Here is a 111,968-nt window from a genome sequence, read left to right as displayed (position 1 = left end):
CCCTACCTCGTGGCAACGCCGATCTTCTTCCTGCTCGGCGCACTCGTGGTCTTCTTCCTGGCGATGCCGCTGCTGATCAAGTTCTCAGTCTCGCTCCAGCAAGTGGGCGTGGCCGGCGAGCCGACGATCAAGCTGATGCCCAAGGTCGACGAATACCTCTCGTTGATCATGACGCTGATCTTCGCCTTCGGCATCGCGTTCCAGCTGCCCGTCATCCTCACCCTGTTGGGTCAGATCGGCATCATCGATGCGGCGTTCCTGCGCGAGAAGCGGCGCTACGCCATCGTGCTGGTCTTCGTCGCCGCGGCCGTGCTCACGCCGCCCGACGTGATCTCTCAGCTCTCGCTCGCCCTGCCAATGCTGATCCTTTACGAGGCCTCCATATTCTCGGTGGCCCGCGTCGAGAAGCTGCGCGCGGCCCGGCGGGTCGAGGAGGGGTTGGATCCGTAGGGCGTTCTCGGCTTAGTCCGGAGACCGGAGTCGGTAGCCGACGCCGGTCTCCGTGAGCAGGTAGCGCGGCCGCTCCGGGTCGGGCTCCAGCTTCTGCCGCAGCTGGCGGATATAAACGCGCAGGTATTGCGGGTCTGAGGAGGCCGGCGCGTGGCGCATAAGTTGGGCGTGCGTCAGCACCTTGCCGGCATGCTGCACGAGCACGCGCAGGAATTCATATTCCCGCGGCGACAGCTTTACCTCGCGCTCGCCCACCCGCACGATCCGGCGCACGAGATCGACCGACAACTCGTCGAGGCGGAACACCGGCCGCTCGCCCTGCATGGCCAAGCGATGCCGGAGCGCCGTGCGAATGCGCGCGAGCAGCTCGTTCATGCCGAACGGCTTGGTCACGTAATCGTCCGCCCCGAGATCCAGGGCCTCGACCTTCCCGCGCTCGTCGTCGCGGCTCGACAGGATCAGGACCGGCAGATCCGGCCAACGCTCGCGAATCGCCGCGAGCAGCGCATGGCCGGCCATGTCGGGCAACCCGAGATCGAGGATCACGAGATCAATGCCACCCGTCTCCAGGCTCGCGAGCGCTGCGGCACCGTCGCCGGCCTCGACGATCGCGTAGCCCTGCGTGCCAAGGCCGGTCCGCAGCAGGCGCCGGATCGGCGGCTCGTCGTCGATGACCAGGATGCTGGCTGAGGCGGTCATTCCACCCGCAGCAGCACGTGCCGCTTCTTGCCGAAGGACAGCTTGATGACGCCGTCGCTCGTCAGGTCGCCCTGGCCGAGCGTAGCTTTCTCGTCGGTGACCGGCACGTCGTTGATCCGCAGGCCCCCGCCCTTGATCTGGCGTCGCGCCTCGCTGGTCGAGGGCACGAGCTTGGCGATGTCGGGCCCGAAGGCCGTGAGCACCCCGAGGCCGGCCTCTAAAATGGTCGCCGGAACGATCACGGTCGGCAGGTCGGCTGCGAGCGTGCCCTCAACGAAGGTTTTCCGCGCGGTCTCGGCCGCCGCTTCGGCCACCTCGCGGCCGTGCATCAGCGCCGTGGCCTCCGTGGCCAGCACCATCTTGGCGGCGTTAATCTCGGATCCGGCGAGCGCCGCAAGCCGGGCGATCTCGTCCATCGGCAGCAGGGTGAACAGCTTGAGGAAGCGGGCGACGTCGGCATCCTCCGTGTTCCGCCAGAACTGCCAGTAATCGTAGGGCTTCAGCATGTCCGGGTTGAGCCAGACGGCGCCCGCGGCGGTCTTGCCCATCTTGGCGCCCGACGATGTGGTCAGGAGCGGGCAGGTCAGCGCGTAGAGCTGCGGCGCGCCCATGCGACGGCCGAGATCTATGCCGTTGACGATGTTGCCCCACTGGTCCGAGCCACCCATCTGCATCACGCAGCCATAGCGGCGGTTCAGCTCCACGAAGTCGTAGGATTGCAGGATCATGTAGTTGAATTCCAGGAACGAGAGTTCCTGGTCGCGGTCCAGGCGCAGGCGCACGCTGTCCATCGACAGCATGCGGTTCACCGAGAAATGGCGGCCGACGTCGCGCAACATCTCGATGTAGTTGAGCTTGGTCAGCCACTCGGCGTTGTCGACCATCACGGCGTCGTTGCCAGTCTCGCCGAAGCGCAGGAACCGGTCGAAGGTCTGGCGGATCTCGGCCTTGTTGGCGTCGATCTGCTCGACGGTGAGAATTTTTCGGGTCTCGTCGCGACCGGACGGGTCGCCGACCCGGGTCGTGCCGCCGCCCATCAGGGCGATCGGTTTTCCCCCGGTGGCCTGCAACCAGTGCAGCATCATGATCGACAGCAGATGCCCGACATGGAGCGAGGGCGCCGTGCAATCGTAGCCGACATAGGTGGTCAACCGGCCTTCGAGCGCGGCCGCGTCGATCCCAGCGAGGTCCGAGGTCTGGTGGATATAGCCGCGCTCGGTCAGGATCCGGAGGAAATCGGATTTCGGCGCAAAGCTCTCGGCAGTCATGGCTACAATCTCGGGTCGCGTGCTGGCGCGACAGGCCGAGGCCCCGCATGCTAGCTCGCGCTGGGTTCAGGATACGGCGCGCTCTTAGCAGGGCGTTGGCCGAAAGGCACGAGGCAGGGCGGCATGGCGATGATGCGCGCGATCGGACTGATGAGCGGCACCTCGCTGGACGGCGTCGACATCGCGCTGATCGAGACCGACGGCGAGCGGGTCCATGTCGTGAACGGCCACAACAATTTCCTCGAACCGCTCGGGCCGACCGGCTACCGCGGCTACGCCGACGACGAGAAAGCGCTCCTGCGTGGGGCGACCAAGGATGCCGAATCCGTTCTCCATCCCGCGGACCGGCCCGGCCGCCTGCCGGAGGCAGAGGCCTTCGTCACGCAGGCGCATGCCGAGGCCGTGGAGCGCTTCCTGGAAGAAAACGGCCTGAACGCCTCCGAGATCGACGTGATCGGCTTCCACGGCCAGACCGTGATCCACCGCCCCGACCAGCGCATCTCAATCCAGATCGGCGACGGGCAGGCCCTCGCGACACGTCTCGGCATTCCGGTGATCTCCGACCTGCGCCGGGCCGACATCGAGGCGGGCGGACAGGGGGCGCCGCTGGTGCCGGTGTTCCACAAAGCGCTGGCCGAGGCGTCGGGCTTCGACGGGCCGTTCGGCATCCTTAACATCGGCGGTGTTGCCAACGCGACGCTGATCGATTCGAGAGGCGGCGTGATCGCCTTCGACACCGGACCGGGCAATGCCCTGATCGACGAGTGGATGCAGGATCGCGAGGGCAAGAACCTCGATGATGGCGGCCGCACCGCCGCCCGTGGCCGGCCGGACGAGCAGCTCCTTGCGTGGCTGCTGACGCACCCGTTCTTCTTCCGGAAGCCGCCGAAATCGCTCGACCGGAACTGGTTCTCGCACAAGCTCGCGGGCCAGCTCTCGACCGAGGACGGCGCCGCGACGCTGACCGCCTTCACGGCGCGCGCCGTGGCCCGCGCCCTCGACCATGCCCCCGAGATCCCCACCCGCTGGATCGTGGCCGGCGGCGGGGCGCGCAATGGCGAGTTGGTGCGGCTGCTGAACTACCACCTGCGCGCCGAGATCACGACCGCAGACGCCATCGGCTGGTCCTCGGCCTATCTGGAGGCGCAGGCCTTCGCGTATCTGGCGGTGCGCTCGCTGCGCGGCTTGCCGATCACGCTGCCGTCCACCACCGGCGTGCGCGAGCCCTTGACCGGTGGCGTTCTGGCCCGACCGAGCCGGTGAGCCTGGGCTACGCGCTTCGGCGGATCATCGAGGAATACCCGCTGGCACGTCTCGACCCGCCGGCCGGACATCCGGTCGCGGCCCTGATCCGGCGCGGCGCGCCCGACGAGCTGCGCGCGGCCCTGGTGCCGATCGACGGTCCGTTCTTAGTGAAGGGCAGCCCCGGGCGGGGAAGCCACTGGGCGGCCGTCCCCTGGATCGCAATGTTCGACCCCGCCGTCACGACGAGCGCCACCCGGGGCTATTACCTCGTCTACCTGTTCCCGACCCATCGCGAGGCGGTGCACCTGTCGCTTGTCCAGGGCACCGTGGCGGCGATCCGCGAGCATGGGACCGGCGCAGGCGCTCATCTGCGCGCCAGCGGCGACGGCCTCCGGCTGCGGCTCGCCGACTTCGCCGACCGGCTCCCGAACCGCTCCATCGCGTTGGGCACGGTCGGTGAGCTGCCCGAGGGCTACGAGGCGGCCCACATCCTCGGCTTGACCTACACGCTCGACGAACTCGGGGACGAGCGGCGGCTGCGCGCCGATCTGGCGACGGGTCTCGCAGCCTATCGGGTCTTGAAGGCGCGCGGCGGCCTGGACGACAGGGTATGACGGCGCTACAAGGTCTGTAGCCTATAAGCTACTCATCGATCATGCCAACGATCCGACAAACCGAGGTCTATGCCGCATGGTTCGCCGGATTGCGTGACGAGCGGGCGCGAGCTCGGATCGACACCCGGATCCGGCGCGTTTCACTCGGCAATTTCGGAGATGTCAGGGCGGTCGGACAGGGCGTGAGCGAGCTTCGGATCGATTATGGTCCCGGGTATCGTATCTACTTCGCGCAACGCGGCAGCGCGATCGTGCTTCTGCTCTGCGGCGGAGATAAGCGAACGCAGGATCGGGATATCCGTGAGGCTCAGTCGATCAACCGGCAGGAGCAACTGTCATGACGATGAAGACCAAGCCTTGGGACGTCGCGGACCATCTCGACACGCCCGAGCGCATCGCGCTCTACATCGAAGCGGTCTTCGAGGATGGCGATCCGGCCCTGATCTCGGCGGCGATCGGCGATGTTGCGCGCGCCCGCGGCATGGCTCACATCGCGGCCGAGACCGGGAGATCGCGGGAAAGCCTCTATCGCGCGCTGTCGGAGAAGGGCAATCCGCAACTCGACACGCTGGTGAGCGTCCTGAAGGCGATCGGCTTGCGGCTCAGCGTCCAGCCGATCTCGCAATCCGAGCCGGCTTAGCGTCCCGGCGCGTCCCCCGGTTTGTGCCACCGCCGCTCCCGCGCTAAGGCAGCCGCGCCATGTCGCACAACACCTTCGGCCACCTGTTCCGCGTCACGACCTTCGGCGAGAGCCACGGGGTCGCACTCGGCTGCGTCGTCGATGGCTGCCCGCCCGGCCTGCCGCTGGAGGCCGAGGAGATCCAGGCGGAACTCGACCGGCGCAAGCCCGGACAGTCGCGCTTCACCACCCAGCGCCGCGAGCCCGATCAGGTGAAGATCCTGTCCGGCGTCTTCGCCGACGACCGAACCGACGGACGCCAGTTCACCACCGGCACGCCGATCGCGCTGATGATCGAGAACACCGATCAGCGCTCGAAGGATTATTCCGAGATCCGCGACAGCTACCGGCCCGGCCACGCCGACTACACTTACGATGCGAAATACGGCATCCGCGATTATCGCGGCGGCGGGCGCTCCTCCGCCCGCGAGACCGCGGCCCGCGTCGCCGCCGGTGCCGTGGCCCGTAAAGTCATCCCGGGCATCACCATCCGGGCGGCCCTCGTCCAGATGGGCCCGCATGCCATCGACCGGTCGCGCTGGGATTGGGCCGAGACCGGCAACAACCCGTTCTTCTGCCCCGATGCCGAGACCGCCGCGTTCTACGAGACCTATCTCGACGGCATCCGGAAGGACGGCTCCTCCGTTGGCGCCGTGATCGAGGTCGTGGCCGAAGGCGTCCCGCCGGGCCTCGGTGCGCCGATCTACGGCAAGCTCGACGCGGATCTCGCCGCCGCGATGATGTCGATCAACGCCGTGAAGGGTGTCGAGATCGGCGACGGTTTCGCGGCAGCAGCTTTCCGTGGCGAGGACAATGCCGACGAGATGCGCGCCGGCAATGGTGGCCATCCCCGCTTCCTGGCCAACCACGCGGGCGGGATCCTCGGCGGCATTTCCAGCGGCGAGCCGGTGGTGGTGCGCTTCGCCGTGAAGCCCACATCCTCGATCCTCACATCGCGCCGCTCCGTAACCCGGGACGGCGCCGAGGTGGACCTCATCACCAAGGGCCGCCACGATCCCTGTGTCGGCATCCGGGCCGTACCGGTGGCTGAAGCCATGATGGCCTGCGTGCTCGCCGATCATTATCTGCGCCATCGTGGACAGGTCGGGCAGCAGCCCTGATCCCGGCCCCGCCTTCAACGATTCGAGAATGCCCGTGCCCCATTGCACCGTCACCGAGGCCATCGCGGCCTTCGCCAAGGGCGAGATCGTCGTCGTCACCGACGACGACGACCGCGAGAACGAGGGCGACCTCGTCGTCGCGGCCTCCCTCTGCACGCCGGAAAAGATGGCGTTCATCATCCGCAACACCTGCGGCATCGTTTGCGCGCCGATCACGCAGAGCGAGGCCAAGCGCCTGCACCTGGCGCCAATGGTTGCCTCGAACGACGCGCCGCTCGGGACCGCCTTCACGGTCACCGTCGACACGAAGCACGGGCTGACCACGGGCATCTCGGCGGAGCAGCGCTGCAATACCGTTCGGGCGCTCGCCAACGGCAACATGGGCGCGGGCGACTTCGTCCGCCCCGGGCACGTCTTCCCGCTGATCGCCCGCGATGGCGGCGTGCTCATGCGCTCTGGCCACACCGAGGCCGCGGTCGACCTGTGCCGCTTGGCGGACCTACCCCCCGTCGGTGTGATCTGCGAACTCGCCAACGACGACGGCACCGTCATGAAGGGGCCGCAGATCGAGGCCTTCGCCGAGCAGCACAAGCTGAAGCAGGTCTCGGTGGCCGATCTCATCGCCTACCGCCAGGCCCGGGACCGGCTGGTGGAGCGGGTCGGTCATTTCCCCGTTCGGTCGAACCACGGCGACATGACCGCCTACGTGTTCTCCACGCCCTTCGAGACGATCCAGCAATTCGCCTTCGTGATGGGTGAAATCGGCGACGGCCGGGACATCCTCGTGCGCCTCCACCGCTCCAACGTCGCCGCCGACGTAATCGGCGGCGGCAGGCAGATCGATGCGGTGCTGCGGCGTTTCGCGGAGGCCGGGCGCGGCGTCCTGGTCTATCTCCGGGATGGAACGGCGGGCGTGCCGGTGATGAGTGCCACCGACGAAGGGACGGAAGCGCTGCGCGCCCGCCAATGGCGCGAGGTCGGCCTCGGGGCACAGATCCTGCGCGATCTCGGCGTGGCCTCGTTCCGCAACCTCGCGACCTCGTCGCGCGCCTATGTCGGCCTGTCTGGCTTCGGTATCGAGCACCTGGGCGACGAACCGCTCGAGGCCTGACCGCCGTCTCAGGCGCGCCGCGCGACCGTCCAGATCGCGGCGCCCGCCATGATGGCAGCAGCGCCGCGACTGAGCCGTCGGTGGAAGGCCGAGCCCTGGAAGGCGTGCCGCGCCCGCGAAGCCAGAGCCGCATAGGACGTCATCACCGCGATCAGGACGAGGGCCGTGACGGCGACAAGCGTCGCGAAGTCACGCCTTGTGACTGCGCGCAGATCCAGCAGGGTCGGGAGCACTGCGAGATAGAAGACGATCGTCTTGGGGTTGGCGAGCGTCACGGTGAGCCCGGCGAGGAAGCTCGCCCAGGGACGGTCGCCCTGGCGGCCCGTCACGGTCTGCGTGCGCGCCGCGCTGCGCCAAAGCTGGACGGCGAGGTAGCCTAAATAGAGCCCGGCGCCGATCCGGACGACGACGAACACGTCACCCAGAGCCTCGGCCATGCGGCTCAGCCCGAGGACCGCGGCAGCGAGATAGGTCAGGTCGCCCAGGATCAGGCCCACGGCGAACGCCATGCCGGCCCAGAACCCCGAAGCGAGCGCCCGCGCGACGAGCGCCACGACGCCGGGTCCCGGAATCGCGGCGGCGAAGCCGAGCGCCAGCGCATACGCCAGGCAGCCGGTTGCCGTCATCGCGCAAATCCCGATCGGCGGCGATCGATGGCCTCGCCACGAGTCCAATCCCCGAAAGCCTCAGGCTAAGGCCGGATCCGGGCATCCTGCAACCGCATGATCGCGACTACCGCCCCATCAGCGCGTCGACATGCGCGGCGGCCGACTTGGCGAGACCTTCGAGGCTGTAGCCGCCCTCCAGCACCGAGACGATCCGCCCGCCCGCGCAGCGTTCGGCGAGTTCCATCAAACGGCGGGTCGCCCAAGCGAAGTCCTCTGCCTCGAGCCGCAGATTGGCCAGGGGATCGAGGCGATGCGCGTCGAATCCCGCAGAGATAACGATGACGTCCGGTCGGAACGTCTCCAGGCGCGACAGGATGCCGGTCTCGAACGCCTCGCGGAACACCTCGCCGTCGTCATTCGGACGCAGGGGCACGTTGACGATCGTGTCCTTGTCGCCGCGTTCCGAGGCAGCCCCGGAGCCGGGGTAGAGCGGCATCTGATGGGTGGAGCAATACAGGACCGAACCGTCGTCCCAGAAGATATCCTGGCTGCCGTTGCCGTGATGAACGTCCCAATCGACGAGGGCCACGCGCTCGGCGCCGTGCTTCGTCTGCGCGTAGCGGGCCGCGATGGCCGCGTGATTGAACAGGCAGAATCCCATCGACCGGGTCCGCTCCGCATGGTGGCCCGGCGGCCGCATGGCCACGAAGGCGTTGCGGCACTCGCCGGCTACGACGGCGTCAATCGCGTGCGTCGCGCCGCCGATGGCGCGCAGTGTCGCCTCCAGGCTCCCCGCGGACAGGACCGTGTCGGAATCGATCCCGACCATGCCGTGCTCCGGCACCGCCGCAACCAGCGCATCGACATAGCTTCTGGGATGAGCGAGCGCCGCCGTCTCCAACTCAGCGCGCGGCGCCGAAGCTCGCACGAGGCCGGCGAAGCGCTCGTCCTCGAGTGCGCGCTCGACGGCGCGCATCCGAGCCGGCCGCTCCGGGTGACCCTCCGGCACCTCATGATCGAAGCTCGCGGGATGGCTCACGTACAGTGTGGTCACGACGGTCGCTCCCGGGTCCGATCCTGTCGCGCGCCTGCAACAGGAGCCGGCAATGTGCCACGGTCGGAACGCGCGGACTACGGCCGCGTGCACAGCACGACTAGGCTTGCCCGAATCGTCTTCGACTTTTCCCGATTATCGAACGCTGTTCGGTGCGGGTCTGCTCCTCCGAGACTGGCAGCATGAACATTGGCGGCTTGCGCATCGTCCCGATCATCGTCTGTGCAGGCCTTCTGGCAGGCTGCACCTTCAAGGCTGTGCCTGACCCAACCCTCTCGGCCCGCGACGCAGAATTCATGGCGCTGGTGCCCGATGCGGAGTTCGATCCGCATTTCGCCCGGTACGAAATGAGCGATCCGACCCACGAGCCACCCGGCACGATCGTGGTCGAGACCAAGGAGCGGCAGCTCTACCTCGTTCAGCCGGGCGGGAAGGCGCTCCGCTACGGCGTCTCAGTCGGCGACGAGGCCTATGGCTGGACCGGGAAAGCCATTGTCGACCGGAAGGCGGAATGGCCCGCCTGGAATCCCCCGGCCGAAATGATCAAGCGCTGGCCGCACGTCCACGCCATGCAGGGCGGCCCGATGAACCCGCTCGGCGCCCGCGCCCTCTATCTGACGGACCACGGCAGGGACACGCTCTACCGGATCCACGGCACCAACGAGCCCGAGAAGATCGGGCAGGCGGTCTCGTCGGGGTGCATCCGGATGCGCAACATCGACGTGGTCGACCTCTACAATCGCGTCCCCGTGGGCGCCTCGGTCATCGTTCGGTAACGCAACTGGTCAACGTCCCAATAAGCCTGCTTGCTCGTGAGGTGTTTACCTGAACTGCCATTCAGATCTGGCCATTAACTCCTGGCAGGGAAGCTGTCCCGTAAGTTGAAGACACACAGGGACTAGCGCCGACCACAGCAAAGGTCGGGGAGGCAGGCGACCATGACCATGATTTCCGTGCAACAGTTCTGCAACCATGCCGTTTCGACGGGCCTGATCAGCGACGAGGATCTGCTGGTCCTCAAGCGTGAGGTTATCCCGGATGGCCTGACGAGCCGCGACGATGCCGATCTGCTGATCGCCCTCGAGCGCGCGGTGATCGGCTCCGACGCGTTCGCGGATTTCCTGGTCGCCTCCGTGGTCGACTTCGCCGTTTGGGGATGCCGGCCGACCGGTTACATCAACGCGGATATGGCCGTCTGGCTCGCCGCATCGCTCAGTGGCCGCGATGGCCCCAGCGTCGTCGGAGCGCGGATCGCCATGGAAGTCGTCAAGGAGGCCCAGGGCAGCGCCGAATCACTGATGGCCTTCGCGCTGGAAGCCAATCGCCGGATCCGGGACGCAGTCCAGCCCGCGCGCATGACTTTCGCGCTCGCCGCCTGAGCCTCCGACCAAGGCGCAGCTTCCGTCCGGGACGCATCTGATCTATCGGGACAGTCAAGCCGGTGTTCAATCCGGCGATCTCGGAAGCAGTGCGCCAGCGATGTTCGACAAAATCCTGATCGCCAACCGGGGCGAGATCGCCTGCAGGGTCATCAAGACCGCCCGGAAGATGGGCATCAAGACCGTTGCGGTCTACTCGGATGCTGATCGCGACGCCGTGCATGTCGCCATGGCGGATGAGGCCGTGCATATCGGCCCGGCGAGCGCGTCCGAATCGTACCTTGTGATCGAGAAGATCGTCGAGGCCTGCAAGCAGACCGGCGCCCAGGCCGTCCATCCCGGCTACGGCTTCCTGTCCGAGCGCGAGGCCTTCCCCAAGGCGCTCGAAGCCGCGGGCATCGTGTTCATCGGCCCCAACCCGGGCGCCATCGCCGCCATGGGCGACAAGATCGAGTCGAAGAAGGCAGCCGCCGCAGCCGAGGTCTCGACCGTTCCGGGCTTCCTCGGCGTGATCGAGTCCCCCGAGCACGCCAAGACGATCGCCGACGAGATCGGCTATCCGGTGATGATCAAGGCCTCCGCGGGCGGCGGCGGCAAGGGCATGCGCATCGCTCATTCCGGCGACGAGGTGGCGGAGGGTTTTGCCCGCGCCAAGTCGGAGGCGGCCTCCTCGTTCGGCGACGACCGCGTCTTCATCGAGAAGTTCATCACCGATCCGCGCCATATCGAGATCCAGCTGATCGGCGATAAGCACGGCAACGTCGTGTATCTCGGCGAGCGCGAGTGCTCGATTCAGCGTCGTAACCAGAAAGTGATCGAGGAAGCGCCGTCGCCGCTCCTCGACAAGAAGACCCGCCGCAAGATGGGCGAGCAGGCCGTCGCGCTGGCGAAAGCGGTGAACTACGACTCCGCCGGCACGGTCGAGTTCGTGGCCGGGCAGGACAAATCCTTCTACTTCTTGGAGATGAACACCCGGCTCCAGGTCGAGCATCCGGTGACCGAGATGATCACCGGTCTCGATCTCGTCGAGCTGATGATTCGGGTCGCGGCTGGCGAGAAGCTGCCGATCACCCAGGACGACGTGAAACTGAACGGCTGGGCGGTGGAGAGCCGCGTCTACGCCGAGGATCCGACCCGCAACTTCCTGCCCTCGATCGGCCGACTGACCACCTACCGGCCGCCGGAGGAGGGGCAGCAGGGCAAGGCGATCGTGCGCAACGATACCGGTGTAGAGGAGGGCGGTGAGATCGCCATCCACTACGACCCGATGATCGCCAAGCTGGTGACCTGGGCGCCGAGCCGCGCCGAGGCGATCGCCGCGCAGGGTGAGGCGCTCGACGCCTTCGCCATCGACGGCATCCGCCACAACATCCCCTTCCTGTCGGCGCTGATGGCGCATCCGCGCTGGCAGGAGGGCCGTCTGTCCACCGGCTTCATCGCCGAGGAGTTTCCGGAAGGCTTCACCGCGCCGGAGCCCGCGGGCGACGTGGCGCGCCGCATGATGGCCGCTGCAGCGGCGATCGACCACAAGCTCAACCAGCGCAAGCGCGGCATCTCCGGCCAAATGCGCGCGCCGGGACTGTTCGCCTTCGAGCGGGATCGCGTGGTGATCCTGGCCGGGCAGTCCTATGCCGTCACGGTGGAGCCGGAGGGCGAGGATCTGCTGGTGACCCAGGAAGACGGCAAGTCGCTGTCGGTTGCGAGCGTGTGGCGTCCCGGCGAGCCGGTCTGGATCGGCACGATCGGGTCAGAGCGGGTGGCCATCCAGGTGCGCGGCCTGCTGAACGGCGTGTTCCTGCAGCATGCCGGTGCCGCCGCCGAGGCCCGGGTCTATACCCGCCGCGAGGCCGAACTCGCCGCGCTGATGCCGGTCAAGGAGCAGGCGGGCTCGGGCAAGCAGGTGCTCTGCCCGATGCCCGGTCTCGTGAAACAGATCCTCGTGGCGGAAGGCCAGGAGGTGAAGACCGGCGAGCCGATCGCGATCGTCGAGGCGATGAAGATGGAGAACGTGCTCCGCGCCGAGAGGGACGCGACTGTCGGGAAGATCCACGCCAAGGAGGGCGAGAGCCTCGCGGTCGACGCGGTGATCCTCGAATTCGCCTGAGGCGGGATCGCCTTCGTCGTGAGTGCGGTTCACAACGAGCAGACGAAGCTGCTCGCCACGGCGCGAAATAATATCGCCTTCGCCTACGTCGTCATCGGCTTCGTCACCCCGATGACGGCTGCGAGCTTCGGTGTCGCGAGTGCACCGGTGATGCGGATCGAAAATGCGATCTTCACAGTCGTTTGGCTGTGGACCGGTTGCACACTACATTACGCGGCGAGACGTGCCCTCCCGAGCATGAAGCCGTGAATTTCGGTTGGCTGTTCGTTACGTTCGGTATTCCGGCGATCACGTTGGTGATCGCCTATGCCGCCATGCGTGCGAACGAGCGTGCGGCTCGCCACCTCGACCCCCCTGCGGGCGAGTAAATACGCCCCATCGCTTCGGCATGCCCCTCTACTTCGCCTACGGCGCCAACATGGATGCCGCCGCAATGGCCCTGCGCTGCCCGGTCTCGCGGCTGATCGGCGGCGGGCATCTGCCGGGATACCGATTCATTATCATGCGCGAGGGGTACGCCTCGGTGGTGCGCGATCCGGCGCGCATTGTCTGGGGCGTGGTGTGGGAATTGGCCAGCGACGATATCCCAGCCCTTGATCGCTACGAGGGCGTGGCGGGTGGCCTCTACACGAAGGCGACACTGCCGGTCCGGACCCCGGAGGGGGTCAAGCGCGCTCTGATCTACCTCGGCTGCTCCACCGCGCCTGGCCGCCCGCGGCCTGGATACCTCAACGCCGTCCTGGCGGCTGCACGTGCTGCGCAGTTGCCGTCAGCCTATCTCCGGGAACTCGGCAGCTGGTCGCGCGGCTTTCCGATCTGAGCGGAGCTCAATTGGTACGCAACATGCTTGCCCACGATCGAGCTGGCGGGCGAGGGGCCTCACCGCGTCCGGCCAGCCGTCCATGATTGCGCAGCACGTCCGTCGATCAACGGCGATTGGCCTGCGTCTGCGAGGGAGTTTTTGCATGTCGTATCTGGCGCCCGCCGATTTCGTGAAGAAGGCCGTCGATGCCGGTGAATCGAAGGTCTTCATGGCCACCAAGGACACCTTCATCCGGGGCTACATGGCCGGTGCGATCCTGGCGCTGGCCGCGGCCTTCGCGGTCTCGGTGAACCAAGCCACCGGCCAGCCCTTGATCGGCGCGCTGCTGTTCCCGGTCGGCTTCTCGATGCTCTACCTGCTCGGCTACGACCTGTTCACCGGCGTCTGCGTGCTGACCCCGCTGGCGCTGATAGACAAGCGGCCCGGCGTGACCGTTGCCGGCGTCGCGCGCAACTGGGTGTTGGTCTTCTTCGGCAACTTCGCAGGCGCACTCACGACCGCCGTCATGATGTCGATCGTGTTCACCTTCGGTTTCGCTACTGAGCCGAACGCCGTTGGCAAGCTGATCGCCGGCATCGGCGAGGCCCGGACGCTTGGCTACGAGAAGTACGGGGCCTCCGGCATGCTGACGCTCTTCATCCGCGCCATGATGTGCAACTGGATGGTCTCCACGGGCGTGATCGGCGCCATGCTGTCCACGTCGGTGCCCGGCAAGGTGATCGCGATGTGGATGCCGATCACGGTGTTCTTCTTCATGACCTTCGAGCACTCGGTGGTGAACATGTTCCTGTTCCCGTCGGCGATCCTCATGGGCGGCCATCTGACCGTGATGGACTACCTGCTGTGGAACGAGATCCCGACGCTCATCGGCAACATCGTGGGCGGCCTCGCTTTCACTGGCCTGATGCTCTACTCGACCCACGTACGGACCGGTGCGTCCCGGTCGGCGACCATCAGCGCGAACGTGCGTCGGCCCATCGCTGCCGAGTGAAGCAATCCGGACCCGCACGTCCGGCGTGCGGGTCCTTCGGGTAGGTATAGTCCTGGATGCGTGAGACACGGACGGTCTCCGTCGTCATCGAGGGTCGGGTTCAGGGGGTTTCGTATCGGGCCTGGACCGAGAGCGAGGCACGGGCCCGCGGTCTGACTGGCACCGTCCGCAATCGCGACGACGGTGCGGTGGAAGCCGTTTTCAGCGGCGCGCCGGAGGCCGTGGCCGAGATGCTGACGCTGTGCCGGTCCGGGCCTCCGAGCGCTCACGTCACCGATCTTACCCTCCGCGAGCACGCGGATGCGCCCAGCCTGGGCGGCTTCGAGATCCTGCGCGGCTGAGCTGGCGGTCACCCCGGCGATTCGAGCGGCTTCTGCGCCGGCCCTTCGGCTGGTATGGTGTCGCGGTCTTCCGCGAACACGCATTTCGAGACGCATGACCGATCTATCCGCCGGCCAGGCTGCGTTCTCGCCCCTGGATCTTGGGGCACTCCTGTATTTCATCCTGGCCTGGGTGGCGTACGGGCTGTCCGTCGGCCGGTTGCGGGGCCGGATGGTGTCCCTCAGCCAGATCATGAACGGCCATCGCTCCAACTGGGCGCGGCAGGTGATCGGCCGCGACAACCGGGTGGTCGACACGCAGATCAACGCGTCCCTGCAGAACGGCACCGCCTTCTTCGCGTCGACCTCGCTGATCGCGCTCGGATCGGTCCTGACGCTGTCGCGGTCCGGCGACGACGTGTTGAACCTGTTCGCCACCTTGCCGTTCGGCATGGTGGCCAGCCGGCTGACCTGGGAGCTGAAGGTCGCCGGCCTCGCGCTGGTTTTCGTCTACGCCTTCTTCAAATTCGCCTGGGCCTATCGCCTGTTCAACTATGCGGCGATCCTGCTCGGCGCGGTGCCGTCGAAGGGGTCCGGGGCGAGCGAGACCGAGATGTTGCGAGCGGTGCGCCGGCTCGCAGCGATGAACGTCAGCGCAGGGCGGCACTTCGCGCGCGGGCAGCGGGCCTTCTTCTTCGCCCTGGCGTATCTGGGCTGGTTCATCAGCCCCTACGTGCTGTTCGTCTCGACATCGGCTGTCGTGATCATCATGTGGCGACGGCAATTCGCATCCGAAATCCGCACGGCGCTGCTCGAGGCGGGCGAGGGCCCCCACGAGGGTTCGCTCCTGCCGCCCCTCCAAGAGGCACGGACATGACCGAGGCGAGACCGGACGACGCGGCGATCGAGACAACCATGCTGGGCCTCGTGGCGGCACGGGGCGCGGGCAAGACCATCTGCCCCTCCGAAGTGGCCCGGGCCTTGGGCGGCCCGCATCCGGACGGCTGGGGGCCCCTGATGCAGCCGGTGCGCCGGGTTGCGGTGCGCCTCGCCCATGCGGGCCGCGTCGCGATCCTGCGCAAGGGAAAGCCCGTGGACCCGGACGATTTCCGCGGAATCTACCGGTTGGCGCTACCCGCCGCTGCCTCCGGCCCCGGCAACCAATCCGGCGTGTAGCCCGCCCATCGGTAGACGAAGAGGCCGATCCACTCCTTCACGCCGAGATCGAGCTGGAGCAGTCCGTCCGAGGCGAAGCCGTTGAGACGGGTCAAGTCGCCCCAGCCGCGCGTCCGGTAGTCGACCGGGAAAGCGTCGACCGTGAATCCGGCCTGCCGGAAGCAGCCGACTGCCCGGGGCATGTGCCAGGCCGAGGTCACGAGGAGCCAGCGCTCGCCGGGCTTGGGCAGAACGAGCGCCGCCGTGAAGATCGCATTCTCGCGGGTGTTGCGCGAGCGATTCTCCAGGATCAGGCGCGTGCGGGGGACACCGATGGTGTCGGCCTGCCGGCTGACGATATCGGCCTCCGAGATGCCACCCCCAATGAAGCCGCTGCCGCCCGAGAAGACAATCCGCGCCGTTGGAAAGCGCCGCGCCAGATCCGCGAGATAGATCGGCCGCTCTCCGGCATCGTTGACGATGACCTGCGCCCGCGCCTCGGATAGTCCCGACTCGATCCCGCCGCCGAGCACGATGATGCCGGTGGGCGGTGGCCCGTCCGTCGGGAAGGCGGGAAAGCGTTGTTCGAGCGGCAGCAAAACGGCCTCGGAGAGGGGCGCCAATCCCCCGAGGGCCAATCCGGTGGCACCCAGGAGCGCCAGGGCGGTGCCGGTCCGGCGAAGCCGCGTCACGTGGAGCAAGACGCCGATCAGAACCGCGAAGATGAAGAAATTCGAAGGGGTGATCAGAAAGTAGATGACCTTCGAAAGCGGGAAGAAGGCGGTGCTCACGCCGTCTTCGTCTCCGTCTGGAACCGCTCCAGCGCCGCCGCATCGGGGGGCAGGAGGCCGGCGAGGCTCTCACCCCGTTCCACCTCGCGCTGAATCCAGAGATCGAGGCGCTGCTGCTCAACGGCTTCCAGCGCGACCCGCTCGGCGATGGCAGCAGGTAGCGCGACGATCCCGGCCTCGGTGCAGACGATGATGTCACCCGGATGGATTGCGGCACCGCCGCACGAGACGGGCTGCTGCGTGGCGACCAGGGCCAGTGCACCGGTCGCGCCCTGCGGTGCGCTCCAGTGCGGCAAGCCCACAGGTTCAGGCAATGCGGCATCGGTGACGAGACCGACGGCGCCGCGCTGGGCAAGCCGGGCCGACAGAATTGAACCGAAGGGGAGTGCCAAGCCCGAGCCGGCAGCGTCGATCACCACGACAGCCCCCTCGGGGATGGCCTCGATCGCGGTGGCGAGATCGCCGGCGGCATCGTCACGGGCCGGGATCATGCGCAGGGTGTACGCGGTCCCGATCGCGGTTCCGCTGCCAGCCGACAGACCCCGCGGGCTGAACGCTTTGACGCCGGCCCGCGTCAGGGCGCGGGCGAGGCTTGCGGATGTCACGGCGGAGAGCGCATCGCGCAGGGTTGGGTCGATCGCCATCGTGGCTTCCTTCAGCGGTGCAATCCGCGTCGCACGCTTGCCAAGGTGGATCCGGCGCGCGCAACGGCAAGTCCGTCGGAGCGCTCAGCCGATGGGCTCGCCCAGGGCGTTGGCAGCACCCGGCCGGGCGGAAATGCGCGCATACCATCGGCGCAGGGCCGGGCGCTCGATGCGTTCGGCCGGAAGGTTCAGCCAGCGATGGGCCGCGCAGCCAAGGGCGATGTCGGCAATCCCGAAGCGATCGCCGACGGCGTAATCCCGGTCCGCCAGATGGGCGTCGAGAATCGCCGCATGAGACTCGGTTTTCCTCAACGACTCGGCGATGAGGGCGCGGTCGGGCTCCGGCGAACGGTAGAGCTGCCAGAAGGCGTCGCGCATGGCCGGCGTGAAGCTCGTCGCCTGCCAGTCGAGCCACTGATCGACCTCCGCGTGCACCCGGGGATCCTCGGGCAGCGCCAGGGCCGGGCCGGTCATCGCCAGATAACGGAGGATCGCGTTCGACTCCCAGAGGACGAAGCCGTCCTCCTCCAGGGTTGGCACGAGGCCGTTCGGGTTGAGGGCGCGGTAGGCGGGATCGGAGACGACGCCGAAGGCACCACCCGCGTCGATCCGCTCGTGGGCGAGCCCGGCTTCGTCGAGCCCCCAGACCGCCTTCTGCACGTTCACCGAAGTGAGCCGCCCCCAGAGCCTGCGCATCGTCACGCCTTCAGTCTCCCGCCTTCGGTGGATAGGCGTGATCGCTTCCGTCCGGATCGGTCACCCGCTGCCCGTCGATGGTGTCGGTCAGGTAGTTCGGTCCGACCGGCACCTTGCCGTGGCCGCCGGGAATGTCGAGCACATACGTGGGCTGTGCGAGGCCGGAGAGCCGCCCGCGGAGCGCCCGCATCAGGGTCTGCCCCTCGGCGAGGCTGGTGCGCAGATGGCTGGTGCCCGGGGCGAGATCGCCGTGGTGCAGGTAATAGGGCTTGATCCGATTCTCGACGAAGCTCCGCATCAGAGCTTCCAGGGTACCAGGATCGTCGTTGACGCCGCGCAGCAGCACGGTCTGGCTCACCATCGGGATCCCAGCATCGATCAGCCGGGCGCAGGCGGCGCGGGCGCTCGGCGTGAATTCGCGCGGGTGATTCGCGTGCAGGGCAACGAAGACGGCGCGCCCGAAGCGGCGCAGCGCCCGCACGAGGTCGTCCGACACGCTGTCGGGTTTGACGACCGGCACGCGGGTATGGATCCGCAGAACGCGCACATGCTCGATGGACGAAAGCCGCTCCGCGATATCGCCAAGGCGTCGGGCCGAGAGCGCGAACGGATCGCCGCCGGTGAGCACGACCTCCCAGATCCGAGGATCCTGCGCGATATAGGCGAACGCCGCCTCCAGTTCGGTCTCGCTCATCGTTCCGAGCCCGTTGGGCCCGACCATCTCGCGGCGGAAGCAGAAGCGGCAGTAAACCGGGCAGATGTGCAGCGGCTTGAGCAGGACACGGTCAGGGTAGCGGTGAACGATGCCGGTAACCGGCGCGTGGGCGGCATCGCCGATCGGATCCGCGCGCTCCTCGGGTTCGGTCCGGCACTCCTCCACGGACGGCACGAACTGCCGGGCGATCGGATCGTCCGGGTCGGTCGGATCGATCAGCTCGGCCATGTCGGGCGTCACCGAGACCGCATAGCGGGCGAGAACCACGCGCAGTAGGTCGGCCTCCGCGCCGGAGATCAGGCCAGCAGCAGCGAGATCGTCGGTGTTGCGCAGAGCCTGGGTCACGCCTGGGTCTCCGCGACCGGGGTCCAGATGACATCGTCGATGCGGCCGGCGCCGCAGGCCAGCATTGCGAGGCGATCGAAGCCGAGGGCGATCCCGGAGGCGTCCGGCATGACCGCCAGGGCCGCCAGGAAATCAGCGTCGATCGGGTAACATTCGCCGTACACGCGCAGCTTTTCCGCCATTTCGTCCTCGAAGCGGCGGCGCTGCTCGGCCGGATCGGTCAGCTCGCCGAATGCGTTGGCGAGTTCGACCCCGCAGACGTAGAGTTCGAAGCGCTCCGCGACGCGGCCGTCATGGGGTGCCGGCCGGGCCAAAGCCGCCTCGCTGACCGGATACTCGCACAGGATCGTCGGTCGGCCGATGCCGAGATGCGGCTCGATCCGTGCGACCAGGATACGCGAGAACAGATCGGCCCAGGTGTCGTCCGGCGCGACCCGCAGATCCGCGGCGGCTGTGGCGCGGGCGAGGGCTTCCCGGTCGGTTTCGCCGGTCCGCGACAGTGTCGCGAACAGATCGATCCCGGCGAAGCGGTCGAAGGCCTCGGCGAGGGTCAGCCGCTCCGGCTCCGCGAAGGGATCTGCGTCGCGGCCGCGATACGTGAAACGGCGCGAACCGGTGGTAACGGCAGCCAGCCTCAGCAGATCGGTGCAGTCCGCCATCAGGTCCGTGTAGGGCGCTCCGGCCCGGTACCATTCGAGCATCGTGAATTCGGGGTGGTGCAGCGGCCCCCGCTCGCGATTGCGGAACACCCGCGCGAGGCTGAAGAGCCGTGTCTCTCCGGCCGCCAGGAGCTTCTTGCAGGCGAATTCGGGCGAGGTGTGCAAATAGAGGGGTGTGCGCGCGCCGTCGATACCGACTGCCTCCGTGGCGAAGGCCGAGAGATGCGCCTCGTTGCCCGGCGAGACCTGAAGGCACGCCGCCTCCATCTCGACGAAATCCCGCTCCGCGAACCAAGACCGGAAGGCCGCGGTGAGGCGGTTGCGCTGGATCAGCGCCGGCCGGCGATCGGCATGTCGATCGGTGGCCCACCAGGGGGAGGAGGGTGCCGTCACCACGACGGGCTCTCGAGAGAGGGCGAAGACGGGGCGCCTGTCATGAACGGCTCGATCCGGCCCATTCTCATTTCCCGTCCCGGCGCGGACACGACATGGCCCGTCGGCGGCTCACAACGACGATTCGGCCGGCCGCTGGAAACCGGGACGCAGATGCGATAGTGGCGGGGTCCGACAATACAGCGACCGCGCTTGGCGCGTGCCGCCACCCATGTCAATGCAGGACGCAATTCCGTGAAGGTGATCGCCTCAACGCTCCGCAAGGGCAACGTCGTCGACAAGGACGGCAAGCTCTACGTGATCCTGTTCGCCGAGAACATCCATCCCGGCAAGGGCACGCCGGTGACCCAGCTCGACATGCGCCGGATCACCGACGGCGTGAAGGTCTCCGAGCGTTACCGGACCACCGAGCAGGTCGAGCGCGCCTTCGTAGAAGATCGCGAGCACACCTTCCTGTACAGCGACGGCGAGGGGTTCCATTTCATGAACCCCGAGAGCTACGAGCAGATCGCCGTGCCGGCGGACGTGGTCGGCGACGCCGCCCCCTATCTGCAGGAGGGCATGGCCGTCATGCTTTCGGTCCACAACGACGTGCCGCTGACGATCGAGCTGCCACAGCGCGTGACGCTGGAGGTCACCGAGACCGAGCCGGCCATGAAGGGACAGACGGCATCGTCGTCCTACAAGCCGGCGACGCTGTCGAACGGCGTCCGCACGACCGTGCCGCCGCACATCGCGGCTGGAACGCGCGTCGTCGTCATGACCGCCGACGGGGCCTACGTCGAGCGTGCGAAGGACTGATCGAGCCTAGCCGGTCGCGCACCACCGTGGCCGATCTCAGCGTGGTGCGTGCGCCGCACTCTCGAGGGTTGCGTAGCAGCCCTGCGAGAGTGCCTGGGCCCGTAGCCGCTCCGGTGGGCTGAACGGCCGTCCGTCCTCGCGGAACAGATCCTCGCGCAGCAAGGCATCCGACGTGCATCGCGCGGCGATCCGGCAGAGCGGCGTCTCGCCGCCGGTGCGGGTGCAGATCGTGACGTAATCGGCCCTGAACGCCCGCAGGCCCGCGCGCGGATTGGCGCCGGTGACCGTCACCAAGCCCGTGAGCGCTGCGAGCAGTAGCGGCTGATGGATCAGGTAGACCACGAGGCTGTGGCGCCCCGCAAAGGTCGCGGCCCGCGCGAGGGATGAGCGTGGGCTCCAAGCGCCGAGTCGGGACCGCGCGAGCCTCGGCAGCCCGATGCGGCCGAGCACGATCCCGGAGAGCACCAGCCCAAACCACGGAAACAGCGGCACGTAATCGTTGGTCCGCGGCATCGTGGAGCCGAGGCCCAGGAAGAACAAGACGGGCGCATCGAGGAACGCGGCCTGCACGACATGCGGTGCCGCGAGCACCAGCGCCGCCGTGAGCGCGGTGATCGGGACCGGTAAGAACAGGAAGGCGAGCCCCAGCACGCTCGACACGGCGATGCAGTGCAGGATGCCGAAGAACACATAAGCGTCCGGAAACGTGATCCACGTGCCCAGGGTCACCAGGAGGGCGGCGCCCCCGACGCGGGCGAGCCGCAGCAGGGTGGGCCGGGGCCGGATACCCCGACCGTTCATCAGCACGAGCCCGACGCCGACCAGCACGAGGAAGCTGCCCGCGATCATCTCGGCGGCCAGATGGCCGCCCGGCGTGACCGCGTAATTCTCGGCGGTCAGCCGCAGATACCCGAGGTCCCACAGGGTGTGATAGCTCGCCATGGCGAGGAGCGCAGCAGACCGCGCAGCATCGATGACCGGCAGACGATTCCCTCGGGCTTCGGCCGGGGCGGCGATGGGGCGAACGGTGAGGGTTGGATCGGCTGACATGGTAGGGAACCCAAATCACTGCGGTCTGGGACCTGCCAAGGGCTGACCTCTGGGCTTAAGTGTGGCGCCGGGGGGCAAGCCAACCTCTCGGAAACGTGATCAAAGCCGAGACTGGCCCATAGACCGTGAGGCGACGCCGTCCGATCGGGCGTTCCGCATGGCGGCGCGGGCGCCGATGCGCGTTTGCGTGCGCCGACTGCGACAGATCGACTGTTGCCGCCGCGCATACACCTGCCGAGATTGCAACTCGGCATAGCTCCCTTGCCGGCGAAACGGGCTTCCCGCGTGTCAGGACTTCGTTAATCTTGCCGGGAACCGGCGCGGCGTGATTCAGGGTAGGTTTTTCGGCCATGTCTGACGAACGCGGATCCGGGCCGGAAACCCTCGATCAGGGAACGAGTGCGCGCAGCGCCGAAATGGGCCTGCGTGAGGACGAGGCTCTGGACCTCATCGAGGTCGCCGGACACATCAAGTGGTTCGACGTTGCGAAGGGGTTCGGCTTCATCGTGCCGGATGACGGCGCCCCGGATATCCTGCTTCACGTCACCTGCCTGCGGCGGGACGGTTACCAGGCCGCGAGCGAGGGCGCGCGCATCGTCGTGGAGGCGGTGGAGCGGCCCCGTGGCTGGCAGGCGTTCCGGGTGATCTCCCTCGATCAGGCGACGGCGGTCCATCCCTCGGAGATGCCGCTGCCGCGGACGCATGTGACCGTGACGCCGACCAGCGGGCTGGAGACCGCCGTGGTGAAGTGGTTCAACCGCCTGCGCGGCTTCGGCTTCCTCACCCGGGGCGACGGGACGCCCGACATCTTCGTCCACATGGAGACATTGCGCCGGTACGGGATCGCCGAACTGAAGCCGGGCGAGGCCGTGCTGGTCCGCTACGGAGACGGCTCGAAGGGCGTCATGGCCGCAGAGGTCCGACTGGTCGATGGGACACTCCCGGCGTCGCACTAGCGCCGAGCCCGGCTCGCAGTCTCGGTTCTGACGCGCGCTCTTCCGACGAACCAGCGGCTAGATCGGCGGAAGAGCGCTCAAGCGCGAAGCCACGTTCGCCCGTTGAGTGACCGCGGATTCCCTCCGCTGCATTCCTGGCCTATGTGAGCGCCGAGCCGCAGATCCCCCGCGCATCGCTCCACGAGAGGCTTCAGCTTGTGAGAATCCCGTCCCATCTTGCGGCGGCCGCAGCCATAATCGGCCTCGGCTTGATTGCCGTCATCCCGGTCTCGGTGGTCTGCGCGCAGGCGCCGGTCCAAGCGGCAACTGCCAAGACGGAGCCGCTCACGATCACCACGAAGGCGGGACCGAAGCGGTTCGCCGTCGAGGTGATGCGCGACGATGCCGGACGGTCGCGCGGCCTGATGTTCCGTCGGCACATGGCGGCCGATCATGGAATGCTGTTCGACTTCGAGCGGGACGAGCCCGTCACGATGTGGATGAAGAACACCTATCTTCCGCTCGATATGGTCTTCATTCGGCCGGACGGCACTGTCAGCCACATCGCGGCCGACACGGAGCCGCTGTCCACCGCCATCATCCCCTCCGGGGGCCCGGTCGTCGCCGTGCTGGAACTCAATGCCGGCACAGCGGCCAAGCTCGGAATTCAGCCCGGAGACCACGTGGAGCACGCCCTGTTCCGAGCGCGCTGACACCTCGGGCGCCCCGCGAACGCACCGGGAACAAACGGCTTGACCAGCGCGGGGATCCGCGCCAATGTTCCAGCATTGTTCCGATGCTTCGGAACGCCGGGACGGCGCGGAGAACCCGATGAGCGACGTGGCCGAGGCCGAGCTGTTCGGCAACGATGATTGGTCCGTACAGGCGGACGGGATCGAGCACCGGGACACCGGATATTTCATCGCGTGCGACGCGCTCGCAAGCCGGCGCGCCGAGGGCCTATGGGACTGGCCGCTCCAGATGGCCGAGAAGCGCTGGTGCCGGCCCAGCCTGTTCCGCGAGGCGTTCCTTGCTGCCCTCGACCGCTTCGGTATCGCCCGCGACGCCGAGCTGATCCGCTCCTTCGCCCTCGGCTACGGGATCCGCGCAGTCGTCTCACCGGCCGCCGAGACCTTCGTGACCCTGGCCGACATGCTGCAGCCGCGTGAAGCACCGGCAACGCGCCGGGTCGCGTCCAGGCCTGCGATCCGCGCGCTTAGTGCCGCGAGCGCGTGATGCGGCGGGCGGCCTCGATCAGGATGATGGCCGCGATTCTCGGACAAGACGACGCGTAAGCCTCCATCGACGAGACGGTCGCCACCAAACACGTTACCTCTTCCCAAAGTGATCAGGGAGAGACCAGCATGGCGGAGCAGGGCACGGCCGGTAGCACCGAAGGGCTTGAGGGGCTGATCACGGCGCCTCTGTCGCGGCGCGGCTTCGTCATGACCAGCCTGATGAGTGGGCTGACGCTCGCGACCACCCGGGTCGAGGCACAGGTCATTCACACCGACACGGCCGGCATCGAGGCGGGCGAGGTGAAGATTCCGGCCGCCGATGGGCCCATGCCGGCCTATCGCGCCGTTCCCGACGGGGCCGGACCGTTCCCGGTCGTGCTGGTGATCGAGGAGATTTTCGGCGTCCACGACTACATCAAGGATATCTGCCGCCGCTTGGCCAAGGCCGGATACTGCGCGGTCGCGCCCGAACTCTATGCCCGGCAGGGCGACCTCTCGACGATGACGGATCCGAAGATCATTATTCGAGACGTCATCTCGAAGACGCCGGATGCCCAGTGGATCGGCGATCTCGACGCGGCGGCGGCCTGGGCCGTTTCGGCCGCCAAGGGCGACCCGCAGCGCCTCGGGGTCATGGGATGGTGCCGAGGCGGACGCGACGCATGGCTGTACGCTGCACACCGGCGCGACCTGAAGGCTGCCGTGGCCTGGTACGGCCCCGTCGGCGGTGAGCGGACGGAGATCCAGCCGCGCACGGCCGGCGATGTCGCCGCGGAGATCAATGCGCCATTGCTTGCGCTCTATGGTGGCGCCGACACGGGCATCCCCGTCGCCTCGGTCGAGGAGGCGCGCGACCGGGCAAAGGCTGCCGGAAAGACCGTCGAGCTGGTCGTTTATCCCGACGCGCCGCACGGCTTCCACGCGGATTATCGGCCGAGCTACCGGCGGGAGGCTGCGGAAGATGGATGGGCGCGGGCGCTGGCCTTCCTGAAGGCGCATGGCGTCGGCTGACACCGGCATCTGAAGCCCGGAAGCCGAATCCTCGGTCGTATCCGGGCGTTCCTGGAATGCTGTGTTACTCAGGACACAAAAACAACTTCTCTATTGTGCAAGGATCACAGGAGGCTCGGTGCCTGCGCGGCTCCGGTCCATCGCCGCGATAAAGCGTTGAACCGATTGCGTCGGCCGCCGTTCAGCCCCTGTAGAGTGTCCTGGCCTATGAACGACTCGGTACAGACAGGCCGGAAGCCCGTGATCCTCGTCGTGGAGGACCAGCCCGACGAGCGATTCCTCGCGGCTACGCTGCTGGAGGATACCGGTTTCACCGTCATCGAGGCTGAAACCGCCGACCGCGCGCTCGCCATTCTGAATGATCGCGGGGACGAGGTCAGCGTCGTCTTCTCGGATGTCCGCACGCCCGGTCCGATCGGGGGCTTCGAGCTGGCGCGGATCATCGGCGTGACCTGGCCGCGGGTGCGCGTTCTCCTGACATCCGGCGATGCGGGTGATCAGCCCAGCGACCTGAGGGTTTCCGCCACCTTCATCCCGAAGCCCTGGCGCGCCGAGGACATCCTGGCCTGGGTCGAGCAGGCCGCGGGTCGTCCTTCCGACGGCACCGGTCCGGCGATTATTGGTCCGGGTGGTAAAATTATCAGCCCTGGCCTGGAAACTTGAAGCAGGGTCGTCGTTGTACGCCACACCCGGACCCGGCGCCGGCATTCTCTGCACGACTAGGGATCACAGGCGTCGCCATGAAGATCGTTGCTGCCAATCACGCCGATTCCCTCAGTCGCACTGGTGGGTGGGCGTCTGACGAAGCTATTGAAACAGTCGTTCTGGATTCGGTTCGGGACGAGTTACGCATCGTTTACGGCGAGGCGGATGCCGTGGTGCCGCTCTCATTGACGGTTTTGGCCCGTCAACTCGATTCTGTGCATTCGAGCACCGGCGATTGCATTACGTGAGAGCTAGAAGGCGCCAAGCTAACGATTGATGCATTGCGCACCGGACGACCCTGACCTGACATTGCTGGGTTTACTCTAGTTCTTTTTATAACTGGCCAGCGATATTGATCTTAAAGACCTACTATAGCGTCGTGGATACACCAATTTTAGACGGACTCCGACCAGGTCCAGGCGTGATTCCATCGCGTTAAGGGAATTCCCTGGTGCTCATCTCGTCGACGATGCAAGACGCCCGGTGCACAGCAGAGGCCGGCTATGCCGCATCGGGTCGCCAAGGCGTAAGAATCTGCTATTCAGCGGCCTCAATCCTGCGCGCGCAGGCGTTTCTCAATCGAGCCCTTCATGCGTCTTACCGCTCTTCGCGGGTCGCTCTCAGCGGTCGCGATCACGATCCTGGCCGGCTCCACGGCGGTCGAGGCAGCCACGCCGCCACCCCAACCCGCCGAAGGGCCGGGTGGCGTCGGAGACCGGAAGGCCAATGTGGTGAAGCGCCTCCTCGGACGCGGCACTGCGAGCAGCTACGCCTTCTTCGCCGCTGGGGCTGCACCCGAGGCTGGGCGGCCCGTCGCGATATTTCTGCATGGCTGGGGGATCGTGAATCCTCAGAGCTACGGCGGCTGGATCGATCATCTGGTCCGCCAGGGTTGGCTCGTGGTCCTGCCGCGCTTCCAGGAGGTGAACCGGACGCGGCCCGCAGATGCGCCGGCGATCGCCGAGACGCTTCTCAAGAGCGCGTTGGCGGACCTCGCCTCGGACGCCGAAGCCAAACCGGATCTCACCCGCGTCGCGATGGTCGGCCATCTGGCCGGTGCGCCCCTGGCCCTGGATCTCGCCGCCGATGCCAAGGCGCGGGGCCTGCCTGTGCCGAAACTGATCTTCGCCATGACACCCGGCGGCATTGCCAGCGGACCGAAGTCGCGGGGCATCACGCTCGGCGATCTGTCGACGGTCGACCCGGCGACGATCATCGTTGCCATGGTGGGCGACAAGGATACCCGGGCCGCCGACATGGCCGCCAAACGTCTGCTGCGCGAGGCGAGCGCGGTTCCCCTGGATCGCAAGCTGTTCGTGCGGGTCCTTTCGGACGATCACGGCTTCCCGGCGCTCACCGCGACCCTGGCGTCGCCGGCCGGCCTGGATACGGCCTACGATGGCGGCGCCATCAAGCCTGCGGCGGAGCCCAAGGATGCACCGAAGGACGGGCCGAAGCCTGTGCCCTTCCGCTGGTCCGCCGACATGGCCCTCACAGGCGAGCAGCAGACGCTTGTCGCGCAGGTCAACCTCGCCCGCGTGGATGCGATCGATTACCTGGGCTTCTGGAAGACCTTCGATCTCGCAGCCGCAGCGGCCTTCTCGGGCTCGGATGCAACGGCGCTGAAGAGCAATCCGCGGCTGGCCGATATGGAGCGCTGGAGCGACGGTTGGCCGGTGAAGCGGCTTTTCGTCGAGACGCCGCGCCCAGCTCTGGCCGTTCAGGCCAAACCGCCCGCGCAAGCCAAGCCGGCCGCTGCCGCTCCCCGCGGGCGCTGAGCGGATTTCGCAGCAGCTTGGCCTTGGCGCATGGCTTGCTAGGTTGGTCTCGTTCGGAACGGGAGCGAGTCGATGCCCGAGTTCGTCGCCAGCCTGCTCGCCGCAGCAGCTTTCTGCCTGACGTTGCTTGCCTTGAACGCGCTCACGCGTCTGCTGATCCAGGCCCATCTTGGCTCACCCGACCTCGGCGAGACCGGTTTCCTGCAGGTGGGCGGCGCCCTGGTTGCCGCCCGTGTCGCCTATCGGCGGGGGCCGGGGCGCCAATCGCTCTGAGCGGCCTCGGGGCCGGGGATCGTCACCGAAGGAAGGTCCCGAACGCGCGCGGGCCGTTACCAGTCGGGATGGTTGCCGTCACCTTGAGCGTCGCAGCATCGAGGATGCTCAACGTGTTGTCACCCCAGTTGGCGACGTAGAGACGGCCCTCTGAATCCGCTTCGATCCCCTCTGGGTGATCGCCCACGTCGATATCGGTGATCGGCTTGAGCGTCGTGAGGTCGAAGACGGTGACGCTGCCGGCATATTGGTCGGTGACGAAGCCGCGCCCGCCACTGAGCGCGATGACGTAAGGCCGTCGACCAGTGGCGATCCGGCCGATCTCGCGGCCAGCCGGAATGTCGATCACCGAGACGTCGTCACTCGTGACATTCGCCGTGTAGGCGCGGCCCGAAGCGGCGTCGAAGGTGATGCCGAACGGATGCTGGCCCACCGGGATGGTCTTGATCTCGCGACGGGCCGACGCGTCCACCACCGAGACGGTATCGGCCTCGCGATTGGCCACGTAGAGCGTCCGCCCGTCCGGGCTTATGGCGATCCCCGAGGGGGAGGCCCCGACGGCGATCTCGCCATCCGGCACCAGAGTGCCCTCATGCTCGGACAGCACGAACAAACGGCGCCCGTACCAATCGGCCACGTAGACCCGGCCGCCTTGCGGATCCGCCGCGATGCCGAGCGGCCCACCGGGCAAAGGCACCTCGGCGAGAAGCTTGCCGGCATCGAGATCGATCACGGCGATGCCGTGCCCCTCCGGGCGGGTCACATAGGCACGCCGGCGATCGGCCGATAGCACGATCCCGGCCGGGGCCCCATCCACCGGTATGCGGCGCACCACCTTGCCGGCAGCGAGGTCCACCACCTCGACCGCACCGCCGAGCTGGGCGGTGATGATGGCCTCCCGCGCCGGCTCGGCGCGGGCGACGCTGACCGTGAGGGCGAGGGCGGCGGCGAGCGCCGCCCGGCCCGGGCTCACGAGCCCTTCTCGACCTTGGCCTTCAGGTTGGCGAGGCTCGCCTTGATCCAGTCGCCGACGCCCTTCTCGGACGCCTCGTCGTTGAGATCGGGCGGGGGATCGTTGTTCATGTAGCCGCGGTAGAAGGCGGCCTTCCACTCGACCTTCGACTTGGCATCGCCCGCGGGCTCGACCGTGATCGTGGCCGAATAGTCGTTGGCCGGCAGATCCTTCACGTCGACCTTGTCGATGTAATACGAGAACAGCTTGTCCTCGGGCTTGAACTTGTTGCTGGTCTCGGAGATCTGGTCGCCGTTCTTGAGCGTCAGCACTCGCTTGAACTTACCGGCCGGATCGCCGCTCAGCTCGGTCTTGGTGACGTTCTGCATCCAATCGGCGTTCTTCACGTCGCCGATCACCGCCCACACTTTGTCGGCTGGAGCGTTGATCTCGATCGACTCGTTGATCTTGCGACGGGTCGGGCCATGGGCCTGCGCGGTCGCGGCGACCAGCGCCGCGGTGGCCGCCAAGGCCAGGGTTATTTTTTTCATCTTGTCCTTCTCCTCCCGCGATCAGCGGTCGTCGCGACCGAGGATCCGCGCCGCGGGGCCGATGACCGCCGCGACCTTGTCCTCGATCCAACCCCAGGCCTCGCGTTCGCGGGGTCCGGCGGTCTTGCCCACGGCGATGGCGAGGTAGGCCATCTCCGTCAAGACTTTCTCGGGTTCCAGCATGTGGAGCCGGGTGGAAAGAATAGCGGCTTCCAACACCGCCGCCTGCGCGCGGTTATAGCCGATGAACGGCGCCTTCGCGGCACTGTGAACCATGCGGCCGCGGAAGCGCGGCCGGGTTTCGTGATCCTCGACGACCGCGACCTCGAACTCGGCATGGCCGAAGCTGTCGGCGAGGCACCGGCCCGCGATGACCGCGCAGGGAACGGTCGGCCAATCGCGCCGCCCCGTGACAGCCCCGGCGATCACCCGGATATCGCGGGGACTCGAAGCCGCGAAGCAGGGGTTCGCTTCCAGGTTGACGATAGTCGGCGAGGGCCGGAACGGTGCCAGCACGTAGCCGTCATCCTCGCCGATCAGCCCGAACGGCACGAGGTGCAATTCGCCCGCGGGAGAGAGCGTGGTGACGATGGTTTCCAGGATCAGCGGCATCGGCTCACGCCTGATCGGCCGGCACGAGCCGGCCACAGACAAGTTTGGTCTTCGGCCCCTGCGGCAGTTCCGGCGACGCCTCGGCGCGGGCCGTCGTTTCCGGGATCATCTCGGGTAGCTCCGCGTCGGCGTCGGGCTGCACGAGACGCGCGTCCCGAGTAGCGGGGGGCGGCGCGTCGGGGCCGGAATGGCGGGTGTGACCAACCTTCTTGAAGGCGGTGGCGTCCTCGACCTCGGCATCGGCGGCGCAGCCCCAATCTAGCGGCTCGTCCTGCACGTACCGCTTGCCGAGCCGCCACGCGGTTTCGGCCTTGGCCAGCTCCGCCCCGAGATAGAAGGCGTGGGCGCCGTCGCTCGCCACGTTCAGGTTCGGGAAGAAGGCCATGGCGTCGGTGCCGACCCTGTGGATGTCGCGGTTGTAGACGTGAATGCCGTCCTCCGCGACGGCGATCCGGTAGTTCGGATCGCGGACCTCCGCGGCGGCTGAGACGATATCGGCGGACGTCTGGACGAAGGGCCGCTTGTCGTGAAGCGCCAGCAGCGCCCGGCCGTAGCCTTTGGGCAGCGCTGAATCCGCCTTGGCGGCGAACATCACCCGCCGCGCCGCATCGTGCTCCTCGACGGTGCGGCGGGTGTGGTTGGAGACCTGCACGATCAGCACGTTCTGAATCGTCAGCTCCGAGCACATACCGACGAGCAGCGCGGTGACACCCAGTGAATCCGCCTCGGTCAGTTCCGTGAGATTGCCGGTGCCCATCATCATGGCGATGTCGGGCCAGCGGGCGCGGGTGTCGCGATACCGGCTGATCGAATCCACGAACCCGTGATGGATCGGCTCCAGGATCGGATCGGCCAGGAAGGGCCGGCCGGCCTTGAGCATCCGCTCGATCGCCCGATCGAGGGAGGGCAGATCTTCGGGGCGCGTCGGCACCAGCACGGGCACCGCATCGGTCTCGAAGGCAAGGTCGAGGGTGTCCTCGTTAAGGCTCAGCAGAAAGTCGGCCCCGGCCTGGGCGCCCCGGGCGAGTTCCTCGCGGGAGAAGGAATCGACGCTGACCTTGAGCCCGGCATCCTTCATCGCGCGCACGGCGTCTTCGAGATGGGGAAACGGCGTGTCGGGCAGGCCGCCGAGATCGATCACGTCCGCGCCCCTCCGGGCCAGATCCTGGCCCTTGGCAAGGATTTCTTCGACGCTCATCTTCGAGGCGTCGACGATCTCGGAGAAGATCCGAAGATCGTGTCGGGAGAGATCGATCTTCCGGGCCGAGAGCCCGAGCCAAGCCGGCAGATCGACCACCTCATCGGGGCCCCGCTCCACCGGGACGCCAAAATGAGCGGCCAAGTGCTCCGGATTGGCCCGACAGCGGCCCGGCAGGATCACCCGGGTCGCGCCTTCGGGCAACTTGATCCTGCGGCGGATGATCTCCTCGGTCATCAAAGCCGCGACCTTCACGCCGGCATCCGCGATGCTCCATCGAAATTTTTCGGGGAGGCCGGCCGCGACCTTTTCCAGCCGCGCACGGGCGAGGCGGCCGGTGACGAAGACGATGTGTTCGGGCGCGCTCACGCCGCATCCCTCAGTTCGACGGCGATCCGTCGGTTCGGTCCCCAGATCTCGATCGGTCCGCCGTAGCGGGCGGCGAAGGTCGGGAAGGCCGCATCGACGAGCCCGCCTGACGCGAGAGCGGCGGCGTCACGCCCCGACGGCGCATCGACGGATTTCACCAGTACGCAGCGTTTGCCGGCGACCCGTCCCGCGAGCCAGAGGGCGAGGCTGTCGGAGGTCACGTCCCAGGTCTCCGGGATATCGGGGTGCCCGGCGCGCAGCAGGCGCGGGTTCCAGACGCGCGCCGTGGCGGTCGCAGTCTCGGCCCAGGGCTCCAGGGTGTGGACGAGGCGCGGCTCGATCCCGCGAAATATCCCGGCCGCGTCGCTCATGGCATCGAGCGCCTGGCGATGCGCCTCGGCGTCGCTGAAGCCCTCCCGCGCCTGTGCGGCCCGCACGAGAGCCGCGAAGGTGCCCCCGCCCGGAACGACGATGCAGCGTCCGCACGCGCCATCCGCAATCTCGGCCAGCAGCACGCGACGGCGGTGCGGATCCGCCTCCAGGCTGCCGCCGATCTTGATGACCGAAATCACGCGGCATCCCGCTGGTTGGGGCGAAGCGCCCGCAGCGCCTCGGCGATCCGCAGCGGATCGATGCCTGAGCGACGGTCGAAGTCGCGGCAGAGACCGCCGCGGAAGCCGAGGTAATCCGGCCCATGTTCGGCCAGGGGCGCGATGTCGATGACCCGCAACGAACCCGCGAGGCCGCTCATCAGGCCGTGGGCGCGGCAGGCCTGCGTGAAGGCCGCGAGGTCGCCGGGCGGAGCCAGATCGGGCAGCCGCGCCCCATGCTTGCCGGCGGTGTCGATCATGGCGCCCGCGAAACCTGCTTGTGCCAGCTGCGGGATCAGGTCGGCCGCGGGACCATCCTCGGCGAACAGCACGGCGATCAACCGGTTCGGTGCCGCAGCGGCCAAAGCCGCGAACGCGGCGGGCTCGCGCCGGCGGAGAGTATCGAGACCGGTTTTCACCCAATCAACCCCGGTGGCCGCCATGGCGGCGATCGCAGCGGGCTCTGGATCGGCCACAGCACTCGTCACCGCCCCGCCGGCCACGCGAGCCACGACCTCGCGGACCTGAGCCGGATCGAGGGCGCCCAGCGCCCCGCGCTCGGGATCCTTGGCGTCGATCAGGTCGGCGCCGGCGAGCCGTGCGGCCTCGGCCTCCGCCGGATCGCGGACGCTGACGAGCAGGCGGGGCAGGGGTCTGAGCGGGACGTTGGACGCGGGCACGGATGACTCGAAGAGCGTGTGAAGGGCCTCAGGACTTTCCAGGCAGCGGCTCGGCAAGCAGGCGGTTCTTCACCAGCCAGCGCATCGCGTGGGCCCAGGTATCGTCGGTGTCGGCCCGGATCGTGACCAGCCCGCCGCGCACCACCTTGCCGGTCTCGGCTTCGGCGATGGTGACGTTCAGGTTGAAGATCTGACCCGATCCCTTCTCCACATAACCCGTCGCGACGAGGTCCGCACCCAGGCTCTTGCCGATGTCCGCCGCGCACCCGTTGCACTTGTACAGCGGCCCTTCCTTGGCAACGGTGTCGGCCTTCGGAGCCGTGTCGACGATCTCCAGCCCTGCCTGATCGTGCAGCGCCTTGCGCAGTTCGTCTGTGACGAGCGCCAGCTTCCTGGTGTCGGCCGGCCGCGCCCTGGCTCCGTAGGTCGCGCCCGGCTCGAACAGCTCCACCGGGAACACCGCGGCCTTCCCGGCGGCCAGCGCAGCGGCCGGCAGGACGGTGCCGACGGCGAGGAGACCGCAGGCCGTGGCCGCTTGGAGGGGCAGGTGACGCATGGGCGGGGCGTTCCTCTCGACAATCCGGCCGCTTCGGACGACCTCTATCGGGCCATAGGTCGGGCGACGGGACACTTTGGCAATGTACTTCCCCGTCGGCCTGATCCACGAGGGGCTTAAGCACACCCGGTCATCCGGTCGTCGGGAACGTGAACGGCGCAACCGCAAGCCGCAATTGAGCGGCTGGGACGGAAACTGATAGAGGCCGTGCCTATGCACAATCCTGCAGCCGTAAGACGCGTCGGACGGACGGCAAGGCGGCGCTGGCTCCGGGCCGGCCTCACCCTGCTGGCTCTGATGCCGTTCGCGGCCCGGGCGCAGAAGCCGGCGACGGAATCCATCGAGACCCATATTGGCCTGATCTACCGGCCTCAGCCCGCCCCATCCTCGTACGACGCGGAGGCCGCGCCCGAGGACGAGGGGCTCGCCGGCGCCAAGATGGGCATCGCCGACAACAATACGACCGGCCGCTTCACCAAGCAGACCTACGTCCTCGACGACGTGGCGCTGACGGACGACAAGCCAGATCCGATCGCCGCCGCCAGGGACCTCGTCGGGAAAGGCATCCGCTACCTCGTCCTGGCTCTGCCGGCCGACGCGGTATTGGCAGTGTCCGACGCGGTGAAGGACACGGGCGCCGTGGTGCTCAATGCCGGCGCCGCCGACGACCGGCTGCGCGGTGCCGATTGCCGGGCCAACGTGTTCCACATCCTCCCGTCCCGGGCGATGCTCACCGATGCCTTGGCGCAATACCTCACGGCCATGCGCTGGCGGAAAATCTTCCTGATCGTCGGCCCGACCGATGCCGACAAGGCCTACGCGGACGCCGTGCGCAACTCCGCGCGAAAATTCGCCCTCAAGATCACGGCGGAAAAACCGTGGACTTTCGGGCCCCTGGCCAAGGCGCGAGGCGACACCCCGACCCGCGCGGAAGCGATGGTCTTCACCCGGGGCCTCGACTACGACATGGCGATCGTGGCCGACGAAGAGGGTGATTGGGGCGACTACGTTCCCTATCGCACGGTCGACCCGCGGCCGGTCGGTGGCACGCAGGCACTGACTCCGACCACGTGGTCCCCGGTTCTCGAGACCTGGGGGGCCGCGCAGGCGCAAAACCGGTTCCGCAGGCTCGCCGGACGGCTGATGCGGCCGCTCGACTATCAGGTCTGGGCTGCGGTGCGGACGGTGGGCGAGGCCGTGACCGCCAGGAAGACCAACGATCCGGCGGTGATCGCGCCGTACCTCGCGGAGCCCGCATTCACCCTGCCAGCCTACAAGGGCGTGCCGCTGAGCTTCCGCCCCTGGGACCATCAGCTGCGGCAGGCGATCATCGTGGTGCAGCCGAAGGCGCTGGTCTCAGTGGCGCCCGAGCAGGGTTTCCTGCACCAGCGAACGCCGCTCGATACGCTGGGTGTGGATCTTCCGGAGACCACCTGCAAGTTCAAGTGACCGAGCGCCTGCGGCGTTGACGAGCGCGCCGGACCCTCGCAACGCGCGGATATCGCACTACTATTGGCCCGCGAGAACGTCCCCGGGCAGAGCGCTCACACGGGGCGCCGGGACGACGCAAGGGAAGGGAATGGCATGAGCCGCCGCATCGAGGCAGGACTGAGCGTTGTCGCCCTCGGTACATGGTTCGCCCTATGCGGGCCGGCCGCCGCCTTCACCGCGTATGTTACCAACGAAAAGGGCAACTCGGTCAGCGTCATCGACGCCAACACGATGGCGGTGACCGCCACGTGGAAGGTCGGCCGGCGCCCCCGCGGCGTTACCGTGTCCAAGGACGGCAAGGAGCTGTTCGTCTGCGCGAGCGACGACGACCGGATCGACGTGCTCGACACCAGCACCGGCAAGGTGGTGCGCTCGCTCCGCTCGGGGCCGGATCCGGAGCAGTTCATCCTCGATGCCTCGGGCAACCCGCTCTACGTCGCCAACGAGGACGACAGCCAGGTCACGATCATCGACATCGAGAAGAACAAGGTGCTGGCCGAGGTGCCGGTCGGCGTCGAGCCGGAGGGGATGGGCCTGTCGCCGGACGGGAAGATCCTGGTCAACACCTCCGAGACGACCAACATGGCCCACTTCATCGACACGAAGACCTTCCAGGTCATCGACAACGTGCTGGTGGATGCGCGGCCGCGCTTCGCTGAGTTCACGGCCGACGGGAAGTTCCTGTGGGTCTCGGCCGAGGTCGGCGGCACGGTCAGCGTGATCGACGTGGCCCAGCGCCGAGTGATCAAGAAGATCACTTTCAAGATCCCGAGCGTGAATGACGAGGCGATCCAGCCCGTCGGTATCCGGATCACCAAGGACGGGACCAAGGCCTTCGTGGCGCTCGGCCCCGCCAACCGGGTCGCGGTGATCGACGCCAAGACCTACACGGTCGAGAAGTATCTCCCCGTGGGCCAACGTGTCTGGCAGCTCGCCTTCACGCCGGACCAGAAGCAGCTGTTCACCACGAACGGCACCTCGAACGATGTCTCGGTGATCGACGTGGCCTCCGAGAAGGTGATCAAGAGCATCCCGGTCGGCCTACTGCCGTGGGGCGTGGCGATCTCGCCGAATTGATCCGAGACCACATTAATGGACACCGGTTCGGCGCAAGAGACCGCGCAATAAAAAGGGCTAAGAGCCGCGCATGATTGCAAAGCGATCGGGCACGGTCCTCAAAGAGGGTGGGAAGCGACACGATGCGGATGTTTCGATTGGCGGCCCTCGCCGGCGCCGGGCTGCTCGCGGCCGGTCCGGCCCTCGCGCTGGATCTGACCAAGAAGCGCGAGAACCTGCCCGATCTCGTCCTCGGCGACGATCAGGGCAATGATTTCGCCGTCGAGAACAAGGACATCACGCTCGAATCCGGCAAGGCCTATCGTCTGCGGATCGTCGCCAAGGGGCATCAGGAGTACAAATTCTACGCGCCCGAGTTCTTCCGGTTCATCTGGTTCAATCAGATCGTGATCGAGCACAAGGAGATCCACGGCGGCGGCCCGCCCGATCACTTGGAGTTCGACGATCCGGGTGAGATCGCCATCGAGTTCGTGGCAATCAAGCCGGGCACCTACATCTGGGCGGCGCACGGCCTCGAGTCGAAGGGCATGACTGGCACGTTGACGGTGAAGTGATGCGTGCGATCCTGTTTGCCTCGACCCTGATCCTCGCCGGACCCGCGTTCGCCGCCGATGATGCCTCAACCTGCGCTGAAGGCATCGCGATGATTCGCGACGCCCTGGCGCTGAACCCGCCCGAAGCCGCACTGCCCAAGCTCCGCAAGGCCCTGCGCGTCGCCGAGCGGGAGCAGAAGGAGGGCGAATTCGACGAGTGCCTCGACGCTGTCGCCGAAGCCCGGAAGGTGCTCGGCCGATGAGTGCCGAGGCGGCCCTTCGGGTCGAGCAGGTCGGCCACCGCTTCGGCACCCGGGCGGCGCTGGACGACGTATCGCTCGACGTGGGGCGCGGACGCTTCGCGGCCCTACTCGGGCCGAACGGGGCGGGCAAGACCACGCTGTTCTCGGTGATTACCCGTCTCTACAACAACCAGACCGGGCGGGTTTCGATCTTCGGCCACGCGCTCGACCGCGAGCCCTCTCGGGCGCTCGCGCGGCTCGGCGTGGTGTTCCAAGCGCGTACGCTCGATACCGATCTGACCGTCGAGCAGAACCTCCTGTACCATGCGAGCCTGCACGGCATTGCCCGCAGCGCCGGGAAGGAGCGGGTCGGCGTGCTCCTCGATCGGGTCGGGCTCGCTGATCGGCGGCACGACAAGGTTCGTACGCTTTCGGGCGGGCAGTCGCGCCGAATCGAGATTGCGCGCTCGCTGATCCACCGGCCGGACCTGCTGTTGCTCGACGAGCCGACGGTCGGCCTTGATCTCGAATCGCGCGCCGATATCGTCGCGATCGTGCGCGCTCTGGTGCGCGAGGAGGGCCTGTCGGTCCTCTGGGCGACCCATATCTTCGAAGAGATTTCGCCTGACGACGACGCGATCGTTCTCCATCGCGGCCGGATCGTCGCCCGCGGCCGGGCCGGCGATATCGGCGCGCCCGGGGAAGCGCTCGCCGACGCGTTCCGCCGCATCGTGGCGGAGCCGGGGAGGGTGGCGGCGTGAGGATGCAGATGGGCGACGTGCCGCAGGATCGAGGACGGCATCCATGACGGCGCCGACGCACGTCTCAACGCCGGTCGCGCCGGTGATCGACCGCGCCGCTTCGGCCCGGATCGGCCGCCTCGATTCAGTCGGCTACCTGATCTGCCTCGGCGGCATCGTCCGCCGCGAACTGCTGCGCTTCTTCAATCAGAAGGAACGGTTCTTCTCGGCTTTGGTCCGGCCGCTCGTGTGGCTGTTCATCTTCGCGGCGGGCTTCCGTAACACGCTCGGCGTCTCGATCGAGCCGCCCTACCAGACCTACGTGCTCTACGAGGTCTACGTGGTGCCTGGGCTGGCCGTGATGATCCAGCTGTTCAACGGCATGCAATCGTCGCTCTCGATGGTCTACGACCGCGAGGTCGGCTCCATGAAGGTGCTGCTGACCTCGCCCTATCCGCGCTGGCTGCTGTTGCTCGCCAAGCTGATCGCGGGCGTCGCCGTCTCGGTCGTTCAGGCCTATGCGTTCCTGGCGGTCGCGTATTTCTGGGAGACCGATATCCCGCCGCTCGGCTACCTGACGGCACTCCCGGCCTTCCTGGCCTCGGGGCTGATGCTCGGGGCGATCGGCCTGTTCCTGTCCTCGCTGGTGCGCCAGCTTGAGAACTTCGCCAGCGTGATGAACTTCGTGATCTTCCCGATGTTCTTCGCCTCCTCGGCCCTCTACCCCCTGTGGCGGATCCGGGAATCCTCCGAGACCCTTTACTGGATCTGCGAGCTGAACCCGTTCAGCCACGCGGTCCAGCTCGTCCGTTTCGCCCTCTACGTCCAGTTCGAGCCCGTCGCCTGCGCCGTGGTTGTGGGCGTGACGCTCGCGTTTTTCGGCATGGCGGTGGTCGCCTACGACCCCGGCCGCGGCATCATGGCCCGGCGCGGCGGCCCGGCTGGCGAGACCCCCTGATGGAGCCCGTTTTGATGAACCGTATCGCCTGCCATCTTCTGGGCACCGCTCTCGGCCTATCGCTCCTGGCCGGACCGGCCCTGGCTCAGCCCAAGACCGACCCGGATTGGCCCTGCGTCCAGCGCAAGGTTTCGTCGCTCAGCCCCGGCCAGTTTTGGACCGGGCCCGATGTTGCGGCAGCCGGCGATTGGGGCAGCGACAACAACGCCGCCGTGCTGGCGCAGAAGATCGCCTCGCGCCGCACCGAGCTGTCGCAGGTCGGTCCGCTTCTGGATGACTTCGCCAACACGTTCGGCGCCGACAAGGATGCCAAGGACAAGGCCCTGACCCGGGTCTACGCAGGCGTCTTCGAGGTACTTAACGGCGAACGCGACAAGGTTGTGGGCGGCATCGCGCGTTATGCCCAGGGCCAGCGCCGGATGGCCGAGCGGATCCGCGACGAGGCCGACAAGATCAGCCAGACCAAGGATGCGCCAAGCGCCACGGATGCCACCGAACTGCCCAAGGACCAATCGGAGCTCGAGACGAAGTTCGCCTGGGACCGCCGCATCTTCCAGGAGCGCAGCCAGTCGCTCACCTATGTGTGCGAGGTGCCGCAACTGCTGGAGCAGCGATTGGGTGAGATTGCTCGGATGATTCAGGCGAAGCTCTGATCGGTCGATCAGGAGCCCGGCGGCTTTGCCGAATACTCCCGCCTAGGCTTGCCGAATTGTCCGTAAGTCGCTGAAAAATCAAGAAAAAGTGTTGCGACTACGCCACGGGCCGGGGCGTTCCACGATCCCGGCACCGAAATGGATCCGAAAAGGCCTCGCGGACCATCAGGTCCGATTGTGAACGTCCGATCGACCCGCCATGAGTATTGCCAAGCCCGGGACAACCGGTAGCTGATCTCAAGGCAGGGGAAATGCAATGTCACGTCGGGCGCTTCGGAGCGGCTTGCTCGCGTCTGCTTCAGTGTTGGCGCTTTCGGTCGCCCCGGGTGCAGTACAGGCTCAGCAATCGGTAACGCTGGGCGAGATCAGCGTCGTCTCGACATCACCGGTCGGGGCGGGCGGTGGCAATTCGAGCGGCGCTCAGAACCTCAACACGCTCGGCCAGATCGTGCCGACCGCGCCCGCCGGCCCGATCCGCCTGCGTGGCTCCGAGCAGCCGCTCAACAAGATCCCCAGCACAGTTCAAACGGTAACGCCCCGCCAGATCGACGTCGACCGCGGCACCGACAACATCCTCGCCACCTTCGCCCGTGCGACCCCCGGCGTGAACATCAGCGACTCGCAGGGCAACAGCAACCGCGCGGATCTCAATTACCGCGGCTTCACCGCCTCCCCGGTGCAGGGCGTGCCGCAGGGTCTCGCCGTCTATCAGAACGGCATCCGCATCAACGAGGCCTTCGGCGACGTCGTCAATTTCGACCTGATCCCGCCGCAGGCGATCCAGCGCATCGACGTGGTCACCGGCAACCCGGTCTTCGGCCTCAACGCCATCGGCGGCGCGGTTAACATCCAGATGAAGAACGGCTTCACCTGGCAGGGCACCGAGATCTCGGCCTGGGGCGGATCCGATGCGCGTACCGCCGGCTACCTGCAATACGGCAAGGTGTCGGACAACTGGAGCTTCTACTTCACCGGCGACGGCCTGAACGACCGCGGCTGGCGCTACGAGAACCCGAGCACGATCGGGCGACTCTACGCGGATCTGGGCTACCGCTCGCAGGATTCGGAGTTCCACCTGATCGGGCTCGCCGCCCGCAGCTTCTACGGCGCGGCGGCCGCGACCCCGGTGGATTTCACCCATGTCGATCCCCGGGCGATCTTCACCAATCCGCAGACGCAGACCACGCAGGTCGGTTCGCTGCAATTGACTGGCCGGGTCGACATCTCGCCGACTTGGGACCTCGCCGGCAATGCGTATTACCGGCGCTTCAGCGAGCGCTACGTCGACGGCAACGACGGCAACTTCGAGAATTGCAGTTCACGCTCCAGCTTCCGCGGCTCCCTGTGCTACGAGGATGACGGCTTCAGCCCGTCCGCCGGCCAGTCGCAGAACGCGTTCCGCAACCAGTTCCTGCTGCTCGGCCAGCAGAACCAACGGATCCCGTTCCGGGCCGGCATCCCGTACGGGACGATCGACACCACGCAGACGGAATCGCAGGGCTATGGCGGCTCGCTGCAGGCGGCCAACCGTGACCGGATCTTCGGCCTGCCCAACAGCTTCGTGATCGGCGGCAGCGTCGATGCGGCCGATTACTCGTTCAAGTCGTCGAGCACCCTCGGGGTGATCAACCCGAATCTCTCGATCACGACGGACCCGAACAACCCGTATTACGGCACCATTCCGAGTCTCGGCACGCCTTACATCCGGACGGCCGGCGCACTCGGCATCGCCCCCAGCTCGGTGCAGGGCTCGAACCTGTATCTCGGGCTCTACGCCACCGACACGCTCGACCTGACCGACCGCCTGTCGCTCACCGCGGGCTTCCGGCTCAACTACGCGCATATCCGCTCGGTCGATCAAACCGGCTTCTCGCCGGATGTCACGGGCACGCACGAGTTCACCAAGGTCAACCCGTTGGCGGGCCTGACCTACCAGTTCGACCCGGCGCTCAATCTCTACGGCAGCTACTCCGAGTCGAACCGGGCACCGACGCCGCTCGAACTCGCCTGCGCCAATCCCGATCGGCCCTGCCTGCTGCCGAACTCGCTGGTGGCCGACCCGCCGCTCAAGCAGGTCACCGGCCAGACCTACGAGGTCGGCTTCCGCGGCGTGATCCCGAGCTTCCTCTCGGGTGGCGCCCTGACCTACAAGGCCGGCGTCTTCCGCACCGACCTGACCAACGACATCATCCAAATCGCCGTCGCCGGCAACGCCGCGCGGGCCTACTTCGTGAACGTACCTTCGACCCGGCGGCAGGGCATCGAGGTCAGCACCGAATATGTCGTGACCCCCGAGCTGCTGGTCTACGCCAACTACGCGCTGATCGACGCCACCTACCAGTTCAACCAGACGCTGTCCTCGCCCAACAACCCGTTCTCCGATGACGGGGCTATCAATGTCCGCAAGGGTAACAAGCTGCCTCTGATCCCGGATCATCAGATCAAGGCCGGGTTCGAGTACAACATCACCCCGAACTGGCGGTTCGGCCTCAACGTCTCGGCCTTCTCGTCGTCCTACTTCCGCGGCGACGAATCGAACCTGAACCGCAAGCTGCCGGCCTACTACGTGATGAACCTGACGACGAAGTATCAGGTCACCAAGAACCTGGAGATCTTCGGGCTGATCACCAACCTGACCAATAACCGCTATGCGACGTTCGGCACCTTCGCGGAGCGGGGGTCGATCGCCGGCAACCTGTCGATTAACGACCCGCGGACCACGACCCTGGCCCAGCCGCTCTCGGTCTATGCCGGCCTGACCTATCGCTTCGGTGCCGATCCGGTGCCGATGGCGCCGGAGCCGATCATCCGCAAGTACTGACACCACAAGCGACAGGGGCGGGCGCCTCCCGCGGTCTTCGGGCCGCGCGGGGCGCCCGTCTGCGTTTGGAGATCGCCGTGCGGCCTCCTGTCTCGGGAACGGGCCAGTGCGCCCGGAGTCTCCTCGGTGAGTCGGCTGAGCCCCTGCCGGAGCTCGCGCGCCGAACGAACCGCAATGCCTGGAGACCTGTCTCGATGATGTTCCGTTTTGCCGTCGCAGCCCTAACCCTCGCCGCAGCCACGCCCGCCCTCGCGACACCCTGCGCCGACGAGGTCAGCACCCTGCAGCGGCGGCTCGATAGCGCCGGCGCGGCCATGGTGACGGGCAAGACTCCGCCCGGCGGTGTGACCTCCTCGGATTCACCGAAGGCGCTCGATAAGCCGCCGGCCCTGACCCAGTCGGACGCGGCCGTGAAGCCGACCGCTGCAGGCGTCGAGGAAGCCAAGAAGCTGGTCGCCAAAGCAGGTGAGCAGGACAAGGCCGGCGACGCACAGGGCTGCCGCGACACGATCATGAAGGCCAAGGAGAAGGCCGGCGCGCTGCCGTAGTCGCAAGCATGACGCGGCCCCGACCGGATTTCGGTCGGGGCCGCGTGTCGGCGCGCTCAGTAGGCGTTCTCGGTCTTGAGCAGCGCGAAAGGCGTGGTTGCCAGGATCTGGAGGTCGAGGAGTACCGACCAGTTCTCGATGTAGTAGAGGTCGTGCTCGACCCGCCGCTGTAGTTTCTCGGACGTGTCGGTCTCGCCGCGCCAGCCGTTGACCTGAGCCCAGCCAGTGAGGCCGGGCTTCACCTTGTGGCGGGCGAAGTAACCGTCGACAACTTGGTCATACAGGGTGTTGGCCGCCTTAGCTTGCAGGGCGTGCGGCCGCGGGCCGACGAGCGAGAGATCACCCTTCAGAACGTTGAACAGCTGCGGCAGCTCGTCGAGCGAGGTCTTGCGGATGAAGCGGCCCACCGGCGTGACGCGCGGGTCGCCACGGGTCACCATCTTTGAGGCTCCCGCGTCGCACTGATCGACATACATCGAGCGGAACTTGAAGACCTCGATCAGCTCGTTGTTGAAGCCATGGCGCTTCTGCCGGAACAGCACCGGCCCGCGCGAGCTCAGGCGCACGGCGAGCGCCACGCTCATCATCACCGGCGACAAGGCGAGCAGCATCAGCAGGCCGACGCAGCGGTCGAACAGCGCTTTGACCACGACATCCCAATCCGCAATCGGCTTGTCGAACACGTCGAGCACCGGCACCGAGCCGAGATAGGAGTAGCTGCGCGGCCGCAGACGCAGCTTGGCGGCATGGGCCGAGAGCCGGATGTCGATCGGGAGCACCCAGAGCTTGGCGAGCATCTGCAGGATGCGCGCTTCGGCGGTGATGGGAATGGTGAAAACGATCAGGTCGAGCCGCGCATGCCGCGCGTAGGCCACGAGGTCGTCGACATTGCCGAGCTTCGGATGGCCCGCCACCACGTCCGACGATCGGTCCGTGTTGCGGTCGTCGAAGACGCCGACGATGCGGATACCGCTGTCGCTCTGCGCCTCAAGGGCTGCGATCAGGTCCTCCGCCGGCTTGCCGCCGCCCACGATCGCGGTGCGCCGGTCGAACCGGCCCGCGCGGGTCTGCGCCTCGACGACCCGAAAGAGGATGAAGCGTCCGATTAGCAGCGCGCCGAGCCCTGTGCCGTGAAAGGTCGCCAGCCACAGCCGTGAGTAATGGTCGGCGACTTTGGCGAGCACCAAGCCGGCCGCCACCACCAGGAAGGTCAGCGACCACGCGGTGGTGATCCGGATCGCGCTCTTGAAGAAGGTGCGGAACGCGGCGACCCGGTAACAACCCGCGGTCTGGAGCAGGGCGACCGTGATCACGGCGATACACCCGATCGCCCCGGCATAGGTCACGCCGAAGGCCACCCGCCCATACAGCATGACGAGGTGGAGCAACGCACCGAGGCCGTAGATCAGGGCACCTTCCAGCGCACGGACCAGCCCGGCAACCACGACCGGCGAGATCGCAGTGCGGCCCGGAACGGCTGTCTCGGCCAGCGGCACCACAGCGTCGGCGCGATGGTGGGGTTGCGCTTCAAGAGGAGTGGCGGCCTCGAGAAGATCGCGGATGTCGAACGCACTCATCGAACGGCCCTCTTCCGCGCCAGCCGGCGGTTTCCTCAATCACAGCGTGGCACGGGGCATTGTCGGAAGACTTAAGACCACGCCACCCACGACGTTATTGATCGTCGGGGCGCGGGTGGCTGGTCACGCAGACTCAGTCCGCGGGTCAGGCCGTCCGTGGCGCCGCGAGTTCCGGAACCTTGACGGTGCGACGGTCGGCGCGGGCCTGGAACGCGGCGGCGTAGCCCGAGATCACTTCGATGCCCATGCGCTCCAGGGAGAAGCGTTGGTGAACCGACGTGCTGAGCGCCTGCACCCGGGCGTCGAGCGCTTCCGGCGCTTCATCGAGGACCCGACGGATGCCGGAGGCGAGGCCCTCGGGGTCGCGAGGCGGAATGAGATCGCCCGCCGCCTGCCCGAAGATCTCGGGGATCCCGCCGACCCGGGTGGCGACCAGCGGCTGCCCAGCGGCGGCGGCCTCCAGAACCACGTAGGGCAGCGATTCCGCGAGGGAGGGGACCACCAGGATCCGGCCCCGCGCCAAGACGGATCGGATCGCCTGCGGCGGCTCGAACGAGACGGCCTCACCCAATCCGAGACGGTCGACGTTCTGCCGCAGGATCTCGGCGTCCGGCCCGGACCCGACCATCAGCAGGCGCAACGCCCGGCCTTCCGCCCGAACCTGAACGAGGGCCTCGAGCAGGTAGCGCAGGCCCTTCGCCTCCCGCAGCTCACCGACGTAGAGCAGATCGAAGGGGTCCTCGACCCGCTCGACGGGTTCGAACTCGGCGTCGGCGAGGCCGTTATGGACGATGCGCGTCACCTGTTCCGGGCCGCCGACGAAGCGTCGGTGGCGACCGGCGACGTACTCGCTCTCGAACAGGAACGCGTCGGTCCGGCGGGCCAGGACCGCTTCGGCGCCCATGTAGAGGCGGTGCAACGCGGTGCCGGGCCGATAGTTGTAGCTGCCGCCATGGGGCGTGTAGCTGCGGATCGCTGCGCTGCTCCGGGCGAGCCTGGCATAGGCGCCACCCTTCGCGCCATGGCCGTGGAGGACATCGGCACCCACCATGGCCGCCCGCCGGCCGACCGCCTTCAGGCATCCCCAATCGGAGCGATCCGGATTGCGCCGCATCGGGATCCGGACGAGGCCGAGTTCGAGGCAAGGCAGGAGGTCGGCCAGCGCCCGCTCGCCCCGCTCGCCACCGGTCGTCGAGTCGCAGATGATCCCCACCGCGTGTCCCGCCGCGGCCTGGAGGCGGGCCAGATCCATCACGTGCCGGAAGAGCCCGCCGACGGGAGCCCGGAAGATGTGTAGGATCCGGTAACGCTCTGCGGCTCGAGCATCGTTCGACTTGGCGACCACGGTATCGCTCCCGGTGAAAACTGTCCCGGGATTTATGGAGCGCCAGTGGTCGTGGGGCTCTTAAGCGCAGCTCATCTGCTGCATCCTTTTCATTGACAGGGTAAGCAGAGTTTTACTGCGCTGGAAACAAGTCACGTCAACGGTAGACCGTTCAGGCTTGCCCAGATCGTGCCGTAATGGCAGGCGGTAGCGGCTAGCACGAAGCCGTGCCAGATCGCGTTCTGGAAGGGCAATGTCCGCCAGATGTGGAACACCACACCGATCGAGTAGAGGGCACCGCCGATGGCCAGCAGCCAGAGCGCGGTCGGCTGCAGACTGGCGATCACCGACTCGTAGGCGAACAGGCCGCTCCAGCCGAGCATCAGGTAGAGACCGATGGACAGCCGATCGAACCGCCCGGGCAGGAACAGCTTGACGCCGATTCCGATGAGGGCGACCGCCCAGATCATCGCCAGCAGCAGGTAGGCGCGCGGTCCGGATCCCACGAGGGCGACGAGCGGCGTGTAGGTGCCGGCGATCATCAGGTAGATCAGGGCGTGATCGGCCCGGCGCAGCAGCCATTTGCGTGGGCTGACTGGATACAGATTGTACAGGGCCGAAACGCCGAGCATCAGCACGAGTGCGGTCGCGTACACGACAACGGCGACACGCTCGCCAACACCGAGATGCGCGGTGAGTGCCGTCGCCACCATCGCGGCGGCGCCGGCCAGCCCGAGGACAACGCCGAGACCGTGGATCACGCCATCCGCCACGATCTCGCGGGGCGTGTAATGCCACGTCAGAGAGAGTGGGCGACCATCCTCCGCGAGAGACATCATCCAGCCTCCTGCCACGCCTGCAGTCTAAAGCTGAAAACGTCTTGATCGTTCCATGTGCAGAGTGCTGAGCGGGAGTTATCCCGAGGATTCACTTGAGACCCTATAGCTCTCCTGCAATGCAGCAGCATCGCCGCATTGCAGGAAAGACTAAACGCCGCGTCCAGCGAGGCCCTCGAAGCCGATTGGTGGATCTGACGGCGCGGATCGTACCCGGGCGATTCCGAATCCGACCCCGCGGCTGAGGCGGGCGTGGACCGTCGCCATGATCAGGACCGCCATCGCCAGAACCTGATGGGCCAGCGCTGCCCAGAGCGGGATCGCGAGCAGCAGTGTCGCGATCCCGAGCGCCGCTTGGGCCGATGCCAGAACGGCCACGCCTGCTGCGCGCCCCGCTGCACCGGCCGATCCGCTGATTTTGGCATCCACCGCATGAAGGATCGCCACGATGATCACGAGGTAGGCAGTCATCCGATGGTCGAACTGAACCAGGGCGTGATTGTCCACGAAGTTCTCGATCCAGGGCCGGATGGCGAACAGGGTATCGGCCGGCGGGACGAGGGCGCCGTCCATCGTCGGCCACGTGTTGTAGACCAAGCCCGCATGCGAGCCCGCGACGAGCCCGCCCAAGAAGATCTGCGCGAGGACCAGCACCGGAAGCAGTACCGCGATCGCGCGCAGGCGAGTCGGTACCGGCTCCAGCGCACGGCCGCGTTCACCCGCCGCGAGCCAGACCAAGCCCGCCAGGATGAGGCTCGCGGTGGTCAGATGAAGCGCGAGCTTGAGCGGGGCCACCGCGGTCATCCCGGGTTGGAGGCCGGACGCCACCATGATCCAGCCAATGGCGCCCTGCAGCCCGCCCAGGACGCCGAGGCCGAGCAGGCCGAGCCCCAGATTGCGGCTGATCCGGCCTTGCCACCAGAACACGATCAGCGGGAGGAAGAACACGAGACCGATCAGCCGGCCGAGCACCCGGTGACCCCATTCCCAACCGTACAGGACCTTGAAGGCGGAGAGCCCCATTCCCTGGTTGAGGATGCTGTATTGTGGCGTGTCCTTGTACTTGGCGAATTCCGTCGCCCAATCCGTGTCGGAGAGGGGTGGAATGATCCCAGTGACCGGTCGCCACTCGGTGATCGACAAACCCGACCCTGTGAGACGCGTCGCGCCGCCGACAGCCACCATGGCGACCACGAGTGCGGCGACCACGTAGAGCCAGGTCCGCACCGCGCCGGAGCGCGGCTCGCCCGCATCGTTGACAACCATCTGCAGTCCTTCGGCCTAGAACCGGGATGTGCCGATCCCGGCTGCCGGGTTAAAAGATGGATGAGCCCGCAGCAACGTCGGCGGCGCCGCAGCCCGCGGCAGGCTGCGCGTTGCCAAGCCCGCGCGTGAGCGCTAGCCCCTTTGCAGAGGCCCCAAGCAGAACCGCCACGAGACGCCATGCGCCGCCGAACCCGGACCCTGATCGGCACTCTCGCGATCCTGGCCTTCGTCTGCGTCTACGGCCCCCTGGCGATGACCTTGGCGGACAGCCGCATCGCGGAGACGCCAGCTGCGGTGCAGGCCGTGCTCTACTCGATCCTGGGAATCGCTTGGATCTTCCCGCTGATGCCGCTGATCCGTTGGATGGAACGGCCGGATCGCTGACGCGACCCCTCGATTTCGCCGCACTCGAAGATCAGAAGCGATGCGTCCTCGTCCGAGATCGCTGCTTCGTGCTTCGTCCCCCCATGCGCCTCACGCCTCTGGCAGTCCTGATCGTGCTGCTCGCGCCCTTGCCGGCCCTGGCCCAGGGAACCCCGCGTTCGATCGGCGAATGCGAGCGGCTGAAGAACGATCTCGCCTACAATCAGTGCCTGGCTATGTTCGGTCCTGCCGCCAAGAACGTGGCCGGCGGCTTCGCATCCTCCGACACCGCCCCGACGCCCGCCGCCGCGATGGCGGAAGCCATTCCGCAGCTGGAAGAGACGGCCGAGCCCGCGACGAGTGGACGGCGGCGCTACCGTGGGCATCGCGGCCGGCAATATGCCTCGTTCTCGAGCGGGTATCGGCACCGGCGGCGGCGTTAGCGTCCTTTAAGCCACGTTGAGGCGGCGACCTCGGTTCCAGGCCAGGAACGGCACGCCGGAGAGCAGGCCGCCCAGGGCTGCCCGCGTTTGATGGCAGCCGTTGATCGAGACGCGGGGCAGCGCGTGGAGATGCCTAGCGTGGCCCGCGAAGAGATGGCCGGGCCGGGTCGTCACCGCGGTGGCGAAGCCCTGCATCCGGGCTAGCGCGAACTCCCGCGGCCCGGCCGAGCCGGGATCGCCGACGGGATACGACAGGTGCCGCACGGGCCGGTCGAGCGCCGCCTCGATCCGCGCACGCCCCTCGGCGATCTCTTGGGCGGCGAACGCCTCCGGGTGCTTGGCCAGCATCGGGTGGCTCACCGTGTGCGCCCCGATCGTGACGGCGGGATCCTTGGCCAAATCGCGCAGGTCCGCCCAGGACAGGCACAGTTCCGACGCGATCTGTCCCGGCTCGAAACCAGCTTGACGACACAGCACTGCGATCCGGGCGAGGAGCTCGGCCTCACCACCGCCGCGCAGGTCGCGATAGATCGCGTCGAAGGCGAGCGCCTTCTCGCCGGGGCTGCGCGCCGGCAGATCGACGCTGCGCGCGCCGATGTCGATGCGGATGCGATCGAGCCGCGCGATGGCGCGCTCCAATTCGATCCACCAGAGCCGACCTGTCTGATCCGCGAATGCGCTGGTGGCGAAGAGCGTCCAGGGGGCGTTATGGCGGGCCAGGACCAGTCGCGCGTGCGCGACATTGTCCCGATAGCCATCATCGAAGGTCAGGACGGCGAAGGGTGGGCCATAGTCGGGTTCGGCGAGGCGTTCCGGTACGGCGTCGAGGCTGATCACCTCGAAGCCGCGGGCATCGAGCTCCCGCAGGGTCAGGTCGAGGAAGTCCGGGGTGATGGACAGCAGGCGGTTCGGCGCGAAGGCCGGCGGCGCGTCCGGACTGACGTGGTGGAAGGTGAGGATCACGCCGAGCCCACGAGACGTCGGAGCCATCCAGCGATCCGCCCCAATCGCCTGGATCGCGCGAAACCCGGTCGCGAACACGCGATGCTTGGTATCCGACGACAGCATGATCTCACACCGATCAGGCCGATCGGCCCGCAGCCAGCACCCTGCGCGCGTCGCGGTAAACAAAGTTCGAAGACTGTATGGCGGCCGATATGTACGCAACAGAGCGTTAGCCAAATTAAATTTTTGAGCCCCAGCCGACCCGTGAAGTGTCTTACCGGGCCGAGAATTCCACGGCTTGTTCAGTCGCCGGCGGCGAAGGTCCCGCCGCGACGGGCGACCGGGCGCGGTCCAGCAAAGGTCAGAGGCAATGGCGGTCGCCCTTCAAGTCACGGATGCGGATAGGGTCGATGCTCCGTCGGTCGGAGCCCTCGCGGCGGAAATCATCGCAGACCCGGCCGCCGCGGAAGCCGTCTGGCGCCAGATCGAGTGCGATCCCGACAGCATTCAGACGCCCTATCAGCGGTTCGACTGGACCATGGCCTATCTGCGCGCGTGCAGTCAGGTCGGCAAGGCGCGGATCCTGGTGCTCCGTGATCGGGACGGTCGTCCCCAGATCCTCCTGCCGCTAGTTGTCGAGCGACGGTTCGGCCTGCGCGTCGCCCGGACGGTGGGCGACACCCACGCGAATTATCATCTTCCCCTGTTCGCGAGCCACGACGCGGCGTCGATCCGGGCCGAGGAGATATCAGCAGCTCTGACGCGCGCCGCGCGTTCGGCCGGGATCGACGTCTACGCGCTGCAGCATCAACCGCGATACTGGGACGGTACGGCGAACCCGTTCGCGACCGGCGGCGAGCCGGAGGCCAGCAACGGCTACGGGGTGACCCTCGAACCCGATTCCGAAGCCACGATGCGCCGGGTCTTCAGCGCCGATGCCCGCAAGAAGCTGCGCTCGAAGGAGAAGCGTCTGATCGAGGCGCACGGACCCGTCGTCTATCGCCGCGCCGAGACGGCCGAGGAGGCGAACCGGTTCCTGGTGGCTTTCTATGCCCATAAAGCCGTCCGGTTTGCCGCGATGGGCATCGCCGACCCTTACGCCGATCCGTCGATCCGGGCCTTCTTGGCGGCGGCCGCAGCCGGTCCGGATTCGGCGCTGGAGATCCATGCGCTGTGCATCGCCGAGAGTGGCCGGGTGCTGGCAACGTTCGGCGGCGCGGTCAATGCGCGACGCTACAGCGGTATGATGACGGCGTTCGATCCGGATCCCGAAATCGCCCGGTACAGCCCCGGGGATCTGCTGCTGCAACATCTCGTGCGCGAGCAGGCGACGCGTGGACGTCTCGGTTTCGATCTCGGGGTTGGCGAAGCCCGCTACAAGGCCAGCATCTGCGACGAGACCATCGAACTCGTCGAGGCGATCATCCCGGTGACGCTGGTGGGCCGAACCTACGGTGCGGTCCGGCAGGGTCTCGTGCGCGCCAAGCGCGGGATCAAGCGTGACCCGCGCCTGTACGCTGCGTTTCAGCGGCTGCGGAAGTTGCGGCGGACCTGACCGGATCCGCGTTGACTCGCTCACGGTGCACGGCAGTATCCCGTGGCCGGCTCGTCCGCGATCCCCACCGCCCGGGCCGCCGACGGCCCGGGAACGCGCTCCGCGATTACGCGGCGTTCAGGCGCAGATCGGTGTCGATCGCAGCGCCGGCCGCCGGCCGGTCCTGAGCCACGAGGATCTGTTTGGCGCCCGCTTCCTGCGCGGCGGCGTAGAGATCGGCCAACGCCGGATCCTCCGCCGAGGCGTTCGAGGCGATCACCACCGTATCCATGTAGCCGCCGACAAGGTCGAGAAGGTTGTCGGCATCCGGGGTGGCCTTGAGGCAGCAGACCACCCAGTCGTAGGCTTCCGCCATCGCCTCGAAGGTCAGGGTCAAAGCGTCCGGCTCGTCGGACATTATGGAGGTCGCGTGCCGCCCGGCCTCGATCACGTGCAGGCCGCTGGTGCGATCGGCCTGGATCACGTCGAGGAAGGCGGCCTCGCCAGCCACCAGATCTGTGAAGCCGAGCTTGCCGTCTCCAGGTCCGCCGTTCAGCGCGACGGCGACGAGGGTTCCGGCACCGCCGAGCGCCCGCGTCAGGGCGGTCGAGAGCCCCGCCACACCGTTGGTCCGGCTGGTCTCCAGGATCAGGACGCGGCGGCCAGACGGCGCGTCGGCGGCGCGCGGAGCGGCCGTGATCCGGGCGATCAGCGGCGCGAGGTCGAACGCGTCCACGGCGACTGCGGGCGCTGTTTCCGGAACCGCCGCCGTGGGCTCGGCTTCAGCCTCGGCCGCATCGGACCAACCGGTCGGCGACATGGCCTCCGGGAAGGCGAAGAGCGGGCGATCCAGAACCGGCTCGCGACGCTGGCGATCCTCGGCGGGATCGAAGGCCTCGTCCCGATCGGAATTGGACCGGGCGGCATCCGTCAGCAACGCGCGGGCGATGACGGCACCGACCGAGAGCAGCAGCGTGATCAGGGTCGCGAACGCGACGATCGGCAGCTTCTTGGGGAAGGACGGCACCTCCGGCGTGACCGCACGGGACACGATGCGCGCATCCGCCGGGGTTGCGGCTTCGCCATCGCGGGCCGATGCCTCGCGGTAGCGCGACAGGTACGATTCGAGCTGCTCGCGCTGCGCCTTGGCCTCGCGCTCCAGCGCGCGCAGCTGGATCTCGCTGGAATTGCCGCGGACCACGACGTCCTGCTGGCCATCCACCGCGGCCTGCAGGCTCTCGACTCGGGCTTCCGCGATCTTGGAGTCGTTCTCCATCGTGCGCACGATGCGTTCGGCCGAAGCCTTGATCTGGGCGTCGAGATCCTCGAGCTGCGCCTTCAGCTCCTTGATGCGCGGGTGGGCCGGCAGGAGCGTCCGCGATTCGAGGGCGAGCTGCGCCCGCACGGCGATGCGGTTCTCGACGATGCGCCGGATGACCTCGTTGTTGGCGACATCCGGGATCTCGAAGGACCGCCCGTCCTTGATCAGGTCCTTGATGGCCTTCACCTTGCCGCTGAGATCCGCCTTGAGGATCCGGGCCGAGGAGAGCTGGCTGGACAGCTCGCCGAGCTGCTGTGCGTTGAGCGGCCGGCCCCCGGCGCTGCCGACGAGGCCGTTCTTGGCGCGGAACACCTCGACCTTGGCCTCGGCCTCCGCGACGCGCTTGCGCAGCCCGTCGATATTGCCGCCGAGCCAGGTGGAGGCGTAGCGGGCGGTATCGACTTTGTCCGCTTCGAGCGACGCGATGTAGAGCTTCGCGATGGTGTTGGCCGCTTCGGCGGCGAGCGCCGCATCCTTCGCGCGGAATTCGATCGTGAGGATGCGCGACTTGCCGGCGGGATAGACGAGCAGGTGCTCGAAATAGGCGTCGAGCACCCGATCCTCGGCCGGGCGGTCGAGGGGGTTGGCGCCGATGCCGAGCATCATCAGCACGCGCTGGACCGGACCGATGCTGGCCGCGCCGGGATCGAATTCCGGATTGCCGACCAGTTTGAGCCGGCGAATCGCCTCCCGGGCGAGATCGCGCGACATCACGACCTGCACTTGGCTCGCCACCGCCTGCTCGTCGATCGGCGCGAGCTGATCGCCCCGCTCCTGCGCGGTGCGGGCGAAGGCCGGGTCACGGCTCTCAAGAATGAGCTTCGACTCGCCGGTGTAGCGGGGGCTGACGACGTTGACGAAGACCGTGGCACCCAAGGCGACGACGAGCGTCGGTCCGACGATCCAGCCGAGCGAGCGGCGCAGGATGCGCGGCACCTGCGCGAGGCCGAGACCGTCCTGAGCGCCGGACAGCGTGCTCGGTTGGGCTTCGATCGAGCGTTGACGAATACGAGACATGCGGACGCTCTGGGCACGGAGGCGGACCGGCAGCACGTAAAGCCGCCCACCGGCTATTAGCGGATATTAAGGTTGCTCAAGAGTTAAGGCCGGGCCTTCCTTGGCAAGACGCTGAGGGCCGCCACTCGATCAGACTTCGTTAACCTTAACACCTTAGTCCTGGCCTCTACCGCATCCATGACGGCGATGGTGATGAACCGGCGTGCTCTTCTCCTCTCCCTCGGCACGACCCTGGCGCTCGGCGGATGCCTGCGTCCGACCTTCCGGACCGATCAGCTCGATGCGACCGGAACCGGGTCGATTGCCGCCCGCTACACCCTGGCAGCAGGCGACAAGCTGCGGGTGATCGTCTTCGGGCAGGACAACCTGTCGAATATTTACGCGGTCGATGGGGCCGGTCGGATCGCGATGCCGCTGATCGGCGTCGTGCAGGTCGGCGGACAGACGACCGGGCAGGCAGCCCGCTCGGTCGAGGCCAAGCTCGCCTCCGGCTTCGTGCGCGAGCCGCACGTCACCGTGGAGGTCGACGCCTACCGGCCGTTCTACATCCTCGGCGAGGTTACGACCTCCGGCCAATACCCATTCGTGAACGGGATGACGGTCGAGACGGCGGTGGCGATCGCGGCAGGCTTCGGCCCGCGCGCGGCACGGGACTACGCTGTCCTGACCCGTGACACGGGCGGCGGCAAGCTGGTCTCCGGCATCGTCCCGATGACCTACTCGGTCCGACCCGGCGACACGATCGTGGTCAAGGAGCGGTTCTTCTGAGCCGCCCGATCACTGTCCGTCCCGCCATGGGTTGATCACCCGCATCGCGGTCTTCTCGGTCGGGATCGGTGTCGCGGTTATCGGCATCGGCACGTTGGCGCGTGCCACCATGCGCCCGGCCTCCTGGGCCGGCCGCAGGCCTACGGGCGTGAACAGCCCTGCCAGAACCTTGCGCGTTCCCTTGCTGACGAAGCGCGAGCTTTGCGCCGGCTCGAAATCCCGGACTGTATGGCGTTTGTCGGGATCGCCGGCGAAGACCTTGGCTCCCGTATTCAGGACGACGATGTCGCCGGGCCGGAGGGTTTCGTCCTTCAGCAAGGCCGCGGTCGCCCCCGCCTTCATGTCGATCGAAGCCTGACGCGGCGAGATATCCGCCTCTTTCACGCGGATCCTCACTGGCAACGCGCTGTAGCGGGTCTGCAGACGGCGGCGGGCCGCGCCGAGGCGCGGGTAGGCGTGCCGGGTGGTCTGGGGCTCATAAGATGGAGCCGGCTGCACCGCTTGCGGCGCCGGGCGTGCACCGAACAGCATTTCCAGGAAGCCGATTTCGGCAGCTTCGGCCCGTGTCCCACTTCCGGCGACCAGTCCCGCGGCCGCGACGACAGCCAGCATGCAACACGTGCGAAGCGTCATAGCGCCCTCTGAACCGATCCTCGACGTGAGCATCTGACCCTCAACCGCAAGCTGTGCGATTGGGTTCCGAGATTGCCGCACTCCGCGGAGTCAAGTCGTGATGTTTGAAATAGGAGGTATTCGAGGTTTCGGTCGAGGCTATTGTTACGTGTGACCGATCGGGCCGGGGCCGCGGTGCGGTTCATCAGGCGGGAGCGGACTGCTCACCTTCGCCGATGCAATCCAGAGCCCGTTCAACCGCACTTACCGCATCCAGAAGGTGCTGGACGGTGCGTTCAACCTCGCGCGCGGGACGCCCCATGGCGGCGGCGCGCGCGCTCACGTCCTCAAGCTGGTCGAGCAGCTCGAGAAGGTCACCCGCGACGGTGACGACCTCACAGCGGGCGAGGCGCGCGACGTTTGCGCGGGGACGGAAGGGCAAGACGTTGCTCATCGCCGGTGGTTGTCGCCCGAAAGGCCCCGGATTGGCCAGAGGGTGCCGAGCCCTATCCGCTGCAAACGAACGGCGTGGTGGATTTTCCGTGGCCGCTGCGCATCGGAGGCTGCAGAACCGATTCACGGTTGGTGGTCACCCTTGACGGGGTCTGCCTGGGCCTGACGATGGCGGCACTGCCGTTTCTGCATCCAGGGCCGACCATCGGCCGAACCCGTCAGGACCTCCCATGCGCCTCGTCCTTCTGGCATTCTCCGCGCTCACGATCGGCGGCCTGTGCGCCTGCGCCACCGACGGGCCGGATTCCCGCAGCGGTCTCGCCGAGAGCTTCAACCTCGACAATTACCGGGCTTCCAGCAACACCAACGGCACCCAGACCCGGCGGGATGTGAACCGCGCCTACACGCAGCCGACCCTGCCGACGATCGGCAACCGCGGCATGTGAGTGTGACGGCGCGTCGCCGCCGGGATGCGGCGGCGACGCGTTCACCGTCCGGCCATCGAAGCGCGTCAGCGCTTCGTCAGCGCGTCCGCGAAGGTGGTGATCCGGTTCCTAGCGTAGATCGGCAGCCCGGCGCTGATCGACGTGCCGGTGTTGAAGCTCGAATTGCCCATCAGCACCTGGGCGGGCAGTAGGTTCTTCAGCACCGGCACCCGGGCGTATTCCGCCTTCCGGTCGAGCACATCGCCCTTGATGGCGAGCGCCATGTAGGTGGTAACGACCGTCTTGCCCGGGTCATTCGGCATCGGCTGGAACACCGCCAGGAACTTGCCGAAGCGCAGGATCTGGTTGACCCAGAAGATCGTCTGCTCCAGCCCGCCAGTCACAGGCGTGTCGATCTTGGTCAGGGCTCGGAGCGGCCCGTCCTGGTCGGGCCCGAGCATCCGCAACTCGCTCTGGAACGAGACAAATTCGGCTATCTTCTTGGCCGAACCTTCCTCAAGCTTGTTGGCAAGCTTTACGCCAAGCGGAAGCTTGCCTTCCAGATCGTATCGCGACTCGATGCAGGCGCCGGCGCCCTCGCACCAGGGTCGGTCGGGCCGCTTGGCGAAAGCAGCGGCCGGATCCTTGTTGGGCGTCACCTCGGCGGAGGAGACGGCGCGGTGCTTGATCGCCGGATCCATCTTCTGGACGAAGGCGAGATTGGCGTAGGACGCGCTGTCGATCGACTCGGATGGCCGCGGAACGACGAAGCGGCCCTCCGCCACGTAGATCTTGAGGGTCTCGTGCCGCGGCTTGGTCACGCCGTTCACCGTGACGGTGTAGTCGGGCTCCTTATAGCCGGGGTAGGGGGCGAGCACCGCCGCCTCGGCCGGACGCACCTTCTGCCAGTCGAGATACGGGATCAGCCCGTTCTCCGGGGTCGTCGGCTTGTCGCGATGGTCGGTGAACAGGATCTGGCCCGGCTTGATCGTCGCCGGGTCGACGGATGCGACCGACGGCACCTCCTTGATCCGGTCGGCCGCGGGGGCGGGCGCGGTATTGGCGGCGGGCGTCTGCGCGCGGGCCGGAATCGCGGCCAGCAGCGCAAGGGCAAAAGCCGCGGGAACTCGGGCGGCGGGAAGCTGCATTCGCAACGGGTGTCTCATCTTACGGGGAGGGGCGGTCAGAAGCCGGAATCTTCGCCGAACAGGTAGTCCGGATCACGGCGGCGCGGCCTGCGCACGCCGTCATCCCCGAACGGCGAGCGCGCGGCCTGGCCCGGCCACGGCCTGTACGGGTCCTGGCCGGACGGATCCAGATCCCCCTGCGCACGGCGGCTGCGCGGCGGCGGACGGTCTCCGAACGGGTCGAGCGGGTCCGCGGGCGCACGCTCGCCGGTCATGGTGCCGTAGTAGTCGCCCGCCACGCTCGCGCCGTCCTCGGCACCGCCCAGGTCGCCATCCTCGGCGTCCGGTCGCATGGCGTAGAGCGTCTCGCGGGGGACGAGGCGGTACTGTGTGTCGGCCATCCTGCCGTCGCCGCTGGTACGGAAATGCTCGATAAATCCGCCGCCCGCGACCCGGACACCGCTGCGGGGATCGATTGCCAAGTCGGCGATGAACGGCCGCGCCTCGGACGTGGGACCCTTCAATGGCGTCTTCGGCACGCCGTTGGCCCAGGCCGCCTGCAGGATGGACGAGGCGATCGGAACCGCGACGTGGCCGCCGGTCTGGCCGCGGCCGAGCGTTTTCCGGCTGCCGTCGGCATTGTCGTAGCCAACCCAGACCACCACTGAAATCTCGTTGGTCAAACCCGCGAACCACGCATCGTTCTCGTTCTCCGACGTACCGGTCTTGCCGGCCACGAAGGCCGAGACCTTCGACAACGCGGCAGCGGTGCCGTGCTGGGTGACGCCTTGGAGCATGGTCTTGAGCTGGTAGAATGATACCCGGTCGGCCGAGCCAATCCGGACTGGTTCGCGGGCCGCATGCGTATAGAGCGGCTTACCGTCCCGCTCGACCGATTCGAGGGCATAAGGTGTCGGCCGCGCCCCCTCGTTGGCCACCGCCGCGTAGAAGGCCGCAAGGTCGAGCATCCGCACCGGCTGCGCGCCCAGGACAAAGGGGTAGTAGGGTTCGCACTCGGCGTAGATCTGCGCTTCGAGGGCGATCTCGCAGACGCGCTTGAGGCTTGCCGGCGCCTTCGAGGCGATACCACCCTGCAGGAGGCGGGCGGTCACGAGGTTCTTGGAGAATTCCAACCCGCGCCGGAGCGTCGTGGGGCCAGAGCCGCTGCCCTCGTAATTCTTCGGAGACCAGGAATCGCCGGTCCCGTTGATCGGCGGAAGGGTGACGGGCGAGTCCATCACCAGCGTGTTCGGCTGCAGGCCGGCATTGAGGGCGGCCAGATAGGTCAGCGGCTTCAGGGTCGAACCCGGCTGGCGCACCGTCTGCGTGACGCGGTTGAGCTGGCTCAGCGGGTAGGAGAAGCCGCCCGCCATGGCGAGGATGCGGCCGGTCTGGTTCTCGATGACCACAGCCGCCCCCTGGACGGTCGGCCGGACGCGGAGCTGCGCGTGTGGGCCGCCCTTGCCCTGCGTGACCTTCACACGCACCACATCGTAGGGCTGCAGCTTGCCGCGGGCGATACCGGCGTCGAGGGAGGCGGTGCGCCCGTCCGAGAGCCCGACCTTGATGCCGCCGCGCCCCGTCTCCAGCACGACCGCCATGGGCCAGCGGACATCGTAGAGAACCGGTCGCGCGCTCTCCAGCGCCACCAGCCAAGCGGGTTTCCGCTGCGGCGTGGCGATGATCTTCGCAGACCGAAGCGTCTTGGCGTCCGGCTTGACGGCATCCGCCCGGGCCCCCGTGACCGAGGGGGCCGATTGCGGCGATGCCTCGGGGGCCGGCGTTGCGGCCTGGATGCGGCGGACGCTGTCGGCGAGGTTGAGCTCAGGGCCGGTGAAGGCTTGGCGGCCGGTGGAACGTTCGTAGTTGGCGAGACCGTCCTGCAGCGCCTCCTCGACGGCCCGCTGCAGGCCGGCATTGATCGTCGAGCGCACTGTGAACGAGCCGGCTGTCAGGGAATCGACGCCCGCGAAAGTCCGCGCCTCGCGATTGAGGAAATCGACCGCGTAGAACCCGGAATCGCGTCGCGCGGACTCGATCGACTTCAGGCCGAGATCCGACTTGATCGCGGCGCTCATCTCGGCCTCGGTGATCGTGCCCTCTTCCTTCAGGCGTGACAGCACGTAGGCCCGGCGCTCCCGCGCCCGCTCGGGGTACTTGTCGGGGCTGTAGAAGTTCGGGCCCTTGGGCATGCCGGCGAGCAGGGCTGCCTCCGGCAAGGTGAGCTGGCCGACCGGCTTTCCGAAATAGCTCTCCGCCGCCATTTCGATGCCGTAGGCGCCACGGCCGAGATAGATGCCGTTGAGATACAGACCGAGGATCTGCGGCTTGGCGAGGATCCGCTCGAGCCGCGAGGCGACGATCATCTCGCGGATCTTCCGCTCGTAGGTGACGTCGTCGCCCACGGAGAAGTTCTTGACCACCTGCTGGGTGATGGTCGAGCCGCCCGCGGGCCGGCCCGGGGAGGCGAGGTTGCCGATGAAGGCGCGGATCACGCCGCGCTCGTCGATGCCGTGATGGCTCTCGAAGCGCTTGTCCTCGGCGGCGATGAAGGCCTTCTGCACCAGCGGCGGCACTGCCGAGATCGGCACCACGACGCGGCGCCCGTTCGGCTCGGACGCCTCGGCGAAGGGTTTCCCCGCGCCGTCGAGGATCCGGGTCATGCCGGGCAGGGCCTTGTCGCGCAGGGTTTCGGCGCTTGGCAGGTCCTTGACGGCATTGTCGTAGAATTCGATCACCGCCTTCGCGTCGAAGGGGGAATTGGGCGGATTCTCGCCCTTGCAGAATTGCTTGTAGCTGACGTTCAGCTCGTTGATATCGAGACCGTGCAGGATCTTCGGCGCGGAGGGACCGGCAACCGTCGTCGGATCCTCCATCGCGGTGGAGATCAGGTCTTCGAGGTTGATGTCCTCGATGTCGAAGCTCTTGCGCATGTGGGCGCAGCCATCGCGCAGCAGCCGTATGACCTCCGGTCCGTCGGTGGCCGGATCGAATCGGGTACGGACCGCATCCGGGTGGGTCGTGACCTGGCTGAGCGTCAGCGCAGTCGCGAACAGCTTGATCAGGATGGCGTTCATGAAGGCTGGGTTCGGGGACGCAACGGGTGCGCCGGACCGTCCGGGCACGCGCTCGAACAGGGCGTGCACAACGCGGCTGATTTAAGGACGCGCCTTACGGCAACGCTTTGGGCCAGCCTCACGTTCTGAAGGCACGACGATGCCGGGGGGCAGTATGATCAACGACCTGTGGTACAAGAACGCCGTCATCTACTGCCTCTCCGTCGGCACCTTCATGGATGCCAACGGCGACGGTGTCGGCGACTTCGCCGGGCTGGAACGCCGCCTCGATTATATCCAGGGCCTGGGCGCCACCGCGGTCTGGCTGATGCCGTTCCAGCCCTCGCCGAAGAAGGACGGTGGCTACGACATCGCCGATTATTACGGCGTCGATCCCGCCTATGGCTCGCTCGGCGACTTCGTGGCCTTCACGCATGCGGCCAAGCAGCGTGGCCTGCGGGTGCTGATCGACCTCGTGGTCAATCACACCTCAGACCAGCACCCCTGGTTCCAGGCGGCCCGATCCGACCCGAACTCGCCGTTCCGGGACTGGTACGTCTGGTCGGACAAGCGGCCCGCCACCGCCGACGAGGGTATGGTCTTCCCGGGCGTGCAGGACACGACCTGGACCTACGATTCGAAGGCCAAGGCCTGGTACTTCCACCGGTTCTTCAACTTCCAGCCGGATCTGAATACCGCGAACCCCGCGGTGCTGGCCGAGATCCTGAAGATCATGGGCTTCTGGATCCAGCTCGGCGTCTCGGGCTTCCGGATGGACGCGGTGCCGTTCGTCATTGCCGAGAAGGGCGCGGATGTCGGCGGCAAGCCGCGCGAGCAGTTCGACATGCTGCGTGACTTCCGGGAATTCCTGCAATGGCGCCAGGGCGACGCCATCATCCTGGCCGAGGCCAACATCCTGCCGAAACAGGATTTCGACTATTTCGGCGACGACGCCGACCGCATGCACATGATGTTCAACTTCCAGGTCAATCAGGCGAGCTTCTACGCCCTGGCGGCCCATGACGCGCGTCCCCTTGCCAAGGCAATCGAGAAGACGAAGCCCCGCCCGCTCTCGTGCCAGTGGGGCATCTTCCTGCGCAACCACGACGAACTCGACCTCGGCCGCCTCACCGAGGCGCAGCGGGAGGCCGTGTTCGCGGAGTTCGGTCCCGAGAAGGGCATGCAGCTCTACGATCGGGGCATTCGCCGCCGCTTTGCGCCGATGCTGTCCGGCGACCCGCGGCGCATACGAATGGCCTACTCGCTGATGTTCACCCTCCCCGGGACACCGGTGCTGCGCTACGGCGACGAGATCGGCATGGGCGACGACCTCACCCTGAAGGAGCGCGACTGCGCCCGCACGCCGATGCAGTGGACCAGTGAGCACCAGGGCGGCTTCTCGCAGGCCGACACCACCGTGCTCCCGGTGATCGACCACGGCCCCTACGGCTACGCCCACGTCAACGTCGCCGACCAGCGCCACGAGCAGGATTCGCTGCTCAACTGGATGCAGAGCATCATCCGCCAGCGCAAGGAGACCCCCGAGATCGGCTGGGGCGACGTCGTCGCGGTCCCGACGGGCCGAAGCTCGGTGCTGGCCCTGCGCTACGAATGGCGCGGCAACGCGGTCCTCTGCATCCACAATCTCGCGGCGGAGCCGGTGGAGATCGCCCTTGCATCCGGCAACCCGGATCCGGAGCACGACGTGCTGGTCGACGTGCTCACCGGCTCGCGCAGTGAGGTCCGGGACGACGGCACGCATTGCCTGTTCCTGGAGGGATACGGCTATCACTGGTTTCGCGTCGGCGGGCTCGACGCGCTGCTGAAGCGCCGCCCGGCATGAAGGATGTTCGATCACGCCTCGCGCTCAGCCGGCCGAACCGGTAGGACACGCCGGAGCAAGGTGAACCATGGCCCGGACGAAGCCCTATCCCCCGGACGCGACGATCGCGGACATCCTGCCCGATCTGCCCGACGGCGAGGCCTATCTCCGGCAGGTGCTGGTCACGATGCGGATGTGCCAGAAGCATTACGGTGACGCCTGGGTCCGGATCGCCGTCTCCGGCAAGGCCCCTCCGCCTTCCTATCGGATCGACCGGTCCGATCCGGCTTCCGATGATGCGGAACGGGTGCTGTTCGGAGCCTATGGCGGTAAGTCCCACAACCGCTTCACGCAGACGAACACTGCCGAGACGTGGTGGAGCAGCCGGGCGCTGGGCATGGCCGAGATGCTGAAGCTCCAGGACGGCTTCCGCCGGCCGCATGGCGGGGCAGACGAACGCGTGGTCTCGGATGCCGGAGACGGCCCCGTTTCTTGAGACCCCTGTTGAAGGGTCATTGAAGGCTGTCACCTGCCGCGACGCCGGTTGCCAAAGGAGACGGCCGGCATCGATGCAGTGGAATCCGCGCCTGAAAAAACGCACGTCTGCTTGGGCCAAGCGCCGCGTCACGCCGTCGCGAGCCGATGGAAACCAGCGTCACCGACGGAAATGGGAAGCCGGAAAATACCCCGCATTCCCGAACGTCGCGACTCCTGCGACGCCGTCATCGGTGGTGTCTGGGCCTGCCCTCACTGCGGCTGTGTCAGGCCAGATGCCGAAGAACGCGCCGAAGACCGGAAACGGGCCGCGATCGCGCTTATCCTGGCGGTGGTGTTGGTGATTGGGTTGAGTGTCCTCAGCGCGCACTATCGATGAGCGGGCTGCGCTACCGTCCGAACGGGTGACGGGCGCTACACAGCGGAGATGACCGGTCCTGCATGGGCGCTGACGTCGGAACACCGGTTTGGCCCCGCGCGCGATGGCGTTGCAATCATGCTGGGCGCGGCAAGGGTGCCGCAGCGCGTCTTCTGCGCTAGAACGCCCTCACGAGCGCCGAAGCCGGCGCGGCCAACCCGCGGAACTCCATGCCAGGTACGCCCCGCGCCGGGATCATCCCGGTCACGCCCTTCCAGCAGAATTGCACCCTGATCTGGGACGAAGCCACCAAGATCGGCGCTGTCGTCGATCCCGGCGGCGACCTCGACCGGATCGAGGCGGCGATCCGTGAGCAGGGCGTGCAAGTCGAGAAAATCCTGCTGACCCACGGCCATGTCGATCACGCGGCCGGCGCCGACGAGTTGCGCGAGCGCCTCGGCGTGCCGGTGGAGGGCCCGCATCTGGCCGACAAGTTCCTCCTCGATTCCCTGCCGGAGACGGCGGCCAATTACGGGCTCGGCGAAGCCCGAGCCGTGACGCCGGACCGCTGGCTCGACGAGGGCGACGGCGTGACCGTGGGCGGACTTGGTTTCGACATCCTGCATTGCCCCGGCCACTCCCCCGGCAGCGTGGTGTTCGTCAGCCGGGACGCGCGCTTCGCCCTTGTCGGCGACGTGGTGTTCAAGGGCTCGGTCGGCCGCACCGACCTGCCGGGCGGCAACCACGATCAGCTCATCCGGGCGATCAAGGAAAAGGTGCTGCCGCTCGGCGACGACATCGCGTTCATCCCGGGCCACGGCCCGACCAGCACGCTCGGCGAGGAGCGCGTCTCCAACCCGTTTCTGCAGGATTGACCGCGATGGATAAGCGCCGCATCGGCCGCTCTGACCTGACAGTCGCGCCGTTCTGCCTTGGTGGGAACGTCTTCGGCTGGACTGCCGACGAAGCGACCTCCTTCGCGATCCTCGACCGGTTCGTCGAACGCGGCTTCGACTTCATCGACACCGCCAACGTCTATTCCCGCTGGGCGCCGGGCCACGTGGGCGGTGAATCCGAGACGGTGATCGGGCGCTGGTTCGCGGCCCGCCCGGGCGCGCGGGACCGGGTCGTGCTAGCCACCAAAGTCGGCATGGATATGGGCGAGGCCGGGAAAGGCCTGTCGGCGCAGCATATCGAGCAGGCTTGCGAGGCGTCCCTGCGGCGGCTGCAAACCGACCGAATCGACCTCTATCAGTCCCATCTCGACGATGCCGACGTGCCGCTCGACGAGACCCTGCGCGCCTACGAGCGCCTGATCGCGGACGGCAAGGTCCGGGCGATCGGGGCGTCAAATTACGGTGCCAAGCGGCTCAAGGAGGCGCTGTCACTCTCGGCCACAGCGAGCCTGCCGCGATACGAATGCCTCCAGCCCGATTACAGCCTCGCCGAGCGCCGCTACGAGGCCCAGCTGGAGCCGCTGTGCCGGGCCGAGCAAGTCGGCGTGATCGGCTATTTCTCGCTGGCGGCGGGCTTCCTCACCGGCAAGTATCGGTCGGCCCAGGACGCTGCCGGCCGGGCCCGGGAGAACCGGGTCGCCAAGTACCTCAACCCGCGGGGCTTCGCGTTGCTCGATGCGCTCGATTCGGTTGCAGCCGCGCACGGGGCGAGCCCGGCCCAGGTGGCGCTGGCCTGGATCATCGCCCGGCCGGGCATCACCGCGCCGATCGCCAGTGCCACCTCCGTGGCGCAACTCGACGAGTTGTTGGGCGCGGCCGGACTGACGCTGTCGGCGGAGGCCGTCGCCCGGCTCGACGCGGCGAGCGTGGGCGGGATCGAGGGCTAACGCGGCGTTAAGCCGGTGGCCTCAGAAAAGACGCACCGGTCCCACCGCGAGCGCGCAAAAATCGTGCAAACTCAAGGTGGAACCCCTATATTGTGCAGACCGAGTGAGAGTTCAGGCGTGGGCGCCTGACGGCGCGAGACCCTCCGTCGCGTCAAGGCCCGCCTGCCCGAGGAAGTACATGGCCGACACCCCCCAATCCGAGCACGCCGATTACGGCGCGGAATCGATCCGCGTGCTGAAGGGCCTCGACGCCGTCCGCAAGCGCCCCGGCATGTACATCGGCGACACCGACGACGGCTCGGGTCTCCACCACATGGTCTACGAGGTGGTGGACAACGCCATCGACGAGGCGCTCGCGGGCCACGCCGATCTCGTCACCGTCACCCTCAACGCGGACGGGTCCGTCACGGTCTCCGACAATGGCCGCGGCATCCCGGTGGACATCCACAAGGAAGAGGGCGTCTCGGCAGCCGAGGTCATCATGACCCAGCTGCACGCGGGCGGTAAGTTCGACCAGAATTCCTACAAGGTGTCCGGCGGACTGCACGGCGTCGGCGTCTCGGTCGTGAACGCCCTGTCGTCGTGGCTGAAGTTGCGCGTCTGGCGCAACGACAAGGAGCACGCGATGGAGTTCCGCCATGGCGATGCCGTGGCGCCGCTCGAGGTGGTCGGCCCCGGCAACGGCCGGCGCGGCACGGAAGTCTCCTTCCTGCCCTCAACCGACACCTTCACGATGATCGAGTTCGATTACGGGACGCTGGAGAAGCGCCTGCGCGAACTCGCCTTCCTCAATTCTGGCGTGCGCATCGTTCTGACCGATGGTCGCCATGCCGAGAAGAAGCGCGAGGAACTGTACTACGAGGGCGGCATCGAAGCCTTCGTGCGTTACCTCGATCGCTCCCGCAAGCCGATCGACGGCATTAGCAATCCCATCGTGGTTTGCTCGGAACGCGACGGGATTCGCGTCGAGGTCGCGTTCTGGTGGAACGACTCGTTCAACGAGACGGTCCTGCCCTTCACCAACAACATCCCGCAGCGGGATGGCGGCACCCATATGGCGGGTTTCCGGGCCGCGATGACCCGCCAGATCACCGGCTACGCCGATTCCTCAGGCGTGTCCAAGCGGGAGAAGGTCTCGCTCACCGGCGAGGATTGCCGCGAGGGCTTGACCGCGGTCATCTCCGTACAGGTGCCGGACCCGAAATTCTCCTCGCAGACCAAGGACAAGCTCGTCTCCTCCGAGGTCCGGCCAGCGGTGGAGAACGTCCTCAACGAGGGCCTGTCGACTTGGCTTGAAGAGAATCCGCAGCAGGCCCGCTCGGTGATGAGCAAGGTGGTGCTGGCGGCCTCGGCCCGCGAGGCGGCCCGCAAGGCGCGGGAGACTGTCACCCGCAAGGGCGCGCTCGACATCGCCTCGCTCCCCGGCAAGCTCGCCGATTGCCAAGAGCGCGATCCGACCAAGTGCGAAATCCTGCTGGTCGAGGGTGATTCCGCCGGCGGCTCAGCCAAGCAGGGCCGCGACCGCACCTTCCAGGCGGTGCTGCCGCTCCGCGGCAAGATCCTGAACGTCGAGCGTGTGCGTGCCGACCGGATGCTGTCCTCGGCCGAGATCGGGACGCTGATCACGGCGCTCGGCGCCGGGATCGGACGCTCCTCCACAGATCGCGAAGGCTTCAATCCTGAGAAGCTGCGCTACCACCGCATCATCATCATGACCGATGCGGATGTGGATGGCTCGCACATCCGGACCCTGCTGCTGACCTTCTTCTTCCGGCAGATGCCGGAGCTAATCGATCGCGGCCACCTCTACATCGCGCAGCCGCCCCTCTACAAAGCCGAACGCGGGCGCCGGGCGATCTACTTGAAGGACGAGCGCGCCCTCGAGGATTACCTGATCGATCAAGGCACCGACGGGGCGATCCTGCGGCTCTCCACGGGCGCGGAATTCGCCGGCCCTCAGCTCAAGAGCCTCGTCGAAGAGGCGCGCACCTTCCGGAACATCCTGCAGGGCCTTCACACGCGCTACGATCGTTCGGTGGTCGAGCAGGCGGTGCTCGCCGGTGCGTTCGATGCCGAGGTTGCGGACAATCCGGGCGAGGCGGAGGTGCTGGCCGACGTGACCGCGCGCCGCCTCGATGCCATCGCGGACGAGACCGAGCGCGGCTGGCAGGGTGAAGCCTTCGAGGGCGGCTACCGCTTGAGCCGGACGCTGCGCGGTGTCCGGCAGGTGGCGACGCTGGATGCCGGCCTCATCGCGTCCCAGGAGGCCCGCCGCCTGTCCGAGCGGGCGGACGCCTTCCGCGAGATCTACGGCGAGCCCGCCACGCTGATGCGCAAGGCCGATGAGACCGTCCTGCACGGTCCGGTCGCCCTGTTCGAGGCGGTGATGGCCTTCGGCCGCAAGGGCTTGCAGCTCCAGCGCTACAAGGGCCTCGGCGAGATGACCGCCCAGCAGCTCTGGGAAACGACGCTGGACCGCGAAGTCCGCTCGTTGCTTCAGGTCAAGGTCAAGGACGTCACCGACGCCGATGACCTGTTCGTCAAGCTGATGGGCGATGTCGTGGAACCGCGGCGCGAGTTCATCCAAGAGAACGCCCTGAGCGTCGCCAACCTCGACGTGTAGACCGGCGCCGACCGCGCCGAGCAAGCGAGCCGCCGGCCCCTAAACGGGCTCGGCGGCTCGTCGCGTTTTCGAGTCGCACTCGTACGCGCGCAGCGTGACCCGCGAGGCCGCCGCCGTGGACGAAGCGGTCGTCGAACCATTGCCGAAACGGCGTCACCGGTTTTCGGAAAAAGGCGACCTCAGATCAAAAATTCGAGAGCCTTTGATCGGAATCAGAAATCTTCAGCAAAACTAGAGCTCCTATCGACCACTGCGGTGCGTGCCAACAATAGATACGAAGTCTTTTTGCCTTAAATCAATCCGTATAAAATCTTAGATATCGAATTATTAGCGGCGTCGAAGTCGGACACTTGAGTTTACCTGGCTCGGCACTAGGATGCCCAAGCTTTTGGAAAAATTACGCATCCTAGGACCTGTCCCTTCACATGAAGATCTCGATCAAAGTGCGGCTCATCGCGCTGCTCGTGATGCTCGGCACTCTACTTCTTGGCTCTGCGGCACTCGGCAATTTTGCGCTTCGCAGCGGCAACAGAAGCCTTCATACGATTGTCGAGGACCGAATTTTACCGCTCAGCCAGTTCAGCACGTTCCGGGACGCCTACGATGCTATGCTCGTCGTCTTGCGATCCATCGATAAGCCAACGACGGACAAGGGCGAGGCCGCTGCCATCCTGGAGCGGCAACTTGCACGCTCAATGCAGGTCTGGTCCGAATACTTGGCCACCTACCTGACTTCAGATGAGGAGCGCCTCGTCGAAGCCCTCAAGCCGCGGCTTGTTCGGGACGCGGTCATCGTCCACGATCTGAGCCGCGCTCTGAAGGCCCAGGACACCGCCGCCACCGCGTCCGCCAAGGCCAAGTTGCTTCAGGCTACGACACCGACGATGGCGGGGGTGACGAAGCTCATCGACTTGCAAGTCGGCGTGGCGCGCGCGGAGTTCGAGCGCGCGGAAGCCTTGGCGGACATCCTGCGCATCCTGCAACTCGCCGCGCTGCTGCTTGCCGTGGTCGCGGTCGCGTATGGAGTCAGAGTGATCCTCGCTCAGGTCACACGACCGATCGAGGAGACGACGTTGACAATGATGCGCCTCGCCTCGGGCGACCTCGACACGGAGGTGACCGGAGCCGAGCGGCGCGATGAGATCGGTGCCATGGCAAAAGCCCTCGAAATCTTCCGGGAGGCGCTGATCGCCAAACGCGTGGCCGATAAGGCGGCCGTGCAGGATCTTGCGGACAAAGCCCGCCGGGCGGAGGTCTTGGATGGGGCGACACGGGCGTTCCGGTCTCAAATCGAACGCATGACGCAGACGCTGACGAGCGCAGCGGACGAGATGCAGGCGACGGCCAGTTCGATGAGCCGCAACGCCGATCAGACAGCCGCCCAATCCGCCACGGTCTCGTCGGCAGCCGAGCAGACTTCGGCCAACGTCCAGACCGTCGCGGCGGCGAGCGAGGAATTGTCGACCTCGATCGCCGAGATCAACGGTCAGATCACGCGCTCCTCCGAGATGGCCGAACGCGCTGCCACGACCGCCAACGAGACCAACACCCTGGTCATGGGTCTGGCCGAGGGGGCCGAGCGGATCGGAGCCGTGATCGGCCTCATCTCGGGTATCGCCGCTCAAACGAACCTGCTGGCACTGAACGCCACGATCGAAGCGGCCCGGGCCGGCGAGGCCGGCCGTGGCTTCGCCGTGGTCGCCGCGGAGGTCAAGGAACTGGCCGACCAGACCGCAAAGGCCACCGAGACGATCTCCGGCCAAGTGAATGCCATTCAGGGCGAAACAATTCGCGCCGTGGACGCCATCCAGGCCATAACCACCACGGTCCTTGATCTGCGGACCATCGCGGTCGGCGTGGCGGCTGCAATGGAAGAGCAGGGGACCGTCACGCAGGAGATCGTGCGCAGCGCCAGCGAGGCGGCCGATGGGACGCAGGCGGTGACGGTCAATATCGGCGCGGTCACGCATGCCGCTGCCGAGACCGGTACCGCCGCGTCCCAGGTTCTGACGGCCGCGACCGAGCTGTCGCGGCAATCGGATGCACTGAGCGCCGCCGTGACGGACTATCTCGCAACCGTCCAGGCAGCCTGACGACCATGGGGGCCCTCAACCGGCCCCCGCTGCCGCGGGCAGGCGCATCAGCGGCTCGCCCATGCGCAGGCTTCGGCCCTCGGTCAGCTCGGCCAGGAGCGTGAATCCCTCCGGTGCCAGCACCACGATGGTCGAACCGTGCTCGAACCAACCCATCTCGTCACCCTTGGCGAGGCGGGCCGTGCAGGGCAGGGTCCGGCCGCCCGTCCGGCGCAAGGCCGTGCCCTCCGGCAGGAAGCCGAGGCGGAGGCCTGCCACCAGGATCGCCGCCACCGGCACGAGCGTGACCGCGTGACCCGCCTCTTTCACGCGCAGCCGCAGGACGGCGCGCTCGTTGCGGCAGAACAGGTTTTCGACGCGCTTCAGGGCGATCGGGTTCACGTTCCACGTGTCGCCCCAGATGTGCCGGATCGATTCGACCCGCGCATCGTGGGGCGCGTGGAAGCGGTGATACATTCCGGCGGTCAAGCGCAGGGTGGCGTAGGTGCCGCCTTCATGCGCGTCGGCGAGCTGCGCATCACCCCCGAGCAGGTCGACCAGGCGATAGGACAGCCCCTTGATCTGGAACAGGCGCCCCGCCTCGATTCGGCCATGGGCACCGAGGATCCCGTCGCTCGGGCTGGTGAGGATCGCGGGATCGGCCGCGACCGGCCGGGCCCCGGGCCGGAGCGCCCGGATGAACGCCGCGTGGAGGCTCGGGAAGCGCGCGTCACGCGCATCACTGAGGTCCACGTCGCAGAACAGGCGCCAGGTGGCGATCGAGACATCGCGCACCAGCGGCTGCTCGATGCGGCCGAACCAGCCCATGAACCGGGTCGCGAGCCGGCGCGGCAGCCAGTTGGTCAGCAGGAAGTTCAGGTCCTCCTGGGCGCCGACCCGCGCCAGGGCCCGCCGCAGCGGCGATCCGGAAACCGTCATCATGCCGTGAATTGCCTCCGATAGGGCGCGGGGCGATGTCCGCGCTCCTCGTCACCCTGTCCGCCACTGCCGCCACCGCGGTTCTGGCTCTTCCGCGCGCTGCAGAGCGCCTGCGATTGTCCCGGGCGAAACATCCTTCGCTCACGGGCCATGCCCGGATAGCCCGGCGCGTCGCCGGGCTCATTCCGCATTACGCCTATTCCGAGCGCGCCTTCTTCCGCTCCGACGATCCGGACGAGGCCGTGGCAGTCCGGCGGGAGGCGGGCTTCGCGCGGCTCTCCGACCTGTTCCGGACGCGCTACGCGCGCACCCGCGCCGAGACCGAGGCCGTGCGCGACGGCCTGTCGGATCTGCAATTCACCGGCCTGTACCGGGTGCCGTTTCAATACGCCCGGCACGTGCGCGCGCATCTCGGCACCGGCGCCTTCGCGGCGGCCTCGGAGGGCGTCACCGTCACGGATCTCGACGGCAACACCGCCTACGATCTGGCCGGGTCTTACGGGGTGAACCTGTTCGGCGTCGACTTCTACCGGGCCTGCCTGGAGGAGGGGGCCGCGCGCGTTGCTGCGCTCGGCCCGGTGCTCGGCCCACTGCACCCAGTAGTCACCGGCAACGTCGCGCGGCTGAAGGCGCTCTCCGGCCTCGACGAGGTCTCGTTCCACATGTCCGGGACCGAGGCCGTGATGCAGGCGGTGCGGCTCGCCCGCTACCATACCGGACGCCGCCGGATCGTGCGCCTGTGCGGCGCCTATCACGGCTGGTGGGGCGAGGTGCAGCCCGGCATCGGCAACCCCGTCCCGGCACGCGACACGCTCACCCTGGCCGACATGTCCGAACGGACGCTGCGCGTCCTCGCGTCCCGCCGGGATGTCGCCTGCGTGCTGGTCAACCCGCTCCAGGCGATGCACCCCAATGCGGGCGCGCCGGCCGATTCTGCCCTGGTCGACAGCGCGCGCAAAACCGCCTTCGACCGGGCCGCCTACACGCAATGGCTCCGCGAGCTGCGGGCGGTATGCTCTGCCCGGGGTATCGTGCTGATCCTCGACGAGGTCTTCCTCGGTTTCCGCCTCGCCCGCGGCGGCGCCCAGGAGTATTTCGGCGTCCAGGCCGACATGGTCACCTACGGCAAGACGCTCGGCGGCGGCCTGCCGGTCGGCGTGCTGTGCGGGCGCGCCGACCTGATGCGCCGCTACCAGGACGACCGCCCGGTCGACATCTGCTTCGCCCGCGGGACCTTCAACGCCCATCCCTACGTGATGGGCGCCATGAGCGCGTTCCTCGACCGGCTCGACACGCCGGAGGTCGCCGCCCTCTACGCCGATCTCGACGCGACTTGGAACCGGCGCGCGGCGCGCCTCAACGCCCTGCTGGCGGAAGCCAGCCTGCCGGTGCAGGTCGCGAACATGTCCACGGTCTGGACGGTCCTGTACACCAAGCCGTCGCGCTACAACTGGATGCTGCAATTCTACCTGCGCGCGGAGGGGCTGGCCCTGTCCTGGGTCGGGACCGGTCGCCTGATCTTCAGCCTCGCCTATGACGACGCCGCGTTCGAGGTCGTGGCGGCGCGGTTCGTCGCGGCGGCCACGGCGATGCAAGCCGATGGCTGGTGGGAGGCGGGTGCGCCGAGCGATAAGGCGATCCGGCGCGCGATCCTGCGGGAGGTCGCGGCTTTGCGGCTCGGCAAGTTCGGCGCCCGGCTCGGCCTGCGCGCACCGGATCAAGGCTGATCCGGCCGCAGGAGCGCCGGACGGGTCCACACCCGGCGTCCGCTGCAATCTCAGGCGCCGTGCTCGTGCGGCTCGTGCTCTTCGACCAACTCACCGTGCAGCAGCGCAATCGGCGCCTTGTGGTAGAGCTTGATGTCGTGGAACGGGTCCGTGAGGATCTTGGTGCCCCAAACGAGTCCGGTCTGCACGTCGCGCAGGACGAACAGCTGCACCATCCGGAACAGCAGGCCCGCCAGCGCCAGCCACAGCCAGATCCAGCCGACGTTGCGGATCAGGTCCGTCGTGGTCTGATGCGGCGAGATCAGGCCGAATAAGCTCGGATCGACGTAGAGCGGCAGCGGCGACAGCGCCCAGATCGCGAGTAGCACGATCTTGCGCTGCAGATTGTAGCCGACCTTGATCTCTTCCTTGTGCTCGTGGCTGGCGTCATTGACGTGGTCGTAGCCCTTCGGCTCGAAGAACAAGTGACCGGCCTGCCGAGACGTCATGGCGATCAGCCAGCCGATGAGCGCAGCCGTCGCCGGGTCCTTGAACGCCAGGGCGTAGGCCACCAGGAAGCTGATCGCACTGACGACATGCAAGCTCTGGTTGACGCGATTGTGGTGGTAGTACCGGTGATCATCCCAGCGCTGGATGCGCAGAGCTTCCAGAAAGCTCGCCATGGTGTGCGTCCTCGTGAAACGATGATGGGGGAGTGCCGTCGCGGGAACTCAGGCGTCGTGCTTGCGCAGGCGGACGAGGGAGAAATGGCCGAGCGGCGGCAGCGCCCGGCGCTCGACGATCTCGACCGGGGCGCCGGCCGCCCAGGCGGCGTAGCGGTTCCAGGCGAATTCGGTCCGCCAACCGAGGCGGCTCGTGATCGGCGCCAGGGCATGCTCGATGGTGCGGCGCAGGCCGTCCTCGGCGCCGATGCGGGTGGTGATGACGATCTCGCCGCCGGGGCGGAGAACCCGGGCGAATTCGTCGAGCGCCGCCTCGGGGTTCGGGACCGCCGTGACGACGTATTGCGCCACGATCACGTCGAAGGACGCGTCCGGGAAGTCGAGGTGCTCGGCATCCATGACGGCGAGGCGCTCGATAGTGCGCAGGCCGAGCCGCGCCACGCGCTGGCGCGCCTTCTCCAGCATCGGTGCCGAGATATCGATGCCCACGATGCTGCGGGCGCGGCGATAGGCCGGCAACGACAACCCGGTCCCGACCCCGACTTCGAGGATGCGACCGCCCACCTTTTCCGCCGCAGCTGCCGCCAGGGTCCGCCCCTGGGCGAAGACCGGCCCGAACACCAGATCGTAGACCGGCGCCCAGCGGCCGTAGGCCTTGGCGACACCGTCGCGGTCGAGATCGGGGCCGAGCGCGCCTGCGCGCGATGAGCCGGTGCCGTGCATTCCGATAGCCATGGGTGTTCAGTCTCGCTGTCTGCCAGATCGAAAGCTGGTGGGATGAAGGTGGATGGATCGAGTCTTCGGCGCTTGCCCGCGGCCGACCAGCCCGGACCTCGCTCCGGCTCAGGCCAGCCGACGCGATCGCAGGGTTCCTTGCCCTGGACAGCGCGACGACACCGCGCCGGCATGCCGGGGAGACCGGTGCACCGCCGTTGAGATCGCCGACATTGCGGTACGCTGAACGCGAATCAGGAGATGCGGTGCAGCGTTAGGCGTCGAACTGCCGTGTTCGTGATGAGCCCCACACCGCTTCTCCGGAGACCAATTTTTCCGCCGGCAAAGCTATGACCGAGATTTGACAACGTTGTGACGGCAGCAAGAACTATTCGAAACGAATGCTCTTCGTCGGCAAATCAATTCACGGGGCGCGAACTCGCGGCAGGTCATCGCATCGATGAGCCGTCTATTGGGTAAAGATCTTGCCGGCAAAGCGATCATCGATCCGATCGGCGCGCGTCCCGGCGCTGCCGGAAGAGCGGCCAGGCCACCCGCGGCATGCAACAGTCGTTAAGCGAATGCGCAAGTGTGAAGGCAGGATTTGGGAGTTCGCGTCTTCGACATCTTCTCGCCCTGATATCGCCGAGATGTGGCAGGGTATCGCCAGGCGGATGAGGCGCGAGGACGCGCCGAAGGAGTGTTTCGTGATCGACATTATGCGGCGTCAGACTCTCGCGGTAGCGGCCATCGCCGGGATCGCCTTGAGCGCCGGGCAGGCGCAGGCCGCGCAATGCGGCAACAGTGCCGCGGGCTTCGAGACCTGGAAGCGGGAATTCTCCGAGGAAGCGCGCGGCCGGGCCAGCGCGGCGAGCCTCGCGGCGCTGCAGAACACAACGTATTCAACCGCCACGATCTCGGCCGACCGGGGACAGCACAGCTTCAAGCTGTCGCTCGACCAGTTCCTGGCCAAGCGCGGCGGTCCGACGATCGTCTCCAAGGGGCGGGTGCTGAAGCGGCAGAACGCAGCGTTGTTCGACTCGATCGAGCAGCGCTACGGCGTCCCGCCGGGGCCGCTCCTGGCAATCTGGGGCATGGAGACTGGGTTCGGCGCCGTGCGCGGCAACGTCAACACCCTCTCGGCCGTGGCAACGCTCGCCTACGATTGCCGCCGCTCCGAGTACTTTACGGACCAGCTCTACGCGGCGCTGACCCTGGTCGATCGCGGCCTGCTGACGCCGAGCACCCGCGGGGCGGCGCACGGGGAGGTCGGCCATACGCAGTTCCTGCCCAAGAACGTGCTGACCTACGGCACCGGCGACCTGAACAATGTCAACGCAGCCCTATCGTCCACCGCCAACTTCCTGAAGGCGCACGGGTGGCGTGCCGGTGCGGGTTACCAGCCCGGCGAACCGAACTTCGCCGCGATCCAGGGTTGGAACGCCGCGCCGGTCTATGAGCGCGCCATCGCGCTCCTGGGGCGCCAGATCGACAACGACTGAAACCAAGCTCGCAGCCATACGTCCGGGGCCTGTTGACCCGGACGTCACCGTGATGCGCTCTCCAACTTCGAACCGGTATCCCGTTCGGCGGAGAGCGCCTCGAGGTATCCATCCTGACAGCGACCGTCGATGCTTTCGCCGCAGCGTGCCGGAATAGATGCTGGGCGAAGGCAGTCATCAGAAGCGCTCATCATACGCCGAATACTTGCTGATGAGACCTATAGCGCCTGAAAATGGCCCTGATCGATCCTAGATCGACCATGGACTTGCCGCAGAAAAGCCCGTTCAGACCCGCTGTTTCGGCCCGAGCGGAGCAGGTTGTCTGGTTGCACGTCCCACGCGTCGAAGCGTGACGATCCCGGACCGGCCTGCCCCCGCCCGACGAGGAGCATGGGCATCTGCATGGCGATCGATACCGTGCCGCCGGACGGCCAGGACAGCAGACGGTCGCGACGTTCGTGTCTCGCACCGCTGACGGTTTTCACCGGCGCGCTCGCCATGGCCCTGGTCGGATCCGGCATCCGAGATCATGATCTGCGGCCATCCGCACCCGATAGCGCGGCGGCAAGCCGGAGCACGTCGACCGCGGTAGCCGACCAGCCGGTACCTTCGCGCGATACCGCCGCGGCATCGGAGGCCGTGACATCCTCATCCGAACCGGACGCGTTTGCTTCGGCTGAGGCGATCCCCGAAGCCGCCGACGGCCCGCCGGCGCATTGGGCCTGGATGCCGGTGGCTCCGGTTCCTGCCGTACCGATTCCGGATGCGCCATTGGAGAGCGGGCCAGAGAAAGCGCCGCGCATCGCCATGACCGTGCCGCTTCCGGTTCCGCGTCCCCCTGAATTTCGAAGCCCGGGGGCACCCGTCCTCGCGCGAAGGGCCGAGCGGCGCATGGCCCGGCGCGATGGTCCGCTGACTCAGCCCGCGGCACCGCCGACAGACGAGCGCTCGTTCCTGGAGAAACTGTTCGGCCTTGAGCAGTCCCCGGCACCCGCACCAGCGCTGGCCTACGCTGCGCTCGAGAGCAAGCCGATCGTGGTGGCCCCGCAGCGGCGGATCTCTCCGCCGCTTGCCCTGTCGCGTGAGCCGAGCCCGACGGGGGGCGTTGCGGTCTACAACATCGCCGCCCGGAGCGTGACGCTGCCGAGCGGCGAGCGTCTCGAAGCCCATTCGGGCCTCGGCGAGGGTCTGGACGATCCGCGGCTTGTGAATGTGCGGATGCGTGGACCGACGCCGCCCGGGACCTATGACCTGACCGAGCGCGAGCAATTGTTTCACGGCGTGCGGGCCATCCGGCTGACGCCCGTGGGCGGCAGCGAGTCGATCTACGGCCGTGTCGGGTTGCTGGCCCATACGTTCATGCTAGGACCGCGCGGTGATTCGAACGGCTGCGTTTCGTTCCGCGACTACGAGCGGTTCCTCCAGGCTTTCCTCCGCGGTGAGGTCCAGCGCCTCGTCGTAGTCTCCGGCACGCAGGATCCGCTGCCCGCGATGGCGGACGGGGGCCGCACGCGCATGGCGCGCAACGGCAATTGATCTCGAAAGGCTGGCGGCGCGAGCACCGTCTTCGCATCAGCGCGCTACAGGGGCGGCGCGATGGTCACGCACCGGGCTTGCCAACACGGCCGCGCCGCGCAGGATGACCATGTTCCTACGATAGGCTGGTCGTCGACATGCGTTCTACGAAATTACGGATAGGCTTGCGCTGCGCTCTGATGGCGCTCGCCGCCCTCGCACTGCCGCTGGCGGCGCCACAGGCCGACGCGCAGGATCACAAGGCCGATCGATCGGGCCCATCGCTCACGGAGCGCCTCGTCGGAACCTGGGAACTCGTTTCCTACAAGGTCGAAGACAAGGAAACGGGCAAGCTCATCGACGCGATGGGCAATACGCCCCGCGGACGCGTGATCTTCACCCCTGACGGTTGGGTGGCGTTCAATCTGGAGGGCAGTGACCGGAAACCGGCCGCGACGGATACCGAGCGTGCCGAACTGATGAAGAGTTTGGTCGCCTATATCGGTCGCTACCGAATCGAAGGCGACCAGTGGTTGACGACGGTCGAGACGGCGTGGGCACCCGAATGGGTCGGCACGGAGCAACGGCGGGACGTCCGGCTCGACGGTGATTACGCGAACGTCACCACCCCGTGGCGCGTCATGCCCAACTGGAATTCGGGCCGCCCGTCGCGTAGCCTGATCCGATTCAAGCGAATCTCGTAATCTCCTTTATCCAACGCCGAGACTGCAGGCTCAGTCAAAGCAAGGCCGCGTCGGTCGAGATTGTGACTGCGCGCTGGGTGGGCATGTGATCCAGCGTCGATGCAAGCAATCGCATTGCAGCGGCAAGCTTGCCGGATCAGCGGATATCGCCGTTCAACAGGGAAACGATCGGCGGGCCACAGCCGGGGAATTTCGGTGATTGTCCTGCCGCGCTTCATCCTCTATGACGACGCCCATCAGAGGCTGCACCGATCCGTCAGAACGTGCCACCCGCGATGGTCGTCGATCGCGGTGCGGCCCAGCGGATCGGACCCGGAAGCGGTCCTGCTGGTCGGACCGCGGTCCGGTACGGGCAATAACAAAGCAAGCGATTCAGCGCGCAGGGAAACGGGTTAATGCGGCCATCCACCTTTGAAGGCGGTGCCGCGTAGTCCCGAAGCAACGCGCGCGGCAGGCCAACCCCGGGCGGTGTTCCGGTGTGGCGCGACGATCCAGAGGAAACGATCCGGAAGGCCGGCACGGGACATTCCCTGTCGCCGATTTCGTCCGTGTCAGTCCGCGGGTGTGCTCGCCAAGCACGTCCGCCCTTCAATCGGGATCCGACCATGCGTGCCGACGATGAGACCGCGCCCTTCCGCCACCGTCAGCCGCAGGCCGCGCTGCCTCTGAACCGCAGACAGATCCTCGGCACCGCCGCGGTCGGGCTGGCAGCGGCTGCGCTGCCGACCTCCCTCGCGCTGGCCGACGCGGCCGACGGTAAGGTCGATGTCCTGCTGATCGGCGGCGGCATCATGAGCGCCACGCTCGGCGTGTGGCTGAACGAGCTTGAGCCCAATTGGTCGATCCAGATGGTCGAGCGCCTGGATCAGGTCGCGATGGAGAGCTCGAACGGCTGGAACAATGCCGGCACGGGCCACTCGGCCCTCGCGGAGCTGAACTACACGCCTGAGAAGAACGGCAAGGTCGAGATCCCCAAGGCGGTCGAGATCAACGAGGCCTTTCAGGTCACGCGACAGTTCCTGGCCTATCAGGTCAAGACCGGGGTGATGACGAACCCGCGCTCCTTCATCAATTACACGCCGCATATGAGCTTCGTCTGGGGCGACGACAACATCGCCTATCTGAAGAAGCGCTGGGAAGCCTTGAAGGCGAGCCCGCTCTTCGCCGGTATGGAATACTCGGAGGATCCCGAGCAGCTGCGCAAATGGGTGCCGCTGATGATGGACGGCCGCGACCCGAAGCAGAAGGTCGCCGCCACGTGGTCTCCGCTCGGCACCGATTGCGAGTGGGGCGAGGTGACTCGGCAATACGTCGCCTACCTGCAGAAGCAGCCGAGCTTCAAGCTGCGCCTGTCCACGGAAGTCGAGAGCATCGTCAAGAACGCGGACGGCTCCTGGCGGGTGACCTCGAAGAACCTCAAGGACGGGTCCCGCCAGAGCGTCGACGCCAAGTTCGTGTTCATCGGCGCGGGCGGCGGCGCCCTGCACCTGCTGCAGAAATCCGGCATCTCCGAGGGCGACGATTACGCCGGCTTCCCGGTGGGCGGCTCGTTCCTGATCAACGACAACCCGGATGTCGCCACGCTGCACCTTGCCAAGGCCTACGGCAAAGCCTCGGTCGGTTCGCCGCCGATGTCGGTGCCCCACCTCGACACACGGGTGCTGGGCGGCAAGCGCGTGATCCTGTTCGGACCATTCGCGACCTTCTCGACGAAGTTCCTGAAGGAGGGGTCGTATCTCGACCTCCTCAGCTCCACCACGACCAGCAACATCTGGCCGATGATGCGCGTCGGCCTGGATGAGTTCCCGCTGGTCGAGTACCTCGCCGGGCAGCTGATGCTCTCGGACGATGACCGGATCGCGGCCCTGCGCGAATACTTCCCGAAGGCCAAGAAGGACGAGTGGCGCCTCTGGCAGGCGGGCCAGCGCGTGCAGATCATCAAGCGCGATCCGCAGAAGGGCGGCGTGCTGAAGCTCGGCACCGAGATCGTCAACGCCAAGGATGGCAGCATCGCGGCTCTGCTCGGGGCCTCGCCGGGCGCCTCCACGGCGGCACCGATCATGCTGCAGGTGCTCGAGAAGGTCTTCGCCAAGAACGTGGCGACGCCGGAATGGCAGGCCAAGATCCGCGAGATCGTCCCGAGCTACGGCACGAAGCTGAATGACGATCCGGATCGCGTGGCGCAGGAATGGGCCGCCACGAGCGCCGCGTTGGAGCTGCCCGCGCCGCCGCAGATCGACCGTGCGGTGCTGAAGCCGGTTTCCACCGGCAGCACGGTGCTCAACAGCAATCCCGGCACGGTGAAGGAGCCGGTTCACGACCTCGCGCCCTGAGCGGTGCGATCTGCGTCCGGAGCGGATTCTGACGCCTCGCTCCGGACGCGCAATGCCGTGATCGGCCCTAGATCCCGACGCGTCCGAGGGCTGGCAGCTTGATCCCGGGTCGGCGCAGGTCGATGCCGGCGACGCCGCCGAGCAGGTTCACCTCGATCCCCTCGACCCAGCCGATCGTCAGCCCGGCATAGCCGCCGAGATTGAGCCGCACACCCGTGCCAGAGGGCGTTCGGCCAATCCATCGGCCGTCATAGGGAAAATCCTTGCCGATCGCCGTGGTCGGCAAGCTGGCCTGGATCTCCGGCACGGCCGCCATGACGGCGGCCACGAAGGTATTCGAGTTCGGACCCGGCCAGACAACGTAGTCGCCGGGGCGGGCATAGCGGTACTCGGCCACAGCTTTTCGGATCCGCGGCAGCATCGCCTCGGCAGCCGCTCCGTCCGCCGCGAACACTGTTTCGGGCGGGTTGCCGAACCACCGCCCGTCGGGGACGAAGCGGTCGATCCAGATCGGCTGTCCCCAGGCCGTGTAGTCGAAGCGCCGATAGGCGCGCTCACCCGGTCCCTTGATGACGATCCAGCTGTGCGTCGCCACGATCCCGCGCCAGCTCACCGTGCGCGCGGAGAAGATCCGCACGATCGCGCCCGGCTCGCGCTCGGCCTGCGGAAGAAGACCCGCGCTGGAGCGGTCGGCGAGCCGCCAATCCCCGCTGGCGCGCAGCCAGTAGCGGGTGGCGGAAATCGCGACGGGCACGATGAAGAGGGCAGCAAGCGCGAGGAGCGCGATCCGGATCAGGGTCACGGGGAGGCCAGGGCAGGGGAGGGCAAGGCAAGGCGGCGAGACACCCTATCTGGGTATGGCCGGCCCCCCGGAGAATGCGACCGAAGAGGCGTGCCCGTTCAGGCGTGTGAGGTCGCCCCGAGGGCATCGAGCAGCAGCGTCGCCGCGAGGAGATCGGCGCATCCGCCGGGGCTGAGCCGCGCCGCCACGAAGGCGCGATGAACCGCGATGGCGCGATCACGCCAGCCGGGCGTGCCGACGCCGCCGGCCTCCGTGAAGGCCGAGGCTTCCGCCCGCGCAGCCACCAGACCGTCCACACCGCCGCGGTGGAGGAGATTCGTATCGTCGACCACGGCGAGCAAGGCGAAAAAGCAATCGACGCGCGCGGCCTCCGGGTCGCCGGGTGCGCGGCCGCGGCCCAACCGCAGCGCAGGCAACCCGATCGCCCGGATCGTGGGAAAGCCCGCCACCGCCTCGGCGCTCGCGCCACCGACCCCGTATCGCCGGACCACCCGGCCTCCATGACTCACCGGGGATGCCGGCATGCCGGCGATCGCCGCGCCCCAGCGCGCCGCGACCGTCTCCGCATAAGTCTCCGCGGGGACAGGCGTCCTGCCGATCACACCTGCCGCCGCGCAGATCAGGCCCAGCGAGAAGATCGCGCCGCGATGCGCATTGATCCCCCCGGTGGCGCGCATCATCGCGGCCTCGGCCCGGATGCCGATCGAGCGGAGTTCCGCCATCGTGGCGCCCTGCCCGCCCGCCACGGCAAGGTCCGCGAAGAAGGGCCGGAGCGACGCCGCGCTGCGCCGCAGGGTCTCGGCATCCATATCGTCGTGGCTGCCCGAATCGACCGGGCTGACGAGGCCGGGTTTCGGAAAGGTCTCCAACTCGTCGATCAGCGCAGCATGCGCGCGTGCCGCGACGTGTTCGGCCCAGGAACCGTCGTGGCGCCCTCGGCCCTCGACGGGCGGCATCGCGAAGCGGTCATCCTGGCGCAGGGTCGAGGCTCCCGGCGACGCCCAGCGGCGTCGCCCGTGACGGGACGGGCCTCGACCGTATACCGGAACAGCGCCCCGCCGTATCCGGGCTCTCCCGATCGCCTCAGGCCGCCGAGGCTACCGCCGGCGAGATCCGCTTGCGCGCCTTCAAGTCCTCGGTGCTGCTCAGGAAGGCCTGGGCTTCCTCCTTGCGCTCGAAGACGTGGGGGGCGACCCCGCGCTTGGTCAGCGCCTCTTCCATCTTCAGGCGCAGGAAGGCGCTGGTCGCGTAGCGGGTCGTGGTCGCGTAGTAATTCGCCTGGAGATACTGGAGCACGCCGGCGTAATCATCGACCAAGTTCTCGTTCAGGCGGAAGCCGTCGTGGTTGATCACGGCGTTGACCCGCTGGCCGGCCTTCCGGCACGCCTCGACGATGGTCATGCGCAACTCGTCCATGTCGCCCTTCACCCGGCAGTACCAGCCCTCCAGGTTGATGAAGAGGATGTTGCGCTCGGCGTTGTAGCTGACGCGGGATTTCAGATCGAGGTTGAGCAGGTCCGAGATCAGCTCCATCGGCTCGTCGCGGAAGATGCGCGGATCCATCGGCACCGGGTTCCGCACCACGGGGGCGAAATCCATGTGGGCGAGGATATCCCGCTCGATGTCGATGCCGGGCGCCACCTCGATCAGTTCCAGCCCGTCGGGCGTCAATTGGAAGACGCAACGCTCGGTCACGTAGAGGACGGGCTGCGAGCGCTCGACCGCATAAGGACCCGAGAAGGTGTTCTGCTGGACCTGGGTGACGAACTTCCGCGCCTTGCCCTCGGTGACGATGCGCACCTGCCCATCGTTGACGGCGATCTCCAGCCCACCGGCCGTAAAGGTGCCGGCGAACACGACGGTGCGGGCGTTCTGTGAGATGTTGATGAAGCCGCCACAACCGTTCAGCTTGCCGCCGAACTTCGAGGTGTTGACGTTGCCGGCGGCATCGCACTCGGCCATGCCCAGACAGGTCATGTCGAGGCCGCCGCCGTCGTAGAAGTCGAACATCTGGTTCTGGTCGATGATGCAGTCGGCGTTCGTGGCCGCGCCGAAGCTCGAACCGGAGGCCAGCACGCCGCCCACCGCCCCGGCCTCGGTGGTCAACGTGATGTAGGGGGTGATCTTCTCCTCGTTGGCCACAGACGAGATGCCCTCCGGCGCGCCGACGCCGAGATTGACCACGCCATTCGGGGGTAGTTCGAAGGCGGCGCGGCGGGCGATGATCTTGCGCTCGTTGAGCGCCATCCGCTTGATGCCGGTGACCGGCACGCGGATCTCCCCGGCCAGCGCGGCGTCGTACACCACGCCGTAGTTCATCCGGTGCATCTCGGGCTCGGCCAGCACGACGCAGTCGACCAGGATGCCGGGTACGCGCACATCCTTGGGCAGCAGGTAGCCGTCATCGACGATGCGCTCGACCTGCGCGATGACGATGCCGCCGTTGTTGCGGGCCGCCATGGCCTGGGCGAGGCAATCGAGGGTCAGCGCCTCCTTCTCGTAGGAGAGGTTGCCCGACGGATCCGCCGAGGTGGCGCGGATGAAGGCGACGTCGATCTTGGTGGCAGTATAGAACAGCCACTCCTCGCCATCGACCTCCACGAGTTTGACGATGTCCTCCGTGGTCAGCTCGTTGACCTTGGCGCCGCCGTGGCGCGGATCGACGTAGGTCTTGAGGCCGACCTTTGAAAACAGGCCCGGCTGACCGGCCGCGCAGGCCCGGTAGAGCTGCGAGATCACGCCTTGAGGCAGGTTGTAGCCGCGGATCAGGTTGTCCTGCGCGGCTTTGGCGACCTTCGGCATGCGGCCGAAATTCGCCGCGATGACCCGCGTGAGCAACCCGTCATGGTGCAGCCGGCCGGTGCCGAGACCTTTGCTGTCGCCCGCGCCCGCCGTCATGATCAGCGTCAGGCCCCTGGGCGAGCCGGTCTCGACGAACCGCGTCTCAAGGGCGGCGTGCAGCGCCTCCGGGATGCAGCTCTGAACGAATCCCGTGGTGGTGAGAACGTCGTTCTCGCGAATCAGCGCGATCGCTTCCTGCGCCGAGATCACCTTGTTCTTCTTCATGGGGCCCGTGATCCTTCCAGACTTCCGATCGCGGCGCCGCTCGCAGGACGGACCGTTCCTGACATCGTCACCTGCCGACTGCGCTCGGCCGGGACGGATCCAGGCGCGAGACCATTCGAGTTTTTCATTCGCATTCTATTGCATCGCATCAATACATGCGGCGTTGCGGCAAGACCGTCGTCTCCGCCAACATGATAATCTATTATGGAGCCGCGTCGCCTTTTAAAAACTCTTCGTCCCAAGGTCAGAAAAATTGTGCCGCCGGGCGCGCCGAGACCGTCGCCGACGACCGGGTCATCCGGTCGGGCGCTGGGGCATCCTGCGCGCCGCGCGATAAGCAGACGGCACCATACGCATCTGTCATATGTTAAATCTTCGCCCGCAAAAGCGCGTGAGATTATCGATTTTACCGGCCTGCTTGGGCCGGTTTTACAATTTTGGTGGTGACGCCTATAAGACTATCGGCTTGGGGAGCGTGTTTGATCAGGAGCACGCCATGAACACCATGACACCGATCGCGGATGAAGCCGCGACGCGTTTTGCATTCAGCCTCCTTCGGAGTGCCTATCTCGATCTCGCGCAGACGCTGCTGCGCATCGAGGCGGAGCCGGCGCGCGAGCTGCTCCAAGGGGTGGAGCACCGGATCGCCTACCGGCTTGGCTCACTTGCGCGAATCGAATCGGATGCTGTTCCGGGGGAAACTGCACTGGCCGTGGCGGCTGGGCAGGTTCAAGCCGTCCTGCGCGACGCCCATCTGCACGACGCTTCCGAGCTCTGAGCAAGTTTCTTGGGATTGGCTGCCGGTTTGGCGACGAAAACCGGCACCTCGCCGTGGCTTGAGCGGATGGGATTGTCTCGCCGCGCGTTGCACGACACGCACAGTAGAGGTGTCTCATCAGTCATCCCAACCACCTTCCTAATCCCGAGGTGCCGGAGCGCAACGGAAGCCTTGGGGCAGCTCTCCCAAAGCCGCAACGATCCGTGGAGCCGTCCTCCGCGGCCCGCGGCGCGTCCGCGACAGAATGAAGGGCTCGTTGGGATCCCCCCGATCGTCCTGCCATCGGGCGCTCTCGCAAATCTGCGTCGGCCTCGGCGTTCCGGACCGAATAAGCTGGGAATCGACCGGCAGCTCAGATCGGATCGCTCTTTTGTCGATCGCCGGACCCAGGCACCGCCTTTGCGAACAAGACACAGCTTATTTTCCGATATGGGAGGCCGAGAGAAGCGATCTCCTAGAAACTTCGCTGCAATTGGATGCGCGTTTCATTTACATGACCAGCAGCGAATGCCCATAAATATGGCATGAGATGCTCACAGCACGTGCTGAGCTGATCACGCAGCCGATCGGAAGCATCTTGACCGGCCTGAACCTCGGTGAACCACGGCTGGTCCATCGACCGGGAAGGCGCGAGCGAGGCACTCACGAACTCGTTTGGCATATGTCGTGCGAGGTGTGAGCTGCTCACAGTGCGCTGTGAGAGACCCAACAGGACGCTGACGAGGTGACGGGATGACGAGCGCTTCTGCACCCCGGTCGACGCGCCCGGCGGTCGGGGTGCTCGCCGTCCCGGACGCGACGCGCAAGGGCAATCAAGCGTACGACCTGTTGCGGCGCGAGATCGTCGCCTGCCGGTTGCTTCCGGGCACGCGGTTCACCGAGGCCGAGGTGATGGAGCACTTCGCGATCGGAAAGGCGAGCTGCCGGATCGCCCTTCAGCGTCTGGCCCAGGAGGGTTTCGTCAGCTCGATGCCCCGGCACGGCTATCGGGTCAGCCCGGTCACCGTGAAGGATGTCGATGAGGTGTTCGCGCTGCGCATGGAGCTCGAACCGCTGGCCGCCCGAGCCGCCGTCGGCCGGGTGAACCGGGCGCATCTGGAACGCCTGGAGCAGGCCTGCCGCCGCCGGATCACGGTGGAGATGGGCAACCAGATCGATTTTTTCCTCGAGGCCAATCGGGGCTTCCACCTCGCAATCGCCGCGGCTGCCGGGAACGGTCGCCTGTATCGAACCCTGTCGGGCCTGCTGGACGAGATGACCCGCCTCGTCGCCCTCGGCTTCGGCGTTCAGGGCGTGCGGCCGAACATCGAGAACGACCACACCGCGCTGATCGAGCATCTCGTGGCCGGGGACGCGGACAGTGCAGCGCTCGTAGCGCGCCGCCACGTCGAGACCTTCCGGGCGATGACGATGGAGAAGGTCATCGCAAGTCTGCGCGACAGCGCCGTCGTGCCCCCATCGAGTCGGCCCCTGGCCGAGGGAGGCGAGCCGTGAACGCCGTCGAGCTCGACCATGTCAGCAAGTGGTTCGACCGGCGCGAGGGCGGGCCGCTCCACGTCCTCGACACGATCGACATCGCGATCCCGCAGCACGCGAGCGTCGCGATCCTGGGTGCGTCGGGCTGCGGCAAGAGCACCCTCCTCAACATGATCGCCGGGCTGGTCGAACCGGACGAGGGCGCCGTCCTCCTCGACGGCATCCCGTCGCACGCCTTCCGCGACTGGCGGGCCATGACGTACATGTTTCAGGAGGACCGGCTGCTCCCTTGGCGCACGGCCGCACAGAACGTCGCTTTTGGGCTCGAAGCCGGGCGCATGAGCCGGGCGGAGCGGGCGCGGCGGGTCGATGACACCCTCCGCCTCGTCGGGCTCGACACCTTCCGCGACGCCTACCCGCATGAATTGTCCGGCGGCATGCGCAGCCGGGTGGCGCTCGCGCGCAGCCTCGTCACCGAGCCCAGGATCCTGCTCCTCGACGAGCCGTTCTCGAAACTCGATCCCGAGATCCGCGCGCAGATGCACGCGGAACTGCTGCGCATCGCGGGTCTCCGGGCGATGACCCTGGTCTTCGTCACGCACGACGTCGAGGAAGCGGTCGTGCTGGCCAGCCAAGTGGTCGTCCTGCACCCACGGCCGGGCCGGATCGGCACCGTCCGGGCGATCGATCTGCCCTATCCCCGCGACCCCCTTGCCGCGGAGGTCGCCGAGGAGGTCCGCCGCCTGCGCATCAGCCTCTCCGCCGCGAGCGCGCGATGCTCGTAAAGACCCCGCCGCGCCTGATGCGGCAGGCACGGACCTCCGGCGTCGGACGCCGGGCGGGCGTGCTGCTGCAGCGGCTGGCCCTGCTCGGCCTGGCGCTGGCCGCGTGGCAGATCGGATCGCTGCAGGCGCCGAGCTTCGTCCTGCCGAGCCCCGCGCGGGTCTGGCACACCTGGCTCGGGCTGGTGGCCACGCCCAGTTTCGCCGCCGATTTCGGCATCACGCTGGGCCGGATCGGCGCAGGCCTCGCGTTCGCCGCCCTCGTGGGGCTGCCGCTCGGCCTGCTGCTCGGCGCGAGCCCCCGTCTCGGCCGCTTCTTCGAGCCGGTGCTGACAGTGACCAACACGGTCTCGTCGGCGATCTGGGCGATCTTCGCGCTGATCTGGTTCGGTCTCTCGAACTGGACCACGATCTTCGTGGTGTTCATGACCGCGATGCCCCTGATCCTGACCAACGTCTGGCAGGGCACGCGCACGGTCAGCGCCGAGCATCTCGAGCTGGCCCGCACCTTCCGCATGCCGCGCCACAAGGTGCTGACCAAGATCTATCTGCCGACGATCCTGCCCGCGTTCTTCTCGGGCGCGCGCCTCGCCATCGGCTTCGGGGCGCGTGTCGTCCTCGTGGCCGAGTCGCTGGGGGCGAGCAGCGGCATCGGCTACCGCCTGCGGCAGGCGGCGGATCTCGTCCAGACCGATCAGGTCTTCGCCTGGACCCTGACCCTCGTCGCCCTGATGATCGGGGTCGAGACGCTCGTCCTGAAACCGGCGGAACAGCGCCTGTTCGCCTGGAAGAAGGTGGCGCAGCCGTGACGGCCGACACCGCCCGGGGCCACGCCCGTCGCATGTTCCGCCCATCGTATCTCCCGGAGAACGCCTTGAAACGGATTCTCGCCGTCGCCGCGCTCTGCACACTCGGCCTGCCCGGCCTCGCGCGCGCCGAGACGGTGCGCATCGGCTACTGGAGCTCCGGCATCAGCCTCGGCTTCGGCGCCGTGCTGGAGGCCGGCAAGTTCATGGAGAAGGAGGGCCTGACCGCCGAGTACATCAAGTTCCCGGATGTGAACGCGCCGACCAAGGCCATGGCCGCCGGGGCGATCGATTTCGCGATCGCGGCAAGCGCGGGAACGGCGCTGAGCGTCACCGCCGACGGCCTGCCGATGAGCATCGTCCTGGCGACGCAGGTGGCTGATCTCGACTTCGTCGTCCCCGCGGACTCGCCGATCCGGACGATGGCCGACCTCAAGGGCAAGAAGATCGGCACCTCGCCGGCGGGCAGCGGCACCGCCGCCATCGCGGCGGCGATCCTGGAGACCAATCACGGCCTCAAGCCCGCGGATTACCAGGCCGTGCCCGGCAACGACTCTCGGCTGGCACAATTCCTCGTCCAGAAGGACATCGACGCGGCGGCTCTGCGCACCGTGACCCTCGCGCTCCTGCCGGACGTGAAGCTGCGCCGGCTCGGCAGCTTCCGCGCCGAGTGGAAGCAGCTCACCCGGCAGGACGCGCCGCCGGTCCTCGGCGTCGGCCTGATGCGCAACGCCTGGATGGCGCAGAACCCGGACGCGCCCGCCAAGGTCGTGGCTGCGATGCGCAAGGCCTACGCCTTCGGTAAGGCTGACAAGCCAGCCGTGGCTGGGATCCTGAAGGCCGCCGCGAACCTGAGCGATGCCGACTCCGCAGCCTACGGGAGTCTCTGGGACGGCATCTACACGGTCAGCATGGAGCCCGCCGACATCGCCTCGCTGAAGCGGGAGTTCGATGTGTTCAAGGCCGTTGGCGTCGTCCAGGGCAGCCTGCCCGACGCGGCCCTGGTTCCCGGCCCCTACGAGCGGTCGAAGACGATCCCGTAGCCTTCCCGACCTGCAGAAGAAGGTTTTCACGATGGCTGAAACCATGAAGGCGCTCGTGCTGGAGGCGCATGGTGATATCGACACGCTGAAGGTGGTGGCCGACTATCCGAAGCCGTCCCCCGGCGCGGGCGAAGTCGTCATCCGGGTCGGCGCGTCCTCGTTCAACTACCATGACGTGTTCACCGTGAAGGGCATGCCCGGCATCAAGGTGCCGATGCCGGTGGTCATCGGCCTCGACATGGCCGGGCAGATCGTCGAGCTGGGCGAAGGCGTTGCGGATTGGCACGTCGGCGACCGGGTGCTGGTCAACCCGCTCAACCGGGCCAAGGGCCTGATGGGTGAGATGCTCGACGGCGGCATGGCCGAGTATTGCCGGGTCTCGACGAGCCAGCTGATCGCGATGCCGCCGGACGTGAGCTACGCGGATGCCGCCTCCCTGCCGGTGGCCTACGGCACGGCCCACCGCATGCTGATCACCCACAACACGGTGAAGGCCGGCGACACGGTCCTGATCCTCGGCGCGAGCGGCGGTGTTGGGACGGGCTGCGTGATGCTGGCCAAGCAGCTCGGCGCCGAGGTGATCGCCTGCGCGGGCAGCGAAGAGAAGATGGCGGCGCTCAAGGCGCTCGGGGCCGACCACGTCGTCAACTACCGCGAGACCGACTTCTCCAAATGGGCGATCCAGCACTACGGCAAGCCCCAGCGCCGGACCTACGAGGGCGGCGTCGACGTGGTGATCAACTTCACCGGCGGCGACACCTGGGTGCCCTCGCTCAAATGCCTGAAGCGCGGCGGCACGCTGCTCGTCTGCGGCGCGACCGCCGGGCACGATCCAAAGGAGGATCTCCGCTACATCTGGAGCTTCGAGCTCAAGGTGATCGGCTCCAACAGCTTCTACGACGACGACCTGTCGGCCCTGATGGAGATGATCCAAGCCGGCACGCTGAAGCCGACCATCGACAAGCTCCTGACCCTCGAAGAGGCCGCCGAAGGCTTGCGGATGATCCGCGACCGCGAGGTCATGGGCAAGATCGTCGTCACCCCCTGACGCCCGCCCGGGATCACGCCTTCGGCTGCGGTACCGCCGCCTCGCACCGCGGGGCTTTCCCCTCTCCCTTGCGGGGAGGTCAGGGGTGGGGGTGGTGCAGAAGGCACCGCAGCGCCCCATCCTGAGCCACCCCCACCTCAAACTCCTCCCCACAAGGGGGGAGGAGCGTCCTGCCCGAGGAGATCCCGAAGCCATGTCCGACACCCCCCTCAGCAAGGAGCAGGTCGAGGCGCTGCTGCTGCGCGGCCCGTTCCACCAGTGGCTCGGTCTCTCCGTGGTCGCCGTCGGCGAGGGCACGATCGAGTTGAAGGCGCAGTGGCGGCCGGAATGGGTCGTCAATGCCGAGCGCGGCTACGTGCACGGCGGCATCCTGGCGACCCTCGTCGATCTCACCGCCGACTGGGCGCTGGTCTCCAAGACCGGTCGGGGCGTTCCGACTGTCGACCTGCGCGTCGATTACCACCGCGCCGCGATGCAGGGCGACCTCACCTGCCGCGGCACGGTGGTGAAGTTCGGCAACCAGCTCTCGGTGGCCGAGGCCCAGATCCTCGACGATTCAGGTCGCCTGCTCGCGAGCGGGCGCGGCGTCTACATGACAGCGCCGGCCAAATGAGCGGGCCGCACCCCGCCGCCCCGGCGGACGGGGCCCTCGACCATGTGGTGATCAACGTGCTGCGGCGGATGGACGAGGCGGCGGACCTGTTCGCTGCCCTCGGCTTCCGGCTTACGCCCCGCGGCCACCACTCGCTCGGCTCCATCAACCACCTGATGATGACGCCGGGCCCCTACCTGGAACTCGTCGGCGTGCCCGAAAGCGGCGCGCAGCGACAGGACGTTCTGGACAGCCCGTTCGGCCTGAACGGGCTCGTGGTGGCAAGCCGGGACGCGGACGCGACCCAAGCCCGCCTTGCCGCTCTGGGGCTCGCGGCCGGCCCACCCGTCGCCTTCTCGCGTCCGGTGATAGTCGATGGGCACGAGGAAGCGGCCCGGTTCCGCACGGTGCGGGTTCCGGCACACTTGTTTCCAGCGGGTCGCCTCTACCATTGCGAGCACCTGACCCCGGATCTCGTCTGGCGCCCAGAATGGCTCGACCATCCGAACGGCTTTTCGGGCATCGACGCGCTGACGATCGAGAGCCCGGCACCGGAGGTTGACGCCCCTCTCTACGCGGCCGCGAGCGGCGCGCCGGCCGAGGCCGCGGGCGGCGTCTGGACCCTGCGGCTCGGGACGACGCGGATCGCGATCGTGCCGGGGCCGGCGGCCCGCTTCGCCACTTTGGCGTTGCGCTTCCGCGGCCTCGATGCCCTTGAGGCCCGCGCGACTGCCCTCCCAGCGGCAACGTGGGTCCGGCACGGGCCGGACAAGGCCGAGCTGACGCTGCCGGCCTTCGGCCTTCAACTCCCGTGCAGGGCAGCCCCATGATGCGCCCGGCCACCGATGCGACCAATCTCGGCGACCTCGTCGACCGGTCCGGGCCGCCGGACAAGCCACTGATCATCGGCGTCGCCCCCGATGGCGAGCCCGTGGTGATGACCCGCGCCGACCTCGACGCCCGAGCCAACGCCTTCGCGCGCGGCCTCGCCCGTGGCGGGATCGCCCGCGGGACACGAATCGCGATCCTCGCGGCCAATCGGCCCGACACCATCGCGGCGCTTCTCGGCGCGATGCGGGCCGGCGTGGTCCCGGTCCCGGTCAATCACAAGTTTCCGTCGGCCACGATCGCCGCCGTGCTCGACGATTGCGGCGCACAGCTCGTGCTCTGCGACGGCCCGCGTCGGGCGATGCTGGCGGGGCTCGGTCTCAACATTCACGTCGCCGTGTTCGATGAGGGCGGGCCAGCCGGTTTTGCGGCCTGGCTCGATCCCGGGCCCTTCGTACCGATCGTGCCCGAGCCCGACGAGGCGGCTCTGTTCCTCTACACGTCCGGCTCCACGGGCCGACCGAAGGGCGTGCGGCTGAGCCATGCCAGCCATCTCTGGGTGGCCCGGACGCGCGCCGCGGAGACGAAGCTGCGCGACGACCGACTGCTCGTGGCGGCGCCGCTCTATCACATGAACGCTCTGGCCCTGGCGCTCCTGGTCTGCGCGGCCGGCGCAACGATGGTTCTGCTGCCGCAATTCGAGGCCCGGGCCTACATCGCGGCGATCGACCGATACCGCTGCACGTGGCTCACCGCCGTGCCGCCGATGATCGCCATGATGCTGCGGGAGCCGGATCTCCTCGCGGAGGCCGACCTCACCAGCGTGCGCACGGTTCGAATGGGATCGGCGCCGGTCAACGACGCCCTGGCCGGGCAGATCCGCGCCCTCCTGCCGAACGCCCGCATCCTCAATGCCTACGGCACCACCGAGGGCGGCCCGGTCGTGTTCGGCGACCATCCGGACGGCCTGCCGACGCCGGTCGCGTCGGTCGGCGCGCCGCATCTCCAGGTCGCATTGCGCCTCCTCGGGCCGGACGCCCCGGAGATCGGCATCCTGCAGGTGCGCAGCCCCGCGATCATGCTCGGCTACCACAACCGGCCGGACGTGCCGGTGCCGATCACGGCGGACGGCTTCTACGACACCGGCGACGTTTTTCGCCGCGACGCGGACGGGTTCTACTATTTCGTCGGCCGGACCGACGACATGTTCGTCTCCGGCGGCGAGAACATTTTTCCCGGCGAGGTCGAGATCGTGCTGGAGCGCCACCCCGCGGTGCTCCAAGCCTGCGTGGTGCCCGTGGACGACGCCATCAAGGGCACCAAGCCCGTCGCCTTCGTGGTCCGCCGGCCCGGCGCCCTTGTCGACGAGGCCGCCCTCAAGGCGCACGCACTCGCCCACGCGCCGGCCTACCAGCATCCCCGCCGGGTCTGGTTCGTCGACGCGCTCCCGCTCGCCTCGACCAACAAGATCGACCGCGCGGCCCTGCGCCGGCGCGCCGAGCAGGCCGTCAGAACGGCCTGACGAGGCCACCGGACGCGGAAACCATCAAGGGGCGATCGACTGAGCCGATAGGGCGGAGCGCGCCGCGGACACTCCGCCGGCGATACGTCGCGCGCATCCGTGACCGCGACCGGCACGCTCGCACCGGAGCCACCCCTGCAGCGGAAATCCGGATCGGCGATAGAACAGCCGCGCGTGCGGGTGATTATCGAACCGATGGCGGCCGCGTTCCGGCCGCCGGATGGCTGCGTTGCCGAGGAGTCATGATCGCGCAATCCGCATCGAACCTTCTGCGCCGGCCCGGCCCGCCGGCGCCCGTATCCCACATCGATCCCCCGCGCGCTTCGGACCCGCGCTTCTCCGAGGCCGTTCCGCACCATGCGCGCCTGGTTTCGCTCTACGACCAAGCCACGTTCGGCGAAGGCCCGACTTGGTGGCCGGCCCGGGACATCTTGGTGTGGTCGGACATCGAAGGCCGTCGCGTGCTCGGTTGGCATACGGATGGCTGCGTGCGCGTCGTCATCGACGCGACGCCCTTCATCAACGGCAACGCCGTCGACCGGAACGGCGACCTGATCCATTGCGAGCATGGGAATCGCCGCCTGTCCCGGACGACTCCGGATGGCCGATACGGCGCCCTGGTCGAAACCTACGAGGGGCGCCGCTTCAACGCGCCGAACGACGTCATCTGCGCCGCCGACGGCGCCCTCTGGTTCAGCGATCCGGGATACGGTTTGCGTCAACCCAAACAAGGGGTGCTGGCAGAACCCGACCTCGACCATCGCAGCGTCTACCGCTACGATCCGACTTCGGGGATCGTGCGCCGCATGGCCGATCTCGGCCAGCCGAACGGGCTGGCCTTCGCACCGGATGGCCGCACCCTCTATGTCAGCGACACCTCGCGCACGGAAGGCGCCGACGGCCACACGATCTACGCCTTCCCGGTCGAAGACGATCAGACCCTCGGCGCGCCGTCCGTCTTCGCCACGGTCGAGCCCGGAGTGCCCGACGGCTTCTGCGTGGATCGCCGTGGCTGGATCTGGACGAGTTCAGAGGCCGGGGTGCAGGTCTTTTCGGCGGAGGGACATCGGCTCGGGCTGATCCCAACGCCGCAGGTCTGCTCGAACTGCTGCTTTGGCCCGGACGAGGCCCGCCTGTTCATCACGTCGAAGGAACATCTCTACGCCCTCGATCTCGCGCCGGGATGAGGCGTTTGGTCGATTGCCGCGATCCGATCCCGACGGGTTGATCCGCGATCGTCGTCTGGACTTCGAGATCGCAACGAAGGACCTCTACCACCAGCCGGCCCGCATCTCGGGTGCCGGGTCACGGCGCGCGATCGGGGGATGCAATGAGCGATCGAGGGCGGCCATGACCCGGCGTACCGCCTCCTCGTAGCGCGCCGAGACCGGATCGCGCGGGCGCGGCAAATCAATCGCGACGGTCTCTTCGAGCCGGCCCGGCTTCGGCCGCATCACCACGACCCGGTCGGCCAGCGTCACGGCCTCACCCACGTCATGCGTGACGATCAGGATCGTGGGTTTCGATGCGGCCCAGAGATCGAGCAGCTGCTCATGCAGGCCGCGGCGCGTGAAGGCATCGAGCGCGGAGAAAGGTTCGTCGAGCAACAGCACCCGTGGTCGCGGGACGAACGCCCGGGCGATGGCCACGCGTTGCTGCTGACCGCCGGACAACTCCCGTGGCCAGCGCCGGCCATGCTCCGCCAGACCGACCCGCTCCAGGGCTTCGGTCACACGCGCCCGGTTCTCCGATCGCCCGAGACCGCCCAGACCGAAGCCGACATTATCGGCGACGGTCAGCCAGGGCAGCAGCCGCGGTTCCTGGAAAACGACGCCGACACGGGGATGCGGCTCAAGGATCGTCTCGCCATCGACCGCCACGGCCCCGGCGCTGCCACGATCGAGTCCCGCAATCAGCCGGAGCAAGGTCGTCTTGCCGCAACCGGATCCGCCGATCAGCGCGACGATCTCGCCTGGCGCGGCCGACAGGCCGATGTTCGAAAGCGCCTGCGTGCCGTCCGCATAGGTCTTCGAGAGGGAATCGACGATCAGCACAGGCAACCCTGGAACGAGCGGGACATCTCAGCGTGCCAGACGCCACCACCTTGGCGCTCGGCCTTCACAGGCTTTCCCGCACCGTATCCTGCCAGCGCGTCAAGGGGCGCGTCAGCACGACAAAGAGCGTGTCGGCCAGCTTCCCGGCCAGCGCGAAGGCGATGATGGCGGCCAGGATCTGATCGGGCTTGCCGAGTTGCTGGCCATCGACGAGCAGGTAGCCGAGGCCCTCGGAGGCCCCCATGAGTTCGGCCGCGACCACGAACAGGAAGCCGAGCCCGAGGCCGGTGCGCAGCCCGACCAGCGTCGCGGGCAGTACTGCAGGGAGCAGGATGCGCCGGGCCATGGCGAGGCGCGACAACCGATAGATCCGCCCGACCTCGACGAGTTTGCGGTCGACCGAGCCGATCGCTCCGGACACGCCGACATAGACGGGAAAGAACACCCCGACGGCAATCAGCAGAATCTTCGGCGTCTCCAAGATGCCGAACCAGAGGATGAAAAGCGGGACCCAGGCGAGCGACGGAACCGCGCGCAGCGCCTGCAGGCTCGGATCGCAGATCCGGCGCACCAGCGGCAGCATCGCGACCGCGGTGCCCATCAGGATCCCGGCGGCGGCACCCCCGAGGAAACCGAGGCCGGCCCGGATCAGCGTCGCTTCGACGTGGGACAGGAGATCGCCCGACGCGGCGAGTTCAAAAAGCGTGGCGCCGATCCGGCTCGGCGGCGGCAAAAGGCGCCCGGATGCCGCACCGGTATCGACCGCGATCTCCCATCCGACCGCGAGGGCTATCGGGAGCGCGAGCGCGAGACCGACCCCGAGACCGAAGCGGCCACCCTGCCGCAACACCGGCATCCCCGCCTCAACGGGCGGCGACGGGATTGAAGCGCGAGTCGAGCAGAGCATCGACCGCGGCGGCGACATCCGTATTAGACGGGATCACGCCGGCCTGCTGAAGGGCAAGGCCAGCCGCTTTGATCGCTTCCGCCTGGGCCGACCCGATCGTCGGCTGCGACAGGTCGGTGCGCTCCAACTGGCGAGCGATCACCGGTTCGGGAAGCTTGGTTGCGGCGACCAGGGATGCGCTGAGCGCCTGCGGGTTGGCCAGCGCGTAGGCGCGGGCGCGCTCGTAGGCCGCGATGACCACTTGTACGAGATCAGGATGGGCCTGCGCGAACGCCTCGCGCACATCGAGCAGGCCCCAAGTGTTGGCCGCCGCGTCGCGGTAGAACAGCACGTCGCCGTTCTCGATCTCGGCCGCGGCCATCATCGGGTCGAGCCCCGCCCAGGCGTCGACGTCCCCGCGATCGAGGGCGGTTCGGCCATCCGCATGCTGGAGCAGGACGAGCTTGGCGTCCTTCTCGGTCAGGCCTGCACCCTGGAGCGCGCGAATGAGGAAGATGTGCGGATCGGTACCCCGGGTGACGGCGACGCGTTTCCCTTTCAAGTCGGCGGGCTTGGCGATGCCGGTGTCCTTACGGGTGACGAGGGCCGTCCATTCCGGGCGCGAGAAGGCGTAGATCGCGCGGATCGGATTGCCGTTGATCCGCGCCACGAGGGCCGCGGCGCCCGCCGCCGAGCCGACGTCGATCGCGCCGGCATTCAGGTACTCGAGCGCCTTGTTGGATCCGAGCGATTGGACCCAGCGGACCTTGATACCCTTCGGCGCCAGTGCCTCCTCCAGAAAACCCTTCTCCTTCAGGAGCAGGCCGACCGGATTGTAGGTCGCCCAATCGAGGCGGATCTCCTTCGGATCCTCGGCGCGGGCCATCTGCCCGAACGACCCCGGCAGGGTCGCCAGGGCGAGGCCGGCGGCCAGGACGAGTCGGCGGGTTGCGGACATCAACGATACCTTGAGAAGCACCGCCCTGCGGAAACGGCGGCTATGGGAGAGCTCAGGAAAGGATCTGGCGGTCAAGTCAATCAGCGGGGCATTCCAAAGATCGCGCGCCTCAACTGCGCGATCCGGGTGTCGTCGCGACGCGGACAGGGAATTGCGGCGTGGCGGGCGGCCCGGATCGCAATCGCCGGAGATGATGTTCTCATCACCACCCGTCGACCCGCCATGGGCTAGATATTCCAAGTACTTTCTGGCGGGCGATTTGAATCAAAAGGATGATGCCGCCAATTCTACACCATATCCGGTAATTTATACGTCTCTTGATCTCGCAATCAAAAATTTTATTGTTACCGCCATCACAACTGTCGACGCGCGATCCGTCGGCAAATGCGCCCGAAGACAGAGGGCGGAAAAGTGGTTTGCTCCCGCAAAGGCTCGATCCGCAACGTCCTTCTGCATGCACCACAATATTTGGAAGACCTTTTCGTTGGATCGTCCGGATTTCGTTGGGAGGATCGCGGCTTCCTCAAGGAGGCCACGCGCGGCGTCCCACCGATCATGCCGCAAATCCCCGCCGCAGCCGTTACCGCTCCACGATTGGATGTTGTCGGCGGCAGCGCCTGAACTAACGGAAAACCGATTTTCCAGTCGCTGGCTTGGTAGCCTTCGAAGCGGACGATCCCGACTTGCCCGCCGCCCGGAAACGACTCATGTCGAAGCCCAAAATCCATGACGACAGCGAGCGGGAGAACATCGATCGTTTCAAACAGAGGAACACGGAAACGATGCTCCTCAAACAGGTTGAAATTCGATATTTGCTACTCTTGCACGAAGTGCTGTGTTTCGGGATACGAAGAAGAACGCTTATCTTCAAGACGACTTCAAAAAGTGCATACCGTGCCTGCATCGACCCGTCGTGTATTTCTGTCCGGCGCCGTGGCCTTGAGCCTCGGACCGGCACGTGCAGCAGTGGCGCCGCTGCGGGTCGTGGCCTCGTCCGTTCCACACGTGGAAATCCTCGATTTTGTCGCGGACAAGCTCGCTGCCGACCTCCCTTTGAAGATCATTGAGATCTCGGGCGATCTTCGTCCGAACGCCCTGCTGCGGGACGGCGACGCCGACGCCAACTTCTTCCAGCACGTGCCCTTCCTTCGCACCGAAGAGGCCGCCATGGGGGTGCACTTCGCGGTCGTCGCGGCGGTGCATATCGAACCGCTCGGATTGTACAGCCGCCGCGTCAAGGCGCTCGATGCCCTGCCGACCGGCGGTCTCGTCTCCCTGTCGAACACCGTTTCGAACACCAATCGCGGACTGTTGCTGCTGCAGGCCAACGGGTTGATCCGGCTGCGCACGAAGGACGCGGGTGCACTCGCAACCCTTGATGACGTCATCGAGAATCCGAAGAAACTCCGGTTCGTCGAGATCGCGCCACCGCAACTACCGCGCTCCCTCGATGACGTTGCCCTCGCGGTGATCAACGGAAATTACGCGTTGGAAGCGGGGCTGGAGCCGGCGCGGGATGCGCTCGCGCTCGAACGCGCCGAGGGCAACCCGTATGCGAACGTCCTCGTCACGACCGAGGGCCTGGCGAAGGATCCCCGCGTGCTGCGCCTCGGGACGTTGCTGACTTCGGCCGAAGTCGCGGCATTCATCCGCACCCGCTACCGCGGCTCGGTCCTTCCGGTCCGCCCGTCCTGAGCGACGCGGCCGCCGCACTGAGTTCGAACCCTCGACATCCTGCCGTGTCTCACCTGAGCCGGTCGACCGGAGTCCACGACCGATGCGCTTTCTGAAGACCGTCGCCCTCGCCCTGTTGTGCCTGGGCACGATAGCGGCAGAGGCCGAGACCTTGAGGATCGGAACCGTGCCGGGCGCCTACAGCGATGCGCTCAACGCCGTCGCCAAGGAAGCCAAGGCGCAGGACATCGAGCTGAAGGTGATCGAGTTCAGCGACTGGACGACGCCGAACGTCGCCCTTGATGCCGGCGATATCGACCTGAACTTCTTCCAGCATCGGCCCTTCCTGGAGAACGCCGCGAAGCAGAAGGGCTACCGGTTCGACATCGTCGGGCTCGGCATCCTGCAGAATATCGGGCTGTTTTCGCTCAGGCATAAGAGCCTGGATCAGATACCGGCGGGCGGAAAGGTCGCCATCGCCAACGATCCGGTGAATCAGGGGCGCGCCCTTCTGCTCCTCCAGAAAGCCGGCCTCATCAAGCTCAAGGACGGCGTCGGCTTCCTCGGCACCGTCGATGACATCACCGAGAACCCGAAGAAGCTGACCTTCACCGAGGTCGAGGGACCGCAGCTCGTGCGGATCACCGGCGATGTCGATCTCGCGCAAGGCTATCCGCATTTCATCGTCGCCGCCGGCGCCTTCGATCCGACGAGCGGTCTGATCTATTCCGGAATCGAGGACAAGCTGTTCGCGGTGAGCTTCGTCGCCAAAGCGTCGCGCAAGGAGGATCCGACGATCAGGAAATTCGTCGCTCTCTTCCAGAACTCCGAGGCCGTGAGGCAGCAGATCCACACCTCCTTCGCCGGCAGCGACAAGTTGTATCTGCTCGCATGGCGGAATTGACCATGGCGGTCCTGGCTCTGGACAGTCTCGGGACGGCACGCCCGGCCCAACGGGAAACGGCAGGTCCCGATGCGATCCCGCTCATCCGGGTCGAAGCAGGCTTGCGCGGCACCGTGCGGTTCGAGAATGTTTCGAAGACATACCGCTCTGCGGCTGGCGAGGTCTTCGCGCTCGACGACGTCTGCCTCGACATCGCGTGTGGCGCGATCTTCGGCATCATCGGCCGTTCCGGCGCCGGGAAATCGACCCTGCTGCGCACCGTCAACCGACTGGAGCGGCCGACATCGGGCCGGGTGCTGGTCGATGGCGAACCGATCGCCGCTCTGGGGACCGACGGCCTCGTGGCCCTGCGCCGCCGCATCGGCATGATCTTCCAGCACTTCAACCTGCTCTCGGCCAAGACCGTCCGCCAGAACGTGGCGCTGCCGCTCACGGTGGCGGGGGTCGGCAAGGCGGAGATCGCCCACCGGGTGGAGGAGGCGCTGCGCCTCGTCGGCCTTGAGGACAAGGCTGAGACCTATCCGTCCCGCCTGTCGGGCGGGCAGAAGCAGCGCGTCGGCATCGCCCGCGCCCTGGTGAGCGACCCGGAGATCCTGCTCTGTGACGAGGCGACCTCGGCGCTTGACCCGGAAACCACCGTGTCGATCCTGAGCCTGCTGCGCGACATCAACCGGCGGCTCGGTCTCACCATCATCCTCATCACCCACGAGATGAGCGTGATCCGCGAGATCTGCACTAACGTCGTGGTGCTGGAGGCGGGCCGGATCGCCGAGTCCGGGCCGGTCTGGCGGGTTCTCGGCACGCCGGAGCACCCGGCGACGCGGGCGCTGCTCGCCCCCCTGACCCGCGACCTGCCGGAGGATCTGGCGGGACGGCTCACGCCCTACCCGACACCCGGCAGCAGGGCCGTGTTGCGGATCACCTATTCCGGGCGGACACCGCCCGACCTGTCGACTCTTGTCGCGGCCACGGGCGGGCCCGTGCACCTGCTGCAGGCCGGCATCGAGCGGATCCAGGGGCACGCGGTCGGCCACCTGCTCATCGCCGCCGCCGGCACCGAGGCAGAGGTCCGGCTGAGGGCCATCGGGGAAACCGTCGAAAGGATCGGCTATGTCGCCGCAGATGATTGACCGACTCTGGCAGGCGGCGTTCGACACCCTGTTCATGGTCGGCGTGTCCGCGGCGATCGCCTTTCTCGCCGGCATTCCCCTCGCGCTGTTCCTCGTCACCTCCGAGCCCGGCGGGATCTTTCCGGCGCCGCGGGCCAACCGTCTCGTCGGCATGGTGGTGAACGGTTTCCGCGCCGTGCCCTTCATCGTGCTACTCGTAGCGCTGATTCCGTTCACCCGGCTCGTCGTCGGCACCACCATCGGGGTCTGGGCCGCGATCGTCCCCCTCGCCGTGAGCGCGACGCCGTTCTTCGCGCGGATCGCCGAGGTCTCGCTACGGCAGGTCGATCCCGGGCTGATCGAGGCCGCGCAATCCATCGGCTGCCGCCGCCGCCACATCCTCCTCCACGTGCTTTTGCCCGAGGCCCTGCCGGGGATCGTCGGCGGCTTCACCATCACGGTCGTATCGATGATCGGCGCTTCGGCGGTGGCCGGCGCGGTCGGTGCGGGCGGACTCGGTGACGTCGCCATCCGCTACGGCTACCAGCGCTTCGACACGACGGTGATGTCCGTGGTGATCGCGATGCTGATCGTCCTGGTGTGCCTCGTGCAGATCGCCGGCGACAGCGTGGTGCGCAGGCTCCGGGCGCGATGACGGCCCCCCGCAAGCAGATCCGTCTCAACGCGTTCAACATGAACTGCGTCGGACACATCCACCACGGCCTGTGGACCCACCCGCGCGACCAATCCAGCGCCTACAAAACGCTGCGCTATTGGACCGATCAGGCGCAGCTTCTGGAACGCGGACTATTCGACGGAATGTTCATCGCCGACATCCTCGGCGTCTACGACATCTACGGCGGCGGCATCGACGTGACCGCGCGGGAGGCCGTGCAAGTGCCGGTCAATGACCCAACGCTGATCGTCCCGGCCATGGCGGCGGTGACGGAGCATCTGGGCTTCGGCGTCACCGTCAACGTCTTCGCGGAGGCGCCCTACACCTTCGCCCGGCGGTTCTCGACCCTCGACCACCTCACCGACGGCCGGGTCGGCTGGAACATCGTCACCGGCTACCTCGAAAGCGCCCATCGCGGCCGGGGCGAAACGCTCCCGGCCCATGATCGCCGCTACGATTACGCCGACGAGTATCTGGAGGTGCTCTACAAGCTCTGGGAGGGAAGCTGGGACGATGCGGCGGTGCGCCGTGACCGCGCAGCACGCGTCTTCAGCGGTCCGGCGAAGATCCGGCCGGTTTCTCATCGCGGCGAGTTCCTGGCGGTCGAGGGAACCCATCTCTGCGAGCCCTCACTCCAGCGGACGCCCGTCCTTTACCAAGCGGGCGCCTCCGGCCGTGGCCGTGCCTTCGCGGGTCGGCACGCCGAATGCGTGTTCATCTCGGCCCGGGACAAGCCGTCCGCCCGAGAGGCCGTGCGCGCCATCCGCGCTGAGGCCACCGCGGCCGGACGCGACCCGCAGGACGTGAAGATGTTCATCGGCATCGCGGTCATCCCCGGCCGTACCCGCGCGGAGGCCGAGGATAAGCGCGCCGAATACATGCGCTACGCCAGCGCCGAGGCCGGGCTCGCGCATTTCTCGGCCTCTACAGGCATCGACTTCGCCCGCTACGGCCTCGACGAGCCGATCCCCTATGGTCCCGGTAACGCGATCCAGTCGGCGACGGCAGCAGCGGCGAAACGTGGGCTGACCAAGCGCGACCTCCTGGCGGAACTTGGCCTGGGCGGGCGCTACGCCGTGTTGACCGGCGACGCCGTTTCCGTCGCCGATGAGCTGCAATCTTGGGTCGAAGAAGGCGAGGTGGACGGCTTCAATCTCAGCCGGATCGTCATGCCGGAGAGCTTTTCGGACTTCATCGACCTCGTGATCCCCGAACTTCAGGATCGCGGCCTCTACAAGACCGCGTATGCGCCCGGATCGCTTCGGCGGAAGCTGTTCGGCGCGGGCGACCGCCCCCCTGAGCGCCACGCTGCCCATGCTTTCCGGAACATGGTCGGGCTTTGACGTCCGACGCGATGAACGCTCGAATAAAGACTATTCGATTTTGTCGGATCGAAATCCGACGCTGAGCGGCCATTGCATGCGAGAACGGCATGTCCGGTCAGCTGGGTGACGGCGCAAACCTGTAGCCCTCGCCCCACCGTATCGCTGCAGCGCGTATCTACCGCTCCGCCCTCAGACGCGGAGCGCGCGGAGAGCCCTGCCACGCTGCGGCCGAGGAAGGCGTGCCCTTCCGGGAAACCGTAACGGCAATCGGTCGCCAGTTTGGCGCCAGCCAAATCGCCGACTCATCGGGAGGCGGAAGCGCCTTTTTGCCGGCTAGCGAAAGGGGGTCGCGAACAGTAGCCCGGCCTACATCACACGGTCGGTGATGGTCTGAGCATAGGGCACCGAGTTCCGAAACGAGGGCCGCTGCTCCAGGCGGTCGCTGAAGGCAGCTAGGTTCGGATAGAGATCCCGCCAGGGCAATTCGGCGAAGCGCACCGACAGATAGCCGACCGCCGTGCCGGCCGCGATGTCGCCGAGGCCGAAGCGGTCACCCACCGCCCATTCGCGATCGCCGACAAGGCGCGCGATCTCGGCCAGGCCGCCCTCGATCTTGCGGCGTTGGCGCGCCAACCAGGAGGCACTCGCGTGCTCGCCGCGTTGGCGCTCGAAGAAGGTGAGCACCAAGGCATCGCAGATACCGTCGCACAGAACCTCGAGCTTGCGCGCCGCGAGCGACCCGAGGACATCGTCGGGCAGCATCGGCGTCCCGGGGTGCATGAGTTCGAGGTATTGCAGGATGTAGCTCGACTCGTAGACGCTGCCGCCATCGGGCAGCAGCAACACGGGCAGCTTCTCCAGCGGATTGTGGAGCGGCAGACTTGTCGTGGAATCCCACGGCACCTCGGTCAGCAGTTCGAAGGGCAGTCCCTTCTCGACGAGAGCGATGCGTACCTTGCGGGCGTAGGGGCTCGGGGTCGCGCTGATCAGCTTGAACATCGTCGAGTCCCTAAAAACTATTCGGCCGGCACAGTTTCGAAACGCGCGCGATCGGTGGCGCCCTGACGGCTGCGGTCGAGGCGCGAGACCAGCCAGCAGGTCGCGAAGGCCAGCGGCAAGGTCACGAGGGCCGGTGGATCGAGCGGAAAGAGCGGGGCGGCGTGCCCCAGGACCTTCACCCAAACCGCCGGTCCGAGCACCGTGAGGACCAGCGCACTGACCAAGCCGGCTGTCCCGCCAGCGACGGCGCCGAGCGTGGTCAGGCCGCGCCAGTACAGCGCGAGGATCAGAACCGGGAAGGTCGACGAGCAGGCGACCGCGAAGGCGAGGCTGACCATGTAGGCGACGTTCTGGCCCTTGAAGGCGATGCCCAGGCCGATCGCCACGAGGCCCAGGACCAAAGTTGCGATGCGCGAGACCTGTACCTCCCGGCGCTCGTCGACGCGCCCACGCCGGAACACGCTGGCGTACAGATCGTGGCTGACCGCGCTGGCTCCGGCGAGCGTCAGCCCGGCCACGACCGCCAGGATGGTGGCGAAGGCCACAGCCGAGACGAAGCCCATCATGGCGTCCCCTCCTACGGCGTGGCTGAGGTGAATCGCCGCCATGTTGCCGCCGCCCCGCAGCATCCCGGCCGCATCGACATAGGCCGGATTGCCGGCGGTCAGCGCCACGGCACCGAAGCCGAGCAGAAAGATCAGGGCGAAGAAGGCGTTCATGAAGGTTGCCGCCCAGAACACCGAAAGGCGCGCGGCGCGGGCATCCGGCACGGTGAAGAAGCGCATGAGGATGTGCGGCAGACCCGCCGTGCCCAGCATCAGTGCGAGACCCAGGGAGAAGGCCGAAAGCGGATCCTTGGCCGGAAACTGCGGCGCGAGGATCGCCGCGCCTTTCGGATGAACGGCGGCAGCCCGCGCCAAAAGGGCATTGAGGTCGAAGCCGAAGCGGGCGAGCAGCAGGCCGGCGATGGTAAAGCCGGCGATCAGAAGCAGCACTGCCTTGACGATCTGCACCCAGGTCGTCGCCACCATGCCGCCAAACATGACATAGCAGACCATCAGCACGCCGACGACGAACTCGGCGTAGAGATAATCGAGGCCGAACAGCAGCTGGATCAGCTGACCGGCGCCGACCATCTGGGCGATGAGGTAGAACGCCACCACAACGAGGGAGGCGCAGGCCGCGAACACACGGATCGGACGCTCGGCGAGGCGGGTGCAGACCACGTCGGTGAAGGTGAAGCGTCCAAGCCGCCGCAGCTTCTCAGCCAGCAGGAACACCACGATCGGCATGCCGGTGGTGTAGCCCACCGCGTAGATCAAGCCGTCGAAGCCGTTGGCAACGACGAGGCCTGTCAGACCCAGAAAGGCGCCGGCCGACATGAAGTCGCCCGCGATGGCAAGGCCGTTCTGAAAACCGGTGATGCGTCCGCCCGCGGCGTAAAAATCCTGCGCCGAGTGGGTGCGCCGCGCGGCCCACCATGTGATCCAAAGGGTGAGCGCCACGAAGACAAGGAAGAGGCCGATCGCCACGAGGTTCATTCCGCGCGTCCCGATTCAGGAGCGGGCGCAGAAGACCCGCGCCTCGGCACGGTTCGCGACTACGACGTAGAGGCCGGTGAGGACGACCCCGAGGCCGATCACGCCAAGTCCCAGGACGAAGGCGGCGTTGACGCTGCCACCCGGGACGAGAGGCGCGGCGCTCCAGGCCGGCGCGAAGGCGCAGAGCCCGATGAAGCCGAAGAACGCAACGGCGAGCAGACCCATTAGGAAGAGCCCGAGACCGAGCGGCTCGGTAGCGGAGGCAGAGGATTCAGGGCTCACAGCAGGTCTCGGTTCATTCATCGCCCCGAGTGGTTCGCACGGCCCATGCCAGTCCTGATTCTCGAGCTCTGCGGTTCGACGCACGCCTGATCCGGAGGGACGGCTCATCAAAACGGCCAAGCTGCCGCCATCGGACCGGCAAGGGCGGGGATAACGCGACCTACGCCGCAGTCGCCCCGCATCGATGGTCGGCACCGGTGACCACAGGTGATCGGTTGGATGGCCGCTTGACGGTGGCCCCAGCGGCTTGCTCGGATGGCAGCGCTTTGTTTCGTCAGGCTTTTCAGTACATCGCCGGGTCCGGGCTATCGCTCGGATGCATCATGGTCTTAATCATGGACGCGTTTATCGGGAAGTTGAGATTGATCCCGCGCGGCGGGATCGGCTTGGTGAACCACTTGTCGTAGAGCGCCTTGCCCTCCGGGCTGACGTACAGCTTGGCGGTGGCGACATCCGCTACCTTCTTGAACGCCGGATCGTCCTTGCGCACCATGATCCCGTAGGGCTCCGGACGGGAGAGAGCGTCCGACGAGATCCGATAGGCGTCCGGCTCCTTCGAAGATGCAATCAGCGAGGCGAGTAGGACGTCGTCCATGACGTAGGCAGCCGCGCGACCGTTCTCGACCATCAACCACGCCTCGCCGTGGTCCTTGGCCTGCAGAACCGTCATCCCGAGGCTTCTGGCGGTGTTGATCTCAAGGGTCTGTACGATGTTCGTCGAGCCCGGGATCGACACGACAGTCTTGCCTTTCAGATCGTCGATCTTGTCGATCTGCGCCGAATTCTTCGAGGCGAACCGCGTCGCGGTGAGGAAGTGGGTGTTCGTGAACCAGACTTGCTTCTGCCGGTCCACGTTATTCGTGGTCGAGCCGCACTCGAGGTCGATCGTGCCGTTGGCCATCAGCGGGATCCGCGTGGAGGCAGTCACGGGAACCAGCTTGACCGCCAGTTTCGGAAGCTTGAGTTCGGCTTTGACCACGTCCGTGATCGCGTAACAGATGTCCATCGCGAACCCGATCGGCTTCTGATCACCGTCGAGATAAGAAAAGGGGATCGACGCATCCCGATAGCCGATGGCGATCTCACCGCTCTCCTTCACCTTCTTCAGCGTACCGGTGAATTCTTCGGCCACGGCGGCGTTTGGACCGAGGAGCAGGATCGTCGACAGGATCAGCCAGGACTTGCGCAACATGACGGTCCTCCAGCGGCACAGGGAGCCACGCTTCCGGGCGGTTCGGAAGCGGACATCGTGTCCGCGCCGATGCGGCCCGGCAACGGGTGCGCAACCCACGGCAATTTCCGCGCCGGTCCCGACATTGAGCTTCGGAGGACAAATCCCGCCGATGACGAACCAGCTCAGGCTCGCTCTACGGATATGCTTGTTCCGCCGCGGTGATGTCCGAATCAAATCCGCCGGATATTGGTGAACAGCGGCAGACCAACCTGCATCCCGTCGAGGTCGGCCCGGTAGGCCGTCGGCTGGAGGTAGGAACCCAGCGGCAGGAACGGGACGTCCTCGAAAGCCTGGATCTGCATCTTCCGCGCGATGTCGAGCCGCTGGGCTTGGTCTGCCGTGTCGATCCAGGCTTGACGCTGCTGCTCAAGCTGCGCGTCGGTCGGCCAGCCGTTCCAGCCCTTCAGCCCGGTACCGCGCAGCAGCAGGTGGCCCGCCGGGTTCAGCATGTCGTAGCCGCCCCAGAACGAGCCAAACACGTTCCAGCCGCCCGCGTCGATCGGCTGCTGGCGCGTGGCGCGCTGCACCACGGTGCCCCAATCGGTGGCGACCTCGTCGACGTTCAGGCCGAGCTGTCGCATCATCGCGACGCCGACGCTGCAGATCGCGTTGATACGCGGGACGTCCGTCGCCGACAGGAACACGACGCGTTCGCCCTTGTAGCCGGCTGCGGCGATGTCGCGCTTGAGTTGGGCGATATCGTGCGTCCCGTTCAGGGCCTCCATGCCGGCATCGTTGGCCATGGGCAGGCCGGCGGGTCCGAAAACCCCGACCCGGGTATCCACGGCGGCGTTGTCACCGGCGACAGCCTGCATGAACTCGGCCTGATTGACGGCGCGGAGCACGGCGCGGCGGATCGCCGGGTTGTCGAAGGGCGGATAGAGGAAATTGAAGCGCAGGACGCCGATCAGCCCCTTATCCTCCACGACCTGCAACTTGATCGCCCTGTTCGTGCGCAGGCTCGGCACGAGATCCATCAGCGGTTGCTCGACCCAATCGACCTCGCCAGCCTGCAAGGCGGCGATCTGCGTGCCCGGGTCCGGATTGGTCAGCCACTCGACGCGGTCGAAATGGGCGATGCGGGGGCCGGCGCAAAAACTCGGCGGTCCGTCGGTCCGGGGTACATAGCCCTCGAAGCGGCGGTACACATTGCGCGCGCCCGACACGCGCTCGTCGGCGACGAAGCGAAAAGGGCCCGAGCCGACCATCTCGGTCAGCCGGGTGGTGGGCGGTGTCGCGGCCAGCCGCTCCGGCATGATGGCCGCCATAAGGTTCGTTGGCTTGGCGAGGGCGTTCGGCAGGAGCGGGAACGCGCGCTTAAGGCGAAACTCGACCACCGTGTCGGAGGGCGCCGAGAGTTCGTCGGTGGCCGCCATCAGTGCCTGGCCGAAGGGATCGGTGCTCGCCCATCGCTTGAGGCTGGCGACGACATCCCGTCCGAGAACGGGGGTGCGATCGTGGAACCTCAACCCGTCGCGAAGGGTCAGGCGCACGCGCCGGCCACCGTCCTCGACGCTCTCGCCTCCGACCATCTGCGGCCGAGGCACACCGGCGGCGTCAAGGGCATAGAGGGTGTCGAACACCATCATTACGTGGTTGCGGGTGACGAAAGCGCTGACCAACGGATCGAGCAAGGCGAGGTCGGCGTAGGGGACGAACTTGAGCGTCGTGGCGGCCTGCGCACGCACGAGGCTTGGTGCGGCGATAAGGAAGGCAGTCACGCCAGCAAGTACATCGCGTCGCCTCATCGAGCGTCTCCAACCGCTTGGATGGCGTCCATCGTGCAGGTGGCATGCCAGAGGGCGCGACGGCGAACTTGGCGATCGCCGGATCAACACCGTGCCTATGGATGCACCTTGGCCCGATTGTGCAGAAGGTTGAGAATCAAAGCCGTCCAGCCTGTCTGATGAGAGGCGCCGAGTCCGCGACCGGTGTCGCCGTCGAAGAATTCGTGGAACAGGAGAGCCTCCTCAGCCCCTGGGGCCGTCGGGATCGGCGCGCGGTCGCCGCGGTACGGCCGGCCGCCGGACTCGTCCTTGCTGAAGAGGGCAATCAGCCGATCCTGGAGCGCGTCAGCGATCGCAGCCAGTGTACGCGTCTCACCCGAGCCGGTCGGAAATTCCACGCGGAAGTCGTCACCGTAATAGGTGTGGAAGCGGCGCAAGGCCTCGATGATCAGGTAGTTCATCGGCATCCACACGGGCCCGCGCCAGTTGGAGTTGCCCCCGAACATGTTCGATGTGGAGTCGGCCGGATCGTAGCGAACCGTGAAAGAGGCGCCGAACTCGTTCAGGGAATAGGGCTGGTCGCGATGCGCCTTTGACAGCGAGCGGATGCCGAACGGCGAGAGGAACTCCGCCTCGTCGAGCATCCGCCGCAGCAACGCCTTCATTCGATGACCGCGCAGCAGCGACAATAACTTGCGGTCTTTGACCCCGCCCTCGTCCCATCGCGAGACGAGGCGGGCGAGATGCGGGCGGTTCTCCAGCAGCCAGTTCAAACGTCGCGCGAAATCCGGCAGGCGCTGAAGCACGGAGGGCTCGATCACCTCGACGGCGAAGAGCGGCACCAGCCCGACCATGGAGCGGACCCGCAGCGGGAGCAGCCCCGCGCCGGGGATATCGACCTCGTCATAGTAGAATTCGTCGTCTTCGTCCCAGAGCCCGAACCCCTCGCCGCCCATGTCCGTCATGGCTTCGGCGATGAGGAGGAAGTGCTCGAAGAACTTCGAGGCGGTGCTCTCGTACACGTCGTTGTGGAGCGCGAGTTCGAGGGCGATCCGCATCATGTTGAGGGCATACAGCGCCATCCAGGCGGTGCCGTCGGCCTGATGCACCATGCCGAAGCCCGGCGGCGGCCGAGACCGGTCGAACACGCCGACATTGTCGAGGCCGAGGAAGCCGCCCTGGAAGACGTTGCGGCCACCCGCATCCTTGCGGTTCACCCACCATGTGAAATTGATCAGCAGCTTGTGAAAGACGCCTTCGAGGAAGGCGAGATCACCGCGGCCGCCGCGGCGGCTGCGGTCGATCTCGAACACCCGATAGGTCGCCCAGGCATGGACCGGCGGGTTGGTGTCGGAGAACTCCCATTCATAGGCCGGGAGCTGGCCGTTGGGGTGCATGTACCATTCGCGCGTCAGCAGCAGGAGCTGCTTCTTGGCGAAGTCCGGATCGAGCAACGCCAGCGGCAGGCAGTGGAAGGCGAGATCCCACGCGGCGAACCACGGGTATTCCCACTTGTCCGGCATCGACAGCACGTCGGAGGCCGCGAAGTGCCGCCAGTGGATGTTACGTCCGCCGTCGCGCTCCCGGGGCGGCACCGGCTGCAGCGGATCGCCCTTGAGCCAGACCTGCACGTCGTAGGCGTAGAGCTGTTTCGACCAGATCAGCCCCGCGGCGGCCTGCCGGAAGATCGCGCGGGCATCCGGATCAGCGATCCCATCCTGAAGGTCGGCGTAGAAGGCATCGGCCTCGGCGACGCGCAGGTCGCGCACGCCGCTGTCGAGATCGAGCGGGCGCGTCCGCGTCCCAGCCGAGAGCCGCAGGCGGATTCGCGTCGTTTCGCCCGGCTCCAGGCGGCTCGCGTAGTGGAGGCCGAGCTTGGTGCCGGTGTCGTGCCGGATCGCGGAGGCGTCGCCGTCAACGATCGCCGCGTGGAGACCGTCCTTGAACGGGCCTTCGGCGTCCGGCTGCCCGGCGTGGCACTGCAGGTTCGTCTCGTTCTCGCAGAATAGCACCTCCGGTTGCCCCTCGAAGGCCAGCCGATAGCGGCCGAGGCGGGGATGCTCGCAGGCGATGCCGCCCTCGGGATGGCACTCAATCCGCGGGCGCGGGCCATTCTCACGCCACGACCATGTGTTGCGGAACCAGAGCTGCGGCACGAGGTGGAGATCGGCGGCCTCCGAGCCGCGGTTCGTCGCGGAAACGACGACGTGGATGTCGTCGACATCCGCCTTGGCGTATTCGACCGTTACGTCGAAGAAGCGATTGGTCTCGAAGATCCCCGTGTCATCGATCTCGAATTCCGGGACCTCGCGGCTGCGTTGCAAGCCTTCGCGCGCGAGATCGTCGTACGGATAGGCCGCCTGCGGATAGCGGTAGAGGAACTTGAGGTAGGCGTGGCTCGGGACCGCGTCGAGGTAGTGGTAGTGCTCCTTGACGTCTTCGCCGTGATTGCCCTGTTCGTTGGTCAGGCCGAAGAGGCGCTCCTTCAGAATACGATCGCGGCCGTTCCAGAGGCTCAGGGCGAAGCAGAGCAGGCCGCGTTCGTCGCAGATACCGGCAAGCCCATCCTCGCCCCATCGATAGGCGCGCGAGCGCGCATCCTCGTGGGTCAGCGAGCGCCACGCATTGCCGTCGCGGCTGTAATCCTCGCGCACGGTGCCCCATTGCCGCTCGCTGAGATACGGCCCCCAGAGCGACCAGGGCCGCTCGCCGCGCGCCTGCTCGGCGATCCGGCGGCGCTCCGCCCAATCGATCGCGTCGCTCACGCCCGCCCCTTTCGCGAGTAAGCCGCAGAGGCAGGACGATGAACAGGGCTTGGCCGAACGACGATGTGATGCAGTTGGTGGTAGATCATGGACGTCCAAGCCGACAGCGATCCGGTGACGCCGCAATGCATCATCGAAGCCAAGCGTCGCGGATGGGATACCGGGAGCGAGATGCGCGTTGCGGCCCGGATGGTGTGCATCTCGGACGGCGCCCATCGACGTGCGGCCGGCCGGGGCAGCCGGCGGGTCGTCGCGGCCCGGACGATCGCCTTGCTGGACGCCGCCGTCGCGACGCCGCAACCGATGTGCGATCAGCCGCGTCCCGCTCGAGCCGCTCCGGCTCAGCCGTGTCGCGGGTGGTGCCGTCGCCTCGGGTAAGGACCGATGGGATGCGTCACCGCTCCTGAAAACCGATACAGGTTGCCAAGCGTCGCAGCATCTGTGGTGGCTTGCGGGCAGCGCGCCCCGGCGATGGACACCCTGCGTCGGGCCTCGGCGGCTGGCATAGATCGGCCCCAATGGCGCATCGCGGCGTGCGGCGCGGTGCCGGTGGGACCCGCTTCGTTGATACGGCCCAAGCGAAAGAGAGAGATGGAAAGCGTAACCGTCGTTCTGGCCTTGCTGCTGTCCGTTCTGGTGAGTGGTGCCCTCGGTCGCCTGCTGCCTCTGCCGCTCCCCTTGATTCAGATCGTCATCGGCGTCGCGCTCGCCCTCGGACCGTTGCCCAGCACGTCGCTGGATCCGGAGATCTTCTTCCTCGTCTTCCTGCCACCGCTCCTGTTCCTCGACGGATGGCGCATCCCGAAACGCGACCTGTTCCGTGACGGCAAGGCCGTGCTGGCGCTCGCGCTCGGTCTCGTCGTCCTGACGGTGCTCGGCATCGGAACACTGATCCACGGCATGATCCCCGGTATCCCGCTGGCCGTGGCGTTCGCCCTGGCCGCGGTCCTGTCGCCGACCGATCCGATCGCCGTCTCTTCGGTCGCGGCGCAGGCACCCGTACCGCGGCGGCTGATGCACATCCTCGAGGGCGAGGCGCTCCTGAACGACGCCACCGGCCTCGTCTGCCTGCGCTTTGCCATCGCCGCCGCGCTTACCGGCACCTTCTCACTCCCCGAGGCCGCGACAACCTTCGTCTGGCTGGCACTCGGAGGCGTCGGCATCGGTGCCCTGACGACCTTCGTGCTGATGGGGGCCCAGGACCTCCTGCGGCGGCGCACGGGCGAGGATCCGGGCCTGCAGATCCTGTTCAGCCTGCTCACGCCGTTCGGTGCCTATCTCGCGGCCGAGCACGTGCATGCCTCCGGTATCCTGGCCGCCGTCGCCGCGGGCATCGCCATGACGTATGTCGAGATCCAGGGACGCAGCCTGGGCACCACCCGCGTCCGCCGGACCGCCGTATGGGACACCGTCGCGCTCGCGGCCAACGGCGCGATCTTCGTCCTGCTGGGCGAGCAGTTGCCGGAGGTGTTCGGCCATGCCGTGAAGCAGGCCGACGTGCAGGGGGCGGGCCGGCTCGTCGCCTGGATCCTGATCATCACCGCGGGCCTTATGGCGATCCGGTTCGTCTGGGTCTGGATCTCTCTCCAGTTCATGCTCGCGAAGGCGCGCCGGCGTGGCGACAAGCGCGAAGGACCGACCTGGCGCCTCGTGGCCGCCACCACCTTGGCCGGCGTGAAGGGGGCCATCACCCTGGCGGGCATCCTGACGCTGCCGCTGACCCTCAAGGATGGCACCCCGTTCCCCGCCCGGGACCTCGCGATCCTGCTGGCGATGGGCGTGATTCTGACCTCCCTCGTCCTGGCGAGCACGGTTCTGCCGCCGCTGCTCCGCGGGCTTCGTCTCCCGCCCGAGCCCAGCCACGATGCCGAGGAGGATGCGGCCCGCGCCGCTGCGCGCGACGATGCGGTGAAGGCCATCGAGGCGCTGCAGCATCGCCTCGTGGAAGAGCAGGAGGATGCATCGATCGCCGTCGAGGCCGGCGCCAGAGCCATGGACCGGTACGAGGGTGTCGAAGCGCCGACCTCGGAGCGGCGGAAGGATCTCAGCCGCGCCCGGCAGCTAGCGAACACCGAGAAGCGTTTGCGCCTCGCCGGCATCGAGGCCGAGCGCCAGGCGCTCTACCGCCTGCGACGCTCACAGGTCATCGATGACCTGCTCCTGCGTCGCCTCGTCCGAGAGATCGATCTGATCGAAGCGCGGCTCGTGATCTAGGTGCCGATCGACAGAATCCGGACGCACCCCCGAAGCTGGACGATCCGGGGAGCGCGTTGTAGGCGCTCACAACGGCAGCCGATTGGCTGCGCGGAACGGGAACAGCCCCTTGAGTGAGCAAAGCGGGGTTGGACCACTGACGATCTATCTCGACATCGACGGTGTCGTGACGACGGTCGGCTATCAGCGGCAAGCCGGCAAGGACAGGCTCGATCCGGCACAGGTGGCCCGCGTCGCCGCCCTTGTGCGGGATTTCGACGCCAAGGTGGTCGTCT

111 protein-coding genes and 1 pseudogene (1 of these 112 running past the window's edge) are annotated in these 111,968 nt (G+C 67.2%); 68 read left to right on the top strand and 44 right to left on the bottom strand.

Annotated features, from left to right (window positions below; all coding sequences use genetic code 11):
* Positions 1 to 450: the 3' portion of a twin-arginine translocase subunit TatC gene (gene tatC, locus MKK84_RS10725; protein WP_243919521.1), read on the top strand. Its footprint begins 351 nt before the window's first position; the window shows 450 of its 801 coding nt (coding positions 352-801); the start codon falls outside the window, past its left edge; it ends in the stop codon at positions 448 to 450.
* 12 nt (positions 451 to 462) lie between these two features.
* Here tatC and MKK84_RS10720 read toward each other — a convergent pair whose 3' ends face one another.
* Complete coding sequence (locus MKK84_RS10720) at positions 463 to 1,149, bottom strand: response regulator (protein WP_243919514.1); 687 nt, start codon at positions 1,147 to 1,149, stop codon at positions 463 to 465.
* Entirely contained in the window at positions 1,146 to 2,417 is a 1,272-nt protein-coding gene (tyrS, locus tag MKK84_RS10715) for a tyrosine--tRNA ligase (protein ID WP_243919513.1), read from the bottom strand. Before tyrS ends, MKK84_RS10720 begins: the two co-directional genes overlap by 4 nt.
* Positions 2,418 to 2,540: 123 nt before the next feature.
* On the opposite strand from tyrS, the gene MKK84_RS10710 reads away from it, so the two are divergent.
* The 6 genes from MKK84_RS10710 to ribB are packed head-to-tail and all read left to right on the top strand — an operon-like array spanning position 2,541 to position 7,187.
* Entirely contained in the window at positions 2,541 to 3,680 is a 1,140-nt protein-coding gene (locus MKK84_RS10710; RefSeq protein WP_243919512.1) for an anhydro-N-acetylmuramic acid kinase, read from the top strand.
* The gene (locus MKK84_RS10705; RefSeq protein WP_243919511.1) at positions 3,677 to 4,276 is read left to right on the top strand and encodes a DUF3578 domain-containing protein; all 600 of its coding nucleotides are present in this window, start codon (positions 3,677 to 3,679) and stop codon (positions 4,274 to 4,276) included. Before MKK84_RS10710 ends, MKK84_RS10705 begins: the two co-directional genes overlap by 4 nt.
* Before the next feature lie 41 nt (positions 4,277 to 4,317).
* Positions 4,318 to 4,617, top strand: coding sequence for a type II toxin-antitoxin system RelE/ParE family toxin (locus MKK84_RS10700; protein ID WP_243919510.1), 300 nt, complete (start codon positions 4,318 to 4,320; stop codon positions 4,615 to 4,617).
* Positions 4,614 to 4,916 (top strand): addiction module antidote protein, encoded by a 303-nt coding sequence (locus MKK84_RS10695; RefSeq protein ID WP_243919509.1) that lies wholly within the window; start codon positions 4,614 to 4,616, stop codon positions 4,914 to 4,916. Before MKK84_RS10700 ends, MKK84_RS10695 begins: the two co-directional genes overlap by 4 nt.
* A gap of 59 nt (positions 4,917 to 4,975) precedes the next feature.
* Positions 4,976 to 6,076: a chorismate synthase gene (aroC, locus tag MKK84_RS10690; RefSeq protein WP_243919508.1), complete on the top strand. Its 1,101-nt coding sequence runs from the start codon at positions 4,976 to 4,978 to the stop codon at positions 6,074 to 6,076.
* Between the two features lie 34 nt (positions 6,077 to 6,110).
* Positions 6,111 to 7,187 carry a 3,4-dihydroxy-2-butanone-4-phosphate synthase gene (gene ribB, locus MKK84_RS10685; protein ID WP_243919681.1) on the top strand — a complete coding sequence of 359 codons (1,077 nt, stop codon included), beginning with the start codon at positions 6,111 to 6,113 and terminating at the stop codon, positions 7,185 to 7,187.
* Between the two features lie 8 nt (positions 7,188 to 7,195).
* Here the strand turns inward: ribB and MKK84_RS10680 are convergent, their stop codons facing one another.
* Positions 7,196 to 7,813, bottom strand: coding sequence for a LysE family translocator (locus MKK84_RS10680; RefSeq protein ID WP_243919506.1), 618 nt, complete (start codon positions 7,811 to 7,813; stop codon positions 7,196 to 7,198).
* Positions 7,814 to 7,919: 106 nt separating this feature from the next.
* Positions 7,920 to 8,849 carry a histone deacetylase family protein gene (locus tag MKK84_RS10675; RefSeq protein ID WP_243919503.1) on the bottom strand — a complete coding sequence of 310 codons (930 nt, stop codon included), beginning with the start codon at positions 8,847 to 8,849 and terminating at the stop codon, positions 7,920 to 7,922.
* A gap of 182 nt (positions 8,850 to 9,031) precedes the next feature.
* On the opposite strand from MKK84_RS10675, the gene MKK84_RS10670 reads away from it, so the two are divergent.
* From MKK84_RS10670 to MKK84_RS10630, 10 genes are all read left to right on the top strand, one after another.
* Positions 9,032 to 9,625: a L,D-transpeptidase gene (locus MKK84_RS10670; RefSeq protein ID WP_409566487.1), complete on the top strand. Its 594-nt coding sequence runs from the start codon at positions 9,032 to 9,034 to the stop codon at positions 9,623 to 9,625.
* Between the two features lie 162 nt (positions 9,626 to 9,787).
* Positions 9,788 to 10,228 (top strand): hypothetical protein, encoded by a 441-nt coding sequence (locus tag MKK84_RS10665; RefSeq protein ID WP_243919501.1) that lies wholly within the window; start codon positions 9,788 to 9,790, stop codon positions 10,226 to 10,228.
* 100 nt (positions 10,229 to 10,328) lie between these two features.
* The gene (locus MKK84_RS10660) at positions 10,329 to 12,332 is read left to right on the top strand and encodes an acetyl/propionyl/methylcrotonyl-CoA carboxylase subunit alpha (protein WP_243919499.1); all 2,004 of its coding nucleotides are present in this window, start codon (positions 10,329 to 10,331) and stop codon (positions 12,330 to 12,332) included.
* Positions 12,333 to 12,350: 18 nt separating this feature from the next.
* Positions 12,351 to 12,581 (top strand): hypothetical protein, encoded by a 231-nt coding sequence (locus tag MKK84_RS10655; protein ID WP_243919497.1) that lies wholly within the window; start codon positions 12,351 to 12,353, stop codon positions 12,579 to 12,581.
* Entirely contained in the window at positions 12,578 to 12,700 is a 123-nt protein-coding gene (locus MKK84_RS35420; RefSeq protein ID WP_279599455.1) for a hypothetical protein, read from the top strand. The genes MKK84_RS10655 and MKK84_RS35420 overlap by 4 nt, the downstream gene beginning before the upstream one ends.
* 20 nt (positions 12,701 to 12,720) lie before the next feature.
* A complete protein-coding gene (locus tag MKK84_RS10650; RefSeq protein ID WP_243919495.1) occupies positions 12,721 to 13,152 on the top strand; it encodes a gamma-glutamylcyclotransferase family protein in 432 nt (143 codons plus the stop codon).
* A gap of 145 nt (positions 13,153 to 13,297) precedes the next feature.
* On the top strand, positions 13,298 to 14,146 hold the full coding sequence (locus MKK84_RS10645; RefSeq protein WP_243919493.1) for a formate/nitrite transporter family protein: 849 nt from the start codon (positions 13,298 to 13,300) through the stop codon (positions 14,144 to 14,146).
* Between the two features lie 56 nt (positions 14,147 to 14,202).
* Positions 14,203 to 14,487 (top strand): acylphosphatase, encoded by a 285-nt coding sequence (locus MKK84_RS10640; RefSeq protein WP_243919491.1) that lies wholly within the window; start codon positions 14,203 to 14,205, stop codon positions 14,485 to 14,487.
* A 94-nt stretch (positions 14,488 to 14,581) separates the two neighbouring features.
* A complete protein-coding gene (locus MKK84_RS10635; protein WP_243919489.1) occupies positions 14,582 to 15,343 on the top strand; it encodes a DUF599 domain-containing protein in 762 nt (253 codons plus the stop codon).
* A complete protein-coding gene (locus MKK84_RS10630; RefSeq protein ID WP_243919487.1) occupies positions 15,340 to 15,642 on the top strand; it encodes a DUF3253 domain-containing protein in 303 nt (100 codons plus the stop codon). Before MKK84_RS10635 ends, MKK84_RS10630 begins: the two co-directional genes overlap by 4 nt.
* On the opposite strand, the gene MKK84_RS10625 is transcribed toward MKK84_RS10630, so the two are convergent.
* From MKK84_RS10625 to epmA, 5 genes are all read right to left on the bottom strand, one after another.
* Entirely contained in the window at positions 15,585 to 16,412 is an 828-nt protein-coding gene (locus tag MKK84_RS10625; RefSeq protein ID WP_243919485.1) for a YdcF family protein, read from the bottom strand. The genes MKK84_RS10630 and MKK84_RS10625 overlap by 58 nt on opposite strands.
* On the bottom strand, positions 16,409 to 17,056 hold the full coding sequence (locus tag MKK84_RS10620; protein WP_243919483.1) for a dimethylmenaquinone methyltransferase: 648 nt from the start codon (positions 17,054 to 17,056) through the stop codon (positions 16,409 to 16,411). Before MKK84_RS10620 ends, MKK84_RS10625 begins: the two co-directional genes overlap by 4 nt.
* Before the next feature lie 84 nt (positions 17,057 to 17,140).
* Positions 17,141 to 17,752, bottom strand: a complete 612-nt coding sequence (locus MKK84_RS10615) for a glutathione S-transferase family protein (protein WP_243919678.1) — start codon at positions 17,750 to 17,752, stop codon at positions 17,141 to 17,143.
* A gap of 10 nt (positions 17,753 to 17,762) precedes the next feature.
* Positions 17,763 to 18,812, bottom strand: a complete 1,050-nt coding sequence (locus tag MKK84_RS10610) for a lysine-2,3-aminomutase-like protein (RefSeq protein ID WP_243919480.1) — start codon at positions 18,810 to 18,812, stop codon at positions 17,763 to 17,765.
* Positions 18,809 to 19,864, bottom strand: a complete 1,056-nt coding sequence (gene epmA / locus MKK84_RS10605; protein WP_243919479.1) for an EF-P lysine aminoacylase EpmA — start codon at positions 19,862 to 19,864, stop codon at positions 18,809 to 18,811. The genes MKK84_RS10610 and epmA overlap by 4 nt, the downstream gene beginning before the upstream one ends.
* Before the next feature lie 234 nt (positions 19,865 to 20,098).
* On the opposite strand from epmA, the gene efp reads away from it, so the two are divergent.
* Positions 20,099 to 20,665 carry an elongation factor P gene (gene efp, locus MKK84_RS10600; protein WP_243919478.1) on the top strand — a complete coding sequence of 189 codons (567 nt, stop codon included), beginning with the start codon at positions 20,099 to 20,101 and terminating at the stop codon, positions 20,663 to 20,665.
* Positions 20,666 to 20,701: 36 nt separating this feature from the next.
* Here the strand turns inward: efp and MKK84_RS10595 are convergent, their stop codons facing one another.
* Entirely contained in the window at positions 20,702 to 21,715 is a 1,014-nt protein-coding gene (locus MKK84_RS10595) for a heparan-alpha-glucosaminide N-acetyltransferase (RefSeq protein ID WP_243919477.1), read from the bottom strand.
* 350 nt (positions 21,716 to 22,065) lie between these two features.
* On the opposite strand from MKK84_RS10595, the gene MKK84_RS10590 reads away from it, so the two are divergent.
* The 8 genes from MKK84_RS10590 (at position 22,066) to MKK84_RS10555 (ending at position 27,655) form a co-directional block, all read left to right on the top strand.
* Positions 22,066 to 22,671 (top strand): cold-shock protein, encoded by a 606-nt coding sequence (locus tag MKK84_RS10590; RefSeq protein WP_313899328.1) that lies wholly within the window; start codon positions 22,066 to 22,068, stop codon positions 22,669 to 22,671.
* Positions 22,672 to 22,874: 203 nt separating this feature from the next.
* Complete coding sequence (locus tag MKK84_RS10585) at positions 22,875 to 23,363, top strand: DUF192 domain-containing protein (protein WP_409566489.1); 489 nt, start codon at positions 22,875 to 22,877, stop codon at positions 23,361 to 23,363.
* Positions 23,364 to 23,481: 118 nt separating this feature from the next.
* Entirely contained in the window at positions 23,482 to 23,886 is a 405-nt protein-coding gene (locus MKK84_RS10580; RefSeq protein ID WP_243919476.1) for a hypothetical protein, read from the top strand.
* Positions 23,887 to 24,014: 128 nt separating this feature from the next.
* A complete protein-coding gene (locus MKK84_RS10575; RefSeq protein ID WP_243919475.1) occupies positions 24,015 to 24,899 on the top strand; it encodes a dienelactone hydrolase family protein in 885 nt (294 codons plus the stop codon).
* Positions 24,900 to 25,106: 207 nt separating this feature from the next.
* Positions 25,107 to 25,562, top strand: a complete 456-nt coding sequence (locus MKK84_RS10570; protein ID WP_243919474.1) for a response regulator — start codon at positions 25,107 to 25,109, stop codon at positions 25,560 to 25,562.
* Positions 25,563 to 25,639: 77 nt separating this feature from the next.
* Positions 25,640 to 25,852 carry a hypothetical protein gene (locus MKK84_RS10565; RefSeq protein WP_243919472.1) on the top strand — a complete coding sequence of 71 codons (213 nt, stop codon included), beginning with the start codon at positions 25,640 to 25,642 and terminating at the stop codon, positions 25,850 to 25,852.
* A 342-nt stretch (positions 25,853 to 26,194) separates the two neighbouring features.
* Entirely contained in the window at positions 26,195 to 27,382 is a 1,188-nt protein-coding gene (locus MKK84_RS10560; RefSeq protein ID WP_243919470.1) for a chlorophyllase/cutinase-like alpha/beta fold protein, read from the top strand.
* Between the two features lie 72 nt (positions 27,383 to 27,454).
* On the top strand, positions 27,455 to 27,655 hold the full coding sequence (locus MKK84_RS10555; protein WP_243919469.1) for a hypothetical protein: 201 nt from the start codon (positions 27,455 to 27,457) through the stop codon (positions 27,653 to 27,655).
* A 22-nt stretch (positions 27,656 to 27,677) separates the two neighbouring features.
* Here MKK84_RS10555 and MKK84_RS10550 read toward each other — a convergent pair whose 3' ends face one another.
* From MKK84_RS10550 to MKK84_RS10520, 7 genes are read right to left on the bottom strand one after another with little or no spacing between them, the layout of a single operon-like run.
* On the bottom strand, positions 27,678 to 28,628 hold the full coding sequence (locus MKK84_RS10550; RefSeq protein ID WP_243919468.1) for a YncE family protein: 951 nt from the start codon (positions 28,626 to 28,628) through the stop codon (positions 27,678 to 27,680).
* Positions 28,625 to 29,158, bottom strand: a complete 534-nt coding sequence (locus tag MKK84_RS10545; RefSeq protein ID WP_243919467.1) for an SRPBCC family protein — start codon at positions 29,156 to 29,158, stop codon at positions 28,625 to 28,627. The genes MKK84_RS10550 and MKK84_RS10545 overlap by 4 nt, the downstream gene beginning before the upstream one ends.
* A 21-nt stretch (positions 29,159 to 29,179) precedes the next feature.
* On the bottom strand, positions 29,180 to 29,770 hold the full coding sequence (locus MKK84_RS10540) for a DUF447 domain-containing protein (RefSeq protein WP_243919466.1): 591 nt from the start codon (positions 29,768 to 29,770) through the stop codon (positions 29,180 to 29,182).
* Between the two features lie 4 nt (positions 29,771 to 29,774).
* On the bottom strand, positions 29,775 to 31,337 hold the full coding sequence (locus tag MKK84_RS10535; RefSeq protein ID WP_243919465.1) for a DUF6513 domain-containing protein: 1,563 nt from the start codon (positions 31,335 to 31,337) through the stop codon (positions 29,775 to 29,777).
* Positions 31,334 to 31,909 carry a uridylate kinase gene (locus MKK84_RS10530; protein WP_243919462.1) on the bottom strand — a complete coding sequence of 192 codons (576 nt, stop codon included), beginning with the start codon at positions 31,907 to 31,909 and terminating at the stop codon, positions 31,334 to 31,336. The genes MKK84_RS10535 and MKK84_RS10530 overlap by 4 nt, the downstream gene beginning before the upstream one ends.
* On the bottom strand, positions 31,906 to 32,607 hold the full coding sequence (locus MKK84_RS10525; RefSeq protein WP_243919460.1) for a (5-formylfuran-3-yl)methyl phosphate synthase: 702 nt from the start codon (positions 32,605 to 32,607) through the stop codon (positions 31,906 to 31,908). Before MKK84_RS10525 ends, MKK84_RS10530 begins: the two co-directional genes overlap by 4 nt.
* Positions 32,608 to 32,635: 28 nt before the next feature.
* Positions 32,636 to 33,163 (bottom strand): DUF3280 domain-containing protein, encoded by a 528-nt coding sequence (locus tag MKK84_RS10520; RefSeq protein ID WP_243919458.1) that lies wholly within the window; start codon positions 33,161 to 33,163, stop codon positions 32,636 to 32,638.
* A gap of 213 nt (positions 33,164 to 33,376) precedes the next feature.
* Between MKK84_RS10520 and MKK84_RS10515 the strand changes: the two genes are divergently transcribed.
* From MKK84_RS10515 to MKK84_RS10475, 9 genes are all read left to right on the top strand, one after another.
* Entirely contained in the window at positions 33,377 to 34,612 is a 1,236-nt protein-coding gene (locus MKK84_RS10515; RefSeq protein ID WP_409566486.1) for an ABC transporter substrate-binding protein, read from the top strand.
* Between the two features lie 135 nt (positions 34,613 to 34,747).
* Positions 34,748 to 35,731 (top strand): YVTN family beta-propeller repeat protein, encoded by a 984-nt coding sequence (locus tag MKK84_RS10510; protein ID WP_243919456.1) that lies wholly within the window; start codon positions 34,748 to 34,750, stop codon positions 35,729 to 35,731.
* Positions 35,732 to 35,859: 128 nt separating this feature from the next.
* A complete protein-coding gene (locus MKK84_RS10505; protein ID WP_243919673.1) occupies positions 35,860 to 36,285 on the top strand; it encodes a hypothetical protein in 426 nt (141 codons plus the stop codon).
* Positions 36,285 to 36,527 carry a hypothetical protein gene (locus tag MKK84_RS10500; protein WP_243919449.1) on the top strand — a complete coding sequence of 81 codons (243 nt, stop codon included), beginning with the start codon at positions 36,285 to 36,287 and terminating at the stop codon, positions 36,525 to 36,527. The genes MKK84_RS10505 and MKK84_RS10500 overlap by 1 nt, the downstream gene beginning before the upstream one ends.
* The gene (locus MKK84_RS10495) at positions 36,524 to 37,267 is read left to right on the top strand and encodes an ABC transporter ATP-binding protein (protein WP_243919447.1); all 744 of its coding nucleotides are present in this window, start codon (positions 36,524 to 36,526) and stop codon (positions 37,265 to 37,267) included. Before MKK84_RS10500 ends, MKK84_RS10495 begins: the two co-directional genes overlap by 4 nt.
* A 43-nt stretch (positions 37,268 to 37,310) precedes the next feature.
* Positions 37,311 to 38,204 carry an ABC transporter permease gene (locus tag MKK84_RS10490; protein WP_243919445.1) on the top strand — a complete coding sequence of 298 codons (894 nt, stop codon included), beginning with the start codon at positions 37,311 to 37,313 and terminating at the stop codon, positions 38,202 to 38,204.
* Between the two features lie 14 nt (positions 38,205 to 38,218).
* Entirely contained in the window at positions 38,219 to 38,857 is a 639-nt protein-coding gene (locus MKK84_RS10485) for a hypothetical protein (protein WP_243919443.1), read from the top strand.
* Positions 38,858 to 39,113: 256 nt separating this feature from the next.
* Positions 39,114 to 41,678 (top strand): TonB-dependent receptor, encoded by a 2,565-nt coding sequence (locus MKK84_RS10480; RefSeq protein ID WP_243919441.1) that lies wholly within the window; start codon positions 39,114 to 39,116, stop codon positions 41,676 to 41,678.
* A gap of 194 nt (positions 41,679 to 41,872) precedes the next feature.
* Positions 41,873 to 42,226, top strand: a complete 354-nt coding sequence (locus tag MKK84_RS10475; RefSeq protein ID WP_243919439.1) for a hypothetical protein — start codon at positions 41,873 to 41,875, stop codon at positions 42,224 to 42,226.
* A gap of 56 nt (positions 42,227 to 42,282) precedes the next feature.
* On the opposite strand, the gene MKK84_RS10470 is transcribed toward MKK84_RS10475, so the two are convergent.
* The 4 genes from MKK84_RS10470 to MKK84_RS10455 form a co-directional block, all read right to left on the bottom strand.
* Positions 42,283 to 43,803 (bottom strand): undecaprenyl-phosphate glucose phosphotransferase, encoded by a 1,521-nt coding sequence (locus MKK84_RS10470; RefSeq protein WP_243919438.1) that lies wholly within the window; start codon positions 43,801 to 43,803, stop codon positions 42,283 to 42,285.
* Between the two features lie 145 nt (positions 43,804 to 43,948).
* Positions 43,949 to 45,148, bottom strand: coding sequence for a glycosyltransferase family 4 protein (locus MKK84_RS10465; RefSeq protein ID WP_243919437.1), 1,200 nt, complete (start codon positions 45,146 to 45,148; stop codon positions 43,949 to 43,951).
* A gap of 131 nt (positions 45,149 to 45,279) precedes the next feature.
* Entirely contained in the window at positions 45,280 to 45,963 is a 684-nt protein-coding gene (gene trhA, locus MKK84_RS10460) for a PAQR family membrane homeostasis protein TrhA (protein WP_243919666.1), read from the bottom strand.
* Between the two features lie 150 nt (positions 45,964 to 46,113).
* Entirely contained in the window at positions 46,114 to 47,229 is a 1,116-nt protein-coding gene (locus MKK84_RS10455) for a COX15/CtaA family protein (RefSeq protein WP_243919436.1), read from the bottom strand.
* Positions 47,230 to 47,406: 177 nt separating this feature from the next.
* On the opposite strand from MKK84_RS10455, the gene MKK84_RS10450 reads away from it, so the two are divergent.
* Both MKK84_RS10450 and MKK84_RS10445 read left to right on the top strand, forming a co-directional pair.
* Positions 47,407 to 47,613 (top strand): DUF2842 domain-containing protein, encoded by a 207-nt coding sequence (locus tag MKK84_RS10450; protein ID WP_243919435.1) that lies wholly within the window; start codon positions 47,407 to 47,409, stop codon positions 47,611 to 47,613.
* 83 nt (positions 47,614 to 47,696) lie between these two features.
* Complete coding sequence (locus MKK84_RS10445) at positions 47,697 to 48,035, top strand: hypothetical protein (protein WP_243919434.1); 339 nt, start codon at positions 47,697 to 47,699, stop codon at positions 48,033 to 48,035.
* A gap of 6 nt (positions 48,036 to 48,041) precedes the next feature.
* On the opposite strand, the gene MKK84_RS10440 is transcribed toward MKK84_RS10445, so the two are convergent.
* On the bottom strand, positions 48,042 to 49,103 hold the full coding sequence (locus MKK84_RS10440) for a polysaccharide deacetylase family protein (protein WP_243919433.1): 1,062 nt from the start codon (positions 49,101 to 49,103) through the stop codon (positions 48,042 to 48,044).
* Positions 49,104 to 49,350: 247 nt separating this feature from the next.
* Between MKK84_RS10440 and MKK84_RS10435 the strand changes: the two genes are divergently transcribed.
* Positions 49,351 to 50,535 (top strand): GNAT family N-acetyltransferase, encoded by a 1,185-nt coding sequence (locus tag MKK84_RS10435; RefSeq protein WP_243919425.1) that lies wholly within the window; start codon positions 49,351 to 49,353, stop codon positions 50,533 to 50,535.
* Between the two features lie 106 nt (positions 50,536 to 50,641).
* Here MKK84_RS10435 and MKK84_RS10430 read toward each other — a convergent pair whose 3' ends face one another.
* Positions 50,642 to 52,852: a GumC family protein gene (locus MKK84_RS10430; protein ID WP_243919423.1), complete on the bottom strand. Its 2,211-nt coding sequence runs from the start codon at positions 52,850 to 52,852 to the stop codon at positions 50,642 to 50,644.
* Between the two features lie 186 nt (positions 52,853 to 53,038).
* Here MKK84_RS10430 and MKK84_RS10425 point away from each other — a divergent pair, with 186 nt between their 5' ends.
* Positions 53,039 to 53,620: a polysaccharide biosynthesis/export family protein gene (locus MKK84_RS10425; protein ID WP_243919665.1), complete on the top strand. Its 582-nt coding sequence runs from the start codon at positions 53,039 to 53,041 to the stop codon at positions 53,618 to 53,620.
* 9 nt (positions 53,621 to 53,629) lie between these two features.
* On the opposite strand, the gene MKK84_RS10420 is transcribed toward MKK84_RS10425, so the two are convergent.
* Positions 53,630 to 54,232 (bottom strand): hypothetical protein, encoded by a 603-nt coding sequence (locus tag MKK84_RS10420; RefSeq protein WP_243919418.1) that lies wholly within the window; start codon positions 54,230 to 54,232, stop codon positions 53,630 to 53,632.
* 205 nt (positions 54,233 to 54,437) lie between these two features.
* Positions 54,438 to 54,686: a hypothetical protein gene (locus MKK84_RS10415; protein ID WP_243919417.1), complete on the bottom strand. Its 249-nt coding sequence runs from the start codon at positions 54,684 to 54,686 to the stop codon at positions 54,438 to 54,440.
* Positions 54,687 to 54,915: 229 nt separating this feature from the next.
* Between MKK84_RS10415 and MKK84_RS10410 the strand changes: the two genes are divergently transcribed.
* Positions 54,916 to 55,131, top strand: a complete 216-nt coding sequence (locus MKK84_RS10410) for a hypothetical protein (RefSeq protein WP_243919415.1) — start codon at positions 54,916 to 54,918, stop codon at positions 55,129 to 55,131.
* A gap of 65 nt (positions 55,132 to 55,196) precedes the next feature.
* On the opposite strand, the gene MKK84_RS10405 is transcribed toward MKK84_RS10410, so the two are convergent.
* Both MKK84_RS10405 and MKK84_RS10400 read right to left on the bottom strand, forming a co-directional pair.
* Entirely contained in the window at positions 55,197 to 56,276 is a 1,080-nt protein-coding gene (locus tag MKK84_RS10405; RefSeq protein ID WP_243919413.1) for a hypothetical protein, read from the bottom strand.
* A 17-nt stretch (positions 56,277 to 56,293) separates the two neighbouring features.
* Positions 56,294 to 59,314, bottom strand: a complete 3,021-nt coding sequence (locus MKK84_RS10400; protein ID WP_243919411.1) for a penicillin-binding protein 1A — start codon at positions 59,312 to 59,314, stop codon at positions 56,294 to 56,296.
* Between the two features lie 154 nt (positions 59,315 to 59,468).
* Between MKK84_RS10400 and MKK84_RS10395 the strand changes: the two genes are divergently transcribed.
* From MKK84_RS10395 to MKK84_RS10370, 6 genes are all read left to right on the top strand, one after another.
* Entirely contained in the window at positions 59,469 to 61,136 is a 1,668-nt protein-coding gene (locus MKK84_RS10395) for an alpha-amylase family protein (protein WP_243919409.1), read from the top strand.
* Between the two features lie 67 nt (positions 61,137 to 61,203).
* On the top strand, positions 61,204 to 61,611 hold the full coding sequence (locus tag MKK84_RS10390) for a hypothetical protein (RefSeq protein ID WP_243919407.1): 408 nt from the start codon (positions 61,204 to 61,206) through the stop codon (positions 61,609 to 61,611).
* A 587-nt stretch (positions 61,612 to 62,198) separates the two neighbouring features.
* Positions 62,199 to 62,843 carry an MBL fold metallo-hydrolase gene (locus MKK84_RS10385; protein WP_243919405.1) on the top strand — a complete coding sequence of 215 codons (645 nt, stop codon included), beginning with the start codon at positions 62,199 to 62,201 and terminating at the stop codon, positions 62,841 to 62,843.
* Positions 62,844 to 62,848: 5 nt separating this feature from the next.
* Positions 62,849 to 63,811, top strand: a complete 963-nt coding sequence (locus MKK84_RS10380) for an aldo/keto reductase (RefSeq protein WP_243919403.1) — start codon at positions 62,849 to 62,851, stop codon at positions 63,809 to 63,811.
* A gap of 178 nt (positions 63,812 to 63,989) precedes the next feature.
* A complete protein-coding gene (gene gyrB, locus MKK84_RS10375; RefSeq protein WP_243919401.1) occupies positions 63,990 to 66,434 on the top strand; it encodes a DNA topoisomerase (ATP-hydrolyzing) subunit B in 2,445 nt (814 codons plus the stop codon).
* A gap of 425 nt (positions 66,435 to 66,859) precedes the next feature.
* Positions 66,860 to 68,527 carry a methyl-accepting chemotaxis protein gene (locus MKK84_RS10370; protein WP_243919399.1) on the top strand — a complete coding sequence of 556 codons (1,668 nt, stop codon included), beginning with the start codon at positions 66,860 to 66,862 and terminating at the stop codon, positions 68,525 to 68,527.
* Positions 68,528 to 68,542: 15 nt separating this feature from the next.
* Here the strand turns inward: MKK84_RS10370 and asd are convergent, their stop codons facing one another.
* A complete protein-coding gene (gene asd, locus MKK84_RS10365; protein WP_243919397.1) occupies positions 68,543 to 69,448 on the bottom strand; it encodes an archaetidylserine decarboxylase in 906 nt (301 codons plus the stop codon).
* A 32-nt stretch (positions 69,449 to 69,480) separates the two neighbouring features.
* Here asd and MKK84_RS10360 point away from each other — a divergent pair, with 32 nt between their 5' ends.
* Positions 69,481 to 71,172, top strand: coding sequence for an aminotransferase class III-fold pyridoxal phosphate-dependent enzyme (locus MKK84_RS10360; RefSeq protein WP_243919388.1), 1,692 nt, complete (start codon positions 69,481 to 69,483; stop codon positions 71,170 to 71,172).
* 50 nt (positions 71,173 to 71,222) lie between these two features.
* Here the strand turns inward: MKK84_RS10360 and MKK84_RS10355 are convergent, their stop codons facing one another.
* Positions 71,223 to 71,834, bottom strand: a complete 612-nt coding sequence (locus MKK84_RS10355; RefSeq protein ID WP_243919386.1) for a hypothetical protein — start codon at positions 71,832 to 71,834, stop codon at positions 71,223 to 71,225.
* A gap of 48 nt (positions 71,835 to 71,882) precedes the next feature.
* The gene (locus MKK84_RS10350) at positions 71,883 to 72,569 is read right to left on the bottom strand and encodes a class I SAM-dependent methyltransferase (RefSeq protein ID WP_243919384.1); all 687 of its coding nucleotides are present in this window, start codon (positions 72,567 to 72,569) and stop codon (positions 71,883 to 71,885) included.
* A gap of 698 nt (positions 72,570 to 73,267) precedes the next feature.
* On the opposite strand from MKK84_RS10350, the gene MKK84_RS10345 reads away from it, so the two are divergent.
* Complete coding sequence (locus tag MKK84_RS10345; RefSeq protein ID WP_243919664.1) at positions 73,268 to 74,050, top strand: lytic transglycosylase domain-containing protein; 783 nt, start codon at positions 73,268 to 73,270, stop codon at positions 74,048 to 74,050.
* 218 nt (positions 74,051 to 74,268) lie between these two features.
* On the opposite strand, the gene MKK84_RS10340 is transcribed toward MKK84_RS10345, so the two are convergent.
* Both MKK84_RS10340 and MKK84_RS35885 read right to left on the bottom strand, forming a co-directional pair.
* Positions 74,269 to 74,571, bottom strand: a complete 303-nt coding sequence (locus MKK84_RS10340; protein ID WP_243919698.1) for a hypothetical protein — start codon at positions 74,569 to 74,571, stop codon at positions 74,269 to 74,271.
* 6 nt (positions 74,572 to 74,577) lie between these two features.
* Positions 74,578 to 74,859 (bottom strand): hypothetical protein, encoded by a 282-nt coding sequence (locus MKK84_RS35885; protein WP_409566483.1) that lies wholly within the window; start codon positions 74,857 to 74,859, stop codon positions 74,578 to 74,580.
* An 82-nt stretch (positions 74,860 to 74,941) separates the two neighbouring features.
* On the opposite strand from MKK84_RS35885, the gene MKK84_RS35880 reads away from it, so the two are divergent.
* The 3 genes from MKK84_RS35880 to mqo all read left to right on the top strand — a co-directional run bounded on the left by MKK84_RS35880 (position 74,942) and on the right by mqo (position 78,602).
* A complete protein-coding gene (locus MKK84_RS35880) occupies positions 74,942 to 75,586 on the top strand; it encodes a DUF2778 domain-containing protein (RefSeq protein ID WP_409566482.1) in 645 nt (214 codons plus the stop codon).
* A gap of 179 nt (positions 75,587 to 75,765) precedes the next feature.
* Positions 75,766 to 76,269 (top strand): lipocalin-like domain-containing protein, encoded by a 504-nt coding sequence (locus MKK84_RS10330; RefSeq protein ID WP_243919380.1) that lies wholly within the window; start codon positions 75,766 to 75,768, stop codon positions 76,267 to 76,269.
* Between the two features lie 605 nt (positions 76,270 to 76,874).
* The gene (gene mqo, locus MKK84_RS10325; RefSeq protein ID WP_243919379.1) at positions 76,875 to 78,602 is read left to right on the top strand and encodes a malate dehydrogenase (quinone); all 1,728 of its coding nucleotides are present in this window, start codon (positions 76,875 to 76,877) and stop codon (positions 78,600 to 78,602) included.
* Between the two features lie 67 nt (positions 78,603 to 78,669).
* Here mqo and MKK84_RS10320 read toward each other — a convergent pair whose 3' ends face one another.
* The 3 genes from MKK84_RS10320 to MKK84_RS10310 all read right to left on the bottom strand — a co-directional run bounded on the left by MKK84_RS10320 (position 78,670) and on the right by MKK84_RS10310 (position 82,470).
* Positions 78,670 to 79,404 (bottom strand): DUF3750 domain-containing protein, encoded by a 735-nt coding sequence (locus MKK84_RS10320; protein ID WP_243919378.1) that lies wholly within the window; start codon positions 79,402 to 79,404, stop codon positions 78,670 to 78,672.
* A 98-nt stretch (positions 79,405 to 79,502) separates the two neighbouring features.
* Entirely contained in the window at positions 79,503 to 80,360 is an 858-nt protein-coding gene (mdcB, locus tag MKK84_RS10315; RefSeq protein ID WP_243919377.1) for a triphosphoribosyl-dephospho-CoA synthase MdcB, read from the bottom strand.
* 127 nt (positions 80,361 to 80,487) lie between these two features.
* Positions 80,488 to 82,470 (bottom strand): acyl CoA:acetate/3-ketoacid CoA transferase, encoded by a 1,983-nt coding sequence (locus MKK84_RS10310; protein WP_243919376.1) that lies wholly within the window; start codon positions 82,468 to 82,470, stop codon positions 80,488 to 80,490.
* Between the two features lie 418 nt (positions 82,471 to 82,888).
* Here MKK84_RS10310 and MKK84_RS10305 point away from each other — a divergent pair, with 418 nt between their 5' ends.
* The 10 genes from MKK84_RS10305 to MKK84_RS10260 all read left to right on the top strand — a co-directional run bounded on the left by MKK84_RS10305 (position 82,889) and on the right by MKK84_RS10260 (position 92,532).
* On the top strand, positions 82,889 to 83,248 hold the full coding sequence (locus MKK84_RS10305) for a hypothetical protein (RefSeq protein ID WP_243919375.1): 360 nt from the start codon (positions 82,889 to 82,891) through the stop codon (positions 83,246 to 83,248).
* Between the two features lie 732 nt (positions 83,249 to 83,980).
* Positions 83,981 to 84,742, top strand: coding sequence for a GntR family transcriptional regulator (locus MKK84_RS10300; protein ID WP_243919374.1), 762 nt, complete (start codon positions 83,981 to 83,983; stop codon positions 84,740 to 84,742).
* On the top strand, positions 84,739 to 85,509 hold the full coding sequence (locus MKK84_RS10295; protein ID WP_243919372.1) for an ABC transporter ATP-binding protein: 771 nt from the start codon (positions 84,739 to 84,741) through the stop codon (positions 85,507 to 85,509). Before MKK84_RS10300 ends, MKK84_RS10295 begins: the two co-directional genes overlap by 4 nt.
* On the top strand, positions 85,500 to 86,315 hold the full coding sequence (locus MKK84_RS10290) for an ABC transporter permease (protein WP_243919370.1): 816 nt from the start codon (positions 85,500 to 85,502) through the stop codon (positions 86,313 to 86,315). The genes MKK84_RS10295 and MKK84_RS10290 overlap by 10 nt, the downstream gene beginning before the upstream one ends.
* A gap of 65 nt (positions 86,316 to 86,380) precedes the next feature.
* Positions 86,381 to 87,355: an ABC transporter substrate-binding protein gene (locus tag MKK84_RS10285; protein ID WP_243919368.1), complete on the top strand. Its 975-nt coding sequence runs from the start codon at positions 86,381 to 86,383 to the stop codon at positions 87,353 to 87,355.
* A gap of 31 nt (positions 87,356 to 87,386) precedes the next feature.
* A complete protein-coding gene (locus tag MKK84_RS10280; RefSeq protein ID WP_243919367.1) occupies positions 87,387 to 88,403 on the top strand; it encodes a zinc-binding dehydrogenase in 1,017 nt (338 codons plus the stop codon).
* 193 nt (positions 88,404 to 88,596) lie between these two features.
* On the top strand, positions 88,597 to 89,016 hold the full coding sequence (locus MKK84_RS10275; protein WP_243919363.1) for a PaaI family thioesterase: 420 nt from the start codon (positions 88,597 to 88,599) through the stop codon (positions 89,014 to 89,016).
* Positions 89,013 to 89,825: a VOC family protein gene (locus MKK84_RS10270; protein ID WP_243919361.1), complete on the top strand. Its 813-nt coding sequence runs from the start codon at positions 89,013 to 89,015 to the stop codon at positions 89,823 to 89,825. Before MKK84_RS10275 ends, MKK84_RS10270 begins: the two co-directional genes overlap by 4 nt.
* Positions 89,822 to 91,345, top strand: a complete 1,524-nt coding sequence (locus MKK84_RS10265; protein ID WP_243919359.1) for a class I adenylate-forming enzyme family protein — start codon at positions 89,822 to 89,824, stop codon at positions 91,343 to 91,345. Before MKK84_RS10270 ends, MKK84_RS10265 begins: the two co-directional genes overlap by 4 nt.
* Positions 91,346 to 91,587: 242 nt before the next feature.
* Positions 91,588 to 92,532 (top strand): SMP-30/gluconolactonase/LRE family protein, encoded by a 945-nt coding sequence (locus MKK84_RS10260; protein WP_243919358.1) that lies wholly within the window; start codon positions 91,588 to 91,590, stop codon positions 92,530 to 92,532.
* 84 nt (positions 92,533 to 92,616) lie between these two features.
* On the opposite strand, the gene MKK84_RS10255 is transcribed toward MKK84_RS10260, so the two are convergent.
* The 3 genes from MKK84_RS10255 to MKK84_RS10245 form a co-directional block, all read right to left on the bottom strand.
* Positions 92,617 to 93,399 (bottom strand): ABC transporter ATP-binding protein, encoded by a 783-nt coding sequence (locus MKK84_RS10255; RefSeq protein ID WP_243919663.1) that lies wholly within the window; start codon positions 93,397 to 93,399, stop codon positions 92,617 to 92,619.
* Positions 93,400 to 93,463: 64 nt separating this feature from the next.
* Entirely contained in the window at positions 93,464 to 94,255 is a 792-nt protein-coding gene (locus tag MKK84_RS10250; RefSeq protein WP_243919354.1) for an ABC transporter permease, read from the bottom strand.
* A 7-nt stretch (positions 94,256 to 94,262) separates the two neighbouring features.
* Positions 94,263 to 95,243: an aliphatic sulfonate ABC transporter substrate-binding protein gene (locus tag MKK84_RS10245; protein WP_243919353.1), complete on the bottom strand. Its 981-nt coding sequence runs from the start codon at positions 95,241 to 95,243 to the stop codon at positions 94,263 to 94,265.
* Positions 95,244 to 95,627: 384 nt separating this feature from the next.
* On the opposite strand from MKK84_RS10245, the gene MKK84_RS10240 reads away from it, so the two are divergent.
* The 6 genes from MKK84_RS10240 (at position 95,628) to MKK84_RS10215 (ending at position 100,949) form a co-directional block, all read left to right on the top strand.
* On the top strand, positions 95,628 to 95,864 hold the full coding sequence (locus MKK84_RS10240) for a hypothetical protein (RefSeq protein WP_243919352.1): 237 nt from the start codon (positions 95,628 to 95,630) through the stop codon (positions 95,862 to 95,864).
* Between the two features lie 312 nt (positions 95,865 to 96,176).
* The gene (locus MKK84_RS10235) at positions 96,177 to 96,938 is read left to right on the top strand and encodes a MetQ/NlpA family ABC transporter substrate-binding protein (RefSeq protein ID WP_243919351.1); all 762 of its coding nucleotides are present in this window, start codon (positions 96,177 to 96,179) and stop codon (positions 96,936 to 96,938) included.
* A gap of 82 nt (positions 96,939 to 97,020) precedes the next feature.
* Complete coding sequence (locus MKK84_RS10230) at positions 97,021 to 97,821, top strand: MetQ/NlpA family ABC transporter substrate-binding protein (protein WP_243919349.1); 801 nt, start codon at positions 97,021 to 97,023, stop codon at positions 97,819 to 97,821.
* A 2-nt stretch (positions 97,822 to 97,823) separates the two neighbouring features.
* Positions 97,824 to 98,951: a methionine ABC transporter ATP-binding protein gene (locus MKK84_RS10225; protein WP_243919346.1), complete on the top strand. Its 1,128-nt coding sequence runs from the start codon at positions 97,824 to 97,826 to the stop codon at positions 98,949 to 98,951.
* Positions 98,932 to 99,585: a methionine ABC transporter permease gene (locus tag MKK84_RS10220; protein ID WP_243919344.1), complete on the top strand. Its 654-nt coding sequence runs from the start codon at positions 98,932 to 98,934 to the stop codon at positions 99,583 to 99,585. Before MKK84_RS10225 ends, MKK84_RS10220 begins: the two co-directional genes overlap by 20 nt.
* Positions 99,582 to 100,949, top strand: a complete 1,368-nt coding sequence (locus MKK84_RS10215) for an LLM class flavin-dependent oxidoreductase (RefSeq protein ID WP_243919342.1) — start codon at positions 99,582 to 99,584, stop codon at positions 100,947 to 100,949. Before MKK84_RS10220 ends, MKK84_RS10215 begins: the two co-directional genes overlap by 4 nt.
* 348 nt (positions 100,950 to 101,297) lie before the next feature.
* On the opposite strand, the gene MKK84_RS10210 is transcribed toward MKK84_RS10215, so the two are convergent.
* From MKK84_RS10210 to MKK84_RS10185, 6 genes and pseudogenes are all read right to left on the bottom strand, one after another.
* Complete coding sequence (locus MKK84_RS10210; RefSeq protein WP_243919340.1) at positions 101,298 to 101,930, bottom strand: glutathione S-transferase N-terminal domain-containing protein; 633 nt, start codon at positions 101,928 to 101,930, stop codon at positions 101,298 to 101,300.
* Positions 101,931 to 101,947: 17 nt separating this feature from the next.
* Positions 101,948 to 103,474, bottom strand: a pseudogene (gene actP, locus MKK84_RS10205) (cation/acetate symporter ActP); the annotation flags it as partial.
* Positions 103,475 to 103,486: 12 nt separating this feature from the next.
* On the bottom strand, positions 103,487 to 103,753 hold the full coding sequence (locus tag MKK84_RS10200) for a DUF485 domain-containing protein (protein ID WP_243919336.1): 267 nt from the start codon (positions 103,751 to 103,753) through the stop codon (positions 103,487 to 103,489).
* Positions 103,754 to 104,036: 283 nt separating this feature from the next.
* Positions 104,037 to 104,945: an amino acid ABC transporter substrate-binding protein gene (locus tag MKK84_RS10195; protein ID WP_243919334.1), complete on the bottom strand. Its 909-nt coding sequence runs from the start codon at positions 104,943 to 104,945 to the stop codon at positions 104,037 to 104,039.
* Positions 104,946 to 105,157: 212 nt separating this feature from the next.
* Positions 105,158 to 106,735, bottom strand: a complete 1,578-nt coding sequence (locus tag MKK84_RS10190; RefSeq protein ID WP_243919328.1) for an ABC transporter substrate-binding protein — start codon at positions 106,733 to 106,735, stop codon at positions 105,158 to 105,160.
* A 95-nt stretch (positions 106,736 to 106,830) separates the two neighbouring features.
* Positions 106,831 to 109,479, bottom strand: coding sequence for an MGH1-like glycoside hydrolase domain-containing protein (locus tag MKK84_RS10185; protein ID WP_243919327.1), 2,649 nt, complete (start codon positions 109,477 to 109,479; stop codon positions 106,831 to 106,833).
* A 591-nt stretch (positions 109,480 to 110,070) separates the two neighbouring features.
* On the opposite strand from MKK84_RS10185, the gene MKK84_RS10180 reads away from it, so the two are divergent.
* A complete protein-coding gene (locus MKK84_RS10180; RefSeq protein ID WP_243919326.1) occupies positions 110,071 to 111,693 on the top strand; it encodes a Na+/H+ antiporter in 1,623 nt (540 codons plus the stop codon).
* Positions 111,694 to 111,968: the final 275 nt, after the last annotated feature.

It is taken from the genome of Methylobacterium sp. E-065 (genome assembly GCF_022829605.1).
In the GTDB taxonomy this organism is placed as follows: Bacteria; Pseudomonadota; Alphaproteobacteria; order Rhizobiales; family Beijerinckiaceae; genus Methylobacterium.
The sequence above is the reverse complement of the archived record's forward strand: the minus strand, read 5'-3'. Positions and strand labels throughout refer to the sequence as shown.

Excerpts from the sequence above, each read along its gene's own strand:
- MKK84_RS10720 (WP_243919514.1), bottom strand. The coding sequence starts at position 1,149 with ATGACCGCCTCAGCCAGCATCCTGGTCATCGACGACGAGCCGCCGATC.
- tyrS (WP_243919513.1), bottom strand. The coding sequence starts at position 2,417 with ATGACTGCCGAGAGCTTTGCGCCGAAATCCGATTTCCTCCGGATCCTG.
- MKK84_RS10710 (WP_243919512.1), top strand. The coding sequence starts at position 2,541 with ATGGCGATGATGCGCGCGATCGGACTGATGAGCGGCACCTCGCTGGAC.
- MKK84_RS10700 (WP_243919510.1), top strand. The coding sequence starts at position 4,318 with ATGCCAACGATCCGACAAACCGAGGTCTATGCCGCATGGTTCGCCGGA.
- MKK84_RS10695 (WP_243919509.1), top strand. The coding sequence starts at position 4,614 with ATGACGATGAAGACCAAGCCTTGGGACGTCGCGGACCATCTCGACACG.
- aroC (WP_243919508.1), top strand. The coding sequence starts at position 4,976 with ATGTCGCACAACACCTTCGGCCACCTGTTCCGCGTCACGACCTTCGGC.
- MKK84_RS10680 (WP_243919506.1), bottom strand. The coding sequence starts at position 7,813 with ATGACGGCAACCGGCTGCCTGGCGTATGCGCTGGCGCTCGGCTTCGCC.
- MKK84_RS10670 (WP_409566487.1), top strand. The coding sequence starts at position 9,032 with ATGAACATTGGCGGCTTGCGCATCGTCCCGATCATCGTCTGTGCAGGC.
- MKK84_RS10665 (WP_243919501.1), top strand. The coding sequence starts at position 9,788 with ATGACCATGATTTCCGTGCAACAGTTCTGCAACCATGCCGTTTCGACG.
- MKK84_RS10660 (WP_243919499.1), top strand. The coding sequence starts at position 10,329 with ATGTTCGACAAAATCCTGATCGCCAACCGGGGCGAGATCGCCTGCAGG.
- MKK84_RS10650 (WP_243919495.1), top strand. The coding sequence starts at position 12,721 with ATGCCCCTCTACTTCGCCTACGGCGCCAACATGGATGCCGCCGCAATG.
- MKK84_RS10645 (WP_243919493.1), top strand. The coding sequence starts at position 13,298 with ATGTCGTATCTGGCGCCCGCCGATTTCGTGAAGAAGGCCGTCGATGCC.
- MKK84_RS10640 (WP_243919491.1), top strand. The coding sequence starts at position 14,203 with ATGCGTGAGACACGGACGGTCTCCGTCGTCATCGAGGGTCGGGTTCAG.
- MKK84_RS10635 (WP_243919489.1), top strand. The coding sequence starts at position 14,582 with ATGACCGATCTATCCGCCGGCCAGGCTGCGTTCTCGCCCCTGGATCTT.
- MKK84_RS10630 (WP_243919487.1), top strand. The coding sequence starts at position 15,340 with ATGACCGAGGCGAGACCGGACGACGCGGCGATCGAGACAACCATGCTG.
- MKK84_RS10620 (WP_243919483.1), bottom strand. The coding sequence starts at position 17,056 with ATGGCGATCGACCCAACCCTGCGCGATGCGCTCTCCGCCGTGACATCC.
- MKK84_RS10615 (WP_243919678.1), bottom strand. The coding sequence starts at position 17,752 with ATGCGCAGGCTCTGGGGGCGGCTCACTTCGGTGAACGTGCAGAAGGCG.
- MKK84_RS10595 (WP_243919477.1), bottom strand. The coding sequence starts at position 21,715 with ATGTCAGCCGATCCAACCCTCACCGTTCGCCCCATCGCCGCCCCGGCC.
- MKK84_RS10590 (WP_313899328.1), top strand. The coding sequence starts at position 22,066 with ATGTCTGACGAACGCGGATCCGGGCCGGAAACCCTCGATCAGGGAACG.
- MKK84_RS10580 (WP_243919476.1), top strand. The coding sequence starts at position 23,482 with ATGAGCGACGTGGCCGAGGCCGAGCTGTTCGGCAACGATGATTGGTCC.
- MKK84_RS10575 (WP_243919475.1), top strand. The coding sequence starts at position 24,015 with ATGGCGGAGCAGGGCACGGCCGGTAGCACCGAAGGGCTTGAGGGGCTG.
- MKK84_RS10570 (WP_243919474.1), top strand. The coding sequence starts at position 25,107 with ATGAACGACTCGGTACAGACAGGCCGGAAGCCCGTGATCCTCGTCGTG.
- MKK84_RS10565 (WP_243919472.1), top strand. The coding sequence starts at position 25,640 with ATGAAGATCGTTGCTGCCAATCACGCCGATTCCCTCAGTCGCACTGGT.
- MKK84_RS10560 (WP_243919470.1), top strand. The coding sequence starts at position 26,195 with ATGCGTCTTACCGCTCTTCGCGGGTCGCTCTCAGCGGTCGCGATCACG.
- MKK84_RS10555 (WP_243919469.1), top strand. The coding sequence starts at position 27,455 with ATGCCCGAGTTCGTCGCCAGCCTGCTCGCCGCAGCAGCTTTCTGCCTG.
- MKK84_RS10545 (WP_243919467.1), bottom strand. The coding sequence starts at position 29,158 with ATGAAAAAAATAACCCTGGCCTTGGCGGCCACCGCGGCGCTGGTCGCC.
- MKK84_RS10540 (WP_243919466.1), bottom strand. The coding sequence starts at position 29,770 with ATGCCGCTGATCCTGGAAACCATCGTCACCACGCTCTCTCCCGCGGGC.
- MKK84_RS10520 (WP_243919458.1), bottom strand. The coding sequence starts at position 33,163 with ATGCGTCACCTGCCCCTCCAAGCGGCCACGGCCTGCGGTCTCCTCGCC.
- MKK84_RS10515 (WP_409566486.1), top strand. The coding sequence starts at position 33,377 with ATGCACAATCCTGCAGCCGTAAGACGCGTCGGACGGACGGCAAGGCGG.
- MKK84_RS10510 (WP_243919456.1), top strand. The coding sequence starts at position 34,748 with ATGAGCCGCCGCATCGAGGCAGGACTGAGCGTTGTCGCCCTCGGTACA.
- MKK84_RS10505 (WP_243919673.1), top strand. The coding sequence starts at position 35,860 with ATGTTTCGATTGGCGGCCCTCGCCGGCGCCGGGCTGCTCGCGGCCGGT.
- MKK84_RS10500 (WP_243919449.1), top strand. The coding sequence starts at position 36,285 with ATGCGTGCGATCCTGTTTGCCTCGACCCTGATCCTCGCCGGACCCGCG.
- MKK84_RS10495 (WP_243919447.1), top strand. The coding sequence starts at position 36,524 with ATGAGTGCCGAGGCGGCCCTTCGGGTCGAGCAGGTCGGCCACCGCTTC.
- MKK84_RS10490 (WP_243919445.1), top strand. The coding sequence starts at position 37,311 with ATGACGGCGCCGACGCACGTCTCAACGCCGGTCGCGCCGGTGATCGAC.
- MKK84_RS10485 (WP_243919443.1), top strand. The coding sequence starts at position 38,219 with ATGAACCGTATCGCCTGCCATCTTCTGGGCACCGCTCTCGGCCTATCG.
- MKK84_RS10480 (WP_243919441.1), top strand. The coding sequence starts at position 39,114 with ATGTCACGTCGGGCGCTTCGGAGCGGCTTGCTCGCGTCTGCTTCAGTG.
- MKK84_RS10475 (WP_243919439.1), top strand. The coding sequence starts at position 41,873 with ATGATGTTCCGTTTTGCCGTCGCAGCCCTAACCCTCGCCGCAGCCACG.
- MKK84_RS10470 (WP_243919438.1), bottom strand. The coding sequence starts at position 43,803 with ATGAGTGCGTTCGACATCCGCGATCTTCTCGAGGCCGCCACTCCTCTT.
- trhA (WP_243919666.1), bottom strand. The coding sequence starts at position 45,963 with ATGTCTCTCGCGGAGGATGGTCGCCCACTCTCTCTGACGTGGCATTAC.
- MKK84_RS10455 (WP_243919436.1), bottom strand. The coding sequence starts at position 47,229 with ATGGTTGTCAACGATGCGGGCGAGCCGCGCTCCGGCGCGGTGCGGACC.
- MKK84_RS10450 (WP_243919435.1), top strand. The coding sequence starts at position 47,407 with ATGCGCCGCCGAACCCGGACCCTGATCGGCACTCTCGCGATCCTGGCC.
- MKK84_RS10445 (WP_243919434.1), top strand. The coding sequence starts at position 47,697 with ATGCGCCTCACGCCTCTGGCAGTCCTGATCGTGCTGCTCGCGCCCTTG.
- MKK84_RS10440 (WP_243919433.1), bottom strand. The coding sequence starts at position 49,103 with ATGCTGTCGTCGGATACCAAGCATCGCGTGTTCGCGACCGGGTTTCGC.
- MKK84_RS10435 (WP_243919425.1), top strand. The coding sequence starts at position 49,351 with ATGGCGGTCGCCCTTCAAGTCACGGATGCGGATAGGGTCGATGCTCCG.
- MKK84_RS10430 (WP_243919423.1), bottom strand. The coding sequence starts at position 52,852 with ATGTCTCGTATTCGTCAACGCTCGATCGAAGCCCAACCGAGCACGCTG.
- MKK84_RS10425 (WP_243919665.1), top strand. The coding sequence starts at position 53,039 with ATGGTGATGAACCGGCGTGCTCTTCTCCTCTCCCTCGGCACGACCCTG.
- MKK84_RS10420 (WP_243919418.1), bottom strand. The coding sequence starts at position 54,232 with ATGCTGGCTGTCGTCGCGGCCGCGGGACTGGTCGCCGGAAGTGGGACA.
- MKK84_RS10415 (WP_243919417.1), bottom strand. The coding sequence starts at position 54,686 with ATGAGCAACGTCTTGCCCTTCCGTCCCCGCGCAAACGTCGCGCGCCTC.
- MKK84_RS10410 (WP_243919415.1), top strand. The coding sequence starts at position 54,916 with ATGCGCCTCGTCCTTCTGGCATTCTCCGCGCTCACGATCGGCGGCCTG.
- MKK84_RS10405 (WP_243919413.1), bottom strand. The coding sequence starts at position 56,276 with ATGAGACACCCGTTGCGAATGCAGCTTCCCGCCGCCCGAGTTCCCGCG.
- MKK84_RS10400 (WP_243919411.1), bottom strand. The coding sequence starts at position 59,314 with ATGAACGCCATCCTGATCAAGCTGTTCGCGACTGCGCTGACGCTCAGC.
- MKK84_RS10395 (WP_243919409.1), top strand. The coding sequence starts at position 59,469 with ATGATCAACGACCTGTGGTACAAGAACGCCGTCATCTACTGCCTCTCC.
- MKK84_RS10390 (WP_243919407.1), top strand. The coding sequence starts at position 61,204 with ATGGCCCGGACGAAGCCCTATCCCCCGGACGCGACGATCGCGGACATC.
- MKK84_RS10385 (WP_243919405.1), top strand. The coding sequence starts at position 62,199 with ATGCCAGGTACGCCCCGCGCCGGGATCATCCCGGTCACGCCCTTCCAG.
- MKK84_RS10380 (WP_243919403.1), top strand. The coding sequence starts at position 62,849 with ATGGATAAGCGCCGCATCGGCCGCTCTGACCTGACAGTCGCGCCGTTC.
- gyrB (WP_243919401.1), top strand. The coding sequence starts at position 63,990 with ATGGCCGACACCCCCCAATCCGAGCACGCCGATTACGGCGCGGAATCG.
- MKK84_RS10370 (WP_243919399.1), top strand. The coding sequence starts at position 66,860 with ATGAAGATCTCGATCAAAGTGCGGCTCATCGCGCTGCTCGTGATGCTC.
- asd (WP_243919397.1), bottom strand. The coding sequence starts at position 69,448 with ATGATGACGGTTTCCGGATCGCCGCTGCGGCGGGCCCTGGCGCGGGTC.
- MKK84_RS10360 (WP_243919388.1), top strand. The coding sequence starts at position 69,481 with ATGTCCGCGCTCCTCGTCACCCTGTCCGCCACTGCCGCCACCGCGGTT.
- MKK84_RS10355 (WP_243919386.1), bottom strand. The coding sequence starts at position 71,834 with ATGGCGAGCTTTCTGGAAGCTCTGCGCATCCAGCGCTGGGATGATCAC.
- MKK84_RS10350 (WP_243919384.1), bottom strand. The coding sequence starts at position 72,569 with ATGGCTATCGGAATGCACGGCACCGGCTCATCGCGCGCAGGCGCGCTC.
- MKK84_RS10345 (WP_243919664.1), top strand. The coding sequence starts at position 73,268 with ATGCGGCGTCAGACTCTCGCGGTAGCGGCCATCGCCGGGATCGCCTTG.
- MKK84_RS10340 (WP_243919698.1), bottom strand. The coding sequence starts at position 74,571 with ATGCCGGATCCGACCAGGGCCATGGCGAGCGCGCCGGTGAAAACCGTC.
- MKK84_RS35885 (WP_409566483.1), bottom strand. The coding sequence starts at position 74,859 with ATGGCGATGCGCGGCGCTTTCTCTGGCCCGCTCTCCAATGGCGCATCC.
- MKK84_RS35880 (WP_409566482.1), top strand. The coding sequence starts at position 74,942 with ATGGCCCGGCGCGATGGTCCGCTGACTCAGCCCGCGGCACCGCCGACA.
- MKK84_RS10330 (WP_243919380.1), top strand. The coding sequence starts at position 75,766 with ATGGCGCTCGCCGCCCTCGCACTGCCGCTGGCGGCGCCACAGGCCGAC.
- mqo (WP_243919379.1), top strand. The coding sequence starts at position 76,875 with ATGCGTGCCGACGATGAGACCGCGCCCTTCCGCCACCGTCAGCCGCAG.
- mdcB (WP_243919377.1), bottom strand. The coding sequence starts at position 80,360 with ATGCCGCCCGTCGAGGGCCGAGGGCGCCACGACGGTTCCTGGGCCGAA.
- MKK84_RS10310 (WP_243919376.1), bottom strand. The coding sequence starts at position 82,470 with ATGAAGAAGAACAAGGTGATCTCGGCGCAGGAAGCGATCGCGCTGATT.
- MKK84_RS10300 (WP_243919374.1), top strand. The coding sequence starts at position 83,981 with ATGACGAGCGCTTCTGCACCCCGGTCGACGCGCCCGGCGGTCGGGGTG.
- MKK84_RS10290 (WP_243919370.1), top strand. The coding sequence starts at position 85,500 with ATGCTCGTAAAGACCCCGCCGCGCCTGATGCGGCAGGCACGGACCTCC.
- MKK84_RS10280 (WP_243919367.1), top strand. The coding sequence starts at position 87,387 with ATGGCTGAAACCATGAAGGCGCTCGTGCTGGAGGCGCATGGTGATATC.
- MKK84_RS10275 (WP_243919363.1), top strand. The coding sequence starts at position 88,597 with ATGTCCGACACCCCCCTCAGCAAGGAGCAGGTCGAGGCGCTGCTGCTG.
- MKK84_RS10270 (WP_243919361.1), top strand. The coding sequence starts at position 89,013 with ATGAGCGGGCCGCACCCCGCCGCCCCGGCGGACGGGGCCCTCGACCAT.
- MKK84_RS10265 (WP_243919359.1), top strand. The coding sequence starts at position 89,822 with ATGATGCGCCCGGCCACCGATGCGACCAATCTCGGCGACCTCGTCGAC.
- MKK84_RS10260 (WP_243919358.1), top strand. The coding sequence starts at position 91,588 with ATGATCGCGCAATCCGCATCGAACCTTCTGCGCCGGCCCGGCCCGCCG.
- MKK84_RS10250 (WP_243919354.1), bottom strand. The coding sequence starts at position 94,255 with ATGCCGGTGTTGCGGCAGGGTGGCCGCTTCGGTCTCGGGGTCGGTCTC.
- MKK84_RS10245 (WP_243919353.1), bottom strand. The coding sequence starts at position 95,243 with ATGTCCGCAACCCGCCGACTCGTCCTGGCCGCCGGCCTCGCCCTGGCG.
- MKK84_RS10240 (WP_243919352.1), top strand. The coding sequence starts at position 95,628 with ATGCGCCCGAAGACAGAGGGCGGAAAAGTGGTTTGCTCCCGCAAAGGC.
- MKK84_RS10230 (WP_243919349.1), top strand. The coding sequence starts at position 97,021 with ATGCGCTTTCTGAAGACCGTCGCCCTCGCCCTGTTGTGCCTGGGCACG.
- MKK84_RS10225 (WP_243919346.1), top strand. The coding sequence starts at position 97,824 with ATGGCGGTCCTGGCTCTGGACAGTCTCGGGACGGCACGCCCGGCCCAA.
- MKK84_RS10220 (WP_243919344.1), top strand. The coding sequence starts at position 98,932 with ATGTCGCCGCAGATGATTGACCGACTCTGGCAGGCGGCGTTCGACACC.
- MKK84_RS10215 (WP_243919342.1), top strand. The coding sequence starts at position 99,582 with ATGACGGCCCCCCGCAAGCAGATCCGTCTCAACGCGTTCAACATGAAC.
- MKK84_RS10210 (WP_243919340.1), bottom strand. The coding sequence starts at position 101,930 with ATGTTCAAGCTGATCAGCGCGACCCCGAGCCCCTACGCCCGCAAGGTA.
- MKK84_RS10195 (WP_243919334.1), bottom strand. The coding sequence starts at position 104,945 with ATGTTGCGCAAGTCCTGGCTGATCCTGTCGACGATCCTGCTCCTCGGT.
- MKK84_RS10190 (WP_243919328.1), bottom strand. The coding sequence starts at position 106,735 with ATGAGGCGACGCGATGTACTTGCTGGCGTGACTGCCTTCCTTATCGCC.
- MKK84_RS10180 (WP_243919326.1), top strand. The coding sequence starts at position 110,071 with ATGGAAAGCGTAACCGTCGTTCTGGCCTTGCTGCTGTCCGTTCTGGTG.